106 protein-coding genes and 2 tRNA genes (2 of these 108 cut by a window edge) are annotated in these 112892 nt (G+C 61.6%); 58 read left to right on the top strand and 50 right to left on the bottom strand.

Annotated elements, in window-relative coordinates:
* Window positions 1-293, bottom strand: the 5' end (the start) of a protein-coding gene (locus tag HY17_RS12020; RefSeq protein ID WP_034766782.1) for a hypothetical protein. The gene continues 565 nt to the left of window position 1, outside the view; only the first 293 of its 858 coding nucleotides appear in the window; it begins with the start codon at window positions 291-293; its stop codon lies beyond the left edge, outside the window.
* A gap of 175 nt (window positions 294-468) precedes the next feature.
* Here HY17_RS12020 and HY17_RS12015 point away from each other — a divergent pair, with 175 nt between their 5' ends.
* The 5 genes from HY17_RS12015 to HY17_RS11995 all read left to right on the top strand — a co-directional run bounded on the left by HY17_RS12015 (window position 469) and on the right by HY17_RS11995 (window position 3959).
* Window positions 469-960 (top strand): hypothetical protein, encoded by a 492-nt coding sequence (locus HY17_RS12015; protein WP_034766780.1) that lies wholly within the window; start codon window positions 469-471, stop codon window positions 958-960.
* Window positions 961-1032: 72 nt separating this feature from the next.
* A complete protein-coding gene (ruvC, locus tag HY17_RS12010; RefSeq protein ID WP_034766778.1) occupies window positions 1033-1536 on the top strand; it encodes a crossover junction endodeoxyribonuclease RuvC in 504 nt (167 codons plus the stop codon).
* Complete coding sequence (ruvA, locus tag HY17_RS12005; RefSeq protein WP_112074146.1) at window positions 1533-2153, top strand: Holliday junction branch migration protein RuvA; 621 nt, start codon at window positions 1533-1535, stop codon at window positions 2151-2153. The genes ruvC and ruvA overlap by 4 nt, the downstream gene beginning before the upstream one ends.
* Window positions 2150-3178, top strand: coding sequence for a Holliday junction branch migration DNA helicase RuvB (ruvB, locus tag HY17_RS12000; protein WP_034766776.1), 1029 nt, complete (start codon window positions 2150-2152; stop codon window positions 3176-3178). The genes ruvA and ruvB overlap by 4 nt, the downstream gene beginning before the upstream one ends.
* 91 nt (window positions 3179-3269) lie before the next feature.
* Window positions 3270-3959, top strand: a complete 690-nt coding sequence (locus tag HY17_RS11995; RefSeq protein WP_034767058.1) for a hypothetical protein — start codon at window positions 3270-3272, stop codon at window positions 3957-3959.
* A 602-nt stretch (window positions 3960-4561) separates the two neighbouring features.
* On the opposite strand, the gene HY17_RS11990 is transcribed toward HY17_RS11995, so the two are convergent.
* The 3 genes from HY17_RS11990 to HY17_RS11985 form a co-directional block, all read right to left on the bottom strand.
* On the bottom strand, window positions 4562-4993 hold the full coding sequence (locus HY17_RS11990; RefSeq protein WP_034766775.1) for a hypothetical protein: 432 nt from the start codon (window positions 4991-4993) through the stop codon (window positions 4562-4564).
* Window positions 4994-5105: 112 nt separating this feature from the next.
* The gene (locus HY17_RS20005; RefSeq protein ID WP_081813122.1) at window positions 5106-6035 is read right to left on the bottom strand and encodes an HNH endonuclease; all 930 of its coding nucleotides are present in this window, start codon (window positions 6033-6035) and stop codon (window positions 5106-5108) included.
* Window positions 6036-6053: 18 nt separating this feature from the next.
* On the bottom strand, window positions 6054-7295 hold the full coding sequence (locus HY17_RS11985; RefSeq protein WP_034766773.1) for an argininosuccinate synthase: 1242 nt from the start codon (window positions 7293-7295) through the stop codon (window positions 6054-6056).
* 176 nt (window positions 7296-7471) lie between these two features.
* Here HY17_RS11985 and HY17_RS11980 point away from each other — a divergent pair, with 176 nt between their 5' ends.
* The gene (locus HY17_RS11980) at window positions 7472-9496 is read left to right on the top strand and encodes a hypothetical protein (RefSeq protein ID WP_034766771.1); all 2025 of its coding nucleotides are present in this window, start codon (window positions 7472-7474) and stop codon (window positions 9494-9496) included.
* On the opposite strand, the gene HY17_RS20390 is transcribed toward HY17_RS11980, so the two are convergent.
* Window positions 9480-9902, bottom strand: coding sequence for a DUF4112 domain-containing protein (locus tag HY17_RS20390; RefSeq protein WP_158531501.1), 423 nt, complete (start codon window positions 9900-9902; stop codon window positions 9480-9482). The genes HY17_RS11980 and HY17_RS20390 overlap by 17 nt on opposite strands.
* A gap of 72 nt (window positions 9903-9974) precedes the next feature.
* Between HY17_RS20390 and HY17_RS11970 the strand changes: the two genes are divergently transcribed.
* Both HY17_RS11970 and HY17_RS11965 read left to right on the top strand, forming a co-directional pair.
* The gene (locus tag HY17_RS11970) at window positions 9975-10325 is read left to right on the top strand and encodes a DUF952 domain-containing protein (protein WP_034766769.1); all 351 of its coding nucleotides are present in this window, start codon (window positions 9975-9977) and stop codon (window positions 10323-10325) included.
* Window positions 10325-11377, top strand: coding sequence for a quinone-dependent dihydroorotate dehydrogenase (locus tag HY17_RS11965; RefSeq protein ID WP_034766767.1), 1053 nt, complete (start codon window positions 10325-10327; stop codon window positions 11375-11377). The genes HY17_RS11970 and HY17_RS11965 overlap by 1 nt, the downstream gene beginning before the upstream one ends.
* Here the strand turns inward: HY17_RS11965 and HY17_RS11960 are convergent.
* From HY17_RS11960 to HY17_RS11950, 3 genes are all read right to left on the bottom strand, one after another.
* Window positions 11374-12663, bottom strand: a complete 1290-nt coding sequence (locus HY17_RS11960; protein ID WP_034766765.1) for an MATE family efflux transporter — start codon at window positions 12661-12663, stop codon at window positions 11374-11376. The genes HY17_RS11965 and HY17_RS11960 overlap by 4 nt on opposite strands.
* A gap of 29 nt (window positions 12664-12692) precedes the next feature.
* Window positions 12693-13496, bottom strand: coding sequence for a phosphatase PAP2 family protein (locus tag HY17_RS11955; RefSeq protein ID WP_034766763.1), 804 nt, complete (start codon window positions 13494-13496; stop codon window positions 12693-12695).
* Between the two features lie 113 nt (window positions 13497-13609).
* Window positions 13610-14911, bottom strand: a complete 1302-nt coding sequence (locus HY17_RS11950; RefSeq protein ID WP_034766761.1) for a dicarboxylate/amino acid:cation symporter — start codon at window positions 14909-14911, stop codon at window positions 13610-13612.
* Between the two features lie 132 nt (window positions 14912-15043).
* Here HY17_RS11950 and hrpB point away from each other — a divergent pair, with 132 nt between their 5' ends.
* Together hrpB and HY17_RS11940 are read left to right on the top strand one after the other, a co-directional pair.
* On the top strand, window positions 15044-17485 hold the full coding sequence (hrpB, locus tag HY17_RS11945; protein WP_034766760.1) for an ATP-dependent helicase HrpB: 2442 nt from the start codon (window positions 15044-15046) through the stop codon (window positions 17483-17485).
* Window positions 17482-17970: a GNAT family N-acetyltransferase gene (locus HY17_RS11940; protein ID WP_034766758.1), complete on the top strand. Its 489-nt coding sequence runs from the start codon at window positions 17482-17484 to the stop codon at window positions 17968-17970. Before hrpB ends, HY17_RS11940 begins: the two co-directional genes overlap by 4 nt.
* 2 nt (window positions 17971-17972) lie before the next feature.
* On the opposite strand, the gene HY17_RS11935 is transcribed toward HY17_RS11940, so the two are convergent.
* From HY17_RS11935 to HY17_RS11910, 6 genes are all read right to left on the bottom strand, one after another.
* Window positions 17973-18620 carry a pseudouridine synthase gene (locus tag HY17_RS11935; RefSeq protein WP_034766755.1) on the bottom strand — a complete coding sequence of 216 codons (648 nt, stop codon included), beginning with the start codon at window positions 18618-18620 and terminating at the stop codon, window positions 17973-17975.
* Complete coding sequence (locus HY17_RS11930; protein WP_081813121.1) at window positions 18617-20047, bottom strand: HAMP domain-containing sensor histidine kinase; 1431 nt, start codon at window positions 20045-20047, stop codon at window positions 18617-18619. Before HY17_RS11930 ends, HY17_RS11935 begins: the two co-directional genes overlap by 4 nt.
* A gap of 15 nt (window positions 20048-20062) precedes the next feature.
* Window positions 20063-21499 (bottom strand): NAD(P)/FAD-dependent oxidoreductase, encoded by a 1437-nt coding sequence (locus HY17_RS11925; protein WP_034766753.1) that lies wholly within the window; start codon window positions 21497-21499, stop codon window positions 20063-20065.
* Window positions 21496-22242 carry a TVP38/TMEM64 family protein gene (locus HY17_RS11920; protein WP_034766751.1) on the bottom strand — a complete coding sequence of 249 codons (747 nt, stop codon included), beginning with the start codon at window positions 22240-22242 and terminating at the stop codon, window positions 21496-21498. Before HY17_RS11920 ends, HY17_RS11925 begins: the two co-directional genes overlap by 4 nt.
* Window positions 22239-23060, bottom strand: a complete 822-nt coding sequence (locus HY17_RS11915) for a DUF547 domain-containing protein (protein ID WP_233348771.1) — start codon at window positions 23058-23060, stop codon at window positions 22239-22241. Before HY17_RS11915 ends, HY17_RS11920 begins: the two co-directional genes overlap by 4 nt.
* A gap of 118 nt (window positions 23061-23178) precedes the next feature.
* The gene (locus HY17_RS11910; RefSeq protein ID WP_051600036.1) at window positions 23179-24357 is read right to left on the bottom strand and encodes a serine hydrolase; all 1179 of its coding nucleotides are present in this window, start codon (window positions 24355-24357) and stop codon (window positions 23179-23181) included.
* 219 nt (window positions 24358-24576) lie between these two features.
* On the opposite strand from HY17_RS11910, the gene rpmH reads away from it, so the two are divergent.
* Genes rpmH through yihA form a run of 4 tightly spaced genes read left to right on the top strand, consistent with a single transcriptional unit; the run spans window position 24577 to window position 27648 of the window.
* Entirely contained in the window at window positions 24577-24711 is a 135-nt protein-coding gene (gene rpmH / locus HY17_RS11905; RefSeq protein ID WP_034766749.1) for a 50S ribosomal protein L34, read from the top strand.
* Window positions 24712-24741: 30 nt separating this feature from the next.
* Complete coding sequence (gene rnpA / locus HY17_RS11900; RefSeq protein WP_034766746.1) at window positions 24742-25116, top strand: ribonuclease P protein component; 375 nt, start codon at window positions 24742-24744, stop codon at window positions 25114-25116.
* A gap of 50 nt (window positions 25117-25166) precedes the next feature.
* A complete protein-coding gene (gene yidC / locus HY17_RS11895) occupies window positions 25167-26987 on the top strand; it encodes a membrane protein insertase YidC (RefSeq protein ID WP_034766744.1) in 1821 nt (606 codons plus the stop codon).
* Window positions 26988-26991: 4 nt separating this feature from the next.
* Window positions 26992-27648, top strand: coding sequence for a ribosome biogenesis GTP-binding protein YihA/YsxC (yihA, locus tag HY17_RS11890; protein WP_034766743.1), 657 nt, complete (start codon window positions 26992-26994; stop codon window positions 27646-27648).
* On the opposite strand, the gene HY17_RS11885 is transcribed toward yihA, so the two are convergent.
* Entirely contained in the window at window positions 27645-29807 is a 2163-nt protein-coding gene (locus tag HY17_RS11885; protein WP_034767048.1) for an acylase, read from the bottom strand. The genes yihA and HY17_RS11885 overlap by 4 nt on opposite strands.
* A 163-nt stretch (window positions 29808-29970) precedes the next feature.
* On the opposite strand from HY17_RS11885, the gene argB reads away from it, so the two are divergent.
* The 6 genes from argB to HY17_RS11855 all read left to right on the top strand — a co-directional run bounded on the left by argB (window position 29971) and on the right by HY17_RS11855 (window position 34608).
* Entirely contained in the window at window positions 29971-30867 is an 897-nt protein-coding gene (gene argB / locus HY17_RS11880; protein ID WP_034766741.1) for an acetylglutamate kinase, read from the top strand.
* A complete protein-coding gene (locus HY17_RS11875) occupies window positions 30842-31888 on the top strand; it encodes a DUF1036 domain-containing protein (RefSeq protein WP_034766740.1) in 1047 nt (348 codons plus the stop codon). Before argB ends, HY17_RS11875 begins: the two co-directional genes overlap by 26 nt.
* On the top strand, window positions 31878-32624 hold the full coding sequence (locus HY17_RS11870; RefSeq protein WP_034766739.1) for a pyrimidine 5'-nucleotidase: 747 nt from the start codon (window positions 31878-31880) through the stop codon (window positions 32622-32624). Before HY17_RS11875 ends, HY17_RS11870 begins: the two co-directional genes overlap by 11 nt.
* Window positions 32625-32647: 23 nt before the next feature.
* Window positions 32648-33475: a 2,3,4,5-tetrahydropyridine-2,6-dicarboxylate N-succinyltransferase gene (gene dapD, locus HY17_RS11865; protein WP_034766738.1), complete on the top strand. Its 828-nt coding sequence runs from the start codon at window positions 32648-32650 to the stop codon at window positions 33473-33475.
* An 84-nt stretch (window positions 33476-33559) separates the two neighbouring features.
* The gene (locus HY17_RS11860) at window positions 33560-34057 is read left to right on the top strand and encodes an SRPBCC family protein (RefSeq protein ID WP_034766737.1); all 498 of its coding nucleotides are present in this window, start codon (window positions 33560-33562) and stop codon (window positions 34055-34057) included.
* 242 nt (window positions 34058-34299) lie between these two features.
* Window positions 34300-34608 carry a hypothetical protein gene (locus HY17_RS11855; RefSeq protein ID WP_146740231.1) on the top strand — a complete coding sequence of 103 codons (309 nt, stop codon included), beginning with the start codon at window positions 34300-34302 and terminating at the stop codon, window positions 34606-34608.
* Between the two features lie 19 nt (window positions 34609-34627).
* On the opposite strand, the gene HY17_RS11850 is transcribed toward HY17_RS11855, so the two are convergent.
* The 3 genes from HY17_RS11850 to HY17_RS11840 all read right to left on the bottom strand — a co-directional run bounded on the left by HY17_RS11850 (window position 34628) and on the right by HY17_RS11840 (window position 38487).
* A complete protein-coding gene (locus HY17_RS11850; RefSeq protein ID WP_146740230.1) occupies window positions 34628-36364 on the bottom strand; it encodes an alpha/beta hydrolase in 1737 nt (578 codons plus the stop codon).
* Window positions 36365-36490: 126 nt separating this feature from the next.
* The gene (locus tag HY17_RS11845; RefSeq protein ID WP_034766734.1) at window positions 36491-37591 is read right to left on the bottom strand and encodes a Zn-dependent alcohol dehydrogenase; all 1101 of its coding nucleotides are present in this window, start codon (window positions 37589-37591) and stop codon (window positions 36491-36493) included.
* Between the two features lie 95 nt (window positions 37592-37686).
* Entirely contained in the window at window positions 37687-38487 is an 801-nt protein-coding gene (locus HY17_RS11840) for a helix-turn-helix domain-containing protein (RefSeq protein WP_051600035.1), read from the bottom strand.
* A gap of 105 nt (window positions 38488-38592) precedes the next feature.
* Here HY17_RS11840 and HY17_RS11835 point away from each other — a divergent pair, with 105 nt between their 5' ends.
* Window positions 38593-39015 (top strand): hypothetical protein, encoded by a 423-nt coding sequence (locus tag HY17_RS11835; RefSeq protein ID WP_034766732.1) that lies wholly within the window; start codon window positions 38593-38595, stop codon window positions 39013-39015.
* Window positions 39016-39039: 24 nt separating this feature from the next.
* Here the strand turns inward: HY17_RS11835 and HY17_RS11830 are convergent, their stop codons facing one another.
* From HY17_RS11830 to gluQRS, 3 genes are all read right to left on the bottom strand, one after another.
* The gene (locus tag HY17_RS11830; RefSeq protein ID WP_034766731.1) at window positions 39040-40632 is read right to left on the bottom strand and encodes an alkaline phosphatase; all 1593 of its coding nucleotides are present in this window, start codon (window positions 40630-40632) and stop codon (window positions 39040-39042) included.
* Window positions 40633-40694: 62 nt separating this feature from the next.
* Window positions 40695-41600 carry a DMT family transporter gene (locus HY17_RS11825; protein WP_034766730.1) on the bottom strand — a complete coding sequence of 302 codons (906 nt, stop codon included), beginning with the start codon at window positions 41598-41600 and terminating at the stop codon, window positions 40695-40697.
* Window positions 41597-42442, bottom strand: a complete 846-nt coding sequence (gene gluQRS, locus HY17_RS11820) for a tRNA glutamyl-Q(34) synthetase GluQRS (protein ID WP_034766729.1) — start codon at window positions 42440-42442, stop codon at window positions 41597-41599. The genes HY17_RS11825 and gluQRS overlap by 4 nt, the downstream gene beginning before the upstream one ends.
* Window positions 42443-42583: 141 nt before the next feature.
* Here gluQRS and HY17_RS11815 point away from each other — a divergent pair, with 141 nt between their 5' ends.
* Window positions 42584-43651, top strand: coding sequence for a hypothetical protein (locus HY17_RS11815; protein ID WP_034766728.1), 1068 nt, complete (start codon window positions 42584-42586; stop codon window positions 43649-43651).
* 11 nt (window positions 43652-43662) lie between these two features.
* Here HY17_RS11815 and msrA read toward each other — a convergent pair whose 3' ends face one another.
* Complete coding sequence (msrA, locus tag HY17_RS11810; RefSeq protein ID WP_034767043.1) at window positions 43663-44313, bottom strand: peptide-methionine (S)-S-oxide reductase MsrA; 651 nt, start codon at window positions 44311-44313, stop codon at window positions 43663-43665.
* Between the two features lie 106 nt (window positions 44314-44419).
* On the opposite strand from msrA, the gene HY17_RS11805 reads away from it, so the two are divergent.
* Window positions 44420-44509: transfer RNA gene (locus tag HY17_RS11805), tRNA-Ser, on the top strand.
* Between the two features lies 1 nt (window position 44510).
* Here HY17_RS11805 and HY17_RS11800 read toward each other — a convergent pair.
* The 5 genes from HY17_RS11800 to HY17_RS11780 form a co-directional block, all read right to left on the bottom strand.
* Window positions 44511-46139, bottom strand: coding sequence for an HlyD family secretion protein (locus HY17_RS11800; protein ID WP_034766727.1), 1629 nt, complete (start codon window positions 46137-46139; stop codon window positions 44511-44513).
* Window positions 46140-46150: 11 nt separating this feature from the next.
* Window positions 46151-47485 (bottom strand): glycosyltransferase, encoded by a 1335-nt coding sequence (locus HY17_RS11795; protein WP_065383017.1) that lies wholly within the window; start codon window positions 47483-47485, stop codon window positions 46151-46153.
* Window positions 47486-47877: 392 nt separating this feature from the next.
* Window positions 47878-49275 carry an efflux transporter outer membrane subunit gene (locus tag HY17_RS11790; protein WP_034766726.1) on the bottom strand — a complete coding sequence of 466 codons (1398 nt, stop codon included), beginning with the start codon at window positions 49273-49275 and terminating at the stop codon, window positions 47878-47880.
* Window positions 49272-52406, bottom strand: a complete 3135-nt coding sequence (locus HY17_RS11785) for an efflux RND transporter permease subunit (protein WP_034766725.1) — start codon at window positions 52404-52406, stop codon at window positions 49272-49274. The genes HY17_RS11790 and HY17_RS11785 overlap by 4 nt, the downstream gene beginning before the upstream one ends.
* An 18-nt stretch (window positions 52407-52424) precedes the next feature.
* The gene (locus tag HY17_RS11780) at window positions 52425-53606 is read right to left on the bottom strand and encodes an efflux RND transporter periplasmic adaptor subunit (RefSeq protein WP_034766724.1); all 1182 of its coding nucleotides are present in this window, start codon (window positions 53604-53606) and stop codon (window positions 52425-52427) included.
* Between HY17_RS11780 and HY17_RS20260 the strand changes: the two genes are divergently transcribed.
* The gene (locus tag HY17_RS20260; RefSeq protein ID WP_158531500.1) at window positions 53557-54345 is read left to right on the top strand and encodes a TetR/AcrR family transcriptional regulator; all 789 of its coding nucleotides are present in this window, start codon (window positions 53557-53559) and stop codon (window positions 54343-54345) included. The genes HY17_RS11780 and HY17_RS20260 overlap by 50 nt on opposite strands.
* 16 nt (window positions 54346-54361) lie before the next feature.
* On the opposite strand, the gene HY17_RS11770 is transcribed toward HY17_RS20260, so the two are convergent.
* The gene (locus HY17_RS11770) at window positions 54362-55180 is read right to left on the bottom strand and encodes an enoyl-CoA hydratase/isomerase family protein (RefSeq protein WP_034767039.1); all 819 of its coding nucleotides are present in this window, start codon (window positions 55178-55180) and stop codon (window positions 54362-54364) included.
* Window positions 55181-55330: 150 nt separating this feature from the next.
* Between HY17_RS11770 and wrbA the strand changes: the two genes are divergently transcribed.
* The 3 genes from wrbA (at window position 55331) to HY17_RS11755 (ending at window position 57556) form a co-directional block, all read left to right on the top strand.
* Complete coding sequence (wrbA, locus tag HY17_RS11765) at window positions 55331-55936, top strand: NAD(P)H:quinone oxidoreductase (RefSeq protein WP_034766722.1); 606 nt, start codon at window positions 55331-55333, stop codon at window positions 55934-55936.
* Between the two features lie 23 nt (window positions 55937-55959).
* Window positions 55960-56841, top strand: coding sequence for a hydroxymethylglutaryl-CoA lyase (locus HY17_RS11760; RefSeq protein WP_034766721.1), 882 nt, complete (start codon window positions 55960-55962; stop codon window positions 56839-56841).
* Between the two features lie 295 nt (window positions 56842-57136).
* Window positions 57137-57556 carry a helix-turn-helix domain-containing protein gene (locus tag HY17_RS11755; protein ID WP_034766720.1) on the top strand — a complete coding sequence of 140 codons (420 nt, stop codon included), beginning with the start codon at window positions 57137-57139 and terminating at the stop codon, window positions 57554-57556.
* Between the two features lie 27 nt (window positions 57557-57583).
* On the opposite strand, the gene HY17_RS11750 is transcribed toward HY17_RS11755, so the two are convergent.
* A complete protein-coding gene (locus HY17_RS11750; protein ID WP_034766719.1) occupies window positions 57584-58810 on the bottom strand; it encodes an acyl-CoA dehydrogenase family protein in 1227 nt (408 codons plus the stop codon).
* A 198-nt stretch (window positions 58811-59008) separates the two neighbouring features.
* On the opposite strand from HY17_RS11750, the gene HY17_RS11745 reads away from it, so the two are divergent.
* Complete coding sequence (locus HY17_RS11745; RefSeq protein WP_034766718.1) at window positions 59009-59581, top strand: VOC family protein; 573 nt, start codon at window positions 59009-59011, stop codon at window positions 59579-59581.
* A 4-nt stretch (window positions 59582-59585) separates the two neighbouring features.
* Window positions 59586-61439, top strand: a complete 1854-nt coding sequence (locus HY17_RS11740; RefSeq protein WP_081813117.1) for a DUF3604 domain-containing protein — start codon at window positions 59586-59588, stop codon at window positions 61437-61439.
* A 10-nt stretch (window positions 61440-61449) separates the two neighbouring features.
* Here the strand turns inward: HY17_RS11740 and HY17_RS11735 are convergent, their stop codons facing one another.
* From HY17_RS11735 to HY17_RS11715, 5 genes are read right to left on the bottom strand one after another with little or no spacing between them, the layout of a single operon-like run.
* Entirely contained in the window at window positions 61450-62787 is a 1338-nt protein-coding gene (locus HY17_RS11735; RefSeq protein WP_034766716.1) for an MFS transporter, read from the bottom strand.
* Window positions 62788-62819: 32 nt separating this feature from the next.
* Complete coding sequence (locus tag HY17_RS11730) at window positions 62820-63761, bottom strand: 2-hydroxyacid dehydrogenase (protein WP_034766715.1); 942 nt, start codon at window positions 63759-63761, stop codon at window positions 62820-62822.
* A 10-nt stretch (window positions 63762-63771) separates the two neighbouring features.
* Complete coding sequence (locus HY17_RS11725) at window positions 63772-64437, bottom strand: GntR family transcriptional regulator (RefSeq protein ID WP_197020277.1); 666 nt, start codon at window positions 64435-64437, stop codon at window positions 63772-63774.
* Window positions 64424-65707, bottom strand: a complete 1284-nt coding sequence (gene eno / locus HY17_RS11720; protein WP_034766713.1) for a phosphopyruvate hydratase — start codon at window positions 65705-65707, stop codon at window positions 64424-64426. The genes HY17_RS11725 and eno overlap by 14 nt, the downstream gene beginning before the upstream one ends.
* Entirely contained in the window at window positions 65704-66771 is a 1068-nt protein-coding gene (locus tag HY17_RS11715; RefSeq protein ID WP_051600033.1) for a phosphotransferase, read from the bottom strand. Before HY17_RS11715 ends, eno begins: the two co-directional genes overlap by 4 nt.
* Window positions 66772-66858: 87 nt before the next feature.
* On the opposite strand from HY17_RS11715, the gene HY17_RS19465 reads away from it, so the two are divergent.
* The 4 genes from HY17_RS19465 to HY17_RS11695 all read left to right on the top strand — a co-directional run bounded on the left by HY17_RS19465 (window position 66859) and on the right by HY17_RS11695 (window position 72001).
* On the top strand, window positions 66859-67557 hold the full coding sequence (locus HY17_RS19465) for an RraA family protein (protein ID WP_051600032.1): 699 nt from the start codon (window positions 66859-66861) through the stop codon (window positions 67555-67557).
* A 134-nt stretch (window positions 67558-67691) separates the two neighbouring features.
* Window positions 67692-68858, top strand: coding sequence for an alpha/beta fold hydrolase (locus tag HY17_RS11705; RefSeq protein ID WP_034766711.1), 1167 nt, complete (start codon window positions 67692-67694; stop codon window positions 68856-68858).
* A gap of 3 nt (window positions 68859-68861) precedes the next feature.
* Window positions 68862-70448 (top strand): long-chain-fatty-acid--CoA ligase, encoded by a 1587-nt coding sequence (locus HY17_RS11700; protein WP_034766710.1) that lies wholly within the window; start codon window positions 68862-68864, stop codon window positions 70446-70448.
* Window positions 70449-70462: 14 nt separating this feature from the next.
* Window positions 70463-72001, top strand: a complete 1539-nt coding sequence (locus tag HY17_RS11695) for a class I adenylate-forming enzyme family protein (RefSeq protein ID WP_034766709.1) — start codon at window positions 70463-70465, stop codon at window positions 71999-72001.
* A 102-nt stretch (window positions 72002-72103) separates the two neighbouring features.
* Here the strand turns inward: HY17_RS11695 and HY17_RS11690 are convergent, their stop codons facing one another.
* The gene (locus tag HY17_RS11690) at window positions 72104-74518 is read right to left on the bottom strand and encodes a TonB-dependent receptor (protein WP_034766707.1); all 2415 of its coding nucleotides are present in this window, start codon (window positions 74516-74518) and stop codon (window positions 72104-72106) included.
* Window positions 74519-74882: 364 nt separating this feature from the next.
* Between HY17_RS11690 and HY17_RS11685 the strand changes: the two genes are divergently transcribed.
* Entirely contained in the window at window positions 74883-75488 is a 606-nt protein-coding gene (locus HY17_RS11685; protein ID WP_034766706.1) for a TetR/AcrR family transcriptional regulator, read from the top strand.
* Window positions 75489-75509: 21 nt separating this feature from the next.
* On the top strand, window positions 75510-76715 hold the full coding sequence (locus HY17_RS11680) for a CaiB/BaiF CoA-transferase family protein (protein ID WP_034766705.1): 1206 nt from the start codon (window positions 75510-75512) through the stop codon (window positions 76713-76715).
* A 10-nt stretch (window positions 76716-76725) separates the two neighbouring features.
* On the opposite strand, the gene HY17_RS11675 is transcribed toward HY17_RS11680, so the two are convergent.
* A complete protein-coding gene (locus HY17_RS11675; protein WP_034766704.1) occupies window positions 76726-77877 on the bottom strand; it encodes an acyl-CoA dehydrogenase family protein in 1152 nt (383 codons plus the stop codon).
* A gap of 11 nt (window positions 77878-77888) precedes the next feature.
* A complete protein-coding gene (locus tag HY17_RS11670; RefSeq protein ID WP_081813114.1) occupies window positions 77889-79427 on the bottom strand; it encodes an AMP-binding protein in 1539 nt (512 codons plus the stop codon).
* Between the two features lie 240 nt (window positions 79428-79667).
* On the opposite strand from HY17_RS11670, the gene HY17_RS11665 reads away from it, so the two are divergent.
* Together HY17_RS11665 and HY17_RS11660 are read left to right on the top strand one after the other, a co-directional pair.
* On the top strand, window positions 79668-80192 hold the full coding sequence (locus HY17_RS11665; protein WP_034766703.1) for a hypothetical protein: 525 nt from the start codon (window positions 79668-79670) through the stop codon (window positions 80190-80192).
* Window positions 80193-80212: 20 nt separating this feature from the next.
* Window positions 80213-80560 (top strand): hypothetical protein, encoded by a 348-nt coding sequence (locus HY17_RS11660; protein ID WP_034766702.1) that lies wholly within the window; start codon window positions 80213-80215, stop codon window positions 80558-80560.
* 12 nt (window positions 80561-80572) lie between these two features.
* Here HY17_RS11660 and HY17_RS11655 read toward each other — a convergent pair whose 3' ends face one another.
* Window positions 80573-81562 carry a glycerophosphodiester phosphodiesterase family protein gene (locus HY17_RS11655; RefSeq protein WP_034766701.1) on the bottom strand — a complete coding sequence of 330 codons (990 nt, stop codon included), beginning with the start codon at window positions 81560-81562 and terminating at the stop codon, window positions 80573-80575.
* 66 nt (window positions 81563-81628) lie between these two features.
* Entirely contained in the window at window positions 81629-84073 is a 2445-nt protein-coding gene (locus HY17_RS11650) for a TonB-dependent receptor (protein WP_034766700.1), read from the bottom strand.
* A 581-nt stretch (window positions 84074-84654) separates the two neighbouring features.
* On the opposite strand from HY17_RS11650, the gene HY17_RS11645 reads away from it, so the two are divergent.
* The 5 genes from HY17_RS11645 (at window position 84655) to HY17_RS11620 (ending at window position 90147) form a co-directional block, all read left to right on the top strand.
* Window positions 84655-85992 (top strand): serine/threonine protein phosphatase, encoded by a 1338-nt coding sequence (locus HY17_RS11645; RefSeq protein WP_051600030.1) that lies wholly within the window; start codon window positions 84655-84657, stop codon window positions 85990-85992.
* A gap of 163 nt (window positions 85993-86155) precedes the next feature.
* Entirely contained in the window at window positions 86156-86548 is a 393-nt protein-coding gene (locus tag HY17_RS11640) for a DUF2946 family protein (protein ID WP_034766699.1), read from the top strand.
* An 83-nt stretch (window positions 86549-86631) separates the two neighbouring features.
* The gene (locus HY17_RS19460; RefSeq protein WP_051600029.1) at window positions 86632-87210 is read left to right on the top strand and encodes a DUF2244 domain-containing protein; all 579 of its coding nucleotides are present in this window, start codon (window positions 86632-86634) and stop codon (window positions 87208-87210) included.
* 23 nt (window positions 87211-87233) lie between these two features.
* Window positions 87234-89378, top strand: coding sequence for a TonB-dependent receptor (locus HY17_RS11625; RefSeq protein ID WP_175354459.1), 2145 nt, complete (start codon window positions 87234-87236; stop codon window positions 89376-89378).
* Window position 89379: 1 nt separating this feature from the next.
* Window positions 89380-90147, top strand: a complete 768-nt coding sequence (locus HY17_RS11620; RefSeq protein ID WP_197020276.1) for a TonB family protein — start codon at window positions 89380-89382, stop codon at window positions 90145-90147.
* A gap of 15 nt (window positions 90148-90162) precedes the next feature.
* Here HY17_RS11620 and HY17_RS11615 read toward each other — a convergent pair whose 3' ends face one another.
* On the bottom strand, window positions 90163-90705 hold the full coding sequence (locus HY17_RS11615; RefSeq protein WP_034766695.1) for a flavin reductase family protein: 543 nt from the start codon (window positions 90703-90705) through the stop codon (window positions 90163-90165).
* A 205-nt stretch (window positions 90706-90910) separates the two neighbouring features.
* On the opposite strand from HY17_RS11615, the gene HY17_RS11610 reads away from it, so the two are divergent.
* The 8 genes from HY17_RS11610 to HY17_RS11575 are packed head-to-tail and all read left to right on the top strand — an operon-like array spanning window position 90911 to window position 97061.
* The gene (locus HY17_RS11610) at window positions 90911-91396 is read left to right on the top strand and encodes a DUF11 domain-containing protein (protein ID WP_051600025.1); all 486 of its coding nucleotides are present in this window, start codon (window positions 90911-90913) and stop codon (window positions 91394-91396) included.
* A gap of 60 nt (window positions 91397-91456) precedes the next feature.
* Entirely contained in the window at window positions 91457-92086 is a 630-nt protein-coding gene (locus HY17_RS11605; RefSeq protein WP_034766694.1) for a phosphoribosylanthranilate isomerase, read from the top strand.
* Window positions 92087-92090: 4 nt separating this feature from the next.
* The gene (gene trpB, locus HY17_RS11600; RefSeq protein WP_034766693.1) at window positions 92091-93302 is read left to right on the top strand and encodes a tryptophan synthase subunit beta; all 1212 of its coding nucleotides are present in this window, start codon (window positions 92091-92093) and stop codon (window positions 93300-93302) included.
* Complete coding sequence (locus HY17_RS11595) at window positions 93299-93673, top strand: hypothetical protein (RefSeq protein WP_034766691.1); 375 nt, start codon at window positions 93299-93301, stop codon at window positions 93671-93673. The genes trpB and HY17_RS11595 overlap by 4 nt, the downstream gene beginning before the upstream one ends.
* Window positions 93670-93990: a divalent-cation tolerance protein CutA gene (gene cutA / locus HY17_RS11590; protein ID WP_034766690.1), complete on the top strand. Its 321-nt coding sequence runs from the start codon at window positions 93670-93672 to the stop codon at window positions 93988-93990. The genes HY17_RS11595 and cutA overlap by 4 nt, the downstream gene beginning before the upstream one ends.
* Complete coding sequence (gene trpA, locus HY17_RS11585) at window positions 93990-94817, top strand: tryptophan synthase subunit alpha (RefSeq protein WP_034766689.1); 828 nt, start codon at window positions 93990-93992, stop codon at window positions 94815-94817. Before cutA ends, trpA begins: the two co-directional genes overlap by 1 nt.
* 28 nt (window positions 94818-94845) lie before the next feature.
* Window positions 94846-95811 (top strand): acetyl-CoA carboxylase carboxyltransferase subunit beta, encoded by a 966-nt coding sequence (locus tag HY17_RS11580; protein WP_034766688.1) that lies wholly within the window; start codon window positions 94846-94848, stop codon window positions 95809-95811.
* Window positions 95808-97061, top strand: coding sequence for a folylpolyglutamate synthase/dihydrofolate synthase family protein (locus HY17_RS11575; RefSeq protein ID WP_034766687.1), 1254 nt, complete (start codon window positions 95808-95810; stop codon window positions 97059-97061). Before HY17_RS11580 ends, HY17_RS11575 begins: the two co-directional genes overlap by 4 nt.
* Before the next feature lie 132 nt (window positions 97062-97193).
* Here HY17_RS11575 and mscL read toward each other — a convergent pair whose 3' ends face one another.
* From mscL to aroA, 8 genes are all read right to left on the bottom strand, one after another.
* Window positions 97194-97607: a large conductance mechanosensitive channel protein MscL gene (gene mscL, locus HY17_RS11570; RefSeq protein ID WP_034766686.1), complete on the bottom strand. Its 414-nt coding sequence runs from the start codon at window positions 97605-97607 to the stop codon at window positions 97194-97196.
* 104 nt (window positions 97608-97711) lie between these two features.
* Window positions 97712-98011: an integration host factor subunit beta gene (locus HY17_RS11565; protein ID WP_034766685.1), complete on the bottom strand. Its 300-nt coding sequence runs from the start codon at window positions 98009-98011 to the stop codon at window positions 97712-97714.
* A 111-nt stretch (window positions 98012-98122) separates the two neighbouring features.
* Complete coding sequence (rpsA, locus tag HY17_RS11560) at window positions 98123-100078, bottom strand: 30S ribosomal protein S1 (protein WP_034767022.1); 1956 nt, start codon at window positions 100076-100078, stop codon at window positions 98123-98125.
* 149 nt (window positions 100079-100227) lie between these two features.
* A complete protein-coding gene (cmk, locus tag HY17_RS11555) occupies window positions 100228-100866 on the bottom strand; it encodes a (d)CMP kinase (RefSeq protein ID WP_034766684.1) in 639 nt (212 codons plus the stop codon).
* 208 nt (window positions 100867-101074) lie between these two features.
* The gene (locus tag HY17_RS11550; protein ID WP_034766682.1) at window positions 101075-101857 is read right to left on the bottom strand and encodes an SDR family NAD(P)-dependent oxidoreductase; all 783 of its coding nucleotides are present in this window, start codon (window positions 101855-101857) and stop codon (window positions 101075-101077) included.
* A gap of 41 nt (window positions 101858-101898) precedes the next feature.
* The gene (locus HY17_RS11545) at window positions 101899-102981 is read right to left on the bottom strand and encodes an NADH:flavin oxidoreductase (protein ID WP_034766681.1); all 1083 of its coding nucleotides are present in this window, start codon (window positions 102979-102981) and stop codon (window positions 101899-101901) included.
* 55 nt (window positions 102982-103036) lie between these two features.
* On the bottom strand, window positions 103037-103543 hold the full coding sequence (locus tag HY17_RS11540) for a macro domain-containing protein (RefSeq protein WP_051600023.1): 507 nt from the start codon (window positions 103541-103543) through the stop codon (window positions 103037-103039).
* Window positions 103543-104865, bottom strand: coding sequence for a 3-phosphoshikimate 1-carboxyvinyltransferase (gene aroA, locus HY17_RS11535; protein ID WP_034766679.1), 1323 nt, complete (start codon window positions 104863-104865; stop codon window positions 103543-103545). Before aroA ends, HY17_RS11540 begins: the two co-directional genes overlap by 1 nt.
* 113 nt (window positions 104866-104978) lie before the next feature.
* On the opposite strand from aroA, the gene HY17_RS11530 reads away from it, so the two are divergent.
* Together HY17_RS11530 and HY17_RS11525 are read left to right on the top strand one after the other, a co-directional pair.
* Window positions 104979-105494: an FYDLN acid domain-containing protein gene (locus HY17_RS11530; RefSeq protein WP_034766678.1), complete on the top strand. Its 516-nt coding sequence runs from the start codon at window positions 104979-104981 to the stop codon at window positions 105492-105494.
* A 47-nt stretch (window positions 105495-105541) separates the two neighbouring features.
* Window positions 105542-105617: transfer RNA gene (locus tag HY17_RS11525), tRNA-Ala, on the top strand.
* Between the two features lie 27 nt (window positions 105618-105644).
* On the opposite strand, the gene HY17_RS11520 is transcribed toward HY17_RS11525, so the two are convergent.
* Entirely contained in the window at window positions 105645-106295 is a 651-nt protein-coding gene (locus HY17_RS11520; protein WP_034766677.1) for a LysE family translocator, read from the bottom strand.
* Between the two features lie 228 nt (window positions 106296-106523).
* On the opposite strand from HY17_RS11520, the gene HY17_RS11515 reads away from it, so the two are divergent.
* The 6 genes from HY17_RS11515 to HY17_RS11490 all read left to right on the top strand — a co-directional run bounded on the left by HY17_RS11515 (window position 106524) and on the right by HY17_RS11490 (window position 112022).
* Complete coding sequence (locus HY17_RS11515) at window positions 106524-106763, top strand: DUF1150 family protein (protein WP_034766675.1); 240 nt, start codon at window positions 106524-106526, stop codon at window positions 106761-106763.
* 150 nt (window positions 106764-106913) lie between these two features.
* Window positions 106914-108167, top strand: a complete 1254-nt coding sequence (locus tag HY17_RS11510; RefSeq protein ID WP_034766674.1) for a parallel beta-helix domain-containing protein — start codon at window positions 106914-106916, stop codon at window positions 108165-108167.
* Window positions 108168-108169: 2 nt separating this feature from the next.
* Window positions 108170-109216, top strand: coding sequence for an SO2930 family diheme c-type cytochrome (locus tag HY17_RS11505; protein WP_034766673.1), 1047 nt, complete (start codon window positions 108170-108172; stop codon window positions 109214-109216).
* A 65-nt stretch (window positions 109217-109281) separates the two neighbouring features.
* A complete protein-coding gene (locus HY17_RS11500; protein WP_034766671.1) occupies window positions 109282-109683 on the top strand; it encodes a VOC family protein in 402 nt (133 codons plus the stop codon).
* A 132-nt stretch (window positions 109684-109815) separates the two neighbouring features.
* Window positions 109816-111042 (top strand): threonine ammonia-lyase, encoded by a 1227-nt coding sequence (locus HY17_RS11495; RefSeq protein WP_034766670.1) that lies wholly within the window; start codon window positions 109816-109818, stop codon window positions 111040-111042.
* Window positions 111043-111137: 95 nt separating this feature from the next.
* Window positions 111138-112022: an FKBP-type peptidyl-prolyl cis-trans isomerase gene (locus HY17_RS11490; RefSeq protein ID WP_051600021.1), complete on the top strand. Its 885-nt coding sequence runs from the start codon at window positions 111138-111140 to the stop codon at window positions 112020-112022.
* Between the two features lie 3 nt (window positions 112023-112025).
* Here the strand turns inward: HY17_RS11490 and HY17_RS11485 are convergent, their stop codons facing one another.
* On the bottom strand, window positions 112026-112892 hold the 3' portion of the coding sequence (locus HY17_RS11485; protein WP_081813111.1) for a caspase domain-containing protein. It continues 756 nt past the right edge of the window; only the last 867 of its 1623 coding nucleotides appear in the window; the start codon falls outside the window, past its right edge; the stop codon is at window positions 112026-112028.

The raw sequence follows: 112892 nt of genomic DNA, 5'->3' as shown, positions 1-112892 counted from the left end.
GCGGCCAGGACGTGGGCCTCTGCTACCGTGAGCGCGATGTTGTAAACAACCGGATCGGTGAGGGCGGCTTCAATGGCGACACCGCCTTCGCCTTCGCCGGAGGAGGATGCCGCGCCGTTCACTTCGTCCAGCTTCGCTTCGACGTCGGCTTGGCTGGGGGCGCCGGCTGCAGGCTGTTCGCTGGTCGCAGGCTCTTCCTTAGCGGCGGGCTCACCGCAGCTGGCCAAGGCCGTCGTGGTCATGAGGGCGGCGCCGAGGCCGAGATGCGTCCAGCGTTTGATCTTGATGTCCATGGCCGTGCAGGGCTCCTTCGGTATCCGGAAAAATGTGTCTGCGCCCCTCCTGCCCGAAATGAGAAGCATTCGCAACTTATATTCCGCCGCAGCAGCAGTCTGGCGTCCTCAGTGCCCGCTTGACCGCCGCGGCGGGCGAGGTTCAGATGCCGGAAAAGCGAGGGAGGTCGTGCCAATGTTCAACCTGAAGCAGTCATCCGCCATTGTTGCCGGCATGGCGCTGGTATCCCTGTCGGCGCAGGCCCAGTCCTGGGGTGCGACGGCCGATCCGCAGAAACTGCCTGATAATACGCCTTACTGCATGCTCTGGCTGGGCGAGGCTCCCCCATTGATGAATTTCATGGCGACCCCGACCGGTGTCAAATATGTCGTGGTGGCCGATGCCTTTGACGATGTGCCGGTTGGTGCTCCGGTGTCTTTCGATTTTGGGGATGGCACATCGGTTTCCGTCGCGCCGGCAACTAAGCCGAAGCCGGCCGAATATCCGGGTCTTGTCTCTGGTGGCGTCTCTGAAGAGGCGTTGTCCACGATCCTTACCCGTGTGTCGCTTGGCAGTTATGGCGAAGCGCCGATGACGGTAAAGGCCGGGCAGAAGACTCAGGAGTTTCACCTGCGCAGTGCCGCAGGCGATTCCGGCCTGTTCACGAGCTGCAAGGACGAACTCTGATGGCCTTGCGGGAGTGAACAAATAGAGAATACAGTAGCGCTTCGTTAAGCAACACCCGCGATACGTGGCTGGATGACTCACACGATTCGAATTCTCGGTATCGACCCGGGCCTGCGCCATACCGGTTGGGGCGTGATCGAGCTTGCTGGCATGCGGCTGACGCATATTGCCCATGGCGTGATCTCGGTGGATCCGAAGCTGGAGATGGCAGAACGCCTGGGCGGCATCTTCGAGGCCGTGGGCGAACTCGCCCGCTATCACCAGCCAACCGCCGCCGGGGTGGAGGAGACGCTGGTCAATGCCAACCCGCGCTCGGCGCTGAAGCTCGGCCAGGCGCGCGGCGCAGCGATGGCAGCCCTCGCCATGGGCGGCGTACCGGTCGCTGAATTTGCACCCCGCAAGATCAAACTCGCCGTCGTTGGTACCGGCACGGCGGACAAGGAGCAGGTCATGTTCATGGTGAAGCGCCTCCTGCCCAAGGCGGCGGACCTGAAATCTGACTCTGCCGATGCGCTGGCCTGCGCCATCTGCGCCGCGCACCATCTGCCGGCTGACATGAAGCGGGGCGCGGCATGATCATCGGACGGCTTGTCGGCGAGGTTGCAGGTCTCGGCACGGATCACTTGCTCGTGGACGTGAACGGTGTCGGCTATGTCTGCATGGCGGGCACGCGGCTGCTCTCGCGCACACATGCGGGGGAGAAGATCACCGTTCATGTCGAAACGCGGGTGACGGAGAATTCCATCACACTGTTCGGCTTCGGTACGGATGAAGAGCGCGCCTGGTTCGTCCGTCTGCAGGATGTCCATGGCGTGGCCGGCAAGGCCGCGATGGCGATCCTCGATGCGATCACGCCGGCGGAACTGATGGATGCGATCGCGCTCGGCGATGCCAAAGTGCTGGAGCGCGCAAAGGGGGTCGGCAAGAAGCTGGCCGAGCGGATTGTGCACGACTTATCCGGCAAGGCGCCGCCGCTGGGGCGGTTCGGCAAGTTCGAGGCCGCCAGTGCCGCAGGCATGGCGAGCGCGCCTGTGGCCGCGGCGACCGGCGCCCGGGGCGAGGCGATCTCGGCGCTGGTCAATCTCGGCTATTCCCAGTCCGATGCGGCGCGGGCCGTGGCGGGTGTTGCGAAAAACGCCGGTGACGAGGTTGGTGTGCTGGTCAAGGCGGCGCTCAAGGAACTTGCGAAATGAGCCGCGAGGGGTCTCTTTCGGATCCGAACGCACAGGGCGGCGACGCGCTGGACCGGGCGCTCCGTCCTCAGACGTTTGAGGATTATGTCGGCCAGCGCAAGGCGAAGGCGAACCTCAAGGTCTATGTTGAGGCCGCGCGCGGTCGGTCTGAGGCGCTGGATCATGTGTTGCTGTTCGGCCCGCCGGGCCTCGGCAAGACGACGCTGGCGCAGATCCTTGCCCGGGAAATGGGCGTTGGTTTCCGCGCCACGTCAGGACCCGTCATCGCCAAGGCCGGCGACCTGGCCGCGATCCTCACCAATCTTGAGCCGAACGATGTCCTGTTCATCGACGAGATTCACCGCCTGCCGCCGGTCGTGGAGGAAATCCTTTATCCCGCCATGGAAGACTATGCCCTCGACATCGTGATCGGGGAGGGGCCATCGGCCCGATCCGTGCGGCTGGACCTTGCGCCCTTCACGCTGGTCGGCGCTACCACGCGCGCGGGCCTGTTGGCGACGCCGCTGCGCGACCGGTTCGGCATTCCGGTGCGGCTCGAATTCTACGAGCCGGAAGAGCTTGGCCGTATCGTCATGGCGGCGGCGCGCAAACTGAATGCGCAAATCACGGAGGAAGGCGCCGTCGAGATCGCCAGCCGTGCGCGGGGCACGCCGCGGATTGCGCTGCGCCTCTTGCGCCGTGTGCGCGACTTTGCCGAGGCCGCCGGCGACGCGATCAACCGGGAGAGCGCCGCCAGCGCGCTGAAGCGGCTGGAGATCGACAGCGACGGCCTCGATGCGCTTGACCGGCGCTACCTGCATGCCCTCGTGAACACCTATGCCGGCGGGCCGGTGGGCGTGGAGACACTGGCCGCAGCGCTGTCAGAGGCGCGCGATGCGGTGGAAGACGTGATTGAGCCTTACCTGATGCAGCGCGGCTATGTTGCCCGCACGCCGCGCGGGCGCGTCGCGGCGCCGCTCGCCTATGAACGGCTCGGCCTTCCGGTGCCGGGCGGCCAGCAATCCGGCCTGTTCGGCGAGAAATAGGTCATTCGGCCACCAGACACAATTTGAACACTATTGGCGCGCGAGGATGAAGATTGCGGCTTTTCTGCCGCGTGATCCGAAAGGAACCTCCATGCTTCGCCAGACCTTCACCGCCCGGACGCAGCTCCGGTCGGGAGCCTTTGCATTGCTGTGCGCAGTATTGGTGGCTTTCCTTCTTGCTGGTGCCGCAACAGCGGAAAACACCGTGCCGGACAACGCAACCGCCAATTCCTATAATACGGGCTGGAAATGCGATGACGGGTTCCAGGAACAGGATGGCGCTTGCATAGGTGTTCAGTTGCCTGACAATGCCTATCTGAACAACCGGTCGTTTGGCCGTGGCTGGGTCTGCATGTTCGGGTTTGAGCGAATTGACGAAGCCTGCGTTCCTGTGGATGTGCCCGATCATGCCTTTCTGGAGCCTTCCGGTGTCCGGTGGAGCTGCGAGCGCGGCTATGAAGCGAAAGACGGCGAATGCCAGCCGGTTGATGTGCCGGAAAACGGCTATCTCAGCGGACTCAGCTATAATGACGGCTGGGCGTGCGAGCGCGGCTACAAGGCCGTCAGGAATACCTGCGCCGAGATCATCGTGCCGGAACATGGCTATCTGAGCTCCGAACGGTCTGGCCCTGGCTGGAAGTGCGAGCGCGGCTACATCGCGTCAGGCGATTCCTGCGTCTCGCTGAACGTGCCGGAGAATGCCCACATCGGATACATGGAAGAACGCTGGGAATGCAACAAGCCTTATGTTCAGCGTGGGGACGTGTGCGTGCTGCCATGAAGGCCGGGTGATCCCGGTTTTCGTGGCAGTGACGACCCTGCGCTCAGCACTTTGATCCGGACTGGCCCCATAGCCATCCGGTTACAGAACAGTCGGCCCCTATGGACCCTTGGCGCAGCGGGCGCCGTGGCGCTCCACCTGGTGTCAAGAAATAGGCTAAGGAGTGGAGCGTTACCGCCTGCCGCGCCGACTGGAGAGCTCGGTCAGCGAAGGACCAGAAAACGCGCCAGTGGCGCGTTTTCCCGGAACAGGCCCAAAGCGTAAGCGCAGGGCGGCGGGCATGCCTTTCGCTGTCGCTCAAGGCCTTCTCGAGGAAATTGATCCGCCGGATCAATTTCTGATCTTTCGAAGTCCCTTCACCCCCCACTCGACCGGAATCTCTAGACTTGCCCCGGCCGTTACCCCGGGTGCAAACCCATCTCTCCAATCCTCCCCAAAGCAAACCGAACGGTACCGGCCGGCCCCCGCCCCGAGAAGACCCGCCGAATGGCCGGGAAGGTTTATGTGTTGGATTGAGAGTGCAGATCGCGCGCTGATCTCCAGCAACGGTGGGGAGGAGGGCAGATGACGATGTGGGGCTGGAGATCATCTCTCCCCACGCGTCAGGGTAGCATGACGGCGCCGCCTTTCCAGAAGATCGCGATCAGGATGGAGGCCGCCGACACGATCAGCGACAGTGCCGCCATCCGGGTGGAAATACGGAAGCGGGATTTGTCTTCCTGCAGATCCGCCAGCACGCTGGCCAGCAGGGGGAAGTTCACGCAGTGGCGGTCGCCCCCGATGCGCAGGGAGAACATGTTCACACTGTCGCCATCGCCGGTGTGCGAGCCGTATTTGGCGTTCATGTGATAATAGAGCCGACCGAAGACCAGGTCCGGGTCACAGCGGAAGCGCCTCGCCAGCACATCGATATCGATCGGCACCCAGATCTTTGTGGAGCGGGTCTTGTTTTCGTCGGAGAAGTCGCCAAAGGCGCGCTCATAGCGCTTGTAGATCTCCGCCAGCAGGCGCTCGTCCGTCGGGATCTTCGCCATCGGTCTCCCCTCCGCTTGGCTGCGGGTTGAGGATGGCAGGGGAGGGGTGGGAGGGCAAGACCAGCTTGTGGCACAGTTGGACAAGATTTACCGAGTAGCTGGTCCAGTGGTCCTAAGCCGCTTCAAGTTTGTGGAATTCACGGTGCCAGCGCAAATATTCGGGATGTGGTTGATGTTCTGGTCTGGATGGGCGCACTAATTTCCGACTTGGATTGATAAGTCTTTCGATGCTGCCTTTGTCGTTCACTTTTCTTGAAATGAGAATGTCATCGTTGGCCGCGATGCCTATTAGTCCCCTGTCAAACATCCAATGGATAGTTCCGGATAAGGCTAGGCCGTTGCATATTCTATCTGACCCTCCGTGTTCGACGGGTCGGATATGTGCAGCTTCGGCTTCCGCTCGGCCTCCCCCATTTACGAAATTCCAGCCAGTAATTGCGCAACGTTTGTTGTATGCGTGAAGTACTGCAGTTCGAAACCTAGGATCGCGGACTTTCCGATTCAGGAGTTGTTCGATAATTCTTCTATCTACCTCGTGCTCAAAGCCGAGTTGATCTTCTTTTACACCACTTGAGCGCCCATGATCTTTCTCGCCTGTCCGAGGTAGCTCAACTTGGGTATCGGGCCAAGCTAGACCAATAATCCGATCGAAGACTTCGTTTGAAATATGTCGAACGGATTTTTGGGAAACACCGCTATTCGCAGAACCGTTTTTGCCGGCCAAAGCGGGCTCGATATAAGTCCCGTCTACAACCCTTGGGATAGGCTGAGCGAAGTCGGCGTAGGTGTTACTGAGCACTGATGCGTAGTAATGCTCGTCAAGCGTTGGATCGGGCGTAATTTCACCAAGTTGCGCTGTCGCGAAATAACACCCTCGATTTTCAGGACTAACGCCAAGATCTTTCACGGGTGTGTAGAACACGACCCAGTCACCAGCGACTTTTTCCATACTATCAAGATGGTAGCTGGAAAAATGATACCGACTTCCCACATCATCATCATATCTGGAGGAAGATTTCTGAATGAGAATTGCCTTGGTCATCCGAGTAATCTCGAGTGGTCAGTTCTTCCCGAACTTCCGGTCACGCCCTGCCAGCAATCGCAACCGTAGCGCGTTCAGGCGGATGAAGCCTTCCGCGTCTTTCTGGTCGTAGGCGCCGTGGTCGTCTTCGAAGGTGACGATTTTCTCTGAGTACAGAGAATAGGGGCTGGAGCGGCCGATCAGGTAGGCCTGGCCCTTGTAGAGCTTGATCGTCACTTCGCCGGTGACGAAACGCTGCGAGTGGTCGATGGCGGCCTGCAGCATTTCGCGCTCCGGGCTCCACCAGAAACCGTTATAGATGAGCTCTGCATATTTCGGCATCAGCTCGTCTTTCAGGTGCGCGGCGCCGCGGTCGAGCGTTGCCTGTTCGATACCGCGGTGGGCGACCAACAGGATCGTACCGCCGGGCGTCTCATAGATGCCGCGGGACTTCATGCCGACGAAGCGGTTCTCGAGCAGGTCCAGCCGGCCGATGCCGTGCTTCTTGCCATAGGCGTTGAGGGCGGTCAGCAGCGTCGCCGGGGACATTTCCTCGCCATTGATCGAACAAGCATCGCCCTTTTCGAAACCGATGGTGATGATCTCCGGCTCGTCCGGCGCCTCTTCCGGGGAGATCGTGCGCATATGGACGAATTCCGGCGCGGGCTGGGCCGGGTCTTCCAGCACTTTGCCTTCCGAGGAGGAGTGCAGCAGGTTTGCATCGACGGAGAAGGGGGCCTCGCCGCGCTTGTCCTTGGCGATCTCGATGCCGTGGGATTCGGCGAATTTCAAGAGGTCCGTCCGTGATTTGAACTCCCAGTCGCGCCAGGGGGCGATGACCTTGATGTCCGGGTTCAGGCCGTAATAGCCAAGCTCGAAGCGGACCTGGTCGTTTCCCTTGCCGGTGGCACCATGGCAGACGGCGTCGGCGCCGACCATGTCGGCAATCTCGATCTGGCGCTTGGCGATCAGCGGCCGGGCGATGGACGTACCGAGCAGGTAGACGCCCTCATAGACGGCATTGGCGCGGAACATCGGGAAGACGTAATCGCGCACGAAATCCTCGCGCACATCCTCGATGAAGATGTTTTCCGGCTTCACACCGGCAGCGAGCGCTTTCTTGCGCGCCGGTTCCAGTTCCTCGCCCTGTCCGAGGTCTGCCGTGAAAGTCACAACTTCTGCGCCGAACTCGGTTTGCAGCCATTTCAGGATGATCGAGGTGTCTAGACCCCCGGAATAGGCAAGAACGACCTTTTTCGGGGCGGATTTCGGCGTGGACATGGAGAATTTTTCCCTGAGCGCTGCAGCTTGAGGCTGTTGCATTAAGGCGACGGCTGGCCCGTGACAAGCGGGGAGCCGCTATCGAGTTGCTTTCGATGCGCCATGGTTTTCGTTACATTAATCGTTTACCGTAACTTAGAGGGCAGGTTAATCGTCTGCACTGTGGGGTTAAGGTCATGATCGACAGGCAAAACGACGGAAACGGGGCGGCCAGCAAGGCCGCTGACGCTGGGTCTTTCCGGGCCCGGCTGATGGCGCGCCAGGCGGCGCGGCCACAGTCCACGCTCGCCATTGATTCCGGCATTCTCTACCGGCCAGGCGCCTCCAGCACGCCGGAAAGCCGCCGCGCCGCCGATGCGGTCCGCGACGAGGCCCGCCGCCGGCGGGCAGAGGCAGCAGCTGCCGCGAAGGCGGAGGCGGTCGCCAGGGCCGAGGCTGAACGCATCCGCGCCGCATCCGTGGTCGAGGTTCCGGCGGCCGAGGTAAAAGCCCCGCCGAGCGATGAGGAACTGGTCTCGGTCATCGAGGAAGTCGCCGCCCGCAAGGAAGAAGAGCGCCGCGCACCGGCTCCGGCGATTGTTCCGGCAGCCGCGGCGGCTACGGCCCGTCCCGAGGTCCGCCCGCAGGTCGCCGAACATGAGGGGCATGAAGACGTCTCTTCCCGCATGGGTGATGTCTCTCAGCTGGCCTTTGCAGGGCTTGCGATCCTGGGGCTCGCCGGCCTCTCCGTGCTGGCCGCGCAGAATGCTCTGAAGAATAACGACAAGACCGACGGAAATGTCTCCGGCACGCGTGAAACCGGCGCACTCGCCCCGGCGCTGAAGCCGGGCGGGGCGTCTGCCGTGGCACTCGCCAGCGCCGCCGAGCCCGCCGCGCCGAAAGCCTGGTTCAATTACCAGGGCGTCGCCGACATGCTGGCCGAGCGCAAGGCCGAGATGGAAGCCGAAGCGAAGCTCGCCCAGGAGGCCGCCGAGAAAGAAGCCCGCCTGCGCGCCGCCAAAGCCATCGCAAATGCCGAAGCCGCCCGCGTGGCGGAAGAGGAGGCTGCCGCGGCTGCTGCTGCCGAAGAGGCCCGCCTTGCTGAGGAAGCCGAACGCAAGCGCCTCGCCGATGCCGAAGCGGCCCGCGTGGCTGAGGTCGAAGCCGGCCGGCTCGCCCGCCTTGAGGCCGCGCGTCAGGCCGCCGCCGCAGCCGAAGCCCAGCGCCTCGCAGATCTTGAAGCCAAACGCCTTGCTGAGGCTGATGCCGAGGCCCAGCGCCTTGCCAATCTGGATGCGCAGCGCCTTGCAAAACTGCGGGCCGACCGTGAAGCCGCCGAAGCCGCCGCCCGTCAGGAAGTCTTCGAGCTTGCCAAGTCACGGGAGGCCGAGCGTCTCCGTCTCGCGGCGCTGAAGGCGCAGGCAGAGGCCGATGCTGCCGAAGCCCGCCGTCTGGAACAGGTTGCTGCGCAGGCCGCCGCCGACCGTCTGGCCGCCGAGAAACTATTGGCTGAACAGCGCGCGCAGCAGCCGCGCGTGCAACAGGTTGCCGCGCCCGCGCCGGCCGAACCGAAAGCCGCCCCGGCGCCGAAGCCAGAACCCATCGTCTTCACGGCCTATGAAGGCCCGGTGCCTGTGCCGGCCTCCTACAAGCCTCAAAAACCAGCCCAATTGATCCGCGCCTCCTATTCGCCGGACGAAGGCAAGACCGTGACGCGCAAGGCGCCGGCCGCGCTGACTGCCAGCAAAACCGATGTCCGCAACATGGCCGACACCACCAGCTTGCAGACGCCGGAAGCCTTCCTCGCCGGTCGGATCGAGCGTACGGCGGCCGAGCCGATGCCGACCGAGGATATGGACCTTGTGCGCCAGGCCTTCCGCAATATTCTCGACAATGGCGCCGACGGATCGAAACAGGCGATCATCACGCCGGATGGCCGCACACTGACCATCGTCCTTGAGCGGACTGTTTCCCGTGAGATGGGCCAGTCCACTGTGCGCACCGTCACCTACACGCCGGGTGTTAGCCAGGTGACCCGTGTGGTGACCGAGCAGGCGCCGGTGACAGTCAGCGTCATGTGCCGGGATGTGGCCTATGCCTTTGCCGGACAGGAGCGCGGCCGCTTTGCCGCCTGCCAGGCGCCCGAAGGCGGCTGGACCCTCGCCCGCGCGACCGATGTGGTGAAGGTAACGACCGCCAGCCTGCCTAATTCCGCGTCCTGACCGAAGCTGCATGGGCCTCGGCCCGGTGGATGAGATGCTTCTGCACGATGCGGAAATTCTTCCGGTTTGACTGGAAGAAGATGTCGAAGACATCGCCCGCGACCGGGACAGACCCCAGCACTGTGTCGAAGACAAGGTTCCAGACGATCCCGATTGATGCCGACACCGGCAGGTTCAGCCGCCATGCCGTGACGAGGGCGTGCAGGCCAGCTGCGCCGGTGGCAACGTCCCCGGCAATTGGCACAAGGCCCAGCACCGAATCGAGGCCGAAATTCACGCCCATCATGCCGAAGCGGGAATCGAGCAGGCGTGACACCGCGTCCAGCGCGGCAAGTTCCTCACCAATCGTGCGCCCGTTCGGCAGCAGCATGGCGCGGATTTCTTCTTCCGTTGGTTTCCTGGCCATCTGCGTCTCCCCGCGAAGTCCGGCAAGCTTGCCGCAATTGCCAGCCCGCGCAAAGCCTGCTGAATAGCGGGCATGAGCCAAACCAGCGAAACCCATGTCTACAAATTGCTGACCGGCGCCGACTGGCAGGCTGCTTCGACCGTGGGCGTGACCTGTGCTGAAGTCGATGAAAAGGACGGCTATGTTCACCTGTCGACGCGGGAGCAGGTGACGGAGACCGCACGGCTGCATTTTGCCGGCGCAGAGGGCGTGCGCCTGTTGCGCTTCGCGGTCGCGGACCTGCCGCCACTGACATGGGAACCGAGCCGGGGCGGGCAGATGTTCCCGCACCTCTATGCACCGCTTGAAGTGTCGCTGGCCGAGGTCGTCTGGCATCTGATGAGGGGGGCGGACGGGGCGCTCCGCTTTCCGGAGGATTATTGATGAGTCTGACCGACCTCGGCGCGGAGATCGTCAAACTGCTGCCGCCGGAAGCGGCGCACACGGCCACCATCCGGGCGCTGAAGCTGCGCCTTGGCGTGCCGCTGAATCCGCCGCTGGCTGACCCGGCGCTGGAAACGGTGCTTCCGAAGTCCGGCCTGAAACTGCCATCGCCCGTCGGGCTGGCCGCCGGGTTCGACAAGAATTGCGACGTGCCGGATGCGATGGCGAAGTTCGGGTTCGGCTTTGTCGAATGCGGCACGGTCACCCCGCGCCCGCAGCCCGGTAATCCGAAACCGCGTCTGTTCCGCCTCAATGAAGACCGGGCCGTGATCAACCGGATGGGCTTCAACAATGCGGGGCTCGACTATTTCGTCCGCAATCTGAAAACCTATCGCGGCGAAGTGCCGGTTGGCGCGAATGTCGGCGCGAACAAGGACAGTGAGGACCGGATCGCGGATTATGTGACCGGCATCGAAGTCGTCGCCCCGCATGCGGACTATGTGACGATCAATATTTCCTCGCCCAACACGCCGGGCCTGCGCGGCCTGCAGGACCGGGCCTCGCTGGAGGCGCTGTTGACAGCGTGCGGCGCGGCAGACCGGGCGAGCAAGCCGGTTTTCCTGAAAGTGGCGCCTGATCTCGACGAGCAGGCGATTGCCGACATCGTGGACGTCGTACGCGGGCCGGGCGCATGGCTGTCGGGCCTGATCGTGTCGAACACGACACTGGCCCGGCCGGACACGCTGAAGAGTTCCCTCAAAGGTGAGACGGGCGGGCTCTCAGGCGCACCGCTGATGGTGCCGTCCACGGAGGTTCTGTCGGCCTTTGCCCGCGCCCTGAAGGGTGAATTTGACCTGATCGGGGCAGGGGGCATCGCCAGCGCGGCGGACGCCTATGCCAAGATTCGTGCCGGGGCGAATGCCGTGCAGCTCTATTCCGCCATGGTCTATGAAGGTCCGGGCCTCGCACAGAGCATCAACAAGGGCCTGCCCGCCCTGCTGAAGGCGGATGGGTTCGCGACGCTGGCCGAGGCAGTCGGGACGGACCTCTAGGCCGTCTGCAGCCGCCGGAACAGGCCGGGCACATAGATGCCCAGCGCGGCGGCGCGATAGAGATACATCAGCAGGAACGCGGTCCAGACACCGGTATTGCCATAGAGCGGACGTAGGATCAGGTCTGTGCTGATATAGAGCACGGCGACGGCGACGCCGGCATTTCGCAGGGCCCGGCCTTGCGTGGTGCCCAGGAACAGGCCGTCCAGCTGCCAGGGCGCAATGCCGATCAGCGGCACCAGCGCGCAATAAGGCAGGAAGGCGAGCGCGGCATCGCGCGCTTCGACATCCCGCACAAAGGTCGTGATCACCCAGCCGCCGCCGAAGAAATAAAGGAGGGCGAAGGCGAGCCCGGCAATCAAGGCAAATTCCGTTGTCAGCCGCATGGCGCGGGCGAGGCGCGGCGCGCTGTTGGCGCCATAGGCTTCCCCGGCTTCCTTCTCCGCGACGAAGGCGAACCCGTCGAGCACAAAGGCCGCGACGGTGATGAATTGTAGCAGGACCTCGTTGCCCGCCGTGACTGCGGTGGAGATCAGCGTGCCCGATCTGACGAACCAGCCGAAGCAGAGCACCAGCGCCAGCGTACGGATCATGATGTCCCGGTTGGCGCCGAACAGGGCCGCAAGACGTGCGCGGTCGAACAGCGGCGCTGCACCCCGGAAGGCCGGCAAGACCAGCGCCAGGCCGAAGAGCAGCGCCGTCCATTCCGCAATCGCTGTGCCTGCGCCGATGCCCGCCGGGCCCAGCCCGAGACCGGCGACGAACCAGGTGTCCAGCCCGGCATTCACCGTGTTCATGATGATCTGGAAGGCGAGCATCTGGCCGGTCTTGCCGGTGCCCAGCATCCAGCCGGTCACCGCGAGTCCCATAAGGTAGGCCGGTGCACCCCAGATGCGCGCATCGAAATAAGCTCCGGCCAACGTCTCCACATGGTCGGTACTGGCAAAGGCCGCGAAGGCGAGTGGTTTCAGGATCGAGGAGAGGATCAAAAGGATGAGGCCAATGGCGCCGCCGAGTGACAGGGCGCGCAAGAGGACGGCGCGCTTTTCTGCTTCATCGTCCCGGCCTGCCGCCTGTGCGGAGAGGCCCGTGGTCGACATGCGCAGGAAGCCGAAGCCCCAGTAGATGAAACTGTAGGCGACGGCGGCGATAGCCACCGCGGCGAGGTCTGCCTTGTCGCCGAACCGGCCCATGACAGCTGTGTCGACAAGGCCGGTCGTAGCGGTTGCCGCCTGGGCGGCGATGATCGGCAGGGCGAGCTGCAGGGTCTTCTGGCGGGTCAGCATGGGAGGCGGGGTTTAGACCGCTTTGCGCCTCAGGGCGAGGGCGGGGCGTCTGCCGGCGCACTGGGACGCTGGTGCAGTTCGATGGCACGGTAAAGGGCATCGGAATCCGGTAGCGAGACCTTCAGGTAAATCGGGAAAGCGGCGGCGATCACGAACAGGGCGATGGGGATGCCGCGCGAGAATTTCGGCGGCTCAGGGTGCTTGGCTACGGCAATGGCCAGCATGACGAGGAACAGGCCCGCCAAGGCGTATCCTGCCAGCACGTCGCTGAACCAGTGGGCGCCCAGATACATGCGCGATACCCCGATCATCGCGACCAGAAGCAGGAAAGATCCGGTCAGGCCCCAGCGCATCCAGCCGCGGAAGGTGACGAAGGTCAGCCCGGCAATGGCGCCATAGATCAGCGCAGAATGGGCGACATGGCTGGACGGGAAGCTGAACATGTCAACGCCCGTATACGGAATATCCGAGGGGCGGGGCCGGGCGATCCAGAGCTTGATCGTGTGCACCACGACCGGCATCGACCCGAAGCAGAGCGTGTAACACATGGCCCGCCAGCGGGCGCCGGTGAAAAGGAAGGACGCAACGGTGACCACGGCCGCCAGCGTCAGGAACAGGCCGTCCCCCAATGCGGTGACGACAAGCATCAGATCGTAGAGTGACCCGCCGCGTGCGCCATCGACCAGATTGTCGACCAGGTGGTCTATCGGGGCGAGGGGCCAGAAACCGGCGGCGCCTGCGGTGAGGATAACGAGCACAAGGATGGCCACGCCCGCCGCCCAGCCAAGCTGGCGGCTGCCAAAGGTCGGAACGGTGCGGGGCCGCCGTCTCACGCGGGCGCGCGCTTTCCTGTCAATGTCATACGCAACACGGGAAGTCCCTCATCGCCCGAATTCAACCCCGATACTGCCCTTGAGCATAGGCCCAAGGGCAGAACTGGAAAAGGTCAAACCGGATCGCGGGCGATATAGATGTCGTAGTCGAACTCGTTTTCCCATTTGGCAACGGCAGTCGCAACGGTGGCATCCCCCGTCACATTGGTAAGGGTCCGCATCATGTCGAGCAGCCGGTCGAAGGGCAGGATGAAGCCGATGACGAGATAGGCGGTTTCCTGCGGAATGCCGACCTGTTGCAGGGCCATGCCGGACAGGAGCAGGCCTGCACTGGGGATCCCCGCAGCGCCGATCGAGACCAGCGTTGCCATCAGGGCGACCAGAACATACTGGCCAAGCGTGACCTCAACGCCGAGCGCCTGCGCGCCGAAGAGGGCGACCATGCCAATATAGATAGCCGTGCCGTCCATATTGATCGTGGCGCCCAGCGGCAGGACGGAACCCGCGATGGATTTGTCGACGCCCAGGTTTTCTTCGGCACAGGCAATGGTCACCGGCAGGGTCGCGCTGGAAGACGAGGTCGAATAGGCGACGGCCTGCGCATCAGTGACGCCGCGGAAGAAAGGCATCAGCGGAAGGCGCAGCACGAATTTGATGATCCCGCCATAAGTGATCATGATGTGCAGAATGCAGGCGAGGTAGAGCGCGATGGCGAGGACGCCGAGGCTCTGCAGGATGCCGAGGCCCTGCGTGGCCAGCACCCAGGTCATCAGGGCGAACACGCCGAACGGGGCGGTTTCCATCACGAATTCGGTGACTTTCATCATCACTTCGGCGGCGCCGTCGAAGAAGGCGGCAACCGGTTTGCCCAAATCCCCGGCGATCATGATGCCGACACCGAACAGGATGGCGAAGAAGATGACCTGCAGGATGTCGCCGTTCGCGAGGGCTTCGAACGGGTTGGTTGGCACGATGGCGAGGAAGCGTTCGACGAAGCCGCCTGCCTGATCCGCTTTTTCGGCAATGCTCTGCATCGCGCTGCCATCGACGCCTTCGAACATTTCCGGCGACAGGCTGGCGCCCGGCTGGAAGAGGGTGGCCATGATCAGGCCCAGCGTGACGGCGATGGCGGTGGTGCCGAAATAGAGGCCGATCGTGCGCAGGCCGAGGCTGCCAAGCCGCTTCGGATCGCCCATGGCGATCATGCCGGACACGAGGGTGAAGAAGACAAGCGGAACAACCAGCATCCGGATCAGGCGAAGGAACAGGTCTCCCAGCCATTTGACCCAGTCAGTCGCGAAAATCGCAGCCGCATCGGGACCCAGACCGGCGCGCAGCCCTATGCCAGCGATTGTGCCGAGCACCAGTGCAGCGATCACGCGCTTCCACAGGTCAATTTCAAACCACCACTTCATCCACAGCTCCCTCAAAAGTTGGCCAGACCCTAGGGAGGAGATCATGGGAACGCAATTGGGGCTTTGTCCGGCACTGTAATCGGACCGCCAGTGCTTGCCAGAGGGGCAGGGGCGGCCTTATTGCGGCAAGGGATGGCAAATATTCGCGCTTCCCTGCCGATAGATGAGGTGCTGGGGGACATTTCTGCCCGCCTTGGCGAGGCGCCGCGGCTTGTGCTGGCTGCCCCGCCAGGGGCGGGCAAGACGACCCGCGTGCCCCTTTCTCTGGCAGGGTTCCTGGACCTGCCTGCGGTGGTAACCGGGCGCATCCTGATGCTGGAACCCCGCCGTATCGCGGCGCGCATGGCGGGGCAGCAGATGGCGAGAAGCCTTGGCGAGCCACTCGGCAAGCGCGTGGGCCTGACCACACGTGTGGACCGGAAAGTTTCGGCCGACACGGTAGTCGAAGTCATCACGGATGGCCTGTTTACCCGGCGGATCCTGAACGATCCGGAACTGACGGGTGTGGGGGCGATCCTGTTCGACGAATTTCACGAGCGGAGGCTGAATTCGGATCTTGGACTCGCTCTGGCGCTGGAAAGCCAGGCGGCGTTCCGAGACGACCTGAAGCTGCTGATCATGTCCGCAACGCTGGATACAGCCCGTGTATCCAAAGTGTTTGATGCGCCCGTCGTGGAGAGTGAAGGCCGGATGTTCCCGGTGGAGACGCGATACCTTGGCCGGTCGGAGGACCGTATCGAGGACCGGATGGCGGCGGCCGTCCGGCGGGCGCTCAGGGAAGAGGACGGATCTGTTCTCGCTTTCCTCCCGGGGGCGGGCGAAATCCAGCGCACGGCCGAGCGGCTGGGTGGGCTTGGCCCGGATGTGATCGTGGCGCCCTTGTTCGGGACGCTCAGCCCGGCTGAGCAGGATGCTGCTGTCCAGCCAGCGCCGGAGGGCAAGCGCAAGATCGTTCTGGCAACGGACATTGCCGAAAGCGCGCTGACCATTGAGGGCGTTCGGATCGTGATCGATTCCGGCCTGTCCCGGGTCGCGGAAGACAATATCGGCGGGCTTGGCTCGCGGCTCAGCACCGTGCGGGCGTCGCGCGCCTCGGTTGATCAGCGCCGGGGCCGTGCCGGGCGGCTTGAGCCGGGCGTCTGCTACCGCCTGTGGGACGAGGAAGCCACGCGGGGTCTGATGCCCGCGCCCGTGCCGGAGATCCTGTCGAGCGACCTGTCCGGTCTTGTCCTGACACTCGCCGAATGGGGTGAGCGGGACGCAGCGAACCTCACCTGGATGGATGCGCCGCCGGCAGGCCGCCTGAAGGCCGCTGTTGACCTGTTGGTGACCCTGCGTGCGGTGGATGAAGACGGGCGGCTCACACCGCTCGGGTCGGAGATGTCGCGCCTGCCATTATCGCCGCGGCTGGCGGCGCTTGTCGCCGGGGCGGAGGGCGGAGAACGTTCACTGGCTGCCGAAGTCGCGGCGCTCGCCGGAGAACGAGGCGTAGGCGGAACATCCATCGATCTGCGCGAGCGACTCGCCCGGTTCCGGCAGGAACGCTCGCCGCGCGCCCGCGTGCTGCAACAGCAGGCGAAGAGTTGGGGCAAGGGGGCCGCGCCATTGGGTGATCTTGCGAAACTACTGGCGCGTGCCTGGCCGGACGAGGTGGCGCGCAAGCGGCCCGGCAGTGCGGGCACTTACCTGCTCGCCTCGGGACGGGCGGCGGCCCTGCCGGAAAATGATCCGCTGGCGAAATCGGACTGGTTGGTCGTGGCCGATCTTGGCGGTGCTTCAAAAGAAGCGCGCATATCGCTCGCCGTGCCGATCAGTAAGGCAGATGCCTTGGCGAGCAGCGATGTGGTCAGCGAAGACCGCGCTGAATTTGATCCGAAGACGGGACGTTTCACGGCGCGGCGGGTGAAGGCGCTGGGGGCCATCGTCCTGTCCGAAGCGCCGCTGCCGAAACCGTCAGCCAATGTCGCCGCGAAGGCGATGCTGGATGCCGTGCGTGAGCAGGGTTTAGCCGCCATCAGCGCAGGGGAGGTGGTGGAGGAGACGCTGTCGCGCATCTCCCTTCTGGAGCGGTCGGGACTGGTGGAGGCGCAGAACCTTAGCGAAGAAAGCCTGCTTGCCTCGGTCGGGGACTGGCTGTTGCCATGTCTGAAGAAGGCCGGGGGGCAGGTGCCGGCGGACCACAAGGTACGCGAGGCGCTTGTGGCTTCGCTCGGCTGGCAGGTGCAGGAAGCGCTGCGCACGGGCGCGCCGCTGTCGCTGGAACTGCCGTCCGGACAGTCAGCGCGTGTCGACTATCTCGATCCGCGTGCTCCGCTCCTCTCGGCGCGGGCGCAGGCCTTCTGGGGGTGTACGGAGCATTTGCGGATTGCTGGGGGCCGCGTGCCGGTTACGGTGGAAATGCTGTCACCCGGCATGAAACCTGTTGCGACAACGCAGGACCTGCCCGCCTTCTGGCAGGGCGGCTACAAGGATATGGCGAAGGACATGCGCGGGCGCTATCCCAAGCATGACTGGCCGGACGATCCGGCGAATGCCCGCGCGCACGAAGGCCGGACGAAGAAGCGATTGTCATGAGCAAAGAAATAAACATCCGCAGCGATTGGCGGGACGGCGATGTCGAGCGCATCGTCGACCTGCATCGACGCGGCTATGAGCAGGAAGGCGGGCATCACTACGGCGCCGACTTCCTGGATCATGTCCGTCGTACGGTGGGAGAAGCCGACATTCCTTCGCGCCCCGGAAGCTGCGTCTGGTTCGTCGAGATGGATGGTGAAACGGTTGGCTGCGCGGCGATTGTGGACCGGGGTGATGCCGGCCAGCTGCGCTGGGTGGTGCTGATGCCGGAAACACGCGGGCTGGGCTTCGGCGGTAGATTGCTGGATGCAGCAATGAAACATGCCGAAGCGCAGGACTGGACTTCGATCTATCTCGAAACCACGGACGGGCTGGAGGCTTCGATGGCGCTTTACAAGCGGCTGGGTTTCGAAGTTGAGATCGCGGAGGACCGCCCGCTCTGGCATGGCGGCGGTCGGTTCATCCAGATGCGCAAGACGCTCTGACTTCAGAACGGACAGGGAAGGGAAAGCCTGAGGCGCTCGCCTGTGCCCGGATGATCGAACGCGATGGCGCTGGCATGCAGGTAAAGACGCGGCGCGGCGGCGAGAGCAGCTTCGTGGGCATAAAGTTCGTCGCCGAGGATCGGATGCCCGATTTCCGCGAGGTGCACGCGTAGCTGGTGTGAGCGTCCGGTGAGTGGCGTGAGGCGCATGCGGCTATGGGTCGTTCCGGTCTCAATGGTCTCGTACAGGGTCCGGCTCGGCTTGCCGATCTCGTGATCCACTTTCTGGCGCGGGCGGTTTGGCCAGTCCGTGATCAGGGGCAGGTCGATCTCGCCTTGGGTGGGATCAGGCGCGCCCCAGACATCCGCGATGTATTCCTTCTCCACGCCGCCCCGTTCGAACAGGCCGGACAGCGCAACCTGCATCACCTTTGACTGGGCGAGGATGAGCAGGCCGCTGGTGCCCATGTCGAGGCGGTGAACAGTCAGCGCGTCCGGATACTCCGCCTTGACCCGTGAGACGGCGCAGTCTGCTTTTTCCCGTCCTCGTCCGGGTACGGAAAGCAGGCCGGATGGCTTGTCGATCACGATCAGATGATCGTCGACATGCACATAGCGGACAGGTTCCTGCGGCGGGGCGTAGCGGGTCACACGACGAGGTCCGGCAGGGCCAGGCGGAAGACGGTGCCCTCCGGCCCGGTGGAGGCGAGCACAAGATCCCCGCCCATGCCGACCGCGAGTTCCCGCGCGATGACGAGGCCAAGGCCCGTGCCGGTCTTGCGGGAGGAAGCCGCGAAGGGCTTGAACAGATTGTCCCGCGCATTCGGCGGCAGGCCGGGACCGGTGTCTATGAACTCGACCCCATCACGTGTCAGCGTCACGGTGATGCGCTTTGGCAGGGAGGCGGCAGCCACCATGGCCTCGGCAGCGTTGCGGATCAGGTTCGCTGCCAACCGGTGCAAATGTTCCGGGTCCGCATTGATGATCCGGGCGCTTGGCAGGTCGTCGATAAACTCGACTTCCGGCCAGGCGGCGAGCGCTTCCGACGCGGCCTCCTCGATACAGCCGCGCAGGGAGACAGGCTGGATGTCCGGCGGCTGGGGCGCGGCCTTGCCATAGTCCAGCGTTTCGGAGGCGAGATTGATTGCCCGGGTGAGGGCGCGTTCGAGACGTGGGGCAGCCTTCTGCACGCGCGGGTCCTCCGATCGGGCCAGCGTGTCCGAGACAAGCTGCGCCGAGGCGAGCGAGTTGCGCAAATCGTGATTGATCTTGGCAACGGCTGTGCCGAGTTCGGCGAGGTGAGCGCGCTGGCGGAAGGCATCGGCCACGGCCTCTTCCATGTCGGACAGGGCATTCTGCGCACGGCCGATCTCGTCCCGCCGGGAAGTTGGCTGCAGCCGCCGGGACCAGCCGCCGGGGTCCATCCGGAACTGTTCGACACTGGCCGTGACCCGCGCCATCGGGCGCACGACCAGAAAGTGCAGGAGCACATAGATCACGGTCGCCGCGATCAGGGCGATCAGGAAAGACAGGCCGAGGATGCGCTGGCCATAGGCGTAAAGGTCTTCCCGGAGCGGGGCCTGCGGCACAACAACTTCGATGACGCGTTCAGGGGTCGAGCCGACGGCCGTGATCACCAGGATTCGGTCTTTCGAGGCAGCGAAGGCACCCATCACCTGCATCACCCGGCTGACAGCGGTCGTCTCGCGCAGGTCGAGCTGGTAAAAACTGCCCTCGATATCCATGCCGGAATCGAGCAGCTGAATATGCATGTCATCTTCGACTTCGGCCACGGAAAGGACCTCGGCATTTTCCAGCAATTGCTGGGCGAGTTCTTCCGACACCATGCGGGACGGTGAGGCGTCGAGGGCGAGAGCGGCAATCCGCGCGGCCTGAAGCCGTTCGGCCAGCCATGCATTCCGGAATCCGGAGGCGCTGGGGATGAAGATCAGGCCTTCGACAAACAGGATCGCGGCGAGGGTGAAGCCGAAAAGCCGGAACGATAGCCCATGGTACCAGCGTGCGGACGCAGGCTGGCGGACAGGGGCCGGAAGAGGTGCGCGTGCGTTACCGTTCACACGCGCTGAAGTAGCCTACGGGATGCGTTGGAGCAAGCCGACGAGACGCCGCGCGTTCTTGCTGAACACGACGGGCGTGAAGTGGGCGGAAGCCGCGCGTTTCACGACCTCTGCGCGTGTCGGATAGGGCGAGATGAAATTGGTCAGCGCGGTGAGTTTCAGTCCGTTCGACATGGCGACGGAGACAAGCTGGAGAATGTCGCCCGCGCCTTCGCCGACAATGGACGCTCCAACCAGTTTCCCCTTGTGCAGCACCAGTTTGCACTCGCCGAGCGTCTTGCCTTCGGCGATCGCCCGGTCGTTTTCATGGAAGGGAAAGGCGGAGGTGGTGACCTTGCCGCCAAATTTCGTGCGTGCTTCAGCCTCTGTGAGGCCGAGTTGCGCGACTTCCGGGCTGGTATAGGTGACGGCGGGCACGGGCAGGCTGGAGGCCCTGGTGCCCTGTTTGAAAAAGGCCCGCCGGGTAAAGACCGAGGCATGCCATCCGGCAATATGGGTGAATTGTTCCATGCCGGCCGCATCGCCAAGCGCCCAGACGCGCGGATTGGAGTGCGAGCGCAGTGTGTCGCCGACGGTGATGCCTTTCTGGCTGTACTCAACGCCGCCTTTTTCAAGGTCCAGCCCGTCCAGAACCGCGCGGCGGCCCGTGGCGACCAGTAGATGGCTGCAATCGATCACGGGCGTCGCTGTGCCATTGTCCGTGTGCACGCGGATATGGCCATTCTCCTGCATGACGCGCTGGGCTTTATGCTGCTCGAGGACCGTAACGCCCTCTTCGCGCAGGGTCTTGATGGCGATGGCCGCGTGATCGGCGTCTGCGCGCGGCATGGCGCGCCCCATCTCGATCACGGTGACCTTCGATCCAAGTCGGGTAAACGCCTGCGCCATTTCTACGCCAATTGGCCCGCCACCGAGGATGACGAGGTGTTCCGGAAGCTCCGGCAGGGTGAAGATGGTTTCATTGGTCAGGAAAGGCACATCCTTCAGCCCCTCGATGGGTGGGATGAAGGCGCGCGAGCCTGTGGCGATGATGATGCGCCGGGCCTGGGTGCAAGATGTGTCCGAGACAATTGTCTTCTTGTCAGCAAACCGGGCGGCTTCCCGGATGACGGTGACGCCCAGGCCTTCGAAGCGTTCCTGGCTGTCGACCGGGGCAATCGTGGCGATCGCGCCGGAAACATGTGCTTTGACGGCGTCCCAGTCCGTTTTTGGATCCTGAGTCCGGATTCCGTACTTTTTGGCCTCGCGCACGCCGGCTGCGGCCTTTGCCGCGCTGAGCAGGGCCTTGGACGGTACGCAGCCATAGTTCAGGCAGTCCCCGCCCATTTCGTGCTTCTCGTACAGCACGACTTTCAGGCCCAGCATGGCGGCGCCGGCGGCAGCTGACAGGCCGCCCGACCCGGCCCCGATGATGCAAAGGTCGGCTTTCAGGGTTTTGACGGAGTCACTCATGCGGGCGGGCTTTCGATTTCGGGGATCTTGCGGCCAAAAAATTTCTTCCAGACAACCGGCATGAGAGACACGACTGCGAGCGCGGCGAAGGCGGGAACAAGGTTTCCGGCAACGGCGGCAATGTCAGGATTCTCTCCGGCTTCGAATGTCGCGCCGAGGCCAGCGCCGATCCAGGTATAAGCGACCACGCCGGGGATGATGCCGAGAGCGGTGGTCAGGGCATAGTCGGGATAGCGTGCACCCAGCAGGGCCGGGGCGATATTGGCCACCGGGAAGGGCACGATAGGCAGGAAGCGCAGGGCGAACATGTAGGAGCGCGGGTTTTCACGGAAGCCTGACTCCATCTTTCGCAGGAACGGACCTGCCCGTTCGCGCAGCATGCCGCCAAAGGCAGTGCGAGCCGCAAGGAACAGGAGGCTTGCGCCCAGAGTGGCACCCACGACGGTCGTGACCGATCCGCCTGCCAGCCCGAACAGGAAGCCGCCCGCAATGGTGATCCAGAGGGCGCCCGGCACCATGAAAAGCGTGGAGAGCGCGTAGATCAGGACATAGGCCGCCACCGCGATGAGGAGGTTACCCTCCACAAAGCTGCGCAGGGCTTCATGCTGTTCGCGCAGGGTCTGCAGCGACAGATAGTCGAACAGGCCAAGGCGCCAGCCGGCCAGGAGGCCGCCGGCGATCACATAAACCGGCCAGAGGCGCTGCCAGAGTGGGGCAGCAGGTTTGTGATTTGTCTCGGTCATTCGGTCTCGGCCTTCTTGGTGTCGTTGAGGGACCAATTGTACTCATACGCACGAATGCGCGGATTGGAGTGGATTTTTTCGGCCAGACCGGAATCGGCATAGGCCAGAAGATGGTCGATGACGGCCTGTTTCGATCCGCCGAAATCGGCTTCGAACCAGTCATAGATGGAAGACACCCTGAGGCCACGGGGCGTTACGGTCACGCCGCGGGGGTCGTTGATATAGGCCCGGGCGGCAGCGGCGAGGTCTTCGTCCAGCGTCTCGGCCTGCCAGGCTTTGACCTGAAGATTCGGGCAGGACACCGCCGCGCAATTGATCGCATAGTGCACCAGCGGATTGCCGAAACGCGGGCGCAGGATGGCGTGCTCGATCTCGTCGAGAGAGACGGTTTGGCCATCCGCCACCACTTTGATCTTCTTCCATGGCCCGCCAAACAAGTGGCCATCGCGGATCGAGCCTGTGGGGTAATTCTCCAGGATGTAGCGCATGGTGACAGCATTATAGAGGTTGGCCCACGCCGCGAAGGTGGCTGCGTCGGTCCCGGAAAGATCCATCTCCGCGAATTTCGCGATATAGGTATCCAGCGCCGCGCGGTCCTCGGCATTGGCCTTGAAGGCGGCATAATCGACCCGGTTCACCCCATCGATGCCGGGCTGGACGTATTTCTTCAGCAGGCAGGTCCACGCGGCATGCACCGGTTTTTCAGCAGGTTGTTGCTGTACCATGCCGGAAACCGGCACGGCTGGCTGCGCCAGTGCGCTGAGTGGTGTCAGGGCGAGGGCCACAGGTAGGGCAAGGCGGCAGGCGGCTCCGGGCATGGGGCGGTTGGCTCCAGAATGGGCAAAATGAGGCCATGACATAGCGCAGCTGGCCGGGATATGCCCGTCACGCCTTGATCTTCAGCGATCAAAGACCCGTGATTGGAATGTCAGGCGGTCAGCCGCCTGTGGCGGGCGTATCGATCTCCATCCAGTCCTGCGGCTGCAGATTGTAGACCATGTCCATGACCTCGAACCCGATGCCATTCGGAAGCCGGGAACTGGAGTTCCAGAGGATAACGACGCCCGTGTCGCGTTCCGGATCGAACAGGATGTAGGAGCGGTAGCCCTCGACGGCGCCGCGGTGGCCGATGACGCGGTCGCCATTCTCTCCATATTTGTAGATCCGCCAGCCAAGACCGTAGCGGGCGTCGCGCACGGTGCCCCGGTACCGGCTGGACATGCGCCGCTGCTCGCCGCTCGTATAGACGCGTGGAGTCTGCAGCATGTCCAGCGCCGCTTCGCTGAGCACGTCGGGGGCCAGCCCCATCTGCGCGCGGGCGTAGCGGGCGAGGTCCATGATGGATCCGTTCACACCGCCGGCGGCCGGAACATTGTAATAGTCGTCATTGACAATTTTTTCCTGCGGCGGGCCCGGCACGCGGGACCGCTTGGTGTGGGGGCGGGCCCAGGAGGGGGAGGTCTGAAGCCCGACCCGCCCGATGCTGGCGGTCACCATGCCGAGCGGTTCAAAGACCGAATGCCGGACGGCATCCGCATAGGGCGCGTGGGTCACGTCTTCGACAATTTCGGAAACCGTGTCGTAGGCAACGTTCTGATAGGTATGGCAATCGCCAACCGGGCAGAGCGGCTTCAAATTGGCGAGGCTTCGGCGGATTCTTGCGGCATCCCAGCCATCTTCCAGACGTGTGTCATAGGCGTTCGGCACGATGCCCAGCCGGTGGGACAGCACATCTTCCAGCGTCGCGCGATTTTCCGCCCCTCCAGGCAGCCGGAGGGAGGTTTTGAACTTCGAGACCGTGTCGGTCAGGTTCAGCTGGTGCCTGTCGGCGAGGATCGCCACTTCCGTTGCCGCGACGCCTTTGGACAATGACGCCCACCGGAACACGGTTTCCTGGGTCACGGGCGATCCGCCGCGCTCGGTCACGCCATAGCCATTCGCGAAACTGATTTCGCCCTTGTCGATCACGGCAACGGCAAGGCCGACGATTTCTTCATTGGCCGCCAGACGGCCGATCCGCTCATCCAGACGCTTGTAGTCGATCGACTGTGCGAAGGCGGCGGGAAGCGGAAGCGTTGCAGCAAGACAGATCGCCAGCGTGCGCAGGAAACGCATATTCTCATCTCATCTTCAGCGGCCCGCCCAGGCTCACTCACACCAAGACTCCCGGCGCGTGTAAAGATCAATGGATGCAACCGGGTGAAAACTGTAGGTTCTTCCGGCAGGCGGCGGGCTGGCATGACCGCTTTTGATGCTGATTGCATGACTTGACCCGGCGCTGCCGGGCCTGTATTGGCCCCTCTTTCCGAGACACTTAGCTTCCAGAGCAGACCGATGAAACGCACTTTCCAGCCGAGCAACCTCCGCCGCAAGCGTACGCACGGCTTCCGCGAGCGCATGGCCACCAAGAATGGCCGCAAGGTGCTGGCACGCCGCCGCGCGAAGGGCCGCAAGTCCCTGTCCGCTTAAGACCGGCGCCAGTCCGCCTCTCCGAAGGGGATGGCCGTGACGGCAGATACCGACAAAGCTTTGATTGAGGTCGTACGCCTGCGCGTGCGGCCTCAATTCATTTTCGTCCGCGGCGGCCAGGCCGAGCGGCGCAGGTCCCTCGTGGTGCAGGCCCGCAAGCGGGCAGAGGAACAGCCGGGCCACCATGCCGGGGCCGGGTTTACGGCCACGAAAAAGATCGGCAATGCTGTCATCCGCAACCGGGCCAAGCGACGCCTGCGCGAAGCCGCACGCCAGCTATTGCCGCGCCTCGGGCAGCCGGGCTGGGACTATGTGTTCATTGCGCGTCAGGATACCGCTGATATTGGCTGGCCGCGTTTGCTTGACGATATGGAAAGCGCACTGATAAGCCTCGCCGCTGATTAAACCCGCCGCCCGTCCGGGCGCTCCTGCTTTAAGATTCCGGGACCCCCGAGATGGAAAAAGAAGACCAGCGCAATTTTCTGCTCGCAATGGTGCTGATGATTGCGCTCGTGCTGGGCTATCAGAAATTCTTCGTTGAGCCCGCTCAGAAGAAGTATGAGGCTCAGCAGGCCGCAATCGAAGCGGAAACCCAGGCCAAGACGACCGACACCGGTGTTGTGGCGGTCGACCAGCTGAAACCAGTGGAAGAGGCGCTCGCCGACAATCCGCGCATCGGGTTCGAAGGCCAGGGCGTGGATGGTTCCATCCGTCTTGCCGGCGCGCGCATCGATGATGTCAGCCTGCACGATTATTATCTTACGGTGGAGAAGAAGCAGGAAGTGCGCCTGTTCCGCCCTGAGAACAGTGAGTACGGCTACTTCGCGACATATTACTGGGCTTCCGGCGGCACGCTGGTTGCCGGGCGCAATTCCCCATGGACCGTGGTCTCCGGCGACAAGCTGACCCCGACCTCGCCAATTGTGCTGAAGCTGGAAGGCGACGGCGTCACGATTGAGCGGACTGTCTCGCTGGACGAGAACTACATGTTCACCTTCACCGACAAGGTGACCAACACGTCCGATACGGCGCGCAGCTTCCGCGCGATCGGATCGATTGAACGATTTGGCGATTTCAAAGGCTTCCTTGAAGCGACGGACCCCGGTTCCTCGGTTTCCACGGCCGCGCATATGGGCCTGATGGGCCATACCGACGGCTCGCTGCGCCTGAAGAAGTTCAATGGCCTCTACAAGATGAAAGACATCAAGGGAGAGTCCGCGGACGGCACTTTCCCGTCGTCGGATGGCGGCTGGTGGGGCCTGTCCGACAAATACTGGCTGGGCGCGCTCATCCCGCAGCAGGACATGTTCTTTGCCGGCCTCGTCGACAAGCGGAAGCTTGCGACCGGCAAGGATCTGGAGCTGCGCACAGAGTCCGCTTCGCTTGATCTTGCGCCTGGCGCCAGCGCGACGATGGAAAACCGCATCTTTGCAGGCGCCAAGCGCTACGAAGTGCTGAAGGATTACGAAAAGAACCTTGGCATTCCGAATTTCGAAGATGCCATCGACTGGGGCATGCTGTTCTTCCTTACCAAGCCTTTCTTCTATGCGCTCGAATGGCTGTCCGGCATTGTTGGCTCATTCGGCTGGGCCATTCTTGCCTTTACGGTGCTCGTCAAGCTGCCGCTCGTGCCGCTCTATAACCAGAGCTACAAGTCGATGGCGAAGATGAAGAAGCTGCAGGAGCCGACGCAGGAAATCCGCGAACGGTTCAAGGCGGATCCACAGCGCCAGCAACAGGAGATCATGAAGCTCTACAAGGAAGAAGGCGCAAACCCGCTCGGCGGCTGTCTCCCGATCCTTGTGACGATCCCGATCTTCTTCGCGCTGTTCAAGACGCTCTATGCCACGATCGAAATGCGCCACGCCTCCTTCATGTTCCTGAAGGACCTCTCGGCGCCAGACCCGACGGCGATCGGCAATCTGTTCGGCCTCATCCCGTGGTGGTCCGCGGCTGACCTGAAGGCCATCCCGTTCATCGGCATGGTGATCGGCGTCGGTATCCTGCCGATCCTCTATGGGGCCACCATGGCGGCCCTGCAGACCCTGTCTCCGCCGCCGCCGGATCCGATGCAGCGCCGCATGATCCAGTTCATGCCGCTGATCTTCCTGTTCGTGTTCGGAGGATTCCCGGCCGGCCTGGTCATGTACTATATCTGGTCGAACACGCTGTCCTTCATCCAGCAATACTTCATCATGCGCCGGAACGGTGTGGATACCGAGATCGGCAAGTTCGTGAAGAAGCTGTTCACGGGTGGCAAGGAACCCGCCAGCTGATCCGATGACAGAAGACATTTCCCCGGCAGGGCAGGGCCCCAGCGACGACGCCCTGGAAGCGGGCCGCCTCCTGTTTGCAGGTGAGGCCACCTTCGTCATGGGCGTCGTGAACCTGAAGCAGCTGCCAGCCGCCGACCGGCCGGAAGTCTGCTTTGCGGGCCGCTCCAATGTCGGCAAATCCAGCCTGATCAACGCGCTGACAAACCGGGCGAAACTTGCGCGCTCCTCGGCAGAACCAGGCCGGACACGCGAACTGAATTATTTCGATATTGGCGAAGGCCAGCTCTACCTCGTGGACTTGCCGGGCTTCGGGTATGCCAAAGTGTCCCGCTCACAGACCGAGGCGTGGACGCGTCTCACCAAGTCCTACCTGCGCGGTCGCCCGTCGCTTCGCCGGGTCTTCCTGCTGGTCGATGCCCGCCGTGGCCTGATGGATACGGATGAAGAGGTCATGGACATGATGGACAAGTCCGCCGTGACCTATCAGATCGTCCTGACCAAGGTGGACAAGGTCGCGAAGGGCGAAGTCGACACGCTCGCCGCAAAGATCGCCGAAAAGCTCAAGAAGCGCGGCGCGGCTCACCCGGTTGTGCGCATGACGTCTTCGGAGAAGGGCTGGGGCATCCCGGAACTGCGCGCCGAGATTGCGGGCCTGATCTAGTCCGCCTGCTTTCCGGGATGGTAGCGCCGGGTCGCATTTTCGGCGACTTCCAGCCAATCCAGATGTGCCTTGCGCCAGTTTTCCGAAGCAAACAGTTCGGACTGGTCGGCATAGTGCGTCGAATTCGGATCCAGCGTGGACGAGCCGAAGGGGTGGATGACCCGGGCGGTCTGATTGCCGTCGCTGTCCCACTCCACCAGCGCAATCCATGTGTCACCGGCATTCATGTGCAGTTCGCCATCATCACGAATTTTGGCTGGATAGACGGCGCGCAGCGTATCCGGCCCGCCGCTGATCGGCCAGGTCTGGTCTCCGCGGGCGAGCTTGTTTACCTCGCTCCATTCCGGATCGATCCGGCCGTGATGTTCCATCAGCCAGCTGACGGCTTCCCGGAACGCTGTTTCCGGTGGGGGTGCGGGTTCATGGGTGAAGCGCGCCGTAATCTCGCGCAGGGTTGTCAGCCCGCCAAGCGCTGCGTGGCGGGAGTGCATGTCCATGCCAAAGTCCCACTCTGCCAGGAACGCCGCCGCTTGGGCCAGCTCAGGCTCGTCGTTCCAGTCACGCGTGAGCACGGCATCGATCACCTGCCGGGCCTCCGACCCTTCGGCATAGGCGGTATCAAACTTGATGGAGAGCAGGCGGGCCCGGTCCATCGTGATCGTGCCGTCCGTAAGTTCCATGATGCGGAGCGCCCGATTGGTCTGGTTGGTCTGGAGGCCCATGCTTTGTGGGAAGTCTTCCGGCCTCAGATTGTCCGGTCCGTCCGTCGCGCTGTAAGGCGTGTTGTTGGCGTTGAAGACAAAGCCGGAAGCGGGATTGATCAGTTTCGGCACGTGGGCCCAGTCGCGATAGCCTTGCCAGATCAGGTCCGACCGGTCACCCGGCAGGTCACCGTCCCAATCCCAGGCATCTTCCCGCGCGGGATACTGTCCATTATGGATGAAGCCGACATTCCCGGCCTTGTCGGCAAAGACATAATTGATCGAGGGCAGGGCGTTGATCGACATGGCGTCGAGGAAACTGTCCAGCCCGGCCGACCTGTTCAGCCGGTAATACTGTTCCAGCTGACGGATCTCTCCCATGCCGGCATAGCGGATGGCATAGGTGCCGGTCGGTGCTTCAATCACCGGTCCGTGGGCGGAGCGGAGGACGGGGCGTTTCACCTTCAGGGCAAACGGCCCCCACAGCTTCACATGAAGGGTGGCAGTGGATGTTTCAAAATCCTGCCATGCGCCATCAAGCAGATACTGGTCCTCATTTTCCGGATTGCGGGTCAGGACGTAGGTGTCCGACAGATCCTGTGCGCTGACCGTGTTGGCCCAGCCGATATCATGGTTGAAGCCATGCAGGATGACCGGTGTGCCGGGGAAAATGCCGCCGGTAATGTCGAGGCCTTCGTCGGAGACCATGTGCGCTTCATACCAGGCGACCGGGCCGGTCAGCGGCTGGTGGGAGTTGATGATCAGGCGCGTCACCCCGTCTCCACTTCGGGAAGGTGCCACCGCAAAGGCGTTCGATCCGCGTTCGGACAGGGTTTTGGGCGCCATGAGGAAGGCTTTCCTCTCACCCTGCGGATCAAGGGCGATGGCTTGTGAGTAATCGCCGGAGAACAGGCCGGTCAGCGTTTCGTCCAGGCCATAAAAGAAGGGTGTCTTGAACAGGAAGCCGGCAATGATGTCCTGCGGGGTGAACGGGGCAAGTCCGGCCCAGGTCTCGTCCGGGTGCTCCGACGCATAGAGGTTCAGTCCAGCAGCGTAGGCCTCGGCCACCGCCTTCACGTCTTCTGGCACGTCGCGCTCATACCGGGCGTCTATGGTCTCCCACACGCCCAGCAGGGAGACGAGATAATCGGCGGGCGCGGCGTCCTTTCCCCGATAGCGGGACAGGCGTCCACGCGTTACGGCGACGACCTCCTGGATGGTCTCGAAATCATCCTCGGCATGGGCGTAGGCAAGACCGAAGGAGGCATCCCGGTCCCGTTCGCCGCGGATGTGGGGCACGCCATATTCGTCGCGCAGGATTTCCGCATCATAGCCTTCGGAGGTGGCCGCCAGAACAGCTGGGGAAGGGTTCGCAGGCAGAGGATCCCACAGGAAGACCCCGGCACCTGCAAGAACGACCAAGGCGAGCCCCCCGAGACCGGACAGAAATCGTATCATCAGCTGCACACCCTCGACCTCGTACACTTGCAACATTAGGTGGCTTTTCAGGTGCAGCAAGCGCCTTATCGGTATTGGCGAATCGGATGGCGGAACCGATGCCCCGGATTGCCGCGGCGAATACCCGTTTCGTGATTGCACAAAGCGCGTTAAAGGGGCGGCCATGACTGATGATTTCTCCGCCGCCCAGTTCACCGCGAAAACCCTGTCAGAGGCGCTGCCCTATATTCAGCGCTATGTCGGGCAGATCGTCGTCGTGAAATATGGCGGGCACGCCATGGTCGATGAAGGACTGTCCGCCATGTTTGCGCGCGATGTCGTCCTGCTGAAAACGCTCGGCCTCCACCCGGTGATCGTGCATGGCGGCGGCCCGCAGATCGGCAAGCTGCTCGACCGGCTGGGCATTGTCTCGGAATTCAAGGGCGGCCTGCGCGTGACGGACGAAGCGACCATGGAAGTGGTCGAGATGGTCCTCTCAGGCCCGATCAACAAATCCATTGTCCGGGCGATCAACCAGGCAGGCGGTCTCGCCGTCGGCCTTTCGGGCTCCGATGGCCAGCTGCTGCAGGCGACCAAGGCCACGAAGACCGAGCGCGATCCGGACAGCCATATCGAGCAGGTGCTTGACCTCGGCTTTGTGGGAGAGCCCACAGGCGTCGATACCAGCGTGATCGAAGCGTTGCTGCAGGCCGATTCCCAGCTGATTCCGGTAGTGGCGCCTGTCGCCATGGGCCCGGACGGGCACCGCTTCAATGTCAATGCAGACACGGCCGCCGGCGCGCTCGCCGAGGCGCTGGGAGCCAGCCGCCTGTTGCTCCTGACAGATGTTGCCGGCGTGCTGGACAAGGACAAGAATTTGATGCGCGACATCAAGGTGGCCGACATTCCGCGCCTGATCGAGGACGGTACAGCTGTTGGTGGCATGATACCGAAGCTTGAAACCGCGGCGCATTCCGTAAATCATGGTGTCGGGGCGGCGGTTATTCTGGATGGACGTGCGCCGCACGCCCTCCTCATGGAGCTGTTTACCGAACATGGCGCTGGAACGCTCATTTCGTAACGTCCTGGCAGCCCTTGCGGTTGCCGTGTGTTTCCCTGGCCTTGCCGCTGCCGCGCAGGAATCCGGCGCGAAAGACGGCTGGAAGCTTTGCAACAAGACGTCATACATCATCGACGCCGCTTTCGGGGTGCCTGAGGAAAAGGACATCACGGTCGAAGGCTGGCTGAAGCTGCGCCCCGGCGAGTGCAAGGTTGCCGTCGAGACGCCGCTGGAGCCGAAATACCATTTCCTCTATGCGCGGACCTCGCTGGCCCATCGCGGCGGTGCGCGTGAGTGGGGCGGCCGTACAGAGCTGTGCGTCGACCCGACGGGGAGCTTCACGCTGGAAAACCCGCCCGAATGCGCACCCATGGGGCTGGAAGCCCGCGGGTTCCGCGCGGTGGAAGTGTCCAGCAAGGTCCGCTGGACGACGGACCTGACCGAGATCGAGAATTACAGCCTCGACAAGGCCCGCGCAGCCGGGCTGCAGCGTCTGCTGGAAGAGGCTGGCATCGCCAGCGGCGCCATCGATGGCAACATCGGCCGACGGACCCGTATCGCGATCGGCGAATTCCTCAAGCAGAACAAGCTGCCGGCCGACACATCGGACGACGATCTGATCGACTTCCTCGAACAGGTTGCGAAGGAGCGGGGCCGTAATGTCGGCTTCACGCTCTGTAATCGCACCAAGAAGCGGATCTGGAGCTCCATCGCGCGGCGCGGGGCCGAAGGCTGGGAGAGCCGGGGCTGGTGGCTGCTTGAGGCTGGCGGCTGTGCCCGTGTGATCGACCGGCCGCTGCGGGGCACCGAATATTACGTCTATGGCGAAATGGAAGACGGCTCGAAAATCCGCACGCTGTCCAAGGCATCGGATGCATTTTGTGTCGGCCACGCGAAATTCGCCATCGCCGGGCGCGACCAGTGCGAGGCCTCGGCCTATCGCACGGCTCTGTTCGCGGCCACGCCTCCTCCGACCGAGCGCAAGCTGGTCTTCGAATTCTTCGAGCGGGACTTCGCCAAGGCAGGCGGCAATGACCGTTAAGGCCCCCGGCGTCCACATCGCCCCGTTCGGGAAGTTCGACCACGTCAGCGACTGGGTCTTCGATCTCGACAACACGCTGTACCCGGCCGAATGCGACCTGTTCGCCGAGATCGACACGCGCATGACGGCTTTTGTCTCCCGCGTGCTGGCCCTGCCGCCCCAGGAAGCCCGCAAGGTCCAGAAGGACTATTACAAGACCTATGGCACGACCCTGTCGGGCCTGATGCATGTGAACCAGATCGAGCCGGCCGATTTCCTGCACTATGTGCACGACATTGACCTGTCACCGCTGCCGGATCTGCCGGATTTACGCTCGGCGATCGAGGCACTGCCGGGCCGCAAGTTCGTCTACACGAATGGCTCGCGCCGTCATGCCGAGCGCGTGACCGAGAAGATGGGGCTCTCGCATCTGTTCCATGACAGCTTCGGCATTGAGGATGCGGCCTATACGCCGAAGCCCCGGCAGGATTCCTACGATCGGTTCTGCGGCCTGCACGGCGTCGATCCGAAACAGTCCATCTTCTTCGAGGACCTCGCCCGGAACCTGCTTCCAGCAAAGGATATGGGCTTCACGACGGTGCTGGTGCATTCCGAAAAGGACTGGAGCCACGAGCCCATTGAAGCGCGCCCTGCGACGCTTGAGGACATTTTGAAGGATGACGGGCCGGATCACATCGACTATGTCACCGGCGACCTCGCGGCCTTCCTCGAAGCGGCGCGGGACACGCTGAAATAAGAACCAGAACTGGGGGAAAACCCATGACCGAAGCCCTTGCCCGCGTAATCGATTCTGCCTGGGAGGCGCGCGACACGCTCTCGACTGAAACGAAAGGCGAAGTGCGTGACGTCGTGGATGCCGCCATCGACCTGATCGACAAGGGTGAGGCCCGCGTCGCCGAGAAGGGCGCCGACGGCGAATGGGTTGTGCACCAGTGGCTGAAGAAAGCCGTACTGCTGTCCTTCCGCCTGAATGCCAATGGCATGATCGGCGGCGTACCGGGCGGCGGCAATTGGTGGGACAAGGTGCCTTCCAAGTTCGAAGGCTGGGGCGAGACTGAATTCAAGGAAGCCGGCTTCCGAGCCGTGCCGCCCTGCGCCGTGCGCCGGGGCGCCTTCGTTGCGCCGAACGCCGTGCTGATGCCGTCTTATGTGAACATTGGCGCCTATGTCGGTGAAGGCACGATGATCGACACCTGGGCCTCTGTCGGCTCGTGTGCGCAGGTCGGTGCGAACTGCCACATCTCGGCGGGCACGGGCATCGGCGGCGTGCTTGAGCCGCTGCAGGCGAACCCGACCATTATCGAGGACAATTGCTTCATCGGCGCGCGTTCTGAAGTCGTCGAAGGCGTGATCGTGGGGGAGGGGTCGGTGATCGCCATGGGCGTGTTCATCACCCAGTCCACCAAGATCGTGAACCGCGCGACCGGCGAGATCAGCTATGGCAAGATCCCTCCTTACTCGGTCGTCGTACCGGGCACGCTGCCGGATCCGAAAGGCGGTCCGAGTCTCGCCTGCGCCGTCATCGTGAAGACGGTCGACGCCCAGACGCGTTCCAAGACCGGCGTGAACGAGCTGCTGCGGGACTAGGCAGCCTGCTTCTGTTCCGCGGCGTCACGGGTTCCACTGCCCGGTGAAACGCGGTCTGATCCGCTGGTAAGCGGAGAATCACGCATGGCCAAGAAGCTGAAGCAGCACAAGGCGGTGGGCGAAGAGTATCTCGCCACCGTGGGAGAGAAGCTTAAAGTCACGCACGCCTTTCCATTTCCGGCCTCTGCCGTCTGGGCGGCGCTGCTGGATGCGAAAGCGTGGACGGAATGGCTTGCGATCACAAAGGTGACCTGGACCAGTCCGGAACCCTATGCCGTCGGCACGACGCGGACGGTCGAGATCGGCGACATGGTCATCGACGAGGTCTTCTTCATCTGGGAAGAGGGCAAGCGGATGGCCTTCTATTTCGACAAGTCGACCCTGCCGATCTCCGCGGGTGTTGAAGACTATCACGTGGTCGAAACACCGGATGGCTGTGAGCTGCGCTGGGCCGGCAAGGCGAGCGCGCCGCTTTTCCTTGGCGGCATTGTTTCGAAGCAGCTGGCCAAGGGCATCGCCGAAGGTCTGCCAAAGCTGGAAGCCCTGATCCACGACAATCCCGGCCGGTTCGGGCTCAATTGATGTTGCGGGCCTGATACAGGCGGAAATTTCCAGATTTAACCCTTCAGGGTGATGAAGGTGCCGGTGTTTCCGGCGTCTATGGCTCCATCAATGACAGCGATGGAGCCGCTCCTATGAAACACCTGATCCTAGTCCCAGCTTTGGCAATGGTCCTTGCCGCCTGCAGCACGACTGCCGGCGCGTCCGGAGATACGGCGGAACTTGCCCCTTTGCTGGTGGCGAATCAGCCCGGAGACGGTGACATGAGCTGTGAACAGATCTCTGCCGAAATCGACAATATGAACCTGCTGATCGTCGAGGCGGAACAGGCATCGGCAAATGCGGAGGCATCAGGCGCTGCTGCGGGCGCCACCACCGGTGCGGCGGTCAATGCTGCGCTCTATAGTGGTGCGCTTGGCCGCATGCCCGGGCTGGGTTTTGCCGCCAATGCTGCCGGTGGCCTCGCAAAACAACAGGCCGAGGCGCAGGCTGAACGACAGGCAGAAAATGCCAGACGGGCCGAGCTGCGCCGGACGGCTCTGACAGGAATCTCTGCAGGCAAGGGCTGCTGAGCTGGGTGGGGGGGACGCACTATCGGCTCGACTCTCTCTGCGATAGTGCGTCGTCCACTGCCTCCGAAATGAATTCTGCGACCCGGCCGGGCCGCTCATGGAGGATGATCGAACCGGCATCCGGCTCGATCGTGAAGCGTGCATCATGCAGGCGTTCGGTGACTGCGCGTACATCGTCAGGCCGGACGATACGGCATTTCTCTGGCTGCAGCCAATATTGCGGGCAGCGCACCTCATTGAGATGCGGCCCCCAATCTGAGTGTTTGGATAATTCGTCGAGATAAAAGGGCGAACCGCCTTGTTCGCAGGCGTGAAATATTCCCAGTGCGTGCGCTTCCAAGGCACCGGGCCGGGCCAGGGCCCGCATGTCTGCCTCTGATTGGCTGTAGCGGTCGATCAGGAAATGCTTGGCGCCGCGTCGCCTGAAACTGCGCAGGCCCAGCGCATTGCTAAGTTTCAGGACCGATGGGGCATGCCGTGCAGACATGGCTGCCAGCCGGACGCGCCTGTCCATGCCGGAATAGTGTTCCTTCGAGAGGGGGATACCACCATTCACCAGGATAAATGATGCGGCGCGCGGGCCAAGCGCATTGACGAGCCGTGCTCCATGGCTGGTACCAAGTTGCTGCGCGATGACATGCACTTCTCCGCTCGTATGCTGATCGATCACAGCCAGTGCATCCTGAAGGCTTGTTTCCTCGAATGCCGCCTCGGTCTCCGGCGGGCTGGTATAGCCATAGCTTGGGCGGGAAGGAGCCAGTAGCGTGACGTCCCGCGCTGCAAGATGCTCCAGGAATTCAGTCTGGAAGAACGGCCCCTGGATCAGGGCGTGGAGGAAGACGAGCGTACGCTTGCCTGTTCCGTGCCGGTAAAAGGCAACCGTTCGCCCTGCGCGTTGCAGCGTATGCATGTGTTCACGCGGCGTGGTCCAGCTCGTCAGCAGGTCATCACCGGACGCCCCGGGTATCTGATGGAGCATGAAGGCAATGCCAGCAGACAGCTGCACCAGGTCGGCAATGCGGGCGCAGCCGGTCTTCCGCAGGATGCTCTTTGACTGAGCCTTGATGGTTTCGGTCGAACGTCCGCGCTCATCGGCGATCTGTTTCGGGGCCTTGTTGGAGAGGTAGCCGGCGAGCACCTGAGTTTCAGACTCTGTCAGGCCGAGCGCCGTGCCCAGCCTGTCCAGCAATGTCTCGGACCAATGGACGAAGGACAGGGAGATGCGAAGGGCCGCGTCCGGGTCTGCCGGGCGGTGGATCAGGCCAAGACATGTGCTTTCGGCATCTTCGCCGATATTGCCCAGGAAAATCCTGTCCTGTTCTTCTGCCCGGTTCAGCGTCTTGTGGATCAGCCCCCGCGTGTCTGGATCCAGTGGCAGCTCTTCCAGCGGCACAGGCAGGTCGCATTTCAGTAACACGCCTGCAGCATCATTGCCGCTGACCTGCAGGCTGCCAGGCCTGATCTGCAGGACGGCGTGATACGGATCCTGACTGACTGATTGCGACTTTTCCAGCGCGACGGCCATGTCGAAGATTTCCAGCAACCGATCCGTGTGCGTATCAAGTTCCGATTGTGCGGCCTCATTCTGCAGGACAGACGGGCTGATCTCGCCGGTCTTCAGGTTCACGGCAAAAAAATCGTGCGCTGTGTCCAGGAAACTTTCAAAGGCCGTGTTGTCCAACGGGACCTGATAAGCGACGCCGAGCAATTCGATATAAGGTGCTTCTGCCGCTGTATCTGAGGAGGGCGGTTTCACGATGTCGGAACTCACTACCAGTCAATACACAGGAATGGCTGGTGCGTCCCGCATGGGCCGCACCAGCGTTTGCCAGCATATTCAGGCAGTCTCGTTGCGGCAAGCCGACGAGACCCGGCGTCCGGGTCAGTCAAACACAACGACCTGACGGGCGACGGTGCCCTTGTTGTCCTTCAGGTTCTGCAAGGCGCCCGTGATGCCGTCGAGACCGATCCGGTCGGAGACGAGATCGTCGAGGTGCAGCTTGCCTTGCCGGTAGAGTTCCACGAAGCGCGGGAAGTCGATGCGGAACCGGTTGGAGCCCATGACAGCGCCCTGCAGGCGTTTCTCCGTGACCAGAAGTTCGATGCCCGGCACTTCGATGTTCACGCCCGGTGTGATCATGCCGATCACCGTGGCGACGCCGCGCGGGCGCAGCATGTGATAGGCCTGTTCGGCGGTCTGCTTCAGGCCGACACATTCGAAGGAATAATGCACGCCGCCCTTGGTCAGTTCCTTGATCGTCTCGACCGCATTGACCTTGGACGGATTGACCACATCGGTGGCGCCGAAACGCACGGCCATCTGAAGCTTCTCGTCCGACAGGTCGACGGCGATGATCCGGCTGGCTCCGGCAATCGCGGCACCATTGATGGCGGACAGGCCGACGCCACCGCAGCCGACCACGGCGACGGTCGAGCCGGGCTCCACCTGCGCCGCATGGAAGACCGAGCCGACGCCCGTGATCACGCCGCAACCGATCAGGCAGGCGCGGTCCAGCGGCATGTCCTTGTCGATGGCGCAGAGCGTGTTCTCGTGCACCAGGATCTGTTCGGCAAAGGAGGAGAGGTTCAGGAACTGGCCGACCTTCTCGCCCTTGATCGACAGGCGCGGGGCTTCCGTCATCTGGCGCTGGAACTGTTCCCTGTTGATCGTGTGGCAGATCGACATGTGCCCGGAGAGGCAGTATTCGCACGTGCCACAGAAGGGTGAGAGGATGGAGATGACATGGTCACCCGGCTTCACCGCCGAGACCATGGAGCCGACCGCCTCCACAACGCCGGCGCTTTCATGGCCGAGGATCACCGGCACTTCGGTCGGGAAGTTCCCATCCCAGAAATGCACGTCTGAATGGCAGACCCCGACGGCTTTCAGCCGGACGAGAACTTCGCGCGGACCGGGTTTGTCGATCGTGACCTCTTCAATCGACAGCGGCTTGTTGGGCTCCCGCATCACGGCAGCTTTCATGGCATTTCCTCCGGTTGTGTTCTGTTTTTTCTCAGCATCGCGCCGAAACCGGGATTTGACCAGAGTTGCCGCTGGGTGAGGGCGGATCAGCCGAATTACGCGAGTGCCTGACGCGTCGCATCGTCTGCCGGGAACAGGAGTTCGAGGCGCAGGTCCCGGATCGTGACGTCCTCGCTCGTGCCGAAATGGGCAATCGTCGACAGGAAGCTGAGCTGGCCGCCCGGCGTGTTGAGAATGAGGGGAACCACCGGGCTGCGCGGCCCGGCCGCTTTGACCGGATGGCGCGCGCAGGCGGCTTCCAGCACGGCGAGATGGCCCATCAGGATCTCATCGCTCGGGGCTTCCATCGCTTCAAGCCGGATGCGGCCGCTCATTTCGGCCAGAACGTCGGGCAGGTTCGCAACAAGGCCGGGCGCGTCCGGATTGTCGGTCAGGATGCGGACAGCGTTGAGCGGCTGGATGCCTTCTCCGAGGGCCGAGAGCAGCGTTCCGGCGACCGGATTGGCATCGAGGATGTTCCAGTGCCGGTCACAGACCATGGCCGGGTTCGGCGCGTGGCGGGTGATCATGTCTGCGAGCATGTCGCGGAACGGCTTCAGGGCATCGGAATCGAGCTCCGACGCCGGGAAGGCAGCGGTGAAGCCAGCGGCCTGAAGCAATGCGTTGCGCGTCCCCAGTGGCAGCATCAGCCCGTCTGCGAGCTGCATGACCATTTCGCGGCTGGGCTTCGCCCGGCCGGTTTCGAGGAAGGACAGGTGACGGGCCGAGATGCCGCATTCCAGAGACAGGTCCAGCTGGCTGAACCGGCGGGCCGTGCGGTGATGCCGCAAGGCGTCGGCGAAGGCCGGACGTCCCGCCAGAACTTGCGCTTCGGACCGGGTGTCAGTCTGGGGCATGCGCCACCGTCGCAGCCTTGTGTGCGCATGTCCATTACCTCGCACGTAATTGCGGCGCTTACGCCTCGCGGCAAGGTAGCCGCATCAAACCAGCAGGAGAGTCAGATGACCGGGATTTGGAAGACGTGGATGACGATTTGGGCCTGGGGCGTGGTTGCCTTCGGGGGATTGCTTGCGGCGGGGGCCTTTCCGGGCGTGTATAAGCCTGCCCACACGTTGCTCACGCTTTTCGGCAGCCTGCCGGATGGCGGCGCCATTCTGTCGGACCGGGCCATGCGTTTCAGCGTGGGCCTGATGGGCGTGGTCACGATGGGCTGGGGGCTGACGATCGCCTTCCTGCTGCCCGTCATTTCCGCCGCAGGGGCCAAAGGCTGGCGTGCCCTGACGCTGGCCCTGATCATCTGGTACGTGATCGACGGCATCATATCGATCGCGACGGGTTTTGGGCTGAACGCTGTGTCGAACACGGCGTTCGCGATTGCCTATTTCATCCCCCTCCTGGCGTCAGGCGCGCTGCGTGCGTCCTGACGCCAGCGAGAGAGGGCTGGGGGGTTACTCGCCCTCCGGCCCGGCGACGAGACCGCTGGCGCGGCCCATGACCTGGAAGATCTCGTTCTGCTCCATCACGCCGGAGATGAGTTCCGATCCGGGGCCGGACGCGAAGATGGCCACATCGTCACCGCCATGCGATTCCGACCACAGCGGGTAGAGCGATTGCTGGAGGAAATCCTTGTCGGTCGTATCGACGTCGGTGAGGTCCTTGCGGGAGCAGTCGAAGCCCTCCTCGGAGGCGGTACAAGCGCCCGGGCCGTTCATGTAGCCGAGCGTCGTGTAGGGCATGCCGTCGAGCGCCTTGTCCGGCGAGCCGTCGAGCGACGTCGACGACAGGCCAAGGATCGGATTGCCGCGCTTGGCATAGCCCGAAATGGTCAGCGTGTGGGAGTGGTCTGCTGTGACGATAATCAACGTATCGTCCGGATTGGTCATCTCCAGGGCCGTCTTGATCGCCTGGTCGAACTGGTCAGCTTCCTCCAGCGCGCGGGCGGCATTTCCGGCATGGTGGGCATGGTCGATCCGGCCACCTTCGACCAGAAGCACATAGCCATCCGGATCCTGCGACAGGCGGGTGATGGCGGCGCGGGTCATTTCGGAGATGGAAGGCTCGCCTGCCGGATCTTCAGCGCGGTCGAGTTCGTATTCCATGTGGGACGGTTCAAACAGGGCCAGCACCTTGTCTTCGCTGGTGAAATCCTGCGCTTCGAAGCCTTCGCGGTCGATGAGGAGCTTGTGTGCCGGCTTGGCGGTCCAGTCGGCGAGGAGATCACGCTGGTCTTTCCGGTCACTGGTCTTGCCCGGATATTCAGGGTCTTCCGCGCCGCCCATCAGGAAGGCAGAGCGGCCGCCGCCCATGGCAACTTCAAATCCGTCGCCGGCCGACCAGTCGATGAACTGGGTCGCGATGTCTGCGCAAGACCCTGCCGTCGCGCCGCCCCGGCCGACATAGGCTTCCCAGTCGCGGTTTGGCGTCTTCGAATAGGCGGCACCCGGTGTGGCGTGGGTCAGGCGGGCGGTGGTGACAAGACCGGTGGCGAGGCCAGCCTGTTCGGCGATCTCGAAAATGGAATCAGTCTTGTGACCTTCGATGCTGGCGCAATTGTCATAGGACGCCTCGCCGGTGATGCCGAGCGTGCGGGAATTGGTTTTCACGCCGCTCATCATGGCTGTGGCAGTGGAGGCGGAGTCAGCCACCTGAGCGTCATTGCTGTAGGTCTTGGACAGGGCCGAATAGGGCAGCTGGTCCATGGTCAGCTTGTAGGATTCGCCGTCCAAACCACGCTTCTGGCCCGCATAGATGCGCGTGGCTGTGACGGTCGGAATGCTCATGCCGTCGCCGACAAAGAGGATGACATTCTTGGCCGGGCGCAGCCCGCGCGCCGCGATCTTTGCATCGATGGCGGCCTGCGCATTCAGGTAGTAGGCGTCACCTGCCTGCTGCGGCACAGCGGGTTCCCGCGCCAGCGTTGCGACCGGGGAGGCAATCGGCTCGACCACCGCCGCACTCTCTGCATCCGTCGCTGCGGGCGTGGCCGCGCAACCTGCAAGGAAGAGAGCAATGACGGGCAGGGCGGTGAATGAATTGCGCATTTGGACCTCCGATGGATTCGACTTTGCTGCGTCGTAAGGTGTTTGTGTGACGGTTTTCTCCGTCAGTCGACTGCGACGCGCGGTTTGCGGCCGCGTTGCGCCAGCCAGACTGCAAACAGGATCACGACTCCGCCCATTGCCTGCAGGCCGGTCAGCGGTTCATTGAACAGGCGCCAGGAGACGGCTGCGGCAACCACGGGCTGGACGAGCACGAGCAGGCCGGCGACCGCGGCAGAGGTTCGGCCGAGCCCGGTCACGATCAGAGCCTGGCCGGCGATTTGTGAAACCAGCGCCAGGAATATCGGCACCCGGAAGCCCGCCAGCGACTGAGGCAGGAAGGCTTCGCCCGCCGCCATAACGATACATCCGGAGACAATGATCTCGACCAGCGTGAGCCAGAAGATCGCTTCGATGCCGCCAATCGTGCGCCGGGCAATATTGGAGCAGAGCATATAGCCGCTGACGAGGAAGGCGGCGCCGACGGCGAACAGGTCCCCGCGAATATTGCCTTTGCCTTCCGCGCCTCCACCGAGAGACAGCGCGGCTGCGCCCAGGATGGCCAGGGCAGCCGCGACGAACCAGAAGCCGTGCGGACGCTGTTTCAGGAAGAACCAGGCCCCGAAGCCGACCAAGACGTTGCCGAGGTTCACGATGAAGGTCGCATTTGAAACGGTCGTCAGCGTCAGGGCGTGATGCCAGAGTGCGATATCCAGCGTGAAGAAGGTGCCTGCCATCAGGATGAACCGGTTGGGCAGGCGCGGCGCGCGCCGCTCAATCAGAAAGACGAGCGCCAGCAACAGGGGCAGGGCGAAGACATAGCGCCAGAACGCGATGGCCTGAGGGCCCAGATCATCGAGACCGAACCGCAGACCGATCGGGGCAAAGCCGATGCCCACACCGCCGGCCAGAACCATCAGTGGCCCCGTCCAGGAGCGCGGCGTCGGCGGGGAAACGGGTATGGCTGTCATGGAAGGCCTGTCATCCGGCGAAGGTCGTCCGGCGTCTTGCCTTCATCACGCCAGGCGCGCAATCCCCTGTCGCCAGCACGTTTCGACAGTTTCTTTCCGTCCGGCCCCAGCACGAGCGGATGGAAGCGGTAAACAGGCTGCGGCCAGTCCATCAATGCCTGAAGCAGGGCATGCACGGCCGTCATCTCCCTGATGTCTTCCCCGCGGATGACATGGGTCACCCCCTGCAAGGCGTCATCACGACAGCAGGCGAGGTGATAGGAGGCCGGCGTCTCCTTCCGGCCGAGGACGACATCGCCAAACGGCTTTGGATCTGCCGGTACGGCGCGGGCGGTGCCGGTGCTTTCGTCGACATAGGTCAGCCTGGCGTAGCGCGGCCCCAGGGCGTCCCGCGCCGCTGCCAGTGACAGCCGCCAGGCGAACGCGTCACCGCGCGCCAGACGGGTTTCCTCTTCCAGGGCGGGCAGGGGACGCCCGACAAATCCCCACTCGTCCGGTCTTCCGCCGGCCGGCATGGCGGCCGCGATTTCCCGGCGGGTCCGGAAACAGCGATAGACCAGTCCCCGTCCGCGCAAATCCTGCAGAACGGCTTCATAGTCATTGAAATGGTCGGACTGACGCCGGACCGGCCCATCCCATTCGAGGCCCAGCCATTTCAGATCTTCAAGGATGGCTGTTTCGTATTCCGGCCGGCAGCGGGTCTGGTCGATATCCTCAATCCGCAGCAGGACCCGGCCATTCGCGGCCCGGGCGGTATCCCAGACGTGAAACGCCGAACAGGCGTGACCAAGATGCAGGTATCCCGTTGGCGAAGGCGCAAAACGGGTGACGAATTCCGTCATTTCGCTCTGTCTGCCTTCTGCTGCCAACCCTGACCCGATTGGCATGCTGTCCGATACGCCGTGCCCGCGTCAACAGCGTTTCCCTGTTGCATGCCCGGCTGAGGAACCGTATCGCCAAGGGGCTTGAAAGGTCCTATTTTCATGCCTGTGACGGACTGGCTGACAACGGCAGAAACTTGGGCGGGCGCCCATGTGCGAGAGACCCAGTATCTCGCAGCGCTGGGGCTTGTTCTGGGTGTGCTCGGCGCCGCTTTTCTCCTGATCCTGACATTCCGCCTGATCGTGCGGCTGGTCCGCCGCCTTGGCGACATGCTGGCGGCCCGTTCCCTGCGGATGGACAAAACGCCGGGTTACCGCATCATCGTGGCCCGCCCGGCCGGAGGCAAGCGCGGTGCAACGATCAAGTGGCTGCAGGCCGCCCTCACGGATCATCTTTCCGCTTTCAATTTCGGGGCGCCGTTCAGGATCGCACGCATGAGCGTTCTGCAAGGCGGGCTGTCGCCGAAAACCATCGCGCGGGCACGCCGGCGCATGGCGGCGGCGGACGCCGACCTGTTTGTGTGGGGCGAGCGCCATGGACGCAAAGAGGATGGACTGGTCCTGCATGGCCTGACCCGGGGTGGCGGTCTCAGCCCGGCGAATGCCCGGTTGTTCACTTTGAGCCTGCCGGCCCGCGATACGTCCCTGGAGGGGCAGATGCCGAGAGTGGCCGCGTTCCTGCTGGCCAAGAAACTGCAGCCCGGTCTGGGCAATCCGCAATCCTTCCGTCCCGAGAAAATCAGCCTGCTGGCCGAAGCGCTGTCCGGCATGCTGGATCATGACGGCCCCATGTCCGCAGCACTCCGCAACGAGATCGAGGGGGATTTCTGCGCGTCGGCCGTCCATGTGGCGGAAGAGGCGGGGGACCTTGCCGGATTGGACCGCGTGATTGCCTTGCGCCGGGAACACCTGACCGAAGGGGCAGTTCAGGAGAACCCCGAACGCGCCATTCAGGCCCGGATGGATATCGGGCGGGCCCTGCTGGCCCGCGCAGCGAAGAAGTACGAGGCTGAGCTGGTGCGAGAGGCGATCGGCTATCTCTCCCAGGTCGTCGAAGCGCTACGCACCGATCCGTCCATCATGCGTGCACAGGCCGCTTCCGACGCCATGTTCAAGGCGCAGAGCCTGATGGAAACGCGAAAGCGCTTCGCCGTGAATTTCGGAACCTAGATCACCAAATTTCAGACAGAGAGGCCCACAGGACATGAGACGCCTGTGCCGCCAATCCCGCAATATCCGGCCGGATTCTTGGCGAGATATTGCTGATGGTAGTCTTCAGCGAAATAGATCTTGTCCAGAGGGGCGACCTCGGTCGTGATCTTCCCGGTATGGCCTGCGTTGGCGAGGGATGTCTCGTAAGCGGCAATCATCCGCCGGGCTGTGTCCGCCTGCGTCTCGCTCGTCGTGTAGACTGCGGAACGGTATTGTGTGCCGACATCATTGCCCTGGCGCATGCCCTGGGTCGGGTCGTGATTCTCCAGGAAGACCTTCATCAGGCCTTCAAAGGTCACCACCGCCGGATCGAAGATCACATCGACGACTTCGGTATGCCCGGTATGGCCAGTGCAGACTTCCTCATAGGTGGGGTTTGGCGTGTATCCGCCAGCATAGCCCACCCGGGTCAGCCAGACGCCATCCTGCTGCCAGAACTTGCGCTCAGCGCCCCAGAAACAGCCAAGACCGAAGACCGCGCGCTCAAACCCGGCAGGCGTATCCGCCAGCAGGTCCTTCCCGTTCACGAAATGTGTATCAGCGGTCGGGATAGCATGATCCCGGCCTTTCAGCGCCGTTTCCGGCGTCGGCATCGCAGCGGGCTTACGTGTGAACAGCATGGCGGCCTCCTTCAGCTGTTCTTTCATATGGGCCCTGACTGCTGCAACGGCAATCACAGTCTTGCGAGGTGCGCCCCCATAAGATAGAGGGACCGCTGTTGGAAACGGTGAGGTGGCCGAGTGGTCGAAGGCGCACGCCTGGAAAGTGTGTAGGCTAGCAATAGTCTCCAGGGTTCGAATCCCTGTCTCACCGCCAGCTACAAGCGGAAAATTTCAGCCAGCCAGCGGAACATGGGCCGGTGGATTGTGGTTTCAACAGCCGCGCCCGGCGCGTCGGCGTATGCCTCCGACAGCCGGATGCTCAACTGGGCATACCGCTCGGGGTTGAGGTCCCGGCTGTAAAGCTTGGTTTCGCTCGATAGCTGGATGGTCGTACTGATATCGGTGATCGTTGCGTTCTGGTCCCGCCGGCCATCGGCGAGCCTGACACTGACGCGCTGGCCCACCTTCAGGCGTCGTGCATCTGCATGCTTCACAAATGCCGAGACCATGCGTGTTTCGCCCATCGCCTCAAGGCGCATGAGCGGTTCCTGCGCCGTCACACGTTCACCGGGCAGTAGGATGACTTCAGACACGCGGCAATTACAGGGGCTGACGACAGACAGCTCATCGAGCCGGCTTCTGAGCCCTTCAATCCGGACTTCGGCCGCGGCGATTTCCTGTTCGACTTCGCGAATGCTCACCTGCAGGGTCGCCGGTTCATATCCCGTTGCCCGGGCATCGCCGACGAAGTAGCCAGACCGGGCGGCACTCAGCCGCGACCGTGCATCTTCAACATCGCGTTCGGCCTGACCGATACGTTCGGTGATCTCCGCAACTGCCTGCTCTGCATTTGTGCGGGTACTGAGAGGAACAAGACCCGGCGTGGAGACCGACCTCAGCTTTTCGACTTCAGCCATGGCTGCCGAGAGTGATTCCTGCAATTCGTCCCGGCGCGTTTGTGCCTTCTGAAGCGCCCTGACCGCCTGAGCGGATTCCGACTGCAACATGCCGCTGCGGCCGTCGAGGATGGCATGCAGCCCCTCCAACCGGACTTCCATGACACGCTTGTTGGCTTCGGCGTCTGCAAGCTCGGCTTCGAGCGGCCGGTTTGACAAGGTCGCGATCGCATCGCCCGGCTTCACCTGCGTGCCTTCGTCGGCAAGGATGTTCATTATGACCGAAGGTTCCGGCGCGCTGATCTCGATCAGCTGCGTGTCCACCCATGCGGCAACACTGCTGACGCTTGTCATGGCCAGGACCGAGGCTCTGGCACTCAACAAGGCCAGCACCGCCAGGAGCGCGAAAATGCCCCGCCGGACAAGGATCTTGCGCCGTCCGATCTGAAGAGCGTGATCGACCTCTTCCTCGCTGGTTGCAGATGTTGTCCCGGCACTGACATTGCGGAGCACGCCATCCACGTTTTTCAGCTTGCCCGACAAATGCGCGCTGGAGATGAAACCCAGTGCCCGCACCTCTTCAGGTGACAGGCCCCTGAATGTGAACGCGGCTTCCCGTTTCTCCGGATAAATCCGCAGAAGCTCCGCAAGCGTCTCAAACCTGAATTCGAAATCGGAGATCCGGACAGAGACCGTTGTGCGGACCTTTTCCCCGGCCAGCGCAAGATTGCGCACTTCGCCGATCCTGAAACCACTGAGAGACCAGTCAAGCGCCGGATAGGCGTGCCCGTTGATCTCTATGGTCAGGGGCGCAGAATAGCGTGGATACTTGCGTTTGTCGCGCCCGGCCGCTTCCATCGCATCTCCAAGCGATACGAAGTCTTCAGCCTCTTCCTTTTCGGCAGGCTGGTTCGGCCGTGTGTCGTCGGGGCGTCTTTCTGCGCTCATCGTGGTTTGGATCAGGTTCCCGCTGTGATTGCCGCCAGAGTTATCATTGAACAAATGAAGATCGTGATAACCAGGCCCTTGAGCCAGTCTCCATACATCGATGTCCGCAATTGCTGGACGGGCGCCGTACCCGAATCGATATTCTGGCGGGTCCATTTCTGGCGATCGAGATGGAACAGGACCTGGATCTTGATGAACGAGCCCACAAACTGCTGATGCAACAGGAGCAGGGGCACAAGCGGTGAAGCAATGCCGCCTTGGTGCGCGACGTTGACGGTCTGGATGAACCGAGTCGCAAGGACGATGGACAGGTACGCCGGAAGCGCGACCCATTGGCCTTGCAGGAGAAAGAATGTGAGGAAGATCGGACCCGTCAGGCTGGTCCACATGCTGAGGCGCTGGTCCACGAGGCACCACCAGGTAAACAGGCCCATGCGCCGGGGCCCCAGCAGGATGGCCCGGTCGGAATTACGCAGCATGTTGCCGAACCAGCGTTGCATCAGCCGGGCGGATGCATTCAGGAAGCCGCCTTTCGGCAGTTCTTCCATGCAACTGACATAGGTGTCAGGCAGATAGATCATTGCCCATCCGTCCTTCAGGCAGTGATACCAGGTAGACTTGTCATCACCCGTCAGCATCGGGAGTTTTCCCAGCCGCCAATGGTTCAGAATGTCTACCTGGAGCCTGTCTATAAATGCCGTGTCCAGTGCAACATTTGCGCGGAACACCGAGAACCGTCCCGTCAGGCAAAGAACCCGGCGGGAGAGACTCAGCGAACTCATGTACAGATTCCTCAGTGCAAATCGCGTGGCGTACCAGGTTTGCGCAAGAGCGCCGCCACGGACTTCGGCCGAATTGTTGACTGTGAGGGCGGCCAGGTCCGGCATCATTGTGAAGAAAGGACAGGTCTTCTCCATCAGGCCGGGCGTGACGACGGTATCGCCGTCCATGAGGATCACAATCCCTTCGCCGGTTTCATCGCTGCGCTGCAGGGCGCGCAGTGCGGCTGCCATCGCATCACGCTTCCCGGTTCCGAGCTGGAGCTGGGTGATCAGATCGATATGTCCCGGCAGACGGGCCTCGTCAAAGATCTGGTGGATGAGGCGGGCGTCCCCGTCATCGGTCACCGACGCCACCACCGTGGCCGGTACACCATAAGCAGCCAGCTCCTGAAACAGGGAGGAGTAGACGCCAAAGTTTTCCGACGCCGACATCTGATAGGAGGTCACGACAACACCGATATGTTCCGGCAGTGTCGAGGGGTCTGCCGCGACCGTCTGGGCCTGCTGGCGCAAACGGGGAAAGACCTTGTTCCTGTAGTGCTCCGCCCGCACAAAATGTGTCATCTGCCAGCCGTATCGCCATGTGGCGATGAATCCCAATGGGAAGACAACATGGTCCATCCCATGTACAGGCGATTGCGACAGGGTCACGGCAAGTAGGAACAGGAATGCTGTGATGTATGCGGACCAACTTATGGAAAATGTTCCGAACGACGCATAAAGACGCCGGACTTCATTGCCCGCACGTTTGGCACCGTCTGCAAGCCACCCTGTCGCCTCACTCCATGGCGTGGGAAGGGAAGTTGCCCCTGAACGCATTCAAAAACACCGTTTACTCTACAAGCTCAGAAGCTTGTCCGGCATTTTTATTGATATTGTGTTCCGTGTCTGATTTCGGTGAGCTGGGTGGAAAGGCGGCCCCGACTACCTGCACCGCCACCAGACTTACTTTCCCGTCAGTCCTCGGTCCACGTGCCAAGGGCCTTGTAGAGCGCGATACTGTTCAGATTGTTGTCCAGGCGGGCGAGGATGAGCTGCTGCTGGGCGTTATAATACTCACGCTGGGCATCGAGAACCGTAAGGTACCCGTCGAGACCGGATTTGAATCGCTCGCCTGACAGGTCAAACGTGACTTGTGTGTCTTCCGCCAGCTGTTGAAGGGCCGTCAGGCGCCGGTCAATTGTGTCAGCTACGGCCGCTGCATCAGCGACTTCGCGGAATGCCTGCTGGATTGTGCTCTGATAAGTCGCCAGCGCCGCATCTGCTTCGGCGCGTGCTGCCTCGACATTTCCGCGCCGGCGGTCGAAATCGAAGATCGGCAGGTCGATCGCTGGGGTAAAGGTCCAGCCGCTCGATCCGTCACCATTGAACAGGTCGTCGATGGACCCGCTGGCGACGCCGACACCACCGGTCAGTGAGACGCTTGGGAAATAGGCCGCACGAGCGGCGCCGATATTTGCATTGGATGCCCTGAGGCGCGCTTCAGCAGCCCGAACGTCCGGGCGATCCAGCAGCACTTGCGAGGACTGGCCGACGGGCAGGTTGAGGGCGACCGGGGCGGGGGAGAGGATTGCCTCCTCCAGCAGTGCGCCCGGCAGGGGTGCGCCGACCAGCAATTGCAGGGCATTCATATCGCGGCGCATGGCGGCTTCGTACTGGGCTGCCTGAGCCTGTGCCTGCGCGACCGAAGCTGACGCGCGGCGCACATCCAGCTCGCTGGCGGTTCCGGCTGCGAACAATTCCCGTGTGAGGTCGAGACTTTCTGTCTGGCTCTCGGCTGTCCGGTTCGCGAGCTTCAGCAATTCATGATCTGCCGCAAGCTGCATCCAGGTTTCCGCAACTGTTCCGGCGAGAGAGATCTTTGCAGCGCGTTCGCCTTCTTCACTGGCGAGATAGGCCTGTAGCGCGGCGTCATTGAGATTGCGGACCCGACCGAAAAAGTCGAGTTCCCAGGCGGAGACACCGATCTGGGCGTATGTGCTGTCGCCGAAAACCGCCGCCCCAGTGGAGCCTTCATCAAAGGCATCGCCTGTCTGGACCGATGCATTCGCACCGATGGCGGGCCAGCGGGCCGAGCGGGAGACGAGCAGGTTCGCGCGCGCGGCGCGGACGTTTGCTGCCGTGACGCGGAGGTCACGGTTCTCTTCCAGCGCAATGCCGATCACCTGTTTGAGGGCAGGGGAGGTGACGACCTCGTCCCAGAGGAGCGGTTGGGCCGCTTCTGCATCTGAAGACGCGCCGGGTAGGGCGGCCGGAACAGGCAGCTCACCTGAACTGTACGCCGGGGCGAGATTGACGCAGCCTGCCAGCATCAGAGTGCTCAGCGCTGTTGCGAGGAGTGACTTGGTATTCATGCGGGGGTCTCCGCTTGATTGTCAGGACCGGAAAAGCGGTTGGTGAGTTTCCGGACGACTACATAGAAAATCGGCGCGAACAGCAGGCTGAACGTCATCGCTGCGATCACGCCGCCCAGCACGATAATGCCGATGGCGTTGCGGCCCGCTGCCCCGGCGCCTGTGCTGAGTGCGAGCGGCAGGACGCCGAAGCCGAACGCAAACGATGTCATCAGAACCGGACGGATCCGCAGGCGGACGGCTTCAATCGCTGCAGCAACCAGTTCTTTTCCCTGGTCCTCCAGGGATCGTGCGAATTCGATGATCAGGATCGCGTTCTTGGAGGCAAGTCCGACCGTGGTCAGCAGGCCAACCTGGAAAAAGACGTCATTCGACAGTCCGGCAAGGCTGGCGCCAGCGACGGCACCGGCCACGCCGAGAGGCGCAACCAGCAGAACCGAAATAGGCACTGTCCAGCTCTCATACAGGGCGGCGAGGCAAAGGAAGACAAACAGGATCGAGATACCGTACAGCGCCATGGCCTGGTTGCCGGATTCACGCTCCTGCCGGCTGAGGCCGCTCCACGCATAGCCAATGCCGTCCGGGAGTTGCGAAATCAGCTCTTCCATTGCGAGCATCGCGACACCGGAACTCTGACCGGGTGCCGCCGAGCCCTGAATGTTGAATGCTGGCACACCGTCAAAACGCTGTAGTTGTGGCGGGCCGTAGGACCAGTTGGAGCTGGCAATCTCTTCCAGCGGCGCCATTTGGCCCGTGTTGGTGCGGACGAACCAGTCGCCGACATCGTCCGGCTGCATTCGGTCAGCTGCCGCGCCCTGAACGTAGACACGCTTGATACGGCCACGGTCGATAAAGTCGTTCACATAGGTGCCGCCGAAAGCGACAGACAGCAGGTTGGTGGCATCGGAGATCGACACGCCGAGGGCCTGGGCCTTCTGATAGTCGAGGTCGATATTGAACAGCGGACCATCTTCCAGACCGTTCGGGCGCACACCAGTCAGACGCGGGTCCTGGCTGGCCATGCCCAACAGCTGGTTGCGGATGCTCATGAACTCTTCGTGCGTGTAGTTTCCATCATTCTGGAGGAAGAGGTCGAAGCCGCTCGAATTGCCAAGCTCCCGGATCGCAGGCGGGGAAATTGCAAATACCCGGGCCTCATCGATCTGGGATAAAGCGCCCATGGCGCGTCCGACGATTGCCTGAACGGAGTTTTCCTGTCCGGGACGCTCTGACCAATCCTTCAGCGAGGCAAAGGCAATGCCATTATTCTGTCCCTGGCCAGCAAAGCTAAATCCGGCGAGCGAAAAGATGCCCCGAACATTCGAGGCTTCGTTCGTCTGATAATAATCGACAACGCCATCCATTACTTCTGCCGTGCGCTCAAGGCTGGCATTGGCCGGCAGCTGGGCGAGCGTAAAGTAGTTGCCCTGGTCTTCGTCGGGCAGGAAGGATGCAGGCAATCGGATAAAGGCGAGCCCGGTCAGGGCGACGATCACGGCAAAGCCTGCCAGCATGATTCCCTTGCGCCGCAGGGCGCGCTCGACCGTGGCTTCATAAGCCTGCGAAAGCCGGTCAAACCCATTGTTGAATATGCGCGCCGGTGCGGAAAGCAGCGAATGGGACTCGCCATGGCCAGGCTTCAGGATCGTCGCGCAGAGAGCAGGGGACAAGATAATTGCCACCAGAACCGATAGGGCCATTGCGGATACAATGGTGACGGAAAACTGCCGGTAGATAACGCCTGCAGACCCCGGGAAGAAGGCCATCGGAATAAAGACGGCCGACAGAACAACAGCAATCCCGACCAGTGCGCCAGTAATCTGTTCCATCGATTTGATGGTGGCCTGCCGGGGCGGCAGCTTGTCTTGCGACATCACACGCTCGACGTTCTCCACAACAACAATCGCGTCATCGACCAGAAGACCGATGGCAAGAACCATGGCGAACATGGTCAGCGTGTTGATGGACATGCCCATGATGAGCAGGACGGCAAACGTCCCCAGCAGAACGACGGGCACGGCAATCAGCGGAATGAAAGATGCCCGGAAGCTCTGAAGGAAAACGAAGATGACGATGAAGACCAGTGCGATCGCTTCGAACAGGGTCTTCTGCACTTCATGAATCGAGGTTTCGATAAAGGGTGTGGTATCGACCGGGAACGCGTAGACCATGTCCTCCGGGAAGTTGTGGGACATTTCCTCGACGGTTTCCTTCACGCGCTCGGCCGTGTCGAGCGCGTTGGCACCCGTGGCGAGTGAGACGGCAAAGCCGGTCGCGGGATATCCGTTGAATCGTGAAATGAAAGCGTAGTTCTCCGCCCCCAATTCGACGTCTGCAACATCGCCGAGCCGCACGGACCCGCCTTCAGGAGTGGTTCTTAGAAGCAGGTTCCGGAATTGCTCCGGTGTGGACAGAAGCGATTGCAGGGTGATGGTGACATTAATTTCCTGACCCAGGACAGACGGTGCGCCGCCCAGGGCACCGGATGCAATTTGCGCATTCTGGTCGCGGATCGCCTGCACGATATCGGCGGGCATCAAATTGTACTCGACCAATTTTTCCGGTTTCAGCCAGACCCGGATGGCGTAGGGGGATCCGAACGCGGTGACACTGCCGACGCCATCAAGGCGACTGATCGTGTCATACATGTTGGACCGGACATAGTCGCCGAGGTCTGTCTGGTCGAACGTTTCGCCCGGTGAATACAGGGATGTGATCAACAGGAAGCCCGTGCTGGCCTTGCTGACCGTCACGCCCTGGCGTTGCACCTGTTCAGGCAGGAACGGAGTTGCCAGAGACAGCTTGTTCTGGACCTGCACCTGAGCGATGTCGGGATCAGTGCCCGGACGGAAAGCAAGTGTGATGGATGCAGACCCGTCTGAGCTGGACGTCGAATTGACATAGTCGAGCCCGTCAAGCCCGGTCATTTGTTGTTCAATGATCTGGGTGACGGAGTTCTCTACCGCTTGTGCGGAGGCACCGGGATAGTTTGCCATGACGCTGATCGTCGTTGGCGCAACATCGGGGTATTGCGCGACCGGAAGCGTGCGCAGGGCGAGGCCGCCTGCAAGCATGATAAGGATCGCGATCACCCAGGCGAATACCGGGCGGTCGATGAAGAACTTTGCCATCAGTCTAACCTGTGTGCCTTATTTGGATCCGCCGCGCGTGTCCTGCGCAGCAGAGGTTTGCTCGCTGGCGGGCTGCGGCTCAACTTTCATGCCTTCGCGGATGGTCTGCAGGTTTGCCGTGGCAACCTGTTCGCCGGCGCTCAGACCGGTCAGAACCGTCCAGGTATTGTCTGTGTTCTGCTCAACGGTAATCCGTCTTTGCTGAACGATCCCCTCCCGGTCCACAACCATGACAGTCGCATCCCCGGTCGGAGTGCGGGAAACCACAGACTGCGGAAGGGTCACCACATTCTCGTAATAGCCGGCAACAAATTTCGCCCGCACGAACATGCCTGGCAGGATCAGGTTTTCCGGATTGGGAACGACGACCCGGACAGCGACCGTGCCGGCGCTTTCTTCAACGTTCACTTCGCTGAATTCCAGATCACCGGGCAGGGGATAGGGGGTGCCGTCGGCCAGGATGATGTCGACCGGTATCGTGTTCTGATCCGTGGTTGCGATGTCTCCGTCCGCAATCCGCTGGCGCCAGGTCAGCAGGCGGGCGCTGGACACTGTGAGGTCGACATAAATGGGGTCAGTCTGCAGCACACGGGCGAGTGGCTCTGTCTGGTTCTGAGTGACAAGTGCACCCTGAGTGAAGGATGATCGGCCAATACGGCCTTCGATCGGGGATGAGATTTTTGTCCGCGCGAGATCAATACGCGCGCGGTCGAGGGCAGCTTTCTGGATTCCGATGTCGGCCTCTGCCTGGCTGGCGGAGGCAACGGCCTGATCGTATTCCTGCTGGCTTACAGCATTGATGCTCGCCAGCCGCTCGAAACGCGCTGCTGTTTCGCGAGCGACGGCAGCCGTGGCTTCAGCGCGCGCCAGGGCGGCTTCGGCACTGCGGACTGCGGCGGAGTATTCCGCAGCGTCGATCTGGTAAAGCGCCTGACCTTTTTTGACCGTGTCGCCTTCCTTGAACAGGCGCTCGCTGATGATGCCGGTCACCTGCGGGCGGATCTCCGCCTCGGCAAAGGCGCGGGCCCGGCCGGATAGTTCAATGACATTCGGCACATCTGTGAGGCGGACCGTCATGGTCTGGACGACAGGGGCTGGCGGAGCAGCGGCTTGCTGGCTCGCCGTCTCACCACCGCAAGCGGTGAGCACCATGGTCGCGGCGAGCAATAGTGCTGGCAGGCTCTTCTTGGCGGTTTGCATAAAACGATCCTTGACGGCGAGCTGGGAGGAGAGCTATCAAAATAGAATGAACGCTCTATCTAATGATGCGGTGCACAAAGTCAAGGTGCAGATATTTAACAGGGGGGAGAAAGAACAGATGGGTGAAATGCCTGTGTCGAAGACGGCCGCAAAGCGAGAAGCGCGGATCTGCGAGATTCTCGAATGCGCCGAAAAACACTTTTCAATCAAAGGCTTTCATGGGGCTGGCATTTCAGGCATTGCCGCCGATTGCGGCATCAGCGTGGGGCATCTCTATCACTATTTCGGAAGTAAAGATGAACTGATCCAGGCTGTCGTGAAGCTGGAAATGGGGCGTCAGGAAGAGAGTATTGCAGCGTTCGAAGACCTGTCACCGGAAAACCTTCGTATCGAGATGGCGGAGCTGACGACCACAATTTTTTCCAACGACAAGGAGCCGTTCAGGACGGTCCTGAACTTTGAAATCCTGGCAGAGGCACAGAGGAATCCGGATGTTGCGGCGATCATGCAGCATCATGATGCGCAGATGCGCCGGCGTTTCATGTCCATTCTACGCCGGGCCGGAATTGATGATCCTGAAACCCGGACGGAGTTGATCTTTACAATCTTCTCCGGCTTGTCCGCCCGTGCCCTGCGTCATCCGGAACAGGAGCGTGCCACCCTCCTTGAGGTGATCCAGGACGTCATCCTCAAAATCCTGGGGGACAAGCCGGTCACATCAGATGCAGCATGTGACTGAGCGCTGAACCTTGGGATCAATCTGGTTCGCGAGGATTGTCGCCTTCCGCAGAGAAGTGGACGGGCTGCTTGGCCTTGAAGGCCTCGACGGCACTCGCAAAATTTCGGGTGTGGGAAAGAATCACCTGATTACGGTCTTCGAGGGCGAGCGCAGCTTCCAGACCCGGTGCGTCGATGTTCACATTCAGGATTTCCTTGGTCATCCGCAGGGCGAGAGGTGCGGTCGACATCATGTCATCGACATAGCTGTCGACGAGGGCATCCAGTTCCTCCGGTCCGGCGATATCCGCCAGCAGGCCGAGCTGGAACGCGCGTTCAGCCCCCAGCATGCGCCCGGTGAGCAGTAGCGCATTCGCCGGTCCAGAGCCGATGAGCCGAGGGAGCAAATAGCTTGCGCCGATATCGCCGCCGCCGAGGCCGATGCGGATGAAGGCGGCATTCATGCGCGCCTTCTGTTTGGCCAGTCTTATGTCCGACGCCATCGCGAGGCAGAATCCTCCCCCGGATGCGACCCCGTGTATGGCGGCGATGATAGGCTGGGGGCATTTGCGCATCGCGAGAATGATCTTGCCGAGTCTGTGCTGGATCGCGAATTTTTCAGGCAATGTCCCATCAACGAACCCATTCGCCTGGTCGCTGGACAAGTCGAGCCCGGAACAGAAGCCGCGTCCGGCGCCTCGCAGGACCACAATTCTGACTTCGGGCCGGGAAGAAAGGCCTTCGAAGTAGGCAAGCAGCCGGAAGGTCAGGTCGTCGTCCAGCGAATTGAGGCTATCCGGGCGATTGAGCGTGACGTGTTCAACCGCACCTTTTTGCTCGATCAAAAGGGTGTCCATCAGCTTCATCTCCTTCATGTTTTCCAGGGTATCGAACTGGATCTGGCCAGACTTTGAATTGCCTACAGAATGTCAAAAATATTTACAAATAAGATTTCGACCCTAGAACAGGCGTTAGAAACAATCAGTTTGCAAATAAGAGGATACACCATGGCTAAAGTTCTGATCGCCTTCTATTCACGGGATGGCTCGACAGAGGCTTTGGCCCAGGCAATTTCCGATGGGGCGACATCGGCGGGCGGTGAGGTCCGGATGCGCCGGGTCAGGGAGTTGGTTGACGATGCGACGATGGGCTTCGTTCAAGGTTGGAAAGAGGCAGCCGATCAGATGAATGCGACCTACGAAGCCCCGACCGTGGCTGATGCCGAATGGGCAGATGCGATCATCCTCGGGTCCCCGACGCGCTTTGGGCTGCTCGCGTCCGAGCTCAAGGCCTTTCTCGATAGTCTCGGCGGGCTCTGGTTTCAGGGAAAGCTGGCTGGAAAAGTCGGATCGGCCTTTACATCCTCCTCCAGTCTTCATGGGGGAAACGAGATCAACAATCTGACCATGTTCGTCCCCATGGCGCACTTCGGCATGATCATCGTGCCACCGGGATATGCTGATCCTGTCATGTTCAAAGCCGGAACGCCGTACGGGGCATCTTCGGTTTCCTACGGTGGTAGCAAGGCGCCGCCGACCGAAGATGATCTCGCATCCGCGCGGTTTCAGGGCAAACGGGTTGTCGAAGTCGCCAGTGCCTTGGCGAACGCCTGACGCTTTCAACAGGGGAGGGGCTCATGTCACAGATCGAGGTTCCGGAATTCGTCGAGGTTTCTCCCCGCGACGGACTTCAAAACGAGAAAAGAACTCTGACTGCTGAGCAAAAAATCGAGCTTGTAAACCGGATGATTCAGGCTGGCGCCCGTCGGATCGAGGTGGCGAGTTTCGTCAATCCCGCTCGCGTGCCGCAGATGGCGGATGCCGAAGCGGTGGTTGCGGGTCTCCGCCAGCGTGACGATGTCACCTATATCGGCCTTGTTCTGAATAAGCACGGTGCAATGAGAGCATTGGAAGCGGGGTTGGCTGAGCTTGGTGCAGTTTGCTGCGCCTCAGATACCTTCGGTCAGCGCAATCAGGGGCAGGACGCTGATGGGACGGTGACGACCGCGATCGACATCATCCGTCTGGCACAGGCCCATGGCGTATCAGGCCAGGCGACGATTGCGGTGTCGTTCGGCTGTCCATTTGAGGACGCTATCAGCCATGACCGGGTCGTGGACATTGCCCGCAAACTCGCCGCGGCAAATCCGCGGGAGATCGCACTGGCAGATACAATCGGTGTGGCGGCCCCGCTCGAAGTGGAACAACTTGTCAGCCGTGTGGTCAGGGCGGTCGCACCGATCCCGGTCAGGCTGCATTTTCACGATACACGGGGAACCGGTATCGCGAATGTCTGGTCCGGCGTGAGGGCCGGGGCGAAAACGGTGGACGCGTCGGTCGGCGGACTTGGCGGATGCCCTTTTGCGCCCGGTGCCGCGGGCAATGTCAGCAGCGAGGATGTTGCGTATATGTTCGAGCGCGCGGGAACGCCAATCGGCCTCGACAGGACACAGCTCGCAGATACGGCACGCTGGGTTCGGAGATTGCTTGGGAAAGAAGCAATTGATTGCGTCGCCTGACCTTGCGCAGGCCTTTCCCGTAGGCGGATGCGGTCCCGCAGGAAAGTCCTTTTGCGATGTTCTGCGACGAAGAATACTGTGTTGGTAAGACACAACTGCGCACTGTTTTTGCCAGAATTTTCAACTCCGTGCACAGTGCGCGCTGAATCTGATTGTTGCCAAGCTGCTGGCGGAAGACGATCACATCTGGGAAAGGTGGGTAAGAACCATGGCTGGAACTCTCACGAATAAGGACACGGTCGCCAGGCGGCCGCTGACGAAATCAGAGGCGGGGCAACCTCAGGATCCCCTGTTGATGTGGGAGTTTTTGCGCGCCTTCATCTGGCTGGACAAAGGGCTGCAGCAAAACATGGAAGCCCGTGGCTGGCCGCCGCTGTCCCGCACGGAATCGCAGGTCATGTTGCTCGTGTCGGTTGGCATTGTCCGGCCGATTGAGGTTTCCCGGAATCTCGGACTGACACGGCAGGCCATTAATCAGACACTTTCGCAATTGGTGGACAAAAAACTCGTCGAACTGGACGACGATCCCTGTGACAAGCGCTGCAAGATCGTCCGCTTCGCGCGGGAAGGAAATTCCATGCGGCGCGATGCCGTCAGTATACTGCGGCGCCTCGAGGGCGAACTCGCGCGCCGTGGCGGGCGCAAGACACTCGAGATGCTCTACTCAATGGAAGACTGGAACTGGGACGCGCCGCCGATCTTCGACGAGTCCTGATGCCCATCTGAAAACGTGATCGGACGGTTACGCCAGGATAATTGGCGGCGGCCGTCCCACAAGCATCTTCCCGTGCAATTCCATCGTTGGGTCCTGGTCGAAGACGACATGGCAGGACGCCATGTTGATGTCCCGGAAAGCGCGCTGGATCGGTGAGTCCGACATGTGTCCGCTGGCGCCAGATCCCTGCGCGAGCAGAGTCACCGCGTCACGGCAAATCGATGCAATATGGGAGGACATCGCACGCTGACGGGCCCGGTTTTCCAGCGGTATCGGCGGCATCGTGGCGTCCGATTCAATTTCCTGTGCCAGCGCGTCGATCATCCGGGATGCGGTTTGCGCAGCCAGGTCTGCCTTGGCGAGCCGAATCTGGAGCGCTGGATTGTCGACGCTCGTTCGTCCGGAAAAGGTGCTGAGGAATGTTTTTGCCCGTTCGACTGCGTGACCTGCCGCGCCGAGCGTTCCGCTGACGATTGCCGACAGTGCCGCAACGCAGAGCATGGGTGTAAAAGCGGAGGTGTAGACGCTGCTGTCGTGAATCTGCGCGCCTTCCGCTTCGCCGGATCGGGCGGGCGTGGCGTCCATCACCCGATGGGCGGGGATGAAGATGTTGTCGAAGATCACGTCATGGCTGGCCGTTGCAGCCATGCCGGACGTGCGCCAGGTGTCTTCCAGTTTGGCCTCGCTCCAGGGCATGGCGAACATGCGTACGGCAGGCGGGCGAGGGGGCTGGCCTTCGACGGGTTCAGGCAGGTCTTCCTCGACAATGCCAGAGACCATGCACCATTGCGCGTGGGAGGAGCCGGTGCCCCATTTTGCGCGCCCATTGATGCGGTAACCCCCTGCTTCAGGCTGGGCTTTTACGGTCGGTGCCACCATTACCGGCCCAAGACGTGACGGGCCATCGGCGAATATTTCCTTCTGCGCCTCTTCCGGCAGAAGGCACCACATCCAATTGTGAACCATGTAGAAGGCAAGGGTCCAGCCGGTCGACACATCAAGCGGTGAGAGGGCCTTCATCACTTTCACCATCGAAGAGATGCCAAGCTCATGCCCGCCATAGCGCTGTGGGACCAGGATTTCGAACAGACCTGCCTCAGCGACATCTGCAATTGTCTCGTCGGCGACCCGTCGGTCGCGCTCGGACGTTTCTGCGCGTGCAGCAATGGCCGGCGCAATTGCGCGGGCCCGTTCGACCAGCTCGTCGGTCAGCTGCTCTGTATTCCGGACCGGGGCAGCGTTTGTGTCAGCCATAAGTGTTCCCTTTGTCTCCCTCTGGCGCGCAGAGTGTCGAGTTGGCCTTAAATGTCAATGTTATTGACAAAAATTGCGTTTCGGGTTGAATTTGAGGCGAACAGGAATTCGCCGCACAGTGCTTTTTAGGTAGTGTGCAAGGCAAGAACACAAACAGGACGCGCGAACCGGACGAACGCGCAATCGGAGGAAATAGCCATGTCTCTCTCGAAGCTGACCAACATCCACCATGCGGCGTACCGCTGCCGCGATGCCGAGCAGACGCGCTGGTTCTATGAAGAAGTGCTCGGACTGCGGTATCGCGCTGCCCTCACCTTCGAAGAGGTCTCCGGCACGGACATCAAGCGCGAATACATGCACCTCTTCTTCGAAATGGAAGATGGATCGATGGTCGCGTTCTTTGATGAGCCGTACACGGTCAAGCCGGACCAGTTTGAGCAGAAAGACAGCTTCGACGTCCATGTCGCATTCGAAATCGACAATCTCGAGGACCTCGAAGTCTGGAAACGCAAGATCAAGGATGCGCGGATTAAATGTGCCGGGCCTGTCGACCATGGTTTCGTGAAGTCGATCTATTTCTACGACCCGAACGGCTACCAGTGCGAAATCACCTGCCGCACGCCAGATTACACGAAGATCCTGGACGAAGAAGAATCTGACGCGCGGAAGATTACACGTGAGTGGACTGAGAAAACCCGCAAGCGCAAAGAGGAACTGTTCGGGGCAGAGGCCCTCGACAAGCGGGAAGTCTCAGAATTCTATCACGCCTGATCGTATGACTGCGGATAGAACGAGACGGGAAGGGCGGGCCTCCGGCAAGCCCTTCGGCATGATCGCGTTGATTGGTACAAGCTTTGTACTGGCTGGGTGCAGCCAGTCCGGGACCCCATCGGCCGGGAACCTATCGGATAGCGGGATTGCCTCCGTCGACGCCGACTCGGCTGACTCCGTAGAGGTGAGCTGCCCGGGCTACAGCCCCGGGCACAAGCAGGTGTTCTGGGGCGACCTGCATGTCCATACGGCGTATTCACTCGATGCGTATGGGTTCGGGACGCTGCGCACGCCGGCGGAAGCCTACCGGTTCGCAAAAGGAAACCCTGTGGGGTCACCGGCAGGAGAGGTGAAGCTCGACCGCCCGCTCGATTTCATGGCGGTGACCGACCATGCCGAATGGCTGGACCTTATGTATACCTGCACCGACCCGCGTATGTCGGCGCATCCATACTGCGTGAAGCTTCGAGACCAGAGCACTCAGGAAACCGGGGCAACTGTTTTCCGGGATTTTGTGAACCCGACGCTGACACAAGCGCAGCCTGCGAAGGCAGATATCTGCACAGAAGACCCAGCTGCATGTGACAGCGCATTGCTCAGCCAATGGGAGCGGTTGCAGCAGCAGACCAATGAAGCAGATGATCCGTGCACATTCACGGCGCTGAACGGGTTTGAGTGGTCGGCCACACCGAATTACTCCCACACGCATCGGAACATCATCTTTGCGAGCGACAAGGTGACGCCCACTCCGGTCGATTATCTCCGCTTTCCTGAAATCGACCAGCTCTATTCCAAGCTTGAGGCGGGATGCCGGGCTGAGGATGGGTGCGACGCCATTACAATCGCGCACAACATGAATATGGGAGACGGCAAGAGCTTTGACGTTGAGACGGAAAGCGAACGTACGCTGGCGTTGAGAACGCGCTATGAGCGCCTGGTGGAAATCACGCAGGAAAAAGGCACCAGCGAATGCCTGCCGGAATATGCAGACCGCGAAACTTCGGCGGATTGCAGCTATGAAAACTACATTACGTCTCACTCCAGACCGAAACCGCTCGCGGATTTCGAAGAAGAAGAGTGGGAGCAGATGCGCTCGACCTATGCACGGGGGCTCCTGCGACGCGGGTTGATAACCTATGCCAACCGGCAGGATGCCGAAGGCAATCCGTTGCAGGTCGGCTTTATCGGCTCGACTGACAGTCACACCGGGCTGGGTGGTTATGTGGAAGAAGACCAATGGCAGGGAACGGTGTTTGGCATCGGAAACTTCGAACGCAATATGAGTCGGATAGGCTTCAATCCCGGTGGCCTCGTTGCTGTCTGGGCGGAGCAGAACACACGCGACGACATCTTCAACGCGCTGAAAAACCGGGAAACCTATGCCACGAGTGGTCCACGGATCGCGCTGCGCTTTGATGCTTCGGCAGGAGGGGAGGTGCCTGCCTGTTTGGCAGGTGGCGCCCTTGCACCGGTTGCTGGCAGCACGTCCATGGGCAGCGTCTTGCCGGAGGCCAGCCAGACAGCGACGTTCCGGGTCGCCGTAACAGGCGACAAGGCCCCTCTGCAAAAAATCGAGGTCATCAAAGGCTCGCTGTCTGGTGACAGATATGAAGAAGCGGTCATTCCGGTCTGGACGAGCGAAGCAGGCGAAGCGAACGCATGTGTGGTCTGGTCTGACCCGGATTTCGATCCTGAAGCCCCTTCATACTGGTATGCACGGGTGACCGAAGTCCCGACTCCCAGATGGTCTTCTTATCTGTGCCAGGAAGCGGGACGTTGCGAAGAATTCCCGGATGCCGACGTCATGATACAGGAACATGCGTGGGCATCGCCGATCTGGCATCTGCCCACGCGCTAGGCTCCGGCCTCTATTCCCAGGTCCTGGCTTCCTCAACGGCTTTCCGGATCGCCGGCAAACCCCAGAGCATGATCAGCCCGGCGAGCGGGATCACAATCCCGCCGCACAGGGCGAGCGATTTGTTGAGGGCGGCGTCGCTGTGGAACACATAGTCTGTTGCGCTCGCCACCACTGTGGGCCCGAGTCCCATCCCAATGAAGTTCGCGACCAGGAAGTAGAGCGCAACGGTCTGCCCACGGAGCTGGTTCGGCGCCATCAGCTGTATCAGGCCGCCGGCGATGCCGCCCTGAAAAGCAGAGAAGAAAACCGCAACCGATAGACAGATCAGGCCGAGCAAGGGTGTGCTGACGAAGCCGAGCGCAACGACGAATGGCCACATCCCAGCCATCGAAAACAGGATCACCCGGCTATAGGCATCGGGAATTCCCTTGGCGAACCAGCGGTCTCCAAGGGCGCCGCCAGTCAGCAGGCCTGTGGTGCCGGCGATCATCATCAGAACGCCAAACGTGCGACCGGCATCTCCGCGAGAAAAGGAGAACGTCCTCATCAGGTATTCAGGCCCCCAGATGTTCAGGCTGAACACGACCATGACGAAGAGAGAAACGCCCAGAATATGCGTGAACAAGGCGCGCTTTCGGCTGATGACGAATTTCAGCGCGTCTTTCAGCGAAACGCCTTTCTTGGAAGTTTCCGTCTCTATCAGTCCCCGGCGTCCGGGTTCACGGATCAGGAGAACCAGGAAGGTAACCAGCAATCCGGGCAGACCAACGAGGAAGAAGGTAAGCTGCCACCCTTCACGTTCACCGATCATTGGCAGGACGACCGTACCCGCGTTCATCGCGATCGTTACAACCCATCCACCGATGACATAGGCAAGGCCCGAGCCGATCGTTACGCCGAGTGTGTAGACGCTGAGCGCCCGGGCGAGAGACTTCTTCTCGAAATAGTCCGTGATGATGGAATAGGCCGCTGGTGACAGGACAGCTTCGCCGACGCCGACACCGATGCGCGCGATAAACAGGGAAGTGAATCCCTTCGCCATACCGCACAGCGTGGTCATGATGCTCCAGAATGTGATGGCGATCGCGATCAGGTGTTTGCGGCTGCTTCGGTCTGCGATGCGCGCCAGCGGGATCCCCATGATCGAGTAGAAAATGGCGAAAGCAAATCCGGCAAGTAGGCTGTATTGCGTGTCCGAAATATCGAAGGACTGACGGATGGGACCCACCAGCAGGCCCATGATCATTCGGTCAATGAAGGAAACCGTTTGGGCCAGCATCAGAATGATGACAGCATACCAGGCATAGAAGCCGGATCTTGCAACAGGTGCTTGGTGTTCGGTCGCCATGGGCGGTGTTTCCTCTTTTTGTATTATCTTGTTCAGGCCACACGGTGGCGGAGGGGCTGTCCGTGGACGGCAGCCAGCGTGTTGGCGACCGCAACTTCGAGGCTGCGGTCGAATGTTTCGTTGGTGAGCCAGGCGATGTGCGGCGCCGGGATAACATTGTCGAGCTGGAACAGCGGGTTTGTGCCGGCGGCAGGTTCGGGATCAAACACGTCCAGACCGGCGCTTTTCAGATGTCCTGAGCTGAGTGCAGCGTAGAGCGCGCTTTCATCGACCAGTCCGCCGCGTGCTGTGTTGATCAGGACTGCGCCGCGCTTCATGCAGCTGAGCTCATTAGCGCCTATTGTGTGGGGGGTGTCTTCGTTGAGCGGGATGTGCAGCGAGACGATGTCGGATTGCGAGATCAGCGTGTCGAGCGAGACATGCGTATACGGCACGTCCTTTTTTGACCGCGACGCATAGATCACCTTTGCGCCCATGAACTCCAGAATAGGCGCGAGCAGTCTGGGAATGTCTCCAAAGCCGACGAGGCCGACAGTCTTGCCATGCAATTCCTGGAGAGATTCCCGCGTCGTCTCATCCGGAATCCATTGCCCGCTGCGGCAAAGGGCGTCGAGACGCGGCTGGAGTCTGAGCGCCGAGAGGATCAGCAGAAGCGTCATTTCCGCGACAGCCCGGCTATTCGTTCCGGGCATGTTACAGACAGCAACGTCGTACGCTTTTGCGGCCTCCAGATCTATCGTGTTTACTCCCACGCCGATCTTCTGAACCAGTTTCAGCGATGGTGCACGGGCTATATGATGGGCCGTGACCGGACGGAGCACGTGCCACAGCACGTCGGTCTCCCGCAGAAGCGCGTCAAACTTTTTGTCGTCTGACTGGTCGCAACAGGTCACGTCGATATTCTGGTCCTTGAGTGCATCAAGCTTTGCGAGCAGGTTCGGGCCCGCTTCATAGTGGAAGAGCACCTTGATCATCTTGAACCCCTCAGTCCTTCAGCATCGCGCGCGTGAATGCCTGGATGTAATTCATGTGGGCTGTCACACCTTCGGTAACGCGTTTTACGTCGCCCACCGCGATAGCCTCGGCGACCTCAGCATGCATTTCGGCAACCAGACCGAGGTCGTCTTCATGTCCGGCATAATAGTGCCAGAAGCGGCGAGAAAGTCCGTGTAGGGATCCAAGCGCGTTGACGGCGAACTCGTTGTCGCAGGCGGCGGCGACCGCCATATTGAATTTCTGGTCGATCTTGAGGAATCGGCGGTAGCTTTTCCGCCCATCATTCCGGAATGATTTCGCGAGAGACTGGAACACTGCACGTTCCTGCCGATTGGCGCGCTCGGCTGCATGGCTTGCAACAAGAACCTCCAATGCGCGCCGGGTTTCAACCAGCCGCAATTGCTGGCGGATATCAATCGGTGCGATCCTGAGGCCGCGGCGGGGCATGATCAGGATCAGGTATTCTTTCGAGAGGCGTAAGACCGCTTCCCGGACGGGCGTGCGGCCCAACCCGATGCGCTGGGCAAGTTCCTGCTCCGTCACCAGCGTGCCCGGAGCGAGTTCCATCGTGACAATGAGTTCCTCAAGCTGCTCGTAGGCATCTTCCGACAAGGGGCGTGATTGAGGCGTGGGGGAGGGGTTAATTTCGGCCAAGGACTGACCCTCCAGCATATTTTGCCCTGGCGCCGAGAGATTCCTCGATCCTCAGCATTTCATTCCATTTCGCCATGCGTTCCGATCGTGTGAATGAGCCGACCTTGAACTGGCCAGACGCCCAGCCGACGCTGAGATGGGCGATCGTCGTATCTTCACTTTCGCCAGACCGGGCAGAGACGATTGTGCCCATTCCAGCGGCCTTTGCTGCATCGAAGGCATTCTTTGTCCGGGTCAGGGTGCCCGCCTGGTTCGGCTTGCAGAGCAGGGCTGTGCAAGAACCGTCTGCGATCGCCGTTTCTACATTCACGCGATTGGTGACGAGTAGGTCGTCTCCCACAATCTGTGTTCTATCTTTGAACTCGACTGTGAATTTCTGGTGGGAGGTGTGATCGTCTTCGGTGAAAGGATCCTCGATCATCGCAATCGGATAGGATCGCACCCAGCCAGCGACCTGATCGTACCATTCTTCCGTCGAGAGGGCCCGGCCTTCTGCTTTCAGAATGTAGGATCCATCGCGGAAAAACTGGTTGGCGGCGACATCGATCGACATGCCGACCTGTGTCTCCGGATCAAATCCGGCTTTCTCGATACTGATGAGCAGGGCGTCCAGTGCCTGTTCATTGCTGTCGAACACCGGCCAATAGCCCCCTTCGTCCGCCACACCTACGCTTGCCCCCCTCCGCGCGACCAGATCTCCGGCCGCAAGATAGATTTCAGCAACCCATTCGAGTGCTTCCCGGAAGCTGGACGCGCCGAAAGGAACCACCATGAAATCCTGCAGGTCCATGGCCCCCGCGGCGTGCGCGCCGCCGCCGAAGATTTGTATTTCCGGAACCGGAATCAGCGGAGCGTCGCCCATGGCGAAATAGGACCAGAGCGGCTCATCCCGTCCGGCGGCTGCTGCATGCGCGATGGCGAGCGATGTTGCGATCAGCGCATTGCCGCCAAGACGGCTGAGCTGTGGCGTTCCGTCGAGCGCCTCAAGCGTGCCATCGACAAGTTCCTGCTGGTCGGCCGGCAATCCGATCAGTACAGGAATGATCTCGTTCCGAAGACCGGCCATGGCCTCTGATACGCCATAACCACCGAATGCCGCGCCGCCGTCCCGAAGGTCCAGTGCTTCGCCTGCGCCGGTGGAGGCTCCCGCAGGAGCGATGGCGCGTCCGACGGCACCATTCGATAGCCGGATTTCGACTTCGATAGTCGGCCGCCCGCGGCTGTCCCAGACCTGACGGCCTTCCATGGATGCGATGTCGAGGTGGCTCACGCTTGTGTCTCTCCTTTATCGGAATGGGGCGCCCAGTCGGAGAACCATTCGTCGGCCAAAGCGCGCAGAGAAGTTGCCGCTTGCTTCAGATGGTTCCAGGCAAAATTTCTTATGGCCGCCTTGTCGGTAGGGGCGGTGATGTACTCAACCGGAGACTTCCCATCCATGCGGGCGAGCAGGAAACCGGACAGGTATCTTGCTGCGCGGGCGTCCAGGTCGTGATCGGTACCGGCTGCGAAGTAGTTTGTATGGAAGGTGTCAAAGGCCGCTTTGTATTTGGAGGCGTGCTGCGGCTTCCAGGCAGCCTTCAGGCAGAGGTGCGCGCTGCAGAAGGCAAGGTCGAAGGCCGCATCGCCGGTATTGGCACATTCTGCATCAAGGATCACCGGGTGGTCCCGGCCGAAAAGAATGTTCTTTGGACTGAAGTCCCCGTGGATCAGCCAGTGGCGATTTTCCTCAAACAGCTTCACGAGTCCTGTGAGTTCGTGTTCGAGTTCCGGGTTCGCTGGAACGCTTGCCAGGAAGTAAGGGGACAGGCGCAGGGCATGGATCAGGTCGGGTTGGGTGAAGGCCGCGTGCACCTGGGAGTCTGCAAGGCTGGCATCATGCAGGCGCCGAAGCGCCAGGGCGAGTTGCCGGACAAGGTCTGTCCGGATAACCCCGTTCTGCAATTCTTCCTTCCAGGCCGTGTATTCCGATGATGGGAGGTATTCCGTGACCAGAACACCGCGTGAAGGATCATGCCCCAGAACTTCCGGTGTCACGCCTGGTGCGACTGTGCGCGCAAACCGGTAATAGGCCGCTTCAAAATCAATACGGCTGGTAGGGGCAAACCACTCACCGGCAACTTTCAGTTTCGCGAGTGCTCTTTTGGCGCAGACAGGCCCCTCTGGCAGGTCAACGCGCCAGATATCGCATGAAACGCCGCCGCTCAGGGGCTCGCCGAAAAGTTGTCCTGTGGCGTGTGTCAGCCCCAGCTCCCGGAGCGCTTTGCAGATGGGGGCTGGTACGTTTGGAATTGTGCGCTCCTCGCCTGTGCCCAGAATTTGCTCCGGCGCCGCCATTGGCAGAACCGGCTTCTTGATGTACTGGTGATATATCAGAGGTGGGGAGGTGTCCAGCTTCCCGCCAATCCGATGGGAGGAACCGGCATGACGGAAGAGCCATTGTGGGTGCGGCTTTCTGAACTGGAAGCCGCGGCGATTGCAGACGTCCTGGTCGCGATGGGGCTGGAGACACAGGTGCTTGCTGCGGACCTTCGCCCGCTTGGCGCCGCGAAAATGGCGGGCGTCGCGTTGTGTGCAGAAGGCGGGGAAGGGGGCGGCCAGCCCGCCATTCCCACATTCGAGCTTGATGACCTGGTAACGCCCGGTGCGGTCGTGGTGATCGCGACCAATGGATGCGACAAGGGTGCGATCATCGGAGACAACATGGTGACGAGCATGGTGCGTGCTGGCGCCCGTGGTTTCCTGCTGGATGGCGGTGTTCGCGACCGTGAGGCGCTGGTAGATGGGCCGGTTCCAGTCTGGTGCCGGTACGCCTCGCCCATCAATGCGCACAGGAAATGGAAATACACGGCCATGAACCGTCCGGTGACGCTTCCCGGCATCTGGGGCGACGTGGAAATCCGGCCGGGCGACCTGATCCTGGGAGACGAGGATGGCGTGGTTGTGCTGCCGCAGGAACATGCGGCGCAGATCATTCACGACGCCGAAATTCACATGCGTGCAGAGGCGGATATCAAGGCTGCGATCGAGGCCGGGGAAAGCCGCGAAACCGCCACCAAATCCAGTCGTCGTCTGCAACATGTACGTCCTTTGACTATGCACGCGGAAATACCAAAAGAATAGGCCGGAATGACCCAACGGAAACGTTTGACCGGCCATCTTTTTAATGTAGATTAAAAACTTCTTGAAGGGGCAAAGTAACGTTTTCGGGCGTCGCCCGCACGTTCTGACCCAGAAAAATAAACTGGGAGGTCCGCATGACGGCCACGAAACACAAATACGACCGGATTCCGTACCTCGTCGTTTACGAGGACAAATCCGCCTTCAAAGACACTTATGCCGGTGAGATCGACAAGGTTGCTCTCAGCTGCCAGTTGCTGAAGCCCAAGGACAATCCATCCAAGACGGTGGTGATCTGGTCCCACCCGATCGGGGGCGGTTCATACCTGCCGATGATGGCTGCGCTCGCGAAGAGCGGTGTTCACACGATCTATTGCGATACGCGCTATCGCGGTGTCGACACGGCGCTGATCATGGAGAAGGTTGTCTGCGATCTCGGCGCGGTTGTGCGCGACGCAAAGGAACGTCTCGGCTACGAGAAAGTCGTCCTTGGTGGTTGGAGCGGTGGCGGGTCCATGTCGCTATTCTACCAGTCGGAAGCCGAACAACCGTCAGTGACGTCCACACCGGCAGGGGATCCGCCGGATCTCACCAAGCGCGGTTTCATTCCCGCCGATGCGGTCATGCTGGTCGCAGCGCACCATGCCCGCCATGTGACTTTCACAGAATGGCTAGATCCATCCGTGATCGATGAGAACGACCCGGAGAACCGCGATGTTGAGCTGGACATCTATGATCCGCGTAACCCCAACAAGCCGCCATATTCGGCAGAATACCTGAAGCGCTTCCGCCAGGCGCAGATCGACCGGAACAGACGCATTACGAAATGGGTGAAAGACAAGCTTGCGGAATACAAAGCCGCCGGCCAGACGAACCGGGAATACGGCTTCGTTGTCCATCGCACGATGGCGGACCCGAAATGGCTGGATCCCACGATCGACCCGAATGGACGCAAACCAAACTGGTGCTTCCTGGGTGATCCTGAAGTCGTCAACGACAGCCCGGTGGGGCTCGCCCGGTTCTGTTCGCTGCGCAGCTGGCTCTCGCAGTGGAGCTATGATGACGCGCGTGCAGACGGCGTGAAATGCGCCGCGAAAATTTCCGTGCCCGTGCTTGTTGTCGGCAACACCGCAGATGACGGCATAACGCCGGAGCACACCAAACGCCTCTATGAGGCGGTCTCGCATGACGACAAGGAACTGGTGTGGATCCAGGATGCCAACCACTATTTCTTCGGCCAGCAGGAGAAAGCGGTCGAGGCAGCCGAGACCTGCGCAAACTGGCTCCAGAAACACGGGATGTAAGACATGGCATCCGAAGACCGCAAAACGCGGTCTCTTGAGGAGATCGCAGACCCCGACATTCAAACGCTCGCAGACTTCCCGCGATGCCATGCCGGTCGGACCCCGGGCAAAATGGCGATTGTCTACGAGGACCAGACACTCACTTACCGTGAACTGAACGATTTCAGCGACCGGATTGCCTGGGCCTTGGGGAAGGCCGGCGTCGGCCGGGGAGACCGCGTTGCGTTTCTCGACAAGAATTCCGATGCATTTTTCCCGATCCTCTTCGGGACCTCTAAGGCCGGTGCCACATTGGTTCCGGTCAATTTCCGCCTCGCTCCGAAGGAGGTCGCTTATATCCTGCGTGATAGTGGCGCAAAGCTCATCTTTGCCGGGGAAGAGTTTCTGGACATCGTCTCGGCGGCTCGATCGGATGCCGGTGATCTGGAGACAGTCGTCGCAATCGATGCGGGGCAGGGCTTGTCCGGATGGGCAGGCGCTTCACCGGGGGCGGGCGGTCTGCCGGACCCGCCGATCCCGGAAGAGACGGCGGTGCAGATGTACACCAGCGGCACAACGGGTCATCCGAAAGGCGTAGAGATTACCCACCACGCCATGGTTCGGGCGGCGATTGAAGGCCTGTCTGTCTGGCCGGCGATGTTCCGTCCTGATGCGGCCGTCTTGTGCACGATGCCGCTGTTTCACATTGCGGCCTGCAATCTAGGACTGGCGGGCCTCTATGCCGGCGCGCGTGCGGAAATCCTCCGCGCGGCGTCCGCGGCTGAAGTCATTGAGTTGATCGCGGATCACAAGATTGCCGTGACACCGCTTCCGGCTGCCCTGATCCATGACATCATCCGGCTCCCGGAAGTGGGTAATCTCGACCTGACGCATCTCGACACATTGCTGATCGCCGGCTCCGGCATCCCGGTCGAACTGCTGAGGGAAGCGCAAAGCGTCCTCAAATGCGGGTTCGCACTCTCCTATGGTATGACAGAATGTTGCGGAGGGCTGACATATCTTGGCCCTGCGGATTGCACCTATGATGCGGGCACGAAACTGAAATCAGCGGGCAAACCTTTGGGCGCGTCCCGTCTGAAGGTTGTGGATGAGAATGGCGTGGAACTGCCGCCCGGCCAGATCGGCGAAATTCTTTGCCAGACAGACCGGGTGATGAAATCTTACTGGAATAAGCCCGAAGCGACGGCTGACGCCCTGAAGGATGGCTGGTATCATAGCGGGGACGCCGGTTATTTCGATGAGGAGGGGTTTCTCTATATCGTCGACCGGATCAAGGACATGGTCATCAGCGGCGGTGAGAATATTTACCCGGTCGAAGTCGAGAATGAACTCATTCAGCACCCGGATGTCGAAGATGTGGCGGTGATTGGTATCCCTGATTCCAAATGGGGGGAAAGTCTGCTCGCCTGTATTGTGCCAAAAGCCGGTGTGCGCCCTGATCCCAAAGAAATTGAGTCGTTCCTTCGGCCCCGCCTCGCAGGTTACAAGATACCGCGGAAATATACCTTCGTGGACAGCTTCCCCCGCAACGCGACCGGCAAGGTGCTGAAGCGGCAGATGCGACTGGACTTCGCCGACCTGGCCAGCTGAAAAAAAGGTGCGCTGTGAGTTTTGAAATCACGCCCCCACTATTCCACGATTTCATTCGCCTGAATGGCAAATGGTATCCGGACAAGCCCGCAATTATCGATGAGGGCGGAACGCTCAATTGGGGGGAGCTTGACCGGCGTTCCAGCCAGGTTGCCAACGGGCTGCTTTCGCTTGGTATTGGAAAAGGTGACGGCGTTGCCATCCTGATGTCGAACGGCGTCGAATATGTCGAAGTCATGTACGGTATCCTGAAGGCCGGGGCGATCATTGTGCCGTTGAACCTCGCCGTGATTGAGGAAGGCCTCGTCCGGATGATCGAGGACTCCGGCGCGAAGGCGATTTTCTACACGCCTGACCAGTTCGGGCGGTTCAAGGAACAGGAATTCCCCTCAGGCCGGCCAGCGGAGTTTGTGCTCGGCGAAGCAAGCGGCACGGCTGATGAGTTCCGTACCTGGAGAGACTCACAGTCAGATCGCCAGCCCGCGGTAAAGATCGGCGAAGATGATCCGTGTAACATCATCTACAGTTCCGGCACGACGGGACTGCCCAAAGGCATTAAACATGCCTACCGGCGGCGTATACAATCCATGTATGAGCTGTCGCTTGCTCACCGGTATCATTTTGCAGCCATCTCGATCTGCCCGATCGGGCTCTATTCCAACATTGCCTGGGCATCGCTTTTCTGTGCCCTGATCGTAGGCGGAACTTGTGTGGTGCGGTCACGGTTCGATGTGGACGACTGGCTGGACTGTGTCGAACGCTACGGCGTGACGCACACGTTCATGGTGCCGATCCAGTTTCAGCGCGTGTTGGATGCGCCGGGCTTCCGGTCGGAACGCGTTGCGTCACTTGAAGCTGTCATTTCCGGCGGCGCACCCCTGTTTGAGGACCTCAAGCGGAGGGTTGGCGAGCAGTTCAAGTGTGCGGTCATCGAACTCTACGGACTGACCGAGGGGTTCATGACAACGCTGCAACCGGAAGAGGCGGAAGGGCGGACAGCATCAGTCGGGAAGCCTGTGCGCGGAAATGACTACATCCTTGTCGACGATGATGGCCGGGTTCTTCCCTGGGGCGGGACCGGCGAGATCTGCGTTCGCTCCGTGCACTGGATGGTGGAATATCACAACCGTCCTGAAGCCACCGAAGAGATCAAGTATGTAGACCCGGATGGAGTGTTGTGGCTTCGGACAGGGGATATCGGACGCACGGATGAAGCTGGCTATCTCTACATCACCGACCGGAAGAAAGACATGATCGTGTCCGGCGGCCAGAACATCTATCCGGTGGATATCGAAGCGGTGATGGTGGGACACCCCGCGGTTTCTGAAGTTGCCGTCATCGGTGTACCGGATGCGAAATGGGGCGAAACGCCCATCGGCATCATTGTGCCGGAGCCGGGCAGCAGACCGGATCTGTTGGCGGAAATCCTGGAATGGACCAACACACGGGTTGGCAAACGCCAGCGGATTGCCCGCGTTGAGATCCGTTCGGATATGCCCCGAAATCCGAATGGAAAAATCCTGAAGCGCGTGCTGCGCGACGAATACGAATAGCGGCAGGGCGGAGTCGCCTGACGCTGACCAAATCTCGACGAAAAGAAAGAAGGCCGCTCCAGATGGAGCGGCCTTCGCCTTTTTGCCGGGCTTTAGGAGGAGCTACCAGCGCAAGGTACCTTCGAGGAAGACTTTCCGGCCTTCGCCCAGTGACTGGAACGAGGACAGCACCTGGTAGGCGTGCTGAATGGTCAGCTCATCAGTCAGGTTCCGGCCAACCAGTGCGACTTCCCAACGATCATCTGCCGATCCGATTGCCAGGCGGGCGTTCAGCTTGGTAAAGGCGTCCTGGAAGCCGGCTGGATCGAAGTCCTGGCGAACATAGTATTCGCTGGAATAGTACCCATCGACCTTGGCATCGAGGACGAGGTTCGGCGTGATGTTTTTCGTCCATGCCGCTCCGATGTTCAGCTCGACTTCCGGGGCGCGTTCAATCTGGCGGCCGCTGAGGTCTCCCTGACCGTCCACGCAGGCCGGATCTTCCTGAGTTCCGTCAGATGCGATCGGGCACTGGGCGTTCTTGAACTCGTCGAACGTCGCATCCGTGAAGGCAGCCGATGCGTTAAAGGTCAGATTGTCCGTTGCGAGCCACTGGCCTTCGAGTTCGACGCCCTTCACTTCAGCCGACGCCGCGTTTCCGATGATGAAGCGCGTGCCGTCATAGGACGAGGTCTGCATATTGTCGAACTTCATCAGGAAAGCTGCGGCGTTCAGGCTGACCCGTCCATCGGCCAGGAACATTTTCGTCCCGACTTCATAACTGTCAGCCTCTTCGCCCTCGAAATCGAACACGCCATTTCCTTCCGACAGGGTGATCCCGTCGTTTAGCTCGGCTGCCGTCAGCGAGGAAACGCCGGCGTATTTCGAGAGGAAAGCGGAGTCCTTGGACAGAAGGATCGTTCCAAGAGCGTCGTCATTCGCTTTCATGCCACCCGGCTTCGAGCCGGTCGAGAATGCGGCATACATGCTAACGTCATTGTTCATCTCGTACAGGAGGCGGATGGATGGATCGGTGTTCGTGTCCGACCGGGACTCGTAGAAGATGAACTCCGGATTGCTGCGCAATGGCGCATTCGGATTGAAGACGAGGTTCACCAGATCCGGCAGGTCTGCATGGCGGTTCTGCGCCCGGGCATCCTGGTCTTCCTTGGTGTAGCGCAGGTCCCCGATCAGGCTCAGCTTGTCGGTGAGGTGCCAGGTCAATTGTCCGTAGAGCGACACCGTGTCCGTTTCGCGATGGAATTCTCGGAGTGACGCAACGGCTCCGTCGATCTGGCTGTACGCGATCGCGGGCACGCCGACCGTCGCGTAGAACCCCGGAGAATAGGCGCTGTACTGGAACGTATCGACTTCCGAGTTGTGATAGAGGCCACCAACGATGTACTCGAACGTGTTGCCGGTCGGGGAGAGCAGGCGTGCCTCGAAGGATTTCTGCTCATAGTCATCACCGATTGAGGTGTTGAGCAGGTGTTCCGGCACACCGTCGACATCCAGGTACCGTTCAGACTCTGTCTGCCAGTAGTTGCCGATCAGCTCCAGCTTGTGCTCTCCGATCATCGAAGAAAGCGATGTCGTGAAAGCGAGGGAATCCAGATCGTCATATTCCGGGACCGGAACGCCCGTCGCGGCATACCGCACCTGATCAGCGTTCGTCTCGATATAGGCCGGATTGATCGGTGCCGTCGGAGACAGCAGTGCGCCTGCGGTGACCAGCTGGTTGCGGCGGCCGTCGACGGAGTTTGAGCCGCCCTCGACTTTTGCGAACAGCATCGTATCCGGCGTGATGTCCCATTCCAGGCTTCCGCGTGCGCCCCAGGCGTCTACGGAGTTGTCGTCGTTGCCAGTGAAGGCGTTCTTCACGTCGCCGTCGAGATTTTTCGTCTGGAACGCCAGGCGTCCGCGGACTGTATCGGAGAGCGGTCCGGAAATGGCGCCGGAGGTCCGATAGCCGCCGTCTTCAAGTTCGATGCCGGCATTGGCATAGGCTTCAAACGTGCTTGTCGGCCGGGCGCTGGAAACCGTGATGGCCCCTGCGATCGTGCTTTTCCCGAACAGGGCGCCTTGAGGGCCGCGTGCGACTTCGACCGCGCCGACATCCATCAGACCGGTCTCCAGACAGCTGGAGCGGCCGCAATAAACGCCGTCATTGAAGATGCTGACCGAGGAGTCGAACGCAATGTTCGTAACGCCGGAACCGAGGCCACGGATACGCACGGCCCAAGAGCCGAACGTCTTCTGGACGGTCAGGTTGGGAACGAAATTCTGCAGGTCCGTCAGGTCGGCAACCTGGTAGTCCGCAATGGTTTCACCCGTGACAACGCCGATGGAGATCGGTGCGTCCTGCAGGGTCGTATCCCGCTTGGTGGATTGAACGATCACGGCCTGCAGGCGGCGGGCGCCATCTTCGCTGGTCGTGTCTTCCTGCGCATGGGCAGGGGCAGCCAGGGCGATCGCGACGGTTCCGAGGACGGCGCCGACGACAGCTCGGCTGGATGAGCCGTAGAGCTTCTGTTTCATGGTTGTTACCTCCCTCATCCCGGAAACACCGGGGGTGCCGGTTAGATCCGGCTACCAGAATTTTCTTGTCATGAGCAACTTTTTCTAATGCCCACTAAAATACAAACCGGGCAGAAAGTTTTTGCAAGTGGTTTTGTAAAGTTTTTGGACTTTTTCTCTCGGCGTGATCGTCGTGTCACACCCGGCAAGTCCCCCAGTATGAAGCCAAGTGCCTGCAGGTGTCGGCCAAATGGTTTTTATGTCTTGCTAAGAAAATCTAGAGTGTACTAAATAAACCATTGGGGTCCCGGAAACGTAGGGCGTGTCGGGGCAGAGGGTGTCGCGTGCACCTTCCGCGCTTGGGAAACACGGCAGGGATAACGATATGAGCGCACCGGATAAATGGCATTTTGACCGTCAGCTTCGACATCAGCTGAAGCGGGACATGCTGTTGAAGGTGGCAGCGCAGTGCTTCAACGAAAAAGGCACGAGCGGCACCTCCTTGAAAGACGTGGCCCGGCAATTGGGGATCACCGACGCCGCGGTCTACTACTATGTCAAGAACAAGGAAGAGCTGATCTATCTCTGCTACAGCCGCGCGCTGGACATTGGTGGCGCCGCGCTCGACCGCGCGCTGGAAGAAGGTGAAACCGACCTCGAAAAACTCCAGCTTTATATCCAGTATCAGGTTGAGGCGGTCTGTGGCGATGAAGGCCCGGTGGCCATGCTTTCCGAAATCCCAGCGCTGTCCAAGGCGCACAAGGATGAACTGCTGAAACGGTCGCGGGAACATACAAGACGGATAACGGCAATCATCGATGCCGGCATAAAGGCAGGCGAACTGAAGGCCGACAATTCCGCCATGGTCAGCAATGCGATCCTCGGTGCTGTGAACTGGGTGCCTAAATGGTTCCGGCCGAGTGCCTCCAACAAGGGCGAGGAAGTCGCGGCCGTTTTCGCGAAATCACTGACGATGGGCCTGAAGGTCTGAGTAAAAAATACAGAGGGAAAAATGGACAAGACGGTGACAACGCCTCAGGGACCTTTGGCGGGACTTCGTGTCCTGGAACTGGGCCAGCTGATTGCGGGGCCATTCTGCGCGCAGCTTTTCGGGGACATGGGCGCCGATGTCATCAAGGTGGAGCCGCCGGGGCAGGGTGATCCACTCCGCACCTGGGGGCGCACGGGATACCCATTGCTGTGGTCTGTTTGCGCGCGCAACAAGCGATGCATCACGGCCAATCTGCGGGAAAAAGAGGGCCAGGACATCGTCCGCCAGCTGGTCCGTCAGGCTGATTTCATCGTCGAGAATTTTCGTCCGGGGACGATGGAAAAATGGGGGCTCGGCTACGAGGACCTCAAGAAGGAGAATCCATCGATCATCATGATCCGGATTTCCGGTTACGGTCAGACGGGCCCGTATTCCAAGCGTCCCGGCTATGCCTCGGTCGGGGAGGCAATGGGCGGGGTGCGCTACCTGATGGGTGAACCTGACCGGAAGCCATCACGCGCCGGTATCTCGCTCGGCGACACGCTGGCGGGAACTTTCGCCACTGTGGGCGCACTTGCTGCACTCCATCATCGGGAAAAGACAGGGGAGGGGCAGGTCGTCGATGCCGCGATCTACGAATCCATCCTGGCCATCATGGAATCGCTCGTGCCGGAATACACGATCGAGAACTATACGCGTGAGCGCTCCGGATCGTACCTGCCGGCAATTGCACCGTCGAACATCTATGATGGGTCGGACGGTATGGTGATCATCGCCGCCAACCAGAACACCGTGTTTGCACGGCTGTGCGATGCCATGGGCCGGCCGGAGCTGAAAGACGATCCACGATACGCGACCCATGTCGCGCGCGGTGAGAACCAGGTGGGGCTGGATGATCTCATCAATGACTGGACCAAGACCCGCACGATTGATGAGGTTGAGGCCGTCATGATCGAGCACGCCGTGCCGGTCGGGAAAGTTTACCGGGCTCGCGACATGCTGGACGATCCGCATTACGCTGCCCGTGAAGCACTGGTGGACCTTGCGAGCGAGCGCTGGGGCACGATCAAGATGCAGAACGTCTTCCCGAAACTGTCATCTACGCCGGGGTCTGTACGTTGGACCGGGCCGGAAAAGCTCGGCGAACATACTGAGCAGGTGCTGACGGAACTGTTGGACCTGACGCCGGAGCAGATCGAAAAATTGCGCAGCAGCGGGATCGTCTGAGTGCGGACCCTTAAAGGGTGCGCGCGATGATCAGCTTCATGACTTCCGAGGCGCCGCCATGGATCGTGTCGATGCGCGAGTCCCGGAACAGCTGGGCGATCGGGTATTCGTTCATGTAGCCATAGCCACCAAAAAGCTGCAGGCAGCGGCTGATGCTGGCGACCTCAGTCTCTGAAATCCAGAGCTTTGCCATGGAGGCGGTCACGGCATCCAGCTCGCCCCGCAAATGCTTGTTGGTGCACTGATCGATAAAGGCGCGTCCGACGGTTGCCTGAGTCTTGATGTCAGCAAGAGTAAACTGCGTGTTCTGCAGATCCATCAGCGTTCTTCCGAAGGCGTTGCGTTCCTTGGTATAGTCGATGGTCAGCTGGAGGGCACGTTCCAGCATGGCCAGCCCCATGGCGGCAATGACGAGCCGCTCCTGCGGAAGCATCGTCATCATCTGCTTGAAGCCTTCACCCGGCACGCCGCCCAGCAAATTGTCTTTCGGAACCCTGACGCCTGAAAAGAACAGTTCCGATGTGTCCTGTGCATCCCGGCCGATCTTGTCGAGATTCCGGCCGCGCTCGAATCCCTCTGCGTCGCCGGGCACGACAATCAATGAAACACCTTTCGCGCCATCGCTGCCCGTCCGGCAGGCGACGACAACGAGGTCGGCCGTCTGACCGTTCGATATGAATGTCTTCTGGCCGTCGATCACCCATTCGTCGCCGTCCAGCCGCGCGCGGGTGCGCAAATTGGCGAGATCCGATCCGCCGGAGGGTTCCGTCATTGCGATGGCCAGCACGATGTTTCCGGCGACCACACCGGGCAGCCAGGCCTGTTTCTGGGCTTCGGTGGCATAGGCGGTCAGGTAAGGCGCAACGATCATATTGTGGACGGCCACGCCCCAGCCTTCCAGGCCGCGGGCGCCCATCTCCTCGATCAGGATACGTTCGTGGCGGAAGTCACCGCCAAGCCCACCATACGCTTCCGGAACGGTCGCGCCCAGCATTCCGAATTCCCCGGCCTTGCGCCAGAGGTCCCGCTCAACCACCTTGTCTGCATTCCATTGCGCCACCTTTTCCGGCGGCGCATTCGCATCCAGAAATCGCGACACGCTCTCGCGGAACATGGACAGGTCTTCTTCGGCAAACTGGCTGCCGCCGGCATGTGGGGTCATTGAAATCGCTTTCAGGTATTGTTTGGGACAAGTGAGTTGCGCAGGTCCTGTCGTAGCACTTTGCCAGTCGCATTGCGTGGCAGGGCGCTGACCTCGAAAATCCGAGTCGGGCATTTGTAATGCGCGAGCTGCTGACGGCAGAGCGCGAGCGTGGCGTCAGGGGCGAACCGTGTTCCGGTCACTGGCACAATCGCGGCCACCACGCGTTCACCCCATTTCGGGTCGGGCACTGAGAAGACGGCGGCATCCGCCACGCCAGGCAGGCCGGACAACACCTTCTCCACTTCGACCGGATAGACGTTTTCCCCACCTGTAATGATCATGTCCTTCAGCCGGTCGGTCACCGTCAAAAAGCCATCCGTATCAATGTGCCCGACATCGCCTGTGCTCAGCCAGCCCTCCGCGTCCGCGACAGGGGCAACCGTCCCATCGGCTGACCAGCGAACGGCTGCCGGATAGGGCAGGCGGACGAGAATTTCGCCCGTCTCATCGGGTGCCACATCCAGCCCGTCGGCGTTGGTAATACGAATTTCCACGCCAGGCCCCGCTGTGCCTGTCGCCTGATTGACCCTTGGGTCTGGATTGCGGTGTGCGGACGGCGGCAAATGGGTGATCGGGCCGATTGTTTCGGTCATGCCGTAGACCTGCGTGAACTCGCACCCAAATGTGTCGAGGCAGGCCTTCAGCAGCGATGGCGCGATGGGGGAGGCACCATAGCCCACCATTTTCAGTTGGCCCTTCGGAATCTGGCGCGCCTCATTCTCCTTGAGCAAATCGGAGAGGATCGCCGGCACCCATTGGGCGTGCGTCACGCCCAGCTGCTCCATGGCATCGAACATGGTGGCCGGGCTGGCCTGGGAGAGCTGGATCTGCGTCATCCCGCCCGCGAGACCATACAGCGTCCAGGACCAGCCTGCTGTGTGAAACACGGGCGCAACAATCAGGAGACGCGCGTCTGGTGTGAAGGCCAAGGTGTTCGGCGCGAACATCATCCGGTCTGCACTTTCACTTGTGTAGGCGAGGGCCTTTGGTTCTCCCGTCGTGCCGGAGGTGAAGAACAGGGTGGAAATGTCGCCAGGTTCGGAACGATCGACAGCTTCCGTGCTGGCTCCGGTGACAAACGCGCCAAGCCCGGCTTCTGTATCGACGAACCGGAATCGACTGGGCACACTGCCCGCAAATTCGGTGTCACCGACGATAAGCGCAGGTTCGGTCCGATCGAGAATGCGGGTGAGTTCGACCGGAGAGAGGCGCCAGTTCAGTCCTGTCAGGACGGCGCCCGCCCGGCGCGCAGCCAGCAGCACGATGGGGAAGATGAGACTGTTCCGGCCAAGCCAGGCGAGGCGGTCCCCTTTCTTCATTCCGAGCCTGTCCAGCGCATTTGCGAGCCGGTCTGCGCATGTGTCCAACTCCCGCCAGCGGAGGCTGCCGGTCATGCCCAGTACTGCCGGCGCATCCGGCTTCCTCTGTGCAAAGTGCCTGACTTGCGAGGAGAGCGTCGCGGTGTCGCCAAGTAGGCGGAGTCCCGTCCATTCGGATGCTGATGCCATGTGAGCCCGCCTGTCCTGAGCGCATGCGCTGGTTGGTCGTTGCGGGCAGGTGAGGCGAGAGAGTGTGCCCGGTTCAGGCCCGGTGTGACGCCGGCCCGTTTCTCTGCGGGCAGATCCTCTTTCGCGTCCTCCCCGACGCTTTGGAAAGCATTACGTGCGGAAAACATAATCGTCAAGTTTATTGACAATAATTCGCTCCGAGCTTAAGCAGCGTCAAAATGATCAGGGAGGTGATTGAAAATGCTCGAACCCATCCGGATGTTTCTGGGGGAATATTATCTCCAGCTGAAATTCATCCATCTCACCGCCGTGATGGTGTGGGTGTGGAGTACATCTGTCGCCTATGCCTTCTACCTTGTGCCGGTCTTCAAGGCGTGGCGCCGGAACCCGACGGATCAGGAAATCGTCCGTCTCCGGAATTGGATGATGGAGCGATTCGACCAGGGCGCTTCCTATGAGCACTTTGCCTTTCCAGTCATCCTGATCACCGGCCCACTCCTGTTCTGGGCAGGCGGGTTCAATGCGCATGTCGGCTGGTTGATGCTGAAGCTCCTGTTCGTCGCAGGCATCTTCATTCCGATTGAGGTGACCGACTATTATCTCGCCCATTTCGGCGGAGCGAAGCACCGCTATCGCGAAGCAGGGGACGCCGTCGGATATGAGCGGGCGGTGCAGCACCATTGGTGGTTCCTGCTGCTCTCCAGCCCGGCCATCATGGTGTCTGCCATGATCGTTCTCTACCTCGCCATTACCAAACCATTCTGATCTGCAGGGGAGGACCCATCATGACCGACCAACCAAGTTCGATCGCAAGTGAAGAGATTTCTGCAAGTATCCCGTTTTCCGGGACGCCGGCTAAATATTTAAAGATATGCGTGCTCGGTAGCATCGGAATTCATGCCTATCTGTTCTTCGGTTACTGGGCGATCAAGGTGTTCCTGGCCCACGAGCCCTGGCCGAATGGCTGGCTCGTTCTTGTGCTGGCCATTGCCTCAACGGTTTGGTTTGCCTGGTACAGCTATCGCTGGATCATGCGGCTCGATGCGCAATATGGCCGGGGCAGCGGGTGGATTCAGGAGCCCGTGACCGTCAAGCTGCCATGGGAAAAGCTCAGCCGGAAGAAGAAGGGCTGACCCGTCAGCTTCCTACTTGCCGCGAACTTCCACCGCCGTGGCCGGGAAGTCAGCCCATATGCCATCCACGCCTGCGTCAAAGAGCACTTTCAGTTCGTCACGGCTACCCGTGAAAGGGGCATCCGGGCGGTCGTCCCGCACCGTGTAGACATGCACCAGCAGGCCGGCGTCGTGGGCGCGGGCGACGAAGTCTGTCGGCTGGCCATGCTTGCCGAGCACATAGGAGACATCGGCGCCAACGCCGTCAGTCGTCATGGCATCGAGATCGTATTCGAGCCCCATCATGGAGGCGTAGGGGGCGCCAACCATGTTCTGGATCAACGGCAGGTCGCTCTTTTCTGCGACTTCAGCCAGGAAGGGCGGTTCGAAGCATTGGATGTAGACCGGGATGCCGGCCTCCTTCAGGCCTTTGGCTTTCATCGCGTCGAGGATCGGATCGGCGAGGCCCTTGCCAATGGAGGCGTAGTGGCTTGGCCATTTGGCTTCCACATGCAGCCCGACGATATTGCCCTTTTCGGCTTCGGCGAGGACCAGGTCCATGACCTCGTCGAAGGTGACGAGGTCCAGCGTGTCATTGTACTCCATCGAGCGGCCTTCGAATTGCTGGCGCGCTTTCAGGGTCTGGATTTCTGCGAACGTGAAATCATCCGCCCACCAGTCTTCCTGTTCGCCGAACGGCATCTGGCGCGCGACTTTGCGGTCGGCGAATTCGGGATGGTCTGCGATGTCAGTTGTGGCGGACAGGTAGAGGTCATGCCGGGCGATCAGGACGCCGTCCGACGTCATGACAAGGTCCGGTTCGATAAAGTCAGCCCCCTGCGCGATGGCTGCCTTGTAGGCCATCATCGTGTGTTCGGGGTAGAGGCCGCTGGCGCCGCGGTGCGCGATCACAATCGGGCGCTCGCCGGTGAGCGTGTTCCAGGCCTGAGCCGGGGCTTCGGCAGCAGGCGCGCTGGCGCAGGCCGCGAGAACGAGAATGGAGGCGGAGATCAGTCGTTTCATGTTGGGCGCTTTCCGGAAGAGGGGAGCGTGCCGGGAGAGCGAACCCCTCCCGGCACGGGTCGAGGGTCAGAATTTGACGTAGACGCCGGCTTTCACCATCTGCGGCTTGCCGCGGATGATTGTGTGCAGGCCGAAGGCACCGCCGGTGTTGCCGACATCAATCAGGTATTCTTCATCGAAAATGTTCTCGCCGAGGACATAGGCGCCCCAGCGCTGGCTGGCCGCATCAAAGCCGACGCGCAGGTTCGCAACGCCATAGGCGTCCTGCGATTCTTCCACCACGGTACCATCCGGATACATTTCCGGAATGCGGATGAAGCCGCCATTGCCGTCCGCCGCATAGTCGAATCCATTGTCATCCTCGAAGTAGTGCTTGCTCTTCCAGATATAGCTCGGGATGATCGAGATTTCGCCATGCTCACCCATTGGCACAGTGATGTCGGCGGCCAGCGAGAAGCTCTGTTCCGGGCTCAGGCGGAACTTGTTGCCGGCAAATTGCAGCGGGTTCCCATTGTCGTCCTTCTTGTCGTATTCCGAATGCGTGAAGGCATAGGTTGCCAGCAGGCGGACATAGTCATTGACCAAGGCCTGGCCGTCGAATTCGAGGCCGTATTGCGTTGCGTTACCGGAGTTCTCGGTAATGAACACGCCGTTGATCGGATCGAAGCGTGTCGTCTGAAAGTCCTTGTACTGTCCATAATAGACAGAGCTGGTCATCTGCAGGCGGTCGTCGAAGAAGCGTCCGAAGATACCGGCTTCGACATTGTCCAGCGTTTCTGCGTCGATCAGGCTGTAATTCGCGCCCGAGGCTGACAGGACTTCCGGGCGGCGGCCGCGGCCATAGGCGACCCAGGTGTTGATGTTGTCGGAGACGCGATAAGCGGCGTTGAGACGCCAGGTGAACGCGCCATCCGTGCTTTCCGAAGCCGAAGCCAGCTGATCGAGCGTGTCGGCGCTCAGCAGCAGGGTCGACTGCATGGTCACGCCGTTCAGGCCGCCGAAGCCGAGCAGGTAGGGATTGGTCTTCAGCGCATGGCCGATCGTGCTCGCGCGGATGTCTTCCTTTGTGTAGCGAAGACCGGCGGTCAGCTTCAGGCGGTCGGAGACGGCATAAGTGACATCGCCGAAGAGGTCATACGTGTCGCGGCTGTCGGTCGACAGCGACTGTTCAAGATGCTCGCCATAAAGCGGCACGAGCTGGTTCATCAACAGGGCAGCAAGGGCTGAATACTGGAGCGGTGTATCGAAGCTGCCGAAATTCTGCGCGTCCGGCACGCCCAACAGGGCGAGGTAGCCTTGCGCTTCGGTCACTGTCAGCCCAGCGGCGCCGGCCAGTGTCGGGGCGAACAGCGACTGGGCGTAGGCTTCGTCGGTCGAGAAGCGCAGCTCCGCCTTGTTGTCGATGGTGAAATAGTTGCCGCCGAAGAAGGCCGTCAGCTTGCCACCGGCATCATAGTTCACGCGCAGTTCCTGGCTGAACGTGTTGGCCTTCTGGGCCTGGTAGAACTGGAGCAGGTTGAACGCTGCACCATCGGAGTCCCAGGCTTCCTTGGAGAAGAGGTTGCGATAGTCGGTGAGCGAGGTCAGCGACCAGGCATCATTGATGTCATATTCGATGTTGGAGGTGATGTAGAAAAGCTCGCGGTCGTTACCGAGCTTGCTGCGTACCTGATCCGAATTGATGTTCATGGCGGTGGCGCCAAACGGGTCGACCTTGCCATTGACCGGGAAGAAGCCGGAGGTGAACTGCGTGCCGGTGGAATCGTCTTCCTGGTAGTTCACGAAAATGTCGGCGGTCAGTTGGTCGGTCGGGGCCCAACGCAGTGCGGTGCGTACCGCGGTCGTGTCCTGACCCATAAGATCCGGCGAGTTGGCAGTGTTCGGAACATAGCCGTCCATCTGCTTGAGCTGGCCGGCGACACGAAGGGCGAGCGTGTCGTTGATGGCCCAGTTGTAGTGACCTTCGGCGCGGACGGAACTGTAGTCGCCGGCCTCCAGCGTGGCCGCGCCTGAATTGCCTTCCAGTGACGCGCGGTTCTGGATGAAGTTGATGCCGCCAACCAGGGCGCCCTGGCCGAACAGCGTCGCCTGCGGGCCTTTCACGACCTCGACGCGTTCCATGTCGAAGATGGCGAGGTTTGCGCCATAGCCTGGATTGCCGACGGCGACGCCGTTCTGGAAGAGGGCGACGCGGGGAATGCCGCTGTCGGAGACGACGCCGCGCAGCGAGTAGCTTGGGGCGTTCAGGCTTTGCGCCTGGACCTCGAGGCCCGGCACGAAATTGCCGAGGTCTTCGATGTCATCTGCGGCCAGCTTGTCGATAAGGTCCTGGTTGGTGACGGAGACGTTGATCGGAACATCGATGAGCGTCTGCTCCTGTTTCTGCGTCGTTACAGTGACGGTTTCGAGCCGGCGGTCGGTTTCGGCAGCATCCGGGTCAGCAAAAGCGACGAACTGGCTGGAGAGGGAGAGAGCTGCAATTGCAGTTGCAGAACGAAGATGACGATTCATGAGAAGCCCATTCCTTGTTGCGGCGCACAATTTGCCGCTTGGAGGGCTGGCTACTTTTTTTCCGTGGCAAGCTTCAAATCAAAGTTTTGCGAAGGCGCTTCTGTATAAATTCCGTATACGAAGTAGAAGTGTTTTGGAATTCTGCACGATAATATGGCAAGTGCGCAGCCTGCCCGGTCAGGCACTTTGTGACACTTGTTGAAGGAAATGAGACGGGGCTCTGTAAGTGATACGTAGACGGCGTGACGCATTCTTGAAAACCAATCCGCTTCGGGTGAAATTGGGGGCTCCATGATCACGGAAAGTGGAAATCGGCCGCCAGCGCGTTGATCCCGTGTCGGGCGATCGGGGTGCGACAGGGATGACCAGTTTTCCGGCAATTAAGGGGCCGCAAACATACAGAAAGCTGGCAGTGCCCGGCCCGGGCGACTGCACATTCCAGCCGGCCTGTTGCCAATGCAACACGGTCCGGCCGGGCGGCTCACGCAAGAAACTGTCATGCGAGGACGTTAGAGCCTTCCCGGAACAAGACCCCGCGCTGCGCACCTGGTGCGCCCGGAATATATTCAGGAGACAGATGAATGTGCCTATCAGCTCTTGCGCGCCAGCCTGTGATCTCGTCTGCGCTGATTTCCCTCACGGCGCTGGCGGCGGCCTGCACCAGTGCGGCGCCGGGCGTCCAGCCTGTCGAGGCACCGGTCATCGACCATGCGTTCACCATCGCCGTTCTGCCGGATACCCAGAACTATCTCGATTACACCCACCAGACGGCCGAAGGCTTTCCCTTCGATGCGAGCGAGATGTTCCTCGAACAGATGCAGTTTGTCGCCGACAATCTGGAATCCGAGGGCGGCGAGATCGCATTCGTCTCGTCGCTGGGCGACGTCTGGCAGCACCAGACGCTGGGCATGGATGAGGAGCACAGGGCGCGCGGGTTTGAACGGGTGGCCAATCCGATCATGGATGCGCATTTTGCCCCGACGGACAAAGTGAAAACGGTCGAGATGCCGAAAGCTCATGAGGGCTTTTCGCTGATCGCCGGCAAGACGCCATTCTCCGTTGTGCCGGGCAATCACGACTATGATTCCATGTGGACGTCGGCGAAGTTCCCGCCTCAGTCCAAAGGGCCGGCAGACATCGACCCGAATGATCTGAAAACGTCGCTCGGTGTGGTGCATCCTGGCGGGCTCGACAATTTCCGGTCCGTGTTCGGCGCCGAGACCGCCTTCTTCAAGGGCCAGCCCTGGTATGTCGCCTCGCATGAGGGCGGCGCGGACAGCGCGCAGCTGTTCGAGGCGGGCGGCTATCGCTTCCTTCATATCGGCCTCCAGTTCGATCCGCCGGATGCCTCGCTGGAATGGGCCGCGTCGGTGATCGCGCAATATCCCGGCCTGCCGACGATTGTCTCCACGCATGACTATATGACCAGGGAAGGGGAGCGCCTGCCGAACCCGATCGTCGACGGGCATGCGGTCGATCCGATCAACAACAGCCCGGAAATGGTCTGGGAAAAACTGATCAGCCAGCACGACCAGATTTTCCTCGTCCTCTGCGGTCATGAACATGGCCAGGCCTGGCGCGTGGACGACAACGCCTTCGGTCATTCTGTCTGGCAGGTGCTGGCGGACTATCAGGACCGCGGCCAGACGGCAAAGGATGCCGGCGTGCAGTCGGCCTGGCCGGTCGGCATCGGCGATGGCTGGATGCGCCTGATGAGTTTCGACATGGGCAAGGATGCGCCGGAGCTGACCGTTGAAACCTATTCGACCTATTACCGCAAGCAGAGCCGGGACATGGCCGAGTATGCCGACTGGTACAAGCCGGGCGAGAAGCCGGACCTCTCCGACGAGGCTTTCCGTGACGAAGATGATTATGTGCTCGTGCTGGACGATTTCCGGTCGCGTTTCGGCTCGCCATAGTCCGGCATAGTCCGTTATAGTCCGATCTTGATCATGCTGTGATCCGGCCAGGTCCGGCATGATCTGCCACTGATCTGTGGCTGCATGACACAGTTGTCATTCTCACATGTCTGTGAGCTTTCTCCGGTCCAGTATGTGGTACCGATCCAGCCGTTCCGGACTCATGTCGCTGCTCAGCGCTGTCGCGCTGATGGCCATGGTCGTGCGCGGCCTGGTTCCGGCCGGTTACATGCTGGCCACTGCAGACACGCCGGGTGATTTCGTCAGCATCGTCATCTGTCACGGTGACGGCACGGACGGTACGCAGGCCCTGCTGGACCTGAAAAACGGCAAGATCGTCGATCCGGAGGAGCTTCCGGGCCAGACGGACGACGGCAAGAACCAGGCCTGTCCGTATGCCATGTCGGCGCATTTCACGCCGCCCGAGGTCTCTGGCAATCTGGCGGGACCTGTTGAAGCGCCTGCACGTTTCCTGACGAATTTCGACTATGTCGTTCCCGGCCGTGGCCTCGCTGCCCCGCCGCCGCCTGCCCGCGGGCCGCCCCTCAGCATCTGATTCCCTTCGCGCGCGCATGTCTGCCGACATGCGCATTGGTGCGCCTGGCCAGGCCAGGTGCGTCCGGAATCGGATGAATTTCAATGCACAACAATCTGATCGCAGCCCGCGACAGGCTGCAGGGTCCTCAAACTTGGGACCATGACATGACCCGGCTCACCGCTGGTCAAGATAATGAACGGATCTGGCTGGATGCCGTCATCACGCCGAACGTTTCCCTCAACAACCGGGTCGCCCTGACCCTGGCGGCATCCCTGATCCTGCCGGGCAGCCTGATTTGCCTGGCGACCGCGTGGATGGGGGCGTGGATGGTCACCCCACTCGTCTTCCTGTCGGAGGTCGCCCTTGGCGTCATGATCCTCTGGCACGCCCGGTCGCTCGGCCAGTACCGCCAGCGCGTCTGCCTGACCGATACGGCCCTGTTTGTCGAAACACGCAGTCGGGATGCCGAGGCTGTGATCCGGTCGGATCTGTCACCGCACTGGCTGCGCATCGATCGCGTCAATGACACCGGCTGCGGGTGCGATGCTGTGCGGCTGCGGGCAGGGCCCCGGCATGTGGACGTCGGCACCGTCCTGTCTCCTCCTGAACGCGCTTCGCTGGCCGATGCCATTGAAGCCGCTCTCCAGAATCGTCGCCGTGGCCAGTCGCTGGCGGCCTGAACTCCTCTCAGAAAGCAATGAAAATGAAACACGCACTCCTTTGCAGTACAGCCACTATGCTCTTCACCTCGGCTGGCTTCGCGCTCCCTGCAGCTGCCCAGGCTCCCACCGAACTTCCGCCTATCGAGGCGCAGGATGCCGGACCGGCCGCAACCGGGGACGTTGCCGCCAGCGGCACGGAAGTCACGGGCAGCAGCATCGAGGCAGGTCTTGCGATATCGTCCGATGCGCTCCAGCTGATTTCCCGAGTGCCGGGCGTCGCGCTTCAGTCGAATGGCGGGATTGCCTCGCTGCCGGTGTTGCGCGGTCTCGCAGATGACCGCGTCGGCGTCCTGATCGATGGCCAGCAGGCCACGAACTACTGCCCGAACCACATGAACCCCGTTTCCTCCTATATCGACGCCTCTCGTGTCGAGCGGGTCGTCGTGACACCGACCCTGTCTCCGGTCAGCATGGGCGGTGACAATATCGCCGGCATCATCTCGATCGAGACCCGGGCGCCGGCATTCTCCGATGGCGGCATCGAGATCTTCGGCGAGGCCGGGGCGACCTATCGCAGTGTATCGAACGGCATCGGCGCCTCGCTGCAGGCCAATGCCGCGGGTGAGAAAGTCAGCGCGCGCTATGAGGCGAGCTGGAACAAGGCGGACAATTACAAGTCCGGTTCCGGTGATGAGGTCCGTTCCACGCTTTACCAGAATTACGACCAGTCACTTCTGCTGGCGGCGCGTCCGGCCGACGATGTGTTGTTCTGGGTTCGGATCAGCCAGCAGGGCGTGCCCTATGAGGGCTTTGCCAACCAGCGCATGGACCTTACCGATAACAAGAGCAGCAGCGTGCAGGTGCATGGCGAAGGCCCGCTCGGCGCAGGCATCCTGACGGCGGAAGCCTCCTGGCGTAGCGTCGACCATGAAATGAATTTCCTGTCCGACAAGGGTGGCGCCGCGACCGGCGGTATGCCGATGATCACCGAAGGTGAGGATACATCGCTCAAAGTGTCCTACGACACACCCGTCGAGGGTGTCGGGCAGATCCGGGTTGGCGCGGAAATGTTCCGCGCCTCCATGGATGATTACTGGCCTGCCGTTCCCGGTCACATGATGATGTCACCCCTCGATTATGTGAACATCAATGACGGCGAACGCAACCGCACGGGCGTTTGGGGTCAATGGGAAGCCAAGCCTGCACCGGCCTGGTCGACCCTGATCGGGCTGCGCTACGAAAGCGTCGAAATGGATACCGGCGAGGTCCAGCCTTATTCCTGGACCAGCATGATGAGCATGCCGGATGCGATGGCGGCCATGGCCTTCAACGCGGCAGACCGTGCACGGGAAGACGACAATATCGATGTCACGGCCAAGGCGACCTGGCGCCCGAGCGACTCTGTCGCAGTGGAATTCGGTGCAGCGCAGAAGACCCGATCCCCGAACCTTTACGAGCGTTACGCCTGGGGTCGGGGCTCCATGTCGAGCTCCATGACCAACATGACCGGCGATGGCGCCGGCTATGTTGGCGACATCGATCTTGAGCCGGAGGTTGCGCGCAGCCTGGCCGCAACGCTCGACTGGTCCGATGGTCTCGAAAATGGCCGTGTGCTGCGGGTTTCCGGCTGGGCCAGCTATGTCGAGGATTATATCGATGCTGACAGGATCGGCACACTCCGTGATGGATTGCCCATGCTCCAGTTCGCCAACCATGAAGCGGAGCTTTATGGTTTCGAAGCCGCCGGCGGCATGCCGCTCTGGCAGACCACCTATGGCGACACGCGCCTTTCCGGCACGGTCAGCTGGGCGAAGGGTGAGAATAAGGACACCGGCGACAACCTCTACAACATCGCTCCGCTCCAGGGCCTATTCGCGCTGGAGAACCGTAAAGGTGCCTGGACGCAGGCGCTTGAAGTGGAACTGGTCGATGAGAAGGATGACATCAGCGCAGTGCGTCAGGAACTCAGGACGCCGGGCTATGTCCTGATCCATCTGAGGGCAGGGGGCGAGATTGGCCGGGTGCGCTTTGCCGCTGCCGTCGAAAACCTGCTCGATCAGGACTACGACCTGCCGCTCGGCGGGATTGCCTTCGGCGATTACAAATATGGTGGCCGGGTCGATCCGTTCCACCAGGTCGCCGGTCCGGGCCGGTCGTTCAATCTCAGCGTCAACGTCGCCTTCTGACGTGCTGCGGAGGGTTCTCACCTCCAGCTATATGGCGGGCGTGGCTTTGGCTGCGCTCGCCCATGGCGGCTTGCTGGCGGGTGTCTTCCTGCTGGCGCCCGCCGGGCCGTCCGGTCTTGGCACGAAGCATGATGTGTTTCTTGTCAGCCTCGTCGAGGAACCTGTGGCAGCACCTGCGCCCGTGCCCGAGCTGAAGCCGCCGGCAAAGGAACTGCCACCTGCGGTACCTGAGAAAGTGGACGTTCCGGATATGTCGACTGCCGAAGTCCAGCCGAGGCCCGCGCCGGCCCCTGCACCTGAGCCAGTAAAAACGATGGAAGAGACGCCGGTCCTTCTGGCATCAGACCCCGCCGCTGAACCGGCCGTGAGCGCGCGGGACTCCGGCCCAGCCTCCGTAACCCTTGCCCCAGACACCCCGCCGCAAGTGGCAGAACCGGGCCTGACCGGAGAACCGGCCGCCTCATCCGGAACAGCACCTCCCAGCGGAGACGGAAAGGCGGTGCGGGATGCCTATCTGCGCGATGTACGCCAACAACTTGCCCGTCATGCCCCGCGAGGCGTTCGGGGGGCCGGGAACTGCGAGGCCGAGTTCCGCTTGTCCCGAAACGGCGAAGTCATTTTCGTCGGGATTAAGAGCAGCAGCGGCAGCCGGCTTTATGACCGGCGGTGCCTGAAGGCGGTGACCGCCGCTGTGCCGTTTCCAGAGGCGCCCGATGGCGCTGCCGAGACGGATCTCCGCTTCACGATCGTGATGCAGCAGAAGCGCTGACGTTCTGCTTGCGGATCAGAGGCCGCCGGGCAGCTTCGATGCCATCATGGCCTTGCGGTCGAAACGCCGGCCATCGGCAATAAACGTCCCGTCGCCGACAGCGTGAAGCATGCGCTGTTCCTTGCGCGTGTCATCGCGCCAGGCTGCGAGGCTTTCAAGGATGACGATGCCGTGAGGTTCGATAATTTCCTCCACGCGGCATTCGATATTTGCGAGGCAGTTTCCGAGCAGAGGTGCGGCGACGTGCTTTGCCCTTTTTGGGGTGAGGTCGAACTTTGCAAACTTGTCGGTGTCGGCGCCGGAACAAGTACCGATGCCGATCACTGTATCGATCATGTCGGCCGTGGGGATTGCCACCACACACTCGCGTGTGTCGCGGAGCGCAAGGAAGGAATGGTTCCATGGGCCGGTCGTGATGGCGATGCGCCCTGAAAAATCGAGCACCATGGTCCAGGTGATGGTCATGACGTTGGGATTGCGGCCATCATGCGTGGTGACGAGGGTGACGGGGCCGGGCTCGATCAGCGTGAAGGCCCGGCTGAGCTTGATGCGTTTCATTTGAGGGCCTCACGATCCTGCGCATTTCCCAAAAAATTGTGTCAACAAGCCATCCGTTGCCGGACAAATGGGCATATGCGGCCTACATTTTGCCCAAGTGCAGGTGTTGGTAAATGAACGCCTTAATCAGGCATGTCTTTTAATTAATCTTAACGCTTGTGATGGATGGTCACAATCGTTAGCCAAAACGTGTCCCGTATTAACCATGATGTCCAAGGTTCTGCCGACCTCTTTCTGTTTCCTCGCGGCCTGCGCTGTTGCCTTCCTGCCTGCGCAAGCCGACGTGCTGCTGTCTTCGGCTTCGGTCGAGAAAGTGGTCTCGATGGAATATGAGGACGGATCGACGGAGACGGAATACGTGCCGACCGAAGCGGTCGAGCCCGGCGAAGAGCTCGCCTATGTGGTCAGCTTCCGCAATGATGGTGCCCAACCGGCTGACAGCGTCGTGATGACCATCCCGGTGCCGGAAGACATGGTCTATGTCGACGACTCGGTGATCGCCGACAATGCGGCCGTGGATTTCTCGGTCGATGGCGGAAAATCCTTCGCGCCGCGCGATGATCTGATCATCGAGGATGGCGAAGAGACCCGTATGGCGTCAGCCGACGAGATCACGCATGTACGCTGGACCTTTGCGCGGATGACCCCTGGCGAAGAAGGCATGCTGGCCTTCCATGCCATCCTGAACTGAATACAGCCGTCAGAAGCCCTGCATTGACCGGTGTGCCCGCCCTGGCGTAACGCCGGAGCCATGACTCGTGTGAAGATCTGTGGCCTCAAGGATCCGGACCTCGTGCGCCTGTGTGCGGCGGAGGGGGCGGACTGGGTCGGCTTTGTCTTTGTCGAGGCCAGCCCGCGCCATGTCACACCTGAGGCAGTCGAGACCCTGCTGCTGGGTGTCGGCAGATCGGTGCCGGTCGCCCTGCTGGCCAACGCGGACGATGCCCTGATCGACCGGGTGACTGCGACAGGTATCCGCGTGCTTCAGCTGCACGGACAGGAATCGCCGGAGCGCGTGGCCGAGATCCGCGCCCGCACCGGATGTGAGGTCTGGAAGGCATTTGGTGTGGAAACGGCGGAGGATCTTGCCGGGGCAGGGGCATTTGCTGCCGCTGACCGGCTTTTGATCGATGCAAAACCCCCGACGGATGCCGACCGCACCGGCGGGCATGGGCAGGCGTTCGACTGGTCCATCCTGAAAGGCTGGACGGCGCCGAAGCCATGGATCCTCGCCGGAGGTCTGACGCCGGAGAATGTGGCCGGCGCGATCACTGCGACAGGTGCGCCGGCGGTCGACGTCTCCTCTGGCGTGGAGCGGCTACGGGGGCTAAAGGACAAGGAGCTGGTGCGGGCGTTTCTCCGCGCTGCCAAAGAGGTCTGAAGTAATGGACGTAAGAAATGCCTGGGACCAGTGGCCGGACGTGAATGGCCGGTTCGGTGAGTTCGGTGGACGCTATGTCGCCGAAACGCTGATGCCGCTTATCCTGGAACTCGAAGCCGAATACCGCAGGGCGCAGAAAGACCCTGAGTTCAAGGCCGAGATGGACGACCTCTGGACTCATTATGTCGGCCGCCCGTCGCCGCTCTATTTCGCTGAGCGCCTGACCGAGCATTTCGGCGGGGCGAAGATCTACTTCAAACGCGACGAGCTGAACCATACCGGCGCGCACAAGATCAATAATTGCCTCGGCCAGGTGCTGCTCGCCCGGCGCATGGGCAAGACGCGCATCATCGCGGAGACGGGCGCTGGCCAGCACGGCGTGGCGACGGCGACGATCTGCGCGCGCTTTGGCCTCGAATGCGTCGTCTTCATGGGCGAAACCGATGTCGAGCGACAGAAGCCGAACGTCTTCCGCATGCGCCTGCTCGGCGCCAAGATCGTGCCGGTCTCGTCCGGCACGGGCACGCTGAAGGATGCGATGAACGAGGCGCTGCGCGACTGGGTCACCAATGTCGACAACACATTCTACTGCATCGGCACGGTGGCCGGGCCTCATCCGTACCCGGAACTGGTGCGCGACTTCCAGTCGATCATCGGCAAGGAAGCCCGCGAACAGATCCTTGATCGGGAAGGGCGCCTTCCGGATGTCATAATGGCCTGTATCGGGGGCGGCTCCAACGCCATCGGCCTGTTTCATCCGTTCCTCGAGGACGAAAGCGTCCGCATGATCGGCGTCGAGGCCGCTGGCCACGGCATCGAGACGGGCGAGCATGCGGCAGCCCTCAATGGTGGACGTCCGGGCATCCTGCACGGCAACCGCACCTACCTGCTGCAGACCGATGACGGCCAGATCCTCGACGCGCACTCGATCTCTGCGGGGCTCGACTATCCGGGCATCGGGCCGGAGCATGCCTTCCTGCGCGACAGCGGCCGGGCCGAATATCTCTCGACGACAGACAAGGAAGCGCTGGACGCTTTCCAGCTCTGCACCAAACTTGAAGGCATCATCCCGGCGCTTGAGCCATCCCATGCACTCGCCCGTGTTGGCGAAGTGGCGCAGGAGCTGGGCAAGGATGGCCTGATCATCCTCAATATGTGCGGCCGCGGCGACAAGGATGTCTTCTCCGTCGCCAAGCATCTCGGAGTAGACATGTGAGGCGGGTCCTGTCCCTCATCCTTCTGCCCGGGCTGGCCGCGTGCGTGCCGACGACCAAGTACAATTACGTCCCGCTGACGAAGCAGAATTTTGTGGCCGCGCAGAATGGCGAACGAATCCCGCTGGTTGCAGCAGAGACGGCGCTTTGCTTTACGGATGGGCATACCGCTTTCGTGCGCGACGCCGAATGGACCGAGACCGGCATTTGCGGCCAGGAACATGCGCCGGTCGGCGACGATGACGGCATGGAATGCTATGGCTGGGATCAGGTTGCCGGTGTCGGCATTCCATATGAGGGCCGGTCCATGTCCGTCGTGCCAATGGCCGCTGTGCAGATAGGCGAATGCGACCCAGGGGCGCTTGCAGAATGACCGATCTTCTTCTCATCCGTATCACTTGCCCGTCGCAGCGTGTGGCCGAAGACATTGGCGATGCCGCGGTTGAGCATAAGCTGGCAGCCTGCGCCAATCTGGAAGGCCCGGTCTCGTCCACCTATCGCTGGAAAGGCGTGGTGGAGCAGGCCTTCGAATACATTCTCTGGCTCAAGGCGCCTAAGGCGAACTGGGACCGGATCGAGGCGCTTGTCCTCACCCATCACCCTTATGACGTCCCGGCCATGGTGGCGCTGCCTTGCCTCGAGGCACACGAGCCTTATGCGGCCTGGGTCCACGAAAACACGGAAAGCTGATGCCGACGGAACGTATTACCGCTGCCTTCGACCGCGCGAAGGTGGACAAGCGCGCAGTCCTTGTCTCTTATCTCATGGCCGGCGATCCGGATCTTGAGACGAGCTATGAGGCGCTTTGCGCCCTTCGCGACAATGGCGCTGACATTATCGAGCTTGGCGCGCCCTTCACCGATCCCATGGCCGATGGCCCGGCGATCCAGCGGGCCGGCCTGCGTGCGCTGGCAGCGAAGACGAAGCTGACGGATGTTTTGGCGCTCATCGCCCGGTTCCGTGAAAGCGACCAGACGACACCGATCATCATTATGGGTTACGCCAACCCGGTCCATTCCATGGGCTATGGCGCCTTTGCTGAAGCGGCCCACAAGGCGGGTGTCGATGGCACGATCATCGTGGACCTGCCACCGGAAGAAGATAGCCCGCTGCGGGAAGAATACGCAAAATACGGCCTCTCGGTGATCCGGCTCGCCACGCCAACGACCCATGAAGCACGTATGAAAAAGGTCGCCGAAGGCGCTTCTGGCTTCCTTTATTTCGTCTCGGTGACCGGTGTGACCGGGGCCGGAAGCGCCGATCCGGCCAAAATTGCCGGGAACATTGACATGGCCCGGCGCGTTTCAGGCTTGCCTGTTTGTGTGGGTTTCGGTGTAAAAACCGGTGCACAGGCTGCGGAAATGGCTAAAATTGCCGATGGGGTTGTCGTAGGCAGTGCTTTCGTGGAGCATGCAGAAGCGGCTCACGAATCAGGGGATTTGGCCCGTGCGCCCCAGGGAATGGGGGCTCTGGCCAAGGAACTGAGCAGCGCGATCGCAGGGGTCGCAAAGCCGTAGTGGCTGTTACAGCCGTGGAGGTTGTCGGATGAACTGGATCAACAAGGTCACGCCGCCGGGCCTGAAGACCATGCTGACAAAGCGTGATACGCCTGATGATCTGTGGGTGAAATGCCCGCTGTCCGGTGAATTGGTCTACAAGACCGATCTGGAAGAGAACTGGTATGTGACGCCGGCCGGCGCACATATGCGCATCTCTCCCCGCACACGCTTCCGCCTCCTGTTCGATGATGAGCGCTGGGAGCCGATCGAGCTGCCGGGCGTCGCCATGGACCCGCTGAAATTCAAGGACGACAAGCCTTATCCGGCCCGCCTGAAGGCGGCCAAGGCCAAGATCGCGGCCCGTGAAAAGAAAGAAACCGAAGGCGGCGGCGCCCCGCTTCTGCAGGATGACTGCATGGTGGCGGCCTATGGCAAGATCGGCGGCGTTCCGGCTGTCGTTCTCGTTCAGGATTTTGCCTTCATGGGCGGCTCGCTCGGCATGGCAGCCGGGGAGGGGTTCATCACCGCAGCCCATATGGCGCTGGCCCGCAAAGCCGCTTTTGTCGTCTGTACTGCTTCGGGCGGTGCACGCATGCAGGAAGGCACGCTCAGCCTGATGCAGATGCCGCGCACAACGTTGGCCATCAATGAACTGGCCGAAGCGAAACTGCCTTATGTCGTCGTGCTGACCGACCCGACCTCGGGCGGCGTGTCGGCTTCCTATGCGATGCTGGGCGATGTCCACATCGCCGAGCCTGGCGCGATGATCGCTTTTTCCGGCCCGCGCGTGATTGAACAGACAATCCGCGAGAGCCTGCCCAAAGGCTTCCAGCGGTCCGAATTCCTGCGCGAAAAAGGCCAGGTCGATATCGTGGTCGACCGCCGCAAGATGAAGGACACGCTTTCGCGCGTGCTTTCCATGCTGATGCCCAAGTCGCGCCGCGCCAGCGACAGTATGCCGGCGTCGCTCAATCCGCCAAAAACGCACGTTGCCAAGGGCAAGACTGATTGAGCGGAGACAGTGCGGCCCTCGCCGCAGCGCTGAAGCGCTTCGAAGGGCTCTATCCTGAGACGATACACCTGTCGCTGGGACGGGTCGAAGCTGCTCTGGAAGCGCTCGGCCGCCCTCAGGACCGTCTGCCACCCGTCATTCACGTCGCCGGCACGAACGGGAAGGGATCCACCAGCGCCTTCATGCGCGCGATGGCTGAAGCGGCGGGCCTGAAAGTCCATGTCTTCACCAGTCCACACCTCGTTCGCTTCAATGAGCGTATCCGGCTGGCAGGCGAAATCGTGGACGATGAGCGCCTGATCAGCTGGCTGGAGCGGACCTATGAGGCCATCAAAGGCCAGGAAATCACCCACTTCGAGGCGACGACAGCGACGGCGCTGCTGGCCTTTTCCGAAGTGCCTGCGGACCTCCTGATCCTCGAAGTCGGCCTTGGCGGGCGCTACGACGCGACCAATGTGATCGAGCACCCGGCGCTCTGCGTGATCACGCCAGTGGACTTTGATCACAAGGCATTTCTCGGCTCGGACATCCGCAAGATCGCAGGCGAGAAGGCGGGTATCATCCGGCCCGGCCGCCCGGTGCTGAGCGCGATCCAGCGCAAGGTTTGCGATGAGGTGATTACGGCTGAAGCGGCGCTGAAAGGCGCCCCGCTTTACAAGCTCAAGGCGCACTTTATCGATGCCATGCCGGATCATATCGGACTTATAGGGGAACATCAGCGAGCCAATGCAGCACTTGCCGCGATGGCGATGCAGCTGTTCGGCAATTCCACCGGAATTCCGCAGGACGCCATTTTCGAGGGGGCCCGGACCGCGACCTGGCCGGCCCGTATGCAGCGCCTGAAGGATGGCCCGCTCACCGCGCTCGTGCCGGGTAGGGAGGTCTGGCTGGACGGCGGTCACAACCCGCATGCCGCCCGGGCGATTGCCCGCCACCTGGCAAAGCAGGATGGGAAGACGGTGCTGGTTTCGGCCATGCTGGCGTCGAAGGATGCGACGGGTTTCTTCCTGCCGTTCCGGTCTTTGCGTCCTCAGGTCTTCACCGTGCCGAACGCGCCGGGCCACCGGGCCGCCGAACCGCAGGAACTGGCCGAGGCGGCGAATACGGCCGGGCTTGAGGCCGTGGCGTGCGATAGTCTGGAAGCAGGCCTCAAAGCCGCCGCCGAAACCGGTGCCGACCGGATCCTGATCTGCGGCTCGCTCTACCTGGCCGGGGAAGTCCTGTCGAAGAATGGTGAAGAGCCGGTCTGACGGCCGGAACACATGACCGGACATGGAAAAAGGGCGGCCAATCAGGCCGCCCTTTCCACTCTACGCGTACTCTACTGTCCGGGAGTATGGTTCTTGAACCTTAACAGAACCCGAACATGGTGACCGCAGGGCCTAGCTGGACTGTTTTGCCAGCAGGTTGCGGATTTCTTCCAGAAGCACTTCCTGGCGCGGCGGGGCCGGCGGCGGCGCAGCTTCTTCTGCCTTCTTCATTTTGTTCATGCCCTTGATGATGAGGAACATGACGAAGGCGACGATGATGAAGGAGATGATCGCGGAGATGAAATTGCCGAGCTCGACAACAGCTGCCGGCGTTACGATTTCACCGGCTTCGTCGATAACTTCCGGCGTGATCGTGAATGTGATGGAAGACAGGTCGATCCCGCCCATGATCGGGGCCAGCAGCGGCAGGAAGACGCCCTGGATAAAGGCGGTCACAACCGTGGCGAATGCGCCGCCCATGACAAAGCCGACGGCCATGTCGATCAGATTGCCCTTGAGGGCGAATTCCTTGAATTCCTTAAGCATTTCTGTGCCCCCTCCTGAGGTTTCAAGCCAAAATACCTGCGGATGTGATCCTATTGTTCGGCGAAACGGTCAAGGTAGCTCGTCATTTCGGGAGTTGTGATGGCTTATCGGGCCTCGGGGTCTTCGCCGCCATTTACGCGGGCGCGCAATTCCTTGCCGGCCTTGAAGAAGGGGACGGACTTTGCCGGAACTTCCACGGGTTCGCCTGTACGCGGGTTGCGCCCCTTGCGGGAATCGCGGTGGCGAACGGAGAACGCGCCGAAGCCGCGCAGCTCTACCCGGTCACCGCGGGCGAGCGCGGCGGCGATCTCGTCGAGGATAACATTCACGACCTTTTCCAGATCTTCCTGGCGCAGGTGCGAATATTCCGTAGCGAGTTTTGCGATAAGTTCTGACTTCAGCATCCCATTGATATAAAACGCATTTGCGGCGGGAGCGCTAGGCCCCCGCCGCAAAGATTTCATCAAATTTAGAAAGCGGGTCCAGCCGGCCCGACCGGGCCGGCCTTAACCGGCTCAGCCCTGAAGGGCTGCAGCCTCGGCTTTCCAGTCAGCGCCTTTGCCAGACGTACCGACTTCTTCTTCCAGGGCGGCCAGCTGATCGTCCGTCATGGAAGCGATCTGCCAGAAGTGGAAGACGCCGGCATCGTTCAGCTTCTTCTCGAAGGCCGGGCCAACACCTTTGATCTGTTTCAGATCGTCAGCATCGCCCTGCGGAGCGGCCAGGCGGCCGTTCGCATCGGCATCGCCGGAAGCTGCTGCCGGAGCGGCGTCTTCCTTGGCGGAGCCGGAAGAAGCCAGGGCTGCGCCGAGGATATCTCCCAGCGATGCGCCGGCATCTGCCGAACCGTACTGTGCGACGGCTTCTGCTTCTTCTGCAATTTCGAGTGCCTTGATCGAGAGCGACACGCGGCGCGAGCCACGATCGACCTGGATCACTTTGGCGTCGACCTTGTCGCCGACTGCGAAGCGTTCCGGACGCTGATCAGCGCGGTCACGCGACAGATCGGAGCGGCGGATGAACGACTTCATGGCCGGTTCGCCGAATTCGACTTCGATACCGCCCGAGGTGATCTCGGTGACGGTGCAGGTCACGGTCGCACCGCGCTTCACGCCGCCGGTGTTGAGCGATTCCATCGGATCGCCTGCCAGCTGCTTGATGCCCAGCGAGATACGCTCCTTGTCGACGTCGACGTCGAGCACTTTCGCCTTGACCACGTCGCCCTTGTTATAGGCTTCGATGGCCTGGTCGCCCGACTGTTCCCATGAGATGTCGTTGATGTGGACCATACCGTCCAGATCCGGGCCGAGGCCGATGAACAGACCGAACTCGGTGATGCCACGGACTTCGCCTTCGATCTCGGTGCCGATCGGATGCTCTGCCAGGAAGGCCGACCACGGATTGTCCATGGTCTGCTTGAGGCCGAGTGAGATGCGGCGCTTCTCGGAATCGACGTCCAGCACTTCCACATCGACTTCCTGGGATGTCGACAGGATCTTGCCGGGGTGCACGTTTTTCTTGGTCCAGCTCATTTCGGAGACGTGGATCAGGCCCTCCACACCGTCTTCCAGCTCCACGAAGGCGCCGTAGTCGGTGATGTTGGTGACAACGCCCTTGAGGCGGGCACCAACCGGGTAACGCACATCGATGCCGTCCCACGGATCGGAGCCGAGTTGCTTCATGCCGAGCGAGATACGCTGGGTTTCCGGGTTGATCTTGATGATCTGGACTTCGACTTCCTGGCCGACTTCAACCACCTGCGACGGGTGATTGATGCGCTTATAGGACATGTCGGTGACGTGCAGCAGGCCATCGATGCCGCCAAGGTCGACGAACGCACCATAGTCGGTGATGTTCTTGACGATACCCTTGCGGACGTCGCCTTCGGCCATGTCGGACACGATTTCCGCACGCTGTTCGGCGCGGCTCTCTTCAAGGATGGCACGGCGCGAGACAACGATGTTGCCGCGCGAGCGGTCCAGTTTGAGAACGGCGAACGGTTGCACTTCGCCCATGAGCGGGCCGACATCGCGGACCGGGCGGATGTCCACCTGGGAGCCCGGAAGGAAGGCGTTGACGCCGCCGAGGTCGACCGTGAAGCCGCCTTTGACGCGGCCGGAGATCGCACCTTTGACAGGTTCGTTGTCGTTGAAGCTCTTTTCGAGCTTGATCCAGCGCTCTTCGCGGCGGGCCTTGTCACGGGACAGGACGGCGTCGCCAAGGGCGTTTTCAATACGGTCGAGATAGACGTCGACGATGTCGCCGGATTTCGGCTGGTCGTCTTCCATCGAGAATTCGCGAAGCGGAATACGACCTTCGGTCTTCAGGCCGATGTCGACGAGTACAGCATCGTTTTCAATGCGGATAACGGTGGCCGGGACAACCTGGCCTTCCTGCATTGCCGACGCCGCAGCCGACGATTCGAACATGGAGGCGAAATCGTCGGTGGAGGGGTTCATTGAGTCAGTCATGTAAGGTTCCTGAGGCGGGGCGAACGGTTCAAGGCAGGCGCGCACCATTGCGGCCTGCTGGATCGACCCGAGAGCGTGGTCTCTTTAAATCTTCAGTGGTGCAGCCTGTTTGGATTTGAGGCCCCCTGCATTTACAGGAGAAAGCCCCTTCAGGTGCGGTTTCCACGGGCGAGGACGGCCTCAACGGCTGCCAGCGCCTTTTCCACTGCGGCTTCTATAGTTAGGTCAGTGGTATCGATCAAGACCGCATCTGCTGCCATGGCGGCCGGGGCATCCTTGCGATTCTGGTCACGCTGGTCGCGTTCGCGCAGCTGCTGGATCACCTGTTCGAGGGAAACCTCCTCGCCAAAGCCGAGAAGTTCACGCCAGCGCCGGTAGCCGCGTTGTTCGACATCGGCGTCGACCCAGAGTTTCACGTCGGCATCCGGGGCGATGACGGTGCCAATATCGCGGCCATCGAGGAGCGCGCCGCCATCCTGCAGGGCGAACGCGCGCTGCAGCTCGTAGAGGGCCTGGCGCACCCGGGGCAGGGCGCTGACCACGGAGGCGGCCTTGCCAGCCTCGGCGGTGCGAAGCTCGGCTTCTTCGAAATCATTAAGATCAAGGGAGGCCGCGACCTCTGCGAGGCGCGGTTCATCGTCCAGCGCGACGCCTTTCTTGAGCGCCGCAACGGCCGTCGCCCGGTAGAGCCGGCCGGTATCCATGTGCGGCAGGCCGTAGTGGCCTGCCAGCCGTTTCGAGATCGTGCCCTTGCCGGACGCCGTCGTGCCGTCGATCGCAATAATCATGGCCGCGGGGAGTGGGTGAAGGCGCGGGCGAAGTCAAGCTGGGGTTTGTAGCTGCGCGGCCTCCGGCCTTGCTGCTCGCGGCTGTTCCCTCGCCTCCGGTTCGGGGCCGCTGCGCCTTCGCGTTGCTCGTGAGATTGGTCACCACCACAAGCGACGCGCAGGCGCAGGTGCCGCGGGCTTCAGCCCGCGAACGGCACCGAGCAATTCATTATCGAGGCGCCATGCGGATAGCGCCGTCGAGGCGGATGCACTGGCCGTTGAAATAGGTGTTCCGGGCCAGCTCCATGGCGAGGGACGCATATTCCTCCGGCTTGCCGAGGCGCTTGGGGAAGGGCACCGAAGCGGCGAGGCTGTTCAGCACCTTGTCCGGTGCGCGCAGCATCAGCGGCGTTGCGAAGATGCCCGGCATGATCGAGTTCACGCGGATGCCGATGTCCATCAGGTCACGCGCCATGGGCAGGACGAGGCCGTTCACGCCTGCCTTGCAGGAGCCGTAGACGACCTGGCCGATCTGGCCGTCCTGCGCAGCGACGGAGGCCGTCAGCGTGATGCAGCCGCGTTCGCCGTCTTCCAGCTCCGGCAGGGTGGACATACCCAGCGCCGAGAGCGACGCGATCCGATAGGACGCGACAAGCACGCCCTGCGCACCAAAGGCATAGTCTTCCGTGGGGAGGCGCTTGTAGCGGGCATTTTCCTTGTCCCAGGACAGCGTCTTGCCGCCCTTGGCCGCCATGGCGCAGTGGACGGTGATGCGTTCCTGGCCGTTTGCAGCGCGGGCCTTTTCGAATCCGGCCACGCAGGAGTCTTCGTCCATGATGTTCACATTGCAGAAGATGCCGCCGATTTCCTTGGCGGTGGCTTCGCCGGCTTCTTCATTGATGTCGAAAATGGCGACCTTGGCGCCCGCCTTGGCGAGCGCGCGGGCGGTGGCCTGGCCGAGGCCCGAGGCGCCGCCCGTCACAACGGCGGCGGTATCGTTCGTAATCTGCATGATGTTCCTCCGATTTATTCTTTCTTGCGTCAGCGTTTGTGTCAGGCGTCTTCGGCGACGAAGCCCTTCCACGTCTTCATGTAAGTCAGGAAGGCGTCGCCCAGCCCTTCGGCGCGAAGGTGCGCTTCCGGCACGGGCAGGGCGATAGGCGTGAAGTCCGGATCGGCCTTCAGCTTTTCCGGGAAGTCATGATGCAGGATGGCGCCGCGCCCGACGACGACGAAGTCGAGCCCCGCTTCCATCGCGTCCTTGCAGGCCGCGCCTGTGGTCAGCTTGCCCGCTGCACCGAGGCGGCAATCGCCGCGCGGCAGGTCCGTGAAACAGTCGACCAGACGCTTGCCTTTATAGGCCTCGTCCTGCGGTTCCTTGAAAGTGTCCCAGAGGGACATGTCGAGATAGTCGACCTTGCCGCCTGTCATCACCTCGCCGGCAAGGCGGCGGATCTCGGAGAGGTCCATGCCGAAGCGCTCCGGCGACAGGCGCACGCCGAGGGAGAAGTCCTTGCCGCACTCGCTGCGTACCGCATCGATCATGTCGGTCAGAAATTTCACGCGGTTCTCGTAGGAGCCGCCCCACTCGTCATCGCGAAGGTTCACCTCACCGCTGATGAACTGGCAGATCAGGTAGCCATGTGCGCCGTGCAGTTCCACGCCGTGGAAACCGGCTTTCTCGGCGCGTTTGGCCGCGGTGACGAAGGCGTCGAAGGCTTCTTTCACCTCGTCGCCTGTCATGGCGCGCGCGCCGAATTCTTCATTATCGGACGGGCAGACGGGGGCTTCGCCGAGCAGTTCGGCGGGTGAGCGCATGCCCGCATGGTGCAGCTGGACGACCGAATGCGTGCCGGTCTTGTTGAGCGCCTCGGCAAGGCGCGAGAGGCCCGGCAGATGCTTGTCATCGAAAATGCCGAGCTGGCCGGGAAAGCCCTGGCCGATGGCCTGCACATGCGCCGCGCAGGTCATGGTCAGGCCGAAGCCGCCTTCGGCGCGATAGGTCAGCCAGCGGAACTCGTCGTCACTGAGTGTGCCGTCGGAATGGCTCTGCAGGTTGGTGAGCGGCGCCAGCATGAAGCGGTTCTTCATGGCCGGGCCATGGGCGAGGGTCAGGGGATCGAAAAGACTTATCATGCCCACACTTTGGCGCGGGCAGCGGAGACGTCAATTTTGCCGTCGGGGCAGGGGATTACCGGATCGCGTTCAAAGCGGCGCCGATTGCGGCCCGGTTTTGTTGGTCGATCACGGCAAAGACGATGTCGGCATCGCGGGCCATCGGGTGGCGCGCGCAGATGGTGACGGCGATGTGGGCGGCCTGCGCGGGCGGATAGCCATAGGCCCCGGTCGAGATGGCCGGGAAGACGATCCGGCTGAGGCCGCGGTTCGCAAGTTCTGTCAGGCAATTGCGGTAGCAGTTCGCCAGAATGTCCGCCTCACCATTCTGACCGCCATGCCAGACCGGGCCGACCGTGTGGAAAATCAGGCGCGGGGCGAGGCCGAAGCCTTCGGTCACGCGCACCTCACCCGGCGGGCAGGGGGCGAGCGGCCGGCAGGCCTCTTTCAGCGCGGGGCCTGCGGCGCGGTGGATCGCGCCGTCCACGCCTCCACCGCCCATCAGGCTGGAATTGGCGGCATTGACGATGACGTCGGTCTCTATGTCGAGCAGGCTGCCTGGATAGAGGACGAGACGGGGCATCAGACGTCGGCGATATCCGCGCCAAGCGTCGCCATATGGGCCAGGAAGTCCGGATACGATGTATCGATCATGGAGATGTCGTCGACGCGCACGGGGTTCTGCGCGGCGGTGCCCATGATGAGGGCGCTCATGGCGATGCGATGGTCGTGATGGGTCCGGACGAGGCCGCCGCCGGGCACTTTGCCGGCGCAGCCCTGCACGATGAAGCCGTCCGGCGTCCCTTCCGCCTCGACGCCATTGGCGCGCAGCATGGCGACGGTGGCATCGATGCGGTCCGACTCCTTCACGCGCAGTTCTTCCGCGCCTGAGACGATGGTCTCGCCTTCGGCAAAAGCGGCGAGAACAGCGAGGATCGGGAATTCGTCGATCATGGCAGCGACATAGCGTTCCGGCACGTGAATGCCTTTGAGGTGGGCATAGCCCGACGCGATGTTGATCTGGCGTTCGCCTGCGGCTTCACCGGCTTCTTCGGCACCGAGATGCGCGCCCATCAGATTTGCAACATCATAGAAGCCGGACCGGGTCGGGTTCGACATGACGCCATCGACCTGGACGTCGCTGGCGGGGGAGAGGATGCCCGCAGCCACGAGGAAGGCGGCAGAGGAGGGGTCGCCCGGAATCGCAGCTTCGATGGCACGCAGCGTCTGGCCGCCGCGTACCGAGATGCGGGTGGGTTCGCCCGGCTTGCGGTCCACGCCGACCTCGACGCCAAAGCCGCGCAGCATGCGCTCGGTATGGTCGCGGGTCGGTTTGGCCTCTTCCACCACGGTCGTGCCGTTCGCTGAAAGGCCTGCCAGTAGCACGGCGGACTTCACCTGCGCGGAGGCCTGCGGCGGGGCGTAGGTGATCGCCTGCAGGTCTTTCGAGCCGGTCAGCGAGAAAGGCAGGCGCCCGTCCGGTCCGGCCGTGTCGGTCAGGCCCATCTGGCGCAGCGGCGTCAGGATGCGGTTCATCGGGCGGGAGCAGAGACTCTTGTCGCCGGTCAGTTCCGCGGTGAGGTCGTGCCCCGCCATGACGCCCATCATCAGGCGCGAGCCCGTGCCGGAGTTTCCGAAGTCGAGGATGCCTGCCGGAGAGCAGAGGCCTTTCGCCCCAACGCCTGTCACTTCCCAGGCCCCGCCGCCAAGGCGCTTCACCTCCGCGCCGAGGGCCGACATGGCCGCCCCGGTGCGCAAAACATCATCGCCTTCCAGCATGCCTGTGAAGTGACTGGTGCCCTCTGCGAGGCCCCCGAAAATCAGCGCGCGGTGGCTGCAGGATTTGTCCCCGGGGGCCCGGACGGCGCCTTTAAGGGATTTGACGGGACGGCTGGTCCAGACCATGAAGAATTCCGAGCTGAATTTTTGCGTGAATTGGGGCTTTGACAGCGCGCGACGTTCATGGCAAGCGCCGCCCAGATCAAAATCCAGAAATCCAACGAGGAGGCGTGTCGCCCGTGTCGAAAGACAAGCTTGGAACCAAACAGGTTTGCCCATCCTGCGAAGCCCGTTTCTACGACCTCAACAAACGCCCGGCCGTGTGCCCGAAATGCGGTGAGGAATTCGATCCGGAAGACGAGGTCATCCGCACCACCATCACCAAGGTGAAGGCCAAGGCTGCCCGCGCTGCGGTCAAGGCCGAGGACGATGACGAGGATGACGACGAGGAAGACGAGAAGGCCACGGCCGCCCGCGACGACGACGATTCCGACGACGAGGATGAAGGCGACGACGAGGAAGAAGCCAAGGAACTCGGCGACGACGACGAAGTGATCCTCGAAGGCAGCGACGAAGAGGAAGACGACGAGTCCGGCAAGAAAGTCCCGGCCGGCTTCACCGAAGACGGCGTTGACGATGATGATGATGACGACATCATCCTGCCTGATGACGACGACGACGATTTCGAAATCGACGACGATGCCGACGATGACGACGATCTCACCCTCGATGATGACGAGGAAGATGAGAAATAGACTTGAAAGCCGGAAGAGGGGGGGATAAACCCCGCTCTTCCCGGTCCGGGGCCATAGCTCAGTTGGGAGAGCGCTTGCATGGCATGCAAGAGGTCAGGGGTTCGACTCCCCTTGGCTCCACCATTTCCTTCCGGAAAATTCAGCCCTTTCCTACGCTGATTTCAGCGTCAGCAGCTTGAGTCCGGCTGCGCCGAAAAGCGTGCCGATGACCAGGTCGAACGGCCGCCGCATCCGGCGATAAGCGGCCACCGCTGACCGCGTCGAGAACAGGCAGGCATAGCCGACAAACACGGCCGTCCCGGCGACGGCACATACGGTCACGGCCGTGAACAGGAAGGCCGGCGGGGCCGTGGATGCCGCGCCGACGGACAGGGTCGCCATCCAGACAAGCGGCGCCTTCGGATTGGTCAGGTGCAGCAGCAGGCCGCGCAGGTATTGCGTGCCGTGTGAAACCGGCATGGGCGCCGCTTCAGGTACATCAGCAGGCGTCTTGCGGCTGGCTGACCGGAACGCCTTGAATGCCAGGAACAGCAGGTAGAGCCCGCCCGCCATTTTCATCGCCGTGAAGAACAGGACCGAGGTCTTGAGCGCCGCGACGAAACCGAGCGCAGCCACGCAGGCCCAGAAGACAGATCCGGTCACTATTCCCAGCGAGAGCATCACGCCCGCTGCCCGGCCTTCGCGGGCGGCGACGTTCATGATCATCAGCGTGGCCGGGCCGGGGCTTGCTGCCCCGACGATGAAAACGGACAGGATCAGTAACAAGTTCGGCAGGTAGAGGCTGAAGATCTCGGCGGGCATGTCTGGGCTCAAGCTTGCTGTGGAGTGCGTTGTGCAACAGACACAGCATATCAGGGCGAAAAGAGACAGCACTTTTCCGTGATTATGCGCCTTGAAGTCACCGCATCGTGGCACTTGAAGCGCCACAATTGAACCCCACCTTTAATGTGAACGAAAGGTGCCCAAAGGTGCCCTCCTAAGGGACCTCATGTTCGCCGTATCTGTCGTACGACGGAAAGGAGTGCCGACATGTTGAACGACGAAAACACACCCCGCTTCGATGCGGAACCCATCGTCTACATTCGCCACCTGGGTGCAGACGAAGTGCAGGACCTCGTGCCCGCCAATGCCCTTGAAGGGATTGGTCGGCCGGAAGACCTGTTCATTGTGTCCTCTGCCGACGGCCAGCAACTGGCCATCGTGGAAGGCCGAGACGCGGCATTTGCCGCTGCCCGGCTGCACGACCTGACCCCGGTCAGCGTGCACTGAGGACCATGTAGAACACCATATATAGACCGTGTATGGACCATGAATACCCCGCCCGCAGAGATGCCGGCGGGGCTTTCCTTTGCGGCTCTTGCTATTTCCGCCACGGAAGTTGACACTGGCGTCAACTAAGACCCGGGGAGGACAAAGGGCATGAGACCCATCATTCTGGCAGTGGCCGCTGCCGCAATCCTGGCGCCAGCCGCCTGTTCCAAAAAAGAGGCTCCTGCGCCGGAGACTGCCGCGCCCGCAGAAGAGGGTGTCGTGCATGTCTCGGCAGAAGGCGACTTTGCCGAAAATCTCCAGCTCGCCCTGATCGAAGCCGAGCCTGGTCAGACCATCGTCATGCCGGAAGGGACCTTCGAGTTCACCACCGGCCTGTCGCTGGACGTGGATGACGTGACGCTGGCCGGCGCCGGGCAGGGCAAGACGATCCTCGACTTTGCCGGCCAGACCGGCGCGGGCGAGGGCCTGCTGGTGACCGCCGACGATGTCGTGCTGACAGATTTTGGCATCCGCGACACCAAGGGCGACGGCATCAAATCCAAGGATTCCGACAGGATCACCTATCAGTACCTGACAGTCGAATGGTCCGGCGAGCCGGATGAGACGAACGGCGCCTATGGCATCTACCCGGTCGAGTCGACCGACGTGCTGGTGCAGAACTGCACCGTGCGCGGCGCCTCCGATGCCGGCATCTATGTCGGCCAGTCGCAGAACATTATCGTCCGGGACTCGGTCGCCGAATACAATGTTGCCGGGATCGAGATCGAGAACTCCTCCTATGCGGACGTGTACGGAAATATCGCGCGCCACAATGCGGGCGGCATCCTCGTTTTTGACCTGCCGGACCTGCCCGTCATGGGCGGGCATTCTACCCGTGTCTATGACAATGACATCGTCGAAAACAATACGGTGAACTTCGCCCCCGTCGGCAACATCGTGGCGGGTGTGCCGAGCGGCACGGGCCTGATCGTGATGGCGAACTCGGATGTCTATGTCACCGGCAACCGGTTCAAGGACAATCGCAGCGTCCATGTCATGCTGACGGCCTATACAGAACCGTTCACGGACGAAAACTATAATCCGCTGCTGAACGACATCACCATCACCGGCAACACGTATGAAGGCGGGCTGGACGATCCGCAGGGCATGCTGGCGCCGATCGCGGCGGCCATCGGCGGTCAGCTGCCAGCGATCATGACCGATGGCGTCACGCGCTGGGATGGCGGGGAAGACCAGACCGTGAACCTTGTTATCGCCGAGGCGCCGGAGGTTGGCTTCATCAATATCGGCCTCGGCGAATACCCGGTCGACCCGGCGAAGATGCAGCCCAGCACGGACCGCCCGGCCTCCACGCCGGTGCCGGAGCGTGAGCCCGTCGCCCTGCCGCAGGACCAGAAGTAACCATGCGGCCTGGTTTGCTGTCCGCTTGCCTGATCCTCGCCGCCTGCGGGGCAGGGCAAGCAGCAACACCTTCGGAGCCAAGCCTTGAGGCGGTGCTGGCGGACAAGCCTGCGCCGCTGCTATCCGCCTACGGATTTTTTGAGGACGCGGGCGGCAACATTCCGGCGGAGCGCGTGAAGGCCTATGACCTGATCAATCCGCTCTTCTCCGATGACGCGGCCAAGCACCGTTTCATTTATGTGCCCCCGGGCGAGATGGCGAAAGAAGCGGGCGCGGGCCTTCCGGACTATCCGGTTGGCACGGCGCTGATCAAGACGTTCGCCTTTGCGCCGGACATGCGCAGCCCGGAAGACGGCGCCTACAAGGTCGAGACACGGGTGATCATCCACAAGGCGGATGGCTGGGCGGCGTTTCCCTATGTCTGGAACGAGGCCGGCACGGAGGCGAAGTACGCGCCCATCGGCGCCCGGCGCACGATTCAGACGATCAGTCCGGCGGGCGCGCCGCTGGAAATCCATTACGAAGTGCCGAACAAGAACCAGTGCAAGACCTGCCACCAGTCAGGTGATGCGATCCGGCCCATCGGACCAAAGCTGCGCAATTTGGATCATCCGGGCCCGGCCGGTGTGGACCAGCTGTCTGACTGGGTCGCGGCAGGCATTCTGGACGGCGTTCCGCTGGGCATGAAGGCGTCGCCCTCAGCCGTGGATGCGAGCCTGCCGCTGGACGCGCGGGCGCGCGGCTATCTCGACATCAATTGCGGCCATTGCCACAAGCCCGACGGCTCGGCCTCGAATTCCGGCCTGTGGCTGACGCTGGAAGAAACCTCGCCGACGCGTCTTGGCCTGAAGAAGCATCCGACGGCGGCGGGACGAGGCTCCGGCGACCGGCGCTATGTCATCGATCCGGGGCACCCTGAGGAATCGATCCTCGCCTTCCGCATGGCCTCCACCGAACCCGGCATCGCCATGCCCGAACTAGGGCGGACCTTGCCTGATCCGGTGGGCATCGACCTGATCAACAAGTGGATCGCGGGGATGGAGGAGTAGGGATCGCCTGCGGACATTCCGCAGAATTCGTGCATAGTGGCTGAGGCACGGAGGAGGAATGAGCGATGCAGATCAACGCGCTGGATCACGTCAACATCATCACGGACGACATGAAGGGCACGATCGGCTTTCTGGTCGATGTGTTCGACCTCGATGTGCGGGATGCACCGCCGCCGCTACCGCCTGAACATTATCAGTGGCTCTACGATGTCAATGACCGCGCCATTTTCCACATCAACTCCAAGCAAGCACCGCAGGCATATGTTCGGGAAACGCAGGCCGGTCCTACGACGGGTGCAATCCATCATATCGCGCTCAATTGCAGCGGCCATGACGCGTTCAGGGAGCGGCTGGAAAGGCACGGTGTCGATTACAAGCTGAATGACATTCCATCGGTGAACCTGAAGCAGATTTTCTTCATGGAGCCGAACGGCGTGCTCATCGAACTGAATTTTTTCGGGACCTGAGCGGCAAGACTGCTTCCTGATAACCGCTCCCTCGGGCGAACTGGCGCGATGTCCCTGAACTACCCATCCCGCTTGCTCTTCTACCCCCTCAGGCATAGGGTGCGCGCGCTTTAACCCCGAGGACCTGAAACCATGGCCGATACGCAGCGCCCAAGCCTTCCCGTCACACTGGATGATGTGAAAGCCGCTGCAATGATTATTGCAGGCCAGGTCGAACGGACGCCGTTCCGGCATTCGCGCACGCTGTCGGATATCACCGGCGCGGAAGTGTGGGTGAAGTTCGAGAACCACCAGTATACCGCCGCCTTCAAGGAGCGTGGCGCGCTGAACCGGCTGTCGTCCCTGTCCGATGAGCAGAAGAAGGTCGGCGTCATCGCGGCCTCTGCCGGCAATCACAGCCAGGGCGTGGCCTATCACGCCAAGCGCCTCGGCATCCCGGCAACCATTGTCATGCCGGAAACCACGCCCTTCACGAAGGTCGAGCAGACCCGGTCGCACGGCTGCCGCGTCCTGCTGAAGGGCCTGAACTTCGATGAGGCCAAGGCCGAAGCCTATAATGTGCAACAGCGCGAAGGGCTGACCTTCATCCACCCGTTCGACGACCCGCACATCATCGCGGGGCAGGGCACGGTCGCGCTGGAAATGCTGGAGGACAAGCCGGACCTCGACATGCTGGTCATCCCGATCGGCGGCGGCGGCCTGGTCGCCGGGTCTGCCGTGGCGGCCCGCGGGCTCAATCCGGAGATCAGCGTCATTGGCGTCGAGGCCGCGATGTATCCGGCGATGAAGCAGGAACTCGCCGGTGAGCCTGTTCATGTCGGCGGCTCGACCATCGCCGAGGGCATCGCCGTCAAGGATGTCGGCCGGATGCCGCTGGAGATCGCCCGCCAGCTGGTGGACGATATCGTCCTCGTTGAAGAAGCGCACCTTGAGCGTGCGATCACGCTTTATGTCGAGGTCGAGAAGACCATTGCCGAAGGCGCAGGCGCCGCAGGGCTTGCCGCGCTGTTGGCCCATCCGGCACGCTTCAGCGGCCACAAGGTCGGGGTCGTTCTGTGCGGCGGCAATATCGACACACGGCTGCTCGCTTCTGTGCTGACCCGGGCGCTGGTGCGCGAGAACCGGCTGGCCCGCATCCGTATCATCGGCGACGACCGGCCTGGCCTCCTGGCGCTGGTCTCCAAGATCATCGGTGATGCCGGGGCCAATATCATGGAAGTTGCGCACAATCGTATCGCGCTGGACGTGCCGGCCAAGGGCGCTGAGTTCGACATCCTGATCGAGACCCGCGACAGCCAGCACACGCAGGAAGTGGTCGAGGCGTTAACCCTGGCCGGCTACCCGCCGCGCAGCATGTGACATCTGTAATGTTAGAGGCTGGCCGGGGCGGGTGACTTCGCCCCGGAAGCGGCCTAGACCCGGATCCAAACTGAAAGCCTGAACGGAGCCTCCAGATGAAGCGCATCCTCGCTGTTGCCGCCAGTGCGGCCTTTGCCCTGATTGCTGCCTGTAGTGGTGGCAGCAAGGCACCGACCGATGTCGACACCGTGTTCGAACAGCACCTGCCATGGAACCCCGATGCCAAGGGCGTCCAGACCGACGAGTCCGGCCTGCAATGGATCGTGATCCGGGAAGGGGACAGCAAGGGCGCGAGCCCCGGCGTCAGCGACCTGGTACGCGTGAACTATGAAGGCCGCACGGCAAATGGCGACAAGTTCGACTCCTCTTTCGATCGCGGCCAGCCGGCCATGTTCCGCCTGAACCAGGTGATCCCCGGCTGGACCATCGGCCTGCAGAAGATGCACGAGGGTGACCAGTACCTGTTCTACGTCCCGAACAAGCTGGCTTATGGCAATTCGGACCGGGGCGCGGTGATCAAGGCCGGCGACGACCTCGTCTTCCTGGTCGACCTGGTGGACCTGATGGAGCCGAAATCCGTCGATACCGCCGCCTGGGAAAAGTACACGCCGTGGGACCATGAAGCACCGGACGTGAAGAAGACCGGCTCCGGCCTCGAATATGTTGTTCTGGCCAGCGGGGACGAAGGCGGCGCCAGCCCGGTGAACGGGCAGGAAGTCGTCGTCTATTATGAAGGCCGTCTCGCCGAGACAGGCGAAATGTTCGACAGCGCCTTCCAGCGCGGCGCGCCGGAAGTCTTCCCGTCCAACCGCCTGATCCGCGGCTGGGTCGAGGCGCTTTCCATGATGAAACCCGGCGACCGCTGGCTGCTCTACATCCCGTCAGACCTCGCCTATGGCAAGAAAGGCACGCCGGGCGGCCCGATCCCGCCGGATTCCGATCTCGTCTTCGAGGTTGAACTGGCAGACGTGCTGAACTGATCCTCAGAGAGGGTCGGGGTCGATTGGTGGGGAGTCTTCCACCATCATCGGCGGCAGGTACGGCGCCGGCTCCTCCACATCTGCCCGGAAGAAGATGGGCAGGCGGACGGAAGTCTGGAACCAGGGCTGCTGCTGGCTGGCGGTGGCGGCGATCACGTCGCCGCTGACCTGCAGCATCACCTTGTTGATGTCGATCCGGTCGGGCGACAGGATGCGGCTGGCGAACGCGTCGGCGAAGATGGAGGGTCCGGTTGCATCCGGCCTTGTGGTGCCGGGCTCGTCGGCATAGGCGATCACGACATTGGCGTCTGAGGTATAGTCTGCAAAGCCGGGCTCCAGCCCCTTGGTTTCCATGGGCGAGTCGTACTTGCGCCCGCAATCGACCATCAGGATGACGGCCTGCGCTTTCGACGCTTCCAGGAATTCGACCGCGTCCTGCAGCTTTGCGCCCCGCTCGACCACTTCGCTTTCGTTGCGGGGCAGGGGACCGTTCGGGATCAGGTAATTGTCTTCCCCAAACAGGGAAGCTCCGTATCCGGCGAAATAGACAACGCCGACGCTGGCAGGGCCGGCAGCGTTCAGCGCGTTCTGCAGCATGGTGAGTCCGTTCTGGAAGCCCTCAAGGTCTGCATTCCGGATATGGTGCACCGCATAGCCGCTCTCGCCGAGAGCGCTGGCAACTTTCACACCGTCCGCATGTGTGTTCGGCAGAGTGTAGTCTCCGCTTCCGGCATAGTCATTGGAGAAGACGAGCGCGACGCGCAGCGGGTTCTGGCTGACCGGCGACCTGGGCGCGCCCGGCGCACGGCTCCACGAACCAATCTTGATGTCACTGGACCGGCGCTGCAGGCGCGACAAATTCATCGGCTC

This window comes from Hyphomonas sp. CY54-11-8 (assembly GCF_000682735.1).
GTDB lineage: Bacteria > Pseudomonadota > Alphaproteobacteria > Caulobacterales > Hyphomonadaceae > Hyphomonas.
This window is presented reverse-complemented; position numbering and strand designations above follow the sequence as displayed.

What these genes read in the sequence shown, in the direction of transcription:
- HY17_RS11755 (WP_034766720.1), top strand. Translation starts at nt 57,137, where the DNA reads ATGTGGGAGTTTTTGCGCGCCTTCATCTGGCTGGACAAAGGGCTGCAG.
- HY17_RS11940 (WP_034766758.1), top strand. Translation starts at nt 17,482, where the DNA reads ATGAGCAAAGAAATAAACATCCGCAGCGATTGGCGGGACGGCGATGTC.
- cmk (WP_034766684.1), bottom strand. Translation starts at nt 100,866, where the DNA reads ATGATTATTGCGATCGACGGCACGACGGCGTCCGGCAAGGGCACGATC.
- HY17_RS11735 (WP_034766716.1), bottom strand. Translation starts at nt 62,787, where the DNA reads ATGGCGACCGAACACCAAGCACCTGTTGCAAGATCCGGCTTCTATGCC.
- HY17_RS11650 (WP_034766700.1), bottom strand. Translation starts at nt 84,073, where the DNA reads ATGAATCGTCATCTTCGTTCTGCAACTGCAATTGCAGCTCTCTCCCTC.
- wrbA (WP_034766722.1), top strand. Translation starts at nt 55,331, where the DNA reads ATGGCTAAAGTTCTGATCGCCTTCTATTCACGGGATGGCTCGACAGAG.
- HY17_RS11680 (WP_034766705.1), top strand. Translation starts at nt 75,510, where the DNA reads ATGGACAAGACGGTGACAACGCCTCAGGGACCTTTGGCGGGACTTCGT.
- HY17_RS11845 (WP_034766734.1), bottom strand. Translation starts at nt 37,591, where the DNA reads ATGAAAGCTGCCGTGATGCGGGAGCCCAACAAGCCGCTGTCGATTGAA.
- HY17_RS11790 (WP_034766726.1), bottom strand. Translation starts at nt 49,275, where the DNA reads ATGAATACCAAGTCACTCCTCGCAACAGCGCTGAGCACTCTGATGCTG.
- HY17_RS11840 (WP_051600035.1), bottom strand. Translation starts at nt 38,487, where the DNA reads ATGCCCCAGACTGACACCCGGTCCGAAGCGCAAGTTCTGGCGGGACGT.
- HY17_RS11745 (WP_034766718.1), top strand. Translation starts at nt 59,009, where the DNA reads ATGTCTCTCTCGAAGCTGACCAACATCCACCATGCGGCGTACCGCTGC.
- HY17_RS11605 (WP_034766694.1), top strand. Translation starts at nt 91,457, where the DNA reads ATGACTCGTGTGAAGATCTGTGGCCTCAAGGATCCGGACCTCGTGCGC.
- HY17_RS11795 (WP_065383017.1), bottom strand. Translation starts at nt 47,485, where the DNA reads ATGACACATTTTGTGCGGGCGGAGCACTACAGGAACAAGGTCTTTCCC.
- HY17_RS11800 (WP_034766727.1), bottom strand. Translation starts at nt 46,139, where the DNA reads ATGAGCGCAGAAAGACGCCCCGACGACACACGGCCGAACCAGCCTGCC.
- ruvA (WP_112074146.1), top strand. Translation starts at nt 1,533, where the DNA reads ATGATCATCGGACGGCTTGTCGGCGAGGTTGCAGGTCTCGGCACGGAT.
- trpB (WP_034766693.1), top strand. Translation starts at nt 92,091, where the DNA reads ATGGACGTAAGAAATGCCTGGGACCAGTGGCCGGACGTGAATGGCCGG.
- HY17_RS11970 (WP_034766769.1), top strand. Translation starts at nt 9,975, where the DNA reads ATGAGCCAAACCAGCGAAACCCATGTCTACAAATTGCTGACCGGCGCC.
- ruvC (WP_034766778.1), top strand. Translation starts at nt 1,033, where the DNA reads ATGACTCACACGATTCGAATTCTCGGTATCGACCCGGGCCTGCGCCAT.
- hrpB (WP_034766760.1), top strand. Translation starts at nt 15,044, where the DNA reads ATGGCAAATATTCGCGCTTCCCTGCCGATAGATGAGGTGCTGGGGGAC.
- HY17_RS11980 (WP_034766771.1), top strand. Translation starts at nt 7,472, where the DNA reads ATGATCGACAGGCAAAACGACGGAAACGGGGCGGCCAGCAAGGCCGCT.
- HY17_RS11640 (WP_034766699.1), top strand. Translation starts at nt 86,156, where the DNA reads ATGTCGCTGCTCAGCGCTGTCGCGCTGATGGCCATGGTCGTGCGCGGC.
- HY17_RS11515 (WP_034766675.1), top strand. Translation starts at nt 106,524, where the DNA reads ATGTTGAACGACGAAAACACACCCCGCTTCGATGCGGAACCCATCGTC.
- HY17_RS11870 (WP_034766739.1), top strand. Translation starts at nt 31,878, where the DNA reads ATGACCGTTAAGGCCCCCGGCGTCCACATCGCCCCGTTCGGGAAGTTC.
- HY17_RS11490 (WP_051600021.1), top strand. Translation starts at nt 111,138, where the DNA reads ATGAAGCGCATCCTCGCTGTTGCCGCCAGTGCGGCCTTTGCCCTGATT.
- HY17_RS11740 (WP_081813117.1), top strand. Translation starts at nt 59,586, where the DNA reads ATGACTGCGGATAGAACGAGACGGGAAGGGCGGGCCTCCGGCAAGCCC.
- HY17_RS11500 (WP_034766671.1), top strand. Translation starts at nt 109,282, where the DNA reads ATGCAGATCAACGCGCTGGATCACGTCAACATCATCACGGACGACATG.
- HY17_RS11655 (WP_034766701.1), bottom strand. Translation starts at nt 81,562, where the DNA reads ATGAAACGACTGATCTCCGCCTCCATTCTCGTTCTCGCGGCCTGCGCC.
- HY17_RS19460 (WP_051600029.1), top strand. Translation starts at nt 86,632, where the DNA reads ATGCACAACAATCTGATCGCAGCCCGCGACAGGCTGCAGGGTCCTCAA.
- HY17_RS11995 (WP_034767058.1), top strand. Translation starts at nt 3,270, where the DNA reads ATGCTTCGCCAGACCTTCACCGCCCGGACGCAGCTCCGGTCGGGAGCC.
- HY17_RS11960 (WP_034766765.1), bottom strand. Translation starts at nt 12,663, where the DNA reads ATGCTGACCCGCCAGAAGACCCTGCAGCTCGCCCTGCCGATCATCGCC.
- rpsA (WP_034767022.1), bottom strand. Translation starts at nt 100,078, where the DNA reads ATGACTGACTCAATGAACCCCTCCACCGACGATTTCGCCTCCATGTTC.
- HY17_RS11545 (WP_034766681.1), bottom strand. Translation starts at nt 102,981, where the DNA reads ATGATAAGTCTTTTCGATCCCCTGACCCTCGCCCATGGCCCGGCCATG.
- HY17_RS11770 (WP_034767039.1), bottom strand. Translation starts at nt 55,180, where the DNA reads ATGGACACCCTTTTGATCGAGCAAAAAGGTGCGGTTGAACACGTCACG.
- HY17_RS11540 (WP_051600023.1), bottom strand. Translation starts at nt 103,543, where the DNA reads ATGCCCCGTCTCGTCCTCTATCCAGGCAGCCTGCTCGACATAGAGACC.
- HY17_RS11915 (WP_233348771.1), bottom strand. Translation starts at nt 23,060, where the DNA reads ATGCCCGGAGCCGCCTGCCGCCTTGCCCTACCTGTGGCCCTCGCCCTG.
- HY17_RS11780 (WP_034766724.1), bottom strand. Translation starts at nt 53,606, where the DNA reads ATGCAAACCGCCAAGAAGAGCCTGCCAGCACTATTGCTCGCCGCGACC.
- HY17_RS11990 (WP_034766775.1), bottom strand. Translation starts at nt 4,993, where the DNA reads ATGGCGAAGATCCCGACGGACGAGCGCCTGCTGGCGGAGATCTACAAG.
- dapD (WP_034766738.1), top strand. Translation starts at nt 32,648, where the DNA reads ATGACCGAAGCCCTTGCCCGCGTAATCGATTCTGCCTGGGAGGCGCGC.
- HY17_RS11715 (WP_051600033.1), bottom strand. Translation starts at nt 66,771, where the DNA reads ATGGCGGCGCCGGAGCAAATTCTGGGCACAGGCGAGGAGCGCACAATT.
- HY17_RS11705 (WP_034766711.1), top strand. Translation starts at nt 67,692, where the DNA reads ATGACGGCCACGAAACACAAATACGACCGGATTCCGTACCTCGTCGTT.
- HY17_RS11520 (WP_034766677.1), bottom strand. Translation starts at nt 106,295, where the DNA reads ATGCCCGCCGAGATCTTCAGCCTCTACCTGCCGAACTTGTTACTGATC.
- HY17_RS11910 (WP_051600036.1), bottom strand. Translation starts at nt 24,357, where the DNA reads ATGCGTTTCCTGCGCACGCTGGCGATCTGTCTTGCTGCAACGCTTCCG.
- aroA (WP_034766679.1), bottom strand. Translation starts at nt 104,865, where the DNA reads ATGGTCTGGACCAGCCGTCCCGTCAAATCCCTTAAAGGCGCCGTCCGG.
- HY17_RS11580 (WP_034766688.1), top strand. Translation starts at nt 94,846, where the DNA reads ATGAACTGGATCAACAAGGTCACGCCGCCGGGCCTGAAGACCATGCTG.
- msrA (WP_034767043.1), bottom strand. Translation starts at nt 44,313, where the DNA reads ATGCTGTTCACACGTAAGCCCGCTGCGATGCCGACGCCGGAAACGGCG.
- HY17_RS20390 (WP_158531501.1), bottom strand. Translation starts at nt 9,902, where the DNA reads ATGGCCAGGAAACCAACGGAAGAAGAAATCCGCGCCATGCTGCTGCCG.
- ruvB (WP_034766776.1), top strand. Translation starts at nt 2,150, where the DNA reads ATGAGCCGCGAGGGGTCTCTTTCGGATCCGAACGCACAGGGCGGCGAC.
- HY17_RS11690 (WP_034766707.1), bottom strand. Translation starts at nt 74,518, where the DNA reads ATGAAACAGAAGCTCTACGGCTCATCCAGCCGAGCTGTCGTCGGCGCC.
- HY17_RS11760 (WP_034766721.1), top strand. Translation starts at nt 55,960, where the DNA reads ATGTCACAGATCGAGGTTCCGGAATTCGTCGAGGTTTCTCCCCGCGAC.
- HY17_RS11550 (WP_034766682.1), bottom strand. Translation starts at nt 101,857, where the DNA reads ATGCAGATTACGAACGATACCGCCGCCGTTGTGACGGGCGGCGCCTCG.
- HY17_RS11685 (WP_034766706.1), top strand. Translation starts at nt 74,883, where the DNA reads ATGAGCGCACCGGATAAATGGCATTTTGACCGTCAGCTTCGACATCAG.
- HY17_RS11920 (WP_034766751.1), bottom strand. Translation starts at nt 22,242, where the DNA reads ATGACCGAGACAAATCACAAACCTGCTGCCCCACTCTGGCAGCGCCTC.
- gluQRS (WP_034766729.1), bottom strand. Translation starts at nt 42,442, where the DNA reads ATGACGGAATTCGTCACCCGTTTTGCGCCTTCGCCAACGGGATACCTG.
- HY17_RS11950 (WP_034766761.1), bottom strand. Translation starts at nt 14,911, where the DNA reads ATGAAGTGGTGGTTTGAAATTGACCTGTGGAAGCGCGTGATCGCTGCA.
- HY17_RS11885 (WP_034767048.1), bottom strand. Translation starts at nt 29,807, where the DNA reads ATGATACGATTTCTGTCCGGTCTCGGGGGGCTCGCCTTGGTCGTTCTT.
- HY17_RS11610 (WP_051600025.1), top strand. Translation starts at nt 90,911, where the DNA reads ATGATGTCCAAGGTTCTGCCGACCTCTTTCTGTTTCCTCGCGGCCTGC.
- HY17_RS11985 (WP_034766773.1), bottom strand. Translation starts at nt 7,295, where the DNA reads ATGTCCACGCCGAAATCCGCCCCGAAAAAGGTCGTTCTTGCCTATTCC.
- HY17_RS11670 (WP_081813114.1), bottom strand. Translation starts at nt 79,427, where the DNA reads ATGGCATCAGCATCCGAATGGACGGGACTCCGCCTACTTGGCGACACC.
- HY17_RS11835 (WP_034766732.1), top strand. Translation starts at nt 38,593, where the DNA reads ATGACCGGGATTTGGAAGACGTGGATGACGATTTGGGCCTGGGGCGTG.
- HY17_RS11510 (WP_034766674.1), top strand. Translation starts at nt 106,914, where the DNA reads ATGAGACCCATCATTCTGGCAGTGGCCGCTGCCGCAATCCTGGCGCCA.
- HY17_RS11700 (WP_034766710.1), top strand. Translation starts at nt 68,862, where the DNA reads ATGGCATCCGAAGACCGCAAAACGCGGTCTCTTGAGGAGATCGCAGAC.
- HY17_RS11505 (WP_034766673.1), top strand. Translation starts at nt 108,170, where the DNA reads ATGCGGCCTGGTTTGCTGTCCGCTTGCCTGATCCTCGCCGCCTGCGGG.
- HY17_RS11830 (WP_034766731.1), bottom strand. Translation starts at nt 40,632, where the DNA reads ATGCGCAATTCATTCACCGCCCTGCCCGTCATTGCTCTCTTCCTTGCA.
- HY17_RS11645 (WP_051600030.1), top strand. Translation starts at nt 84,655, where the DNA reads ATGTGCCTATCAGCTCTTGCGCGCCAGCCTGTGATCTCGTCTGCGCTG.
- HY17_RS11660 (WP_034766702.1), top strand. Translation starts at nt 80,213, where the DNA reads ATGACCGACCAACCAAGTTCGATCGCAAGTGAAGAGATTTCTGCAAGT.
- HY17_RS11730 (WP_034766715.1), bottom strand. Translation starts at nt 63,761, where the DNA reads ATGATCAAGGTGCTCTTCCACTATGAAGCGGGCCCGAACCTGCTCGCA.
- HY17_RS11625 (WP_175354459.1), top strand. Translation starts at nt 87,234, where the DNA reads ATGAAACACGCACTCCTTTGCAGTACAGCCACTATGCTCTTCACCTCG.
- trpA (WP_034766689.1), top strand. Translation starts at nt 93,990, where the DNA reads ATGCCGACGGAACGTATTACCGCTGCCTTCGACCGCGCGAAGGTGGAC.
- HY17_RS11665 (WP_034766703.1), top strand. Translation starts at nt 79,668, where the DNA reads ATGCTCGAACCCATCCGGATGTTTCTGGGGGAATATTATCTCCAGCTG.
- rnpA (WP_034766746.1), top strand. Translation starts at nt 24,742, where the DNA reads ATGGCCGTGACGGCAGATACCGACAAAGCTTTGATTGAGGTCGTACGC.
- HY17_RS12015 (WP_034766780.1), top strand. Translation starts at nt 469, where the DNA reads ATGTTCAACCTGAAGCAGTCATCCGCCATTGTTGCCGGCATGGCGCTG.
- HY17_RS20260 (WP_158531500.1), top strand. Translation starts at nt 53,557, where the DNA reads ATGGTCGCGGCGAGCAATAGTGCTGGCAGGCTCTTCTTGGCGGTTTGC.
- cutA (WP_034766690.1), top strand. Translation starts at nt 93,670, where the DNA reads ATGACCGATCTTCTTCTCATCCGTATCACTTGCCCGTCGCAGCGTGTG.
- HY17_RS20005 (WP_081813122.1), bottom strand. Translation starts at nt 6,035, where the DNA reads ATGACCAAGGCAATTCTCATTCAGAAATCTTCCTCCAGATATGATGAT.
- HY17_RS11675 (WP_034766704.1), bottom strand. Translation starts at nt 77,877, where the DNA reads ATGACCCCACATGCCGGCGGCAGCCAGTTTGCCGAAGAAGACCTGTCC.
- HY17_RS19465 (WP_051600032.1), top strand. Translation starts at nt 66,859, where the DNA reads ATGACGGAAGAGCCATTGTGGGTGCGGCTTTCTGAACTGGAAGCCGCG.
- HY17_RS11825 (WP_034766730.1), bottom strand. Translation starts at nt 41,600, where the DNA reads ATGACAGCCATACCCGTTTCCCCGCCGACGCCGCGCTCCTGGACGGGG.
- HY17_RS11925 (WP_034766753.1), bottom strand. Translation starts at nt 21,499, where the DNA reads ATGAGTGACTCCGTCAAAACCCTGAAAGCCGACCTTTGCATCATCGGG.
- HY17_RS11495 (WP_034766670.1), top strand. Translation starts at nt 109,816, where the DNA reads ATGGCCGATACGCAGCGCCCAAGCCTTCCCGTCACACTGGATGATGTG.
- HY17_RS11750 (WP_034766719.1), bottom strand. Translation starts at nt 58,810, where the DNA reads ATGGCTGACACAAACGCTGCCCCGGTCCGGAATACAGAGCAGCTGACC.
- yihA (WP_034766743.1), top strand. Translation starts at nt 26,992, where the DNA reads ATGACAGAAGACATTTCCCCGGCAGGGCAGGGCCCCAGCGACGACGCC.
- yidC (WP_034766744.1), top strand. Translation starts at nt 25,167, where the DNA reads ATGGAAAAAGAAGACCAGCGCAATTTTCTGCTCGCAATGGTGCTGATG.
- HY17_RS11815 (WP_034766728.1), top strand. Translation starts at nt 42,584, where the DNA reads ATGCCTGTGACGGACTGGCTGACAACGGCAGAAACTTGGGCGGGCGCC.
- HY17_RS11965 (WP_034766767.1), top strand. Translation starts at nt 10,325, where the DNA reads ATGAGTCTGACCGACCTCGGCGCGGAGATCGTCAAACTGCTGCCGCCG.
- HY17_RS11785 (WP_034766725.1), bottom strand. Translation starts at nt 52,406, where the DNA reads ATGGCAAAGTTCTTCATCGACCGCCCGGTATTCGCCTGGGTGATCGCG.
- argB (WP_034766741.1), top strand. Translation starts at nt 29,971, where the DNA reads ATGACTGATGATTTCTCCGCCGCCCAGTTCACCGCGAAAACCCTGTCA.
- rpmH (WP_034766749.1), top strand. Translation starts at nt 24,577, where the DNA reads ATGAAACGCACTTTCCAGCCGAGCAACCTCCGCCGCAAGCGTACGCAC.
- HY17_RS11615 (WP_034766695.1), bottom strand. Translation starts at nt 90,705, where the DNA reads ATGAAACGCATCAAGCTCAGCCGGGCCTTCACGCTGATCGAGCCCGGC.
- HY17_RS11875 (WP_034766740.1), top strand. Translation starts at nt 30,842, where the DNA reads ATGGCGCTGGAACGCTCATTTCGTAACGTCCTGGCAGCCCTTGCGGTT.
- HY17_RS11565 (WP_034766685.1), bottom strand. Translation starts at nt 98,011, where the DNA reads ATGCTGAAGTCAGAACTTATCGCAAAACTCGCTACGGAATATTCGCAC.
- HY17_RS11860 (WP_034766737.1), top strand. Translation starts at nt 33,560, where the DNA reads ATGGCCAAGAAGCTGAAGCAGCACAAGGCGGTGGGCGAAGAGTATCTC.
- HY17_RS11855 (WP_146740231.1), top strand. Translation starts at nt 34,300, where the DNA reads ATGAGCTGTGAACAGATCTCTGCCGAAATCGACAATATGAACCTGCTG.
- mscL (WP_034766686.1), bottom strand. Translation starts at nt 97,607, where the DNA reads ATGCTTAAGGAATTCAAGGAATTCGCCCTCAAGGGCAATCTGATCGAC.